This is a genomic window from Pantoea sp. F_5 (assembly GCF_008631595.1).
Classification (GTDB): Bacteria; Pseudomonadota; Gammaproteobacteria; order Enterobacterales; family Enterobacteriaceae; genus Pantoea; species Pantoea gossypiicola.
The window spans coordinates 55,716-171,058 of record NZ_VWUO01000006.1; the positions used below are offsets into that span (position 1 = coordinate 55,716).

The window sequence follows — 115,343 nt, forward strand, 5'->3', positions numbered from 1 at the left end:
TCACCGCACCCGATGCAACAGCCGGTGGCACGATCCCAACCTATCTCTGCTTTGCAGAACAGACACCGATTTAAGGAGCAGTAAAATGCGCGTTAACGGCCTGACCTCGCAAGACCTTGCCGCTTTGGGCATCGTGGATACCACGGAAGTGGTTTACAACCCTGATTACGACACGCTCTTTCAGGAAGAGACGCGCCCGGACCTCGAAGGTTTTGCACGTGGCACCCTGACGCAGAGCGGTGCGATTGCAGTAGACACCGGGATTTTCACCGGGCGATCGCCAAAGGATAAGTACATTGTGCGTGACGACACTACGCGCGATACCCTGTGGTGGAACGATCAGGGTACCGGTAAAAACGACAATCAGCCCCTGTCGCAGGAGACCTGGAACGCGCTGAAAAGCTGCGTTACCCGCCAGCTTTCCGGCAAGCGTCTGTTTGTGGTGGATGCGTTCTGTGGTGCCAATGCCGATTCACGTCTGAGCGTACGTTTCGTCACTGAAGTTGCCTGGCAGGCGCACTTCGTGAAAAACATGTTCATCCAGCCTACAGACGCTGAGCTGGCCGACTTCACGCCTGACTTTGTGGTGATGAACGGAGCCAAATGCACCAATCCGGACTGGCAGGCGCAGGGTCTGCACTCGGAGAACTTTGTTGCCTTCAATCTGACGGAACGCATGCAGCTGATTGGCGGCACCTGGTACGGCGGCGAGATGAAGAAAGGTCTGTTCGCCATCATGAACTACCTGCTGCCGCTGAAAGGCATTGCTTCAATGCACTGTTCAGCTAACGTCGGTAAAGCGGGTGATGTGGCGGTCTTCTTTGGTCTCTCCGGCACCGGCAAAACCACACTCTCCACCGATCCTGACCGCCAGTTGATCGGCGATGATGAGCACGGCTGGGACGATGATGGCGTGTTTAACTTTGAGGGCGGTTGCTACGCCAAAACCATCAACCTTTCTGAGCAGGCTGAGCCGGAGATCTACCGCGCCATTCGCCGCAATGCATTGCTGGAAAACGTGGTGGTGCGCAAAGATGGCAGCGTTGATTACGCCGACGGCAGCAAAACAGAGAACACCCGCGTCTCCTATCCGATTAATCACATCGACAATATCGTGCAGCCGGTCTCAAAAGCGGGCCACGCGAAGAAAGTGATTTTCCTGACCGCCGATGCGTTTGGCGTGCTGCCACCGGTATCACGTCTGACACCGGAACAAACGCAGTATCATTTCCTGTCAGGCTTCACCGCCAAACTGGCGGGTACCGAGCGTGGCGTCACTGAGCCGACCCCGACCTTCTCCGCCTGTTTTGGCGCGGCATTCCTGACGCTGCATCCGACGCAATACGCTGAAGTGCTGGTGAAGCGGATGGAGGCGTCCGGTGCACAGGCTTACCTGGTGAATACCGGCTGGAACGGCAGTGGCAAACGCATCTCACTGAAGAATACCCGCGCCATTATCAATGCGATCCTGGCGGGTGAGCTGGATGATGCACCGACAGAAACGCTGCCAATCTTTAATCTGCAGATGCCGGTTGCGCTGGGCGAGCTGGACAGTGACACGCTCGATCCGCGTCGTAGCTGGGAGAGCGAAGAGAAGTGGACCGCTGCCGCCGAAGGTCTGGCACAGCGCTTTATTGATAACTTCGATAAGTATACGGATAACGCCGCAGGTGCTGCGCTGGTGAAAGCTGGCCCGCAACGCTAAAAGAACCGGCGCGGCAGTGATACTGCCGCGCCGCTTTTTATCAGCCAGACACGCTATTGCTGCTGTTATTGTGGCTCAGCGCCATCGTTTCCACTAACGGCAACCAGGCACGAATACGTAACCCGCCGCGTTCGCTCTCGCCAATCTCCAGCGAGCCCTGATGGGCATCAATGATACGCTGCACAATCGCCAGACCCAGACCGGTCCCGCTGGTGCTGCGGGCGCTGTCGCCCCGCACAAAAGGCTGGAACAGATGCGCCAGCTGATCCGGCTTGATACCAGGACCGTCATCTTCTACCTGGAACCAGGCACGATGCAGTTCCCGTCCGCTACTGACTTTTATCCAGCCATTGCCGTATCGCGCGGCGTTGACTACCAGGTTAGCCAGTGCGCGCTTAATCGACAGCGGATTGATATCCAGCATTAACTCTTCCGGCATCACCGCATTTTCGATTTCACGCTCATAGCCGCTTTCAGCTGCCACGACTTCGCCCAGCACGCTGTTAAGATCTGCGCGCTCGGTCTGCATCTCCTGACCGGTACGCAGGTAGTCAATGAACTGTTCAATGATGGCGTTGCACTCTTCGATATCTTTATTAATCGATTCGGCCAGATAGCCATCCTGCTCACTCATCATCTCGGTGGCGAGACGAATGCGGGTCAGCGGCGTACGCAGATCGTGGCTGACGCCCGCCATTAACAGCGTACGGTCATCCGCCAGCTGCTTCACCCCGGCCGCCATCTGATTAAAGGCACGGGTCACCGATCGCACTTCTGACGCGCCATACTCACGCAGCGGCGGCGGAATAATCCCGCGTCCGACCTGCAAAGCGGCGTGCTCCAGATCCACCAGGGGCCGGTTCTGGATGCGGATAAAGAGCCAGGCTCCGCCTATCGCCAGCAGCATGATCGCCAGGGTATAGCGGAACAGCGGTGAGAAGTCGCCCTGATGAATCTCTGTCAGCGGCACCCGCACCCAGATATCGGGCGACAGCCAGGTTTTCAGCCAGACCACCGGCGAGTTTTTATTCACCTCCACCCGGACATCGGTCGGACCGCCGAGCTGCTGCCCCATCTGCTCGCTCAGGAATTCATAATGCTGCGCCCAACGCAATCCGCTCTCCTCTGCTGCTGCATTGGTGTAGAGCGAGATCCCCAGTTCGCGGTAGATTTCCCGGCGAAACGCCGGGGGCACTTCCAGCTGCGTGCCATCTTCCAGCTGCAACCGGTCGGTCATCAGCATACGAACTTCGTAAGCGAGCACCTTATTGAACTGTTGCAGACTGGGAAGAATGGCGAAGTTCAGCACCACCAGATAGGTCGTCACCAGGCTGACGAACAGCAGGGTAACGATCAGCAGCAGGGTGCGGGCAAACGAACTCCGTGGCGAGAAGCGCAGTCGCTTCATGCTTTACTGCCGTCCGGCACAAAGACGTAGCCCAGCCCCCAGACGGTCTGGATATAACGCGGATGCGCAGGATCCTCTTCCACCATACGACGCAGGCGGGAGATCTGGACATCGATCGAACGTTCCATGGCGCTGTATTCACGGCCACGCGCCAGGTTCATCAGTTTGTCACGGGACAGCGGCTCACGCGGGTGGCTTACCAGCGCTTTCAGCACTGCAAACTCACCGCTGGTCAGCGGCATCGGCTCATCTTCACGGAACATCTCGCGGGTGCCGAGGTTAAGTTTGAATTTACCGAAGGCAATAATCGCCTCTTCCTGCGACGGTGCGCCTGGCAGTTCATTAGCCTGACGGCGCAGCACCGCGCGGATACGCGCCAGCAGCTCACGCGGATTGAAAGGCTTGGGAATGTAGTCGTCAGCGCCAATCTCCAGCCCCACGATACGGTCCACCTCTTCGCCCTTGGCGGTCACCATAATAATCGGCATCGGGTTGCTCTGACTGCGCAGACGACGGCAGATAGAAAGGCCATCTTCGCCCGGCAACATCAGGTCGAGTACCATCAGATGAAAGGATTCACGGGTTAACAGACGATCCATCTGCTCGGCATTAGCGACACTGCGCACCTGAAAGCCCTGCTCGGTGAGATAGCGTTCAAGCAGTGCACGCAGACGCATATCATCATCGACGACCAGAATTTTGTAGTTCTCTTGCATTTTCAACTCCCAAAGGCGCTATTGCCTGAGCCAACATTGTTAAAAAAAGATGCCTTATAGTGACAGTCATTATTGGTTTATATTCTAGCCAAAATTGTTACAAAGCATATTAAACAGGAGCTTATATTTGAATTAAGGCGATTGTGGGGTCTTTTTAACATGTTTACCTCCGCCTGGCTTCTGATACGGCAAATCTGAAAAAATGACCCTGTTTCTCTGTATCGCTGGCGTCAGAAGCGAGCCAGTTTTTAATCGATGAATCAATTCAGTGAGTTAGCAGATAATTTGACTTAATAATCAGCCATCACTGTAGATAAACTCCAGATAATCTATCTCAACAGCGAAGCGGCAGCATAATATTCCAGTAAACCTGCCTGACGCCTCATGCTCATCTCGGATTAGTTTCAGCAACACGCTCAGCAAGGCCAGTTTAAATTAAAGTCCTTTAAATCAATCAGTAAAGCCAACTTTTCGCCCCTCTCGTTTTGAACCAGACTCCTCTGGCAACATTCGATGTCTCAACGGGGAATACACAATGAAAAAAACAATTTTACTGCTGAGCGCGCTGGCATTAAGCAGCGTCAGCCCAGGTTATGCTGCCACAGCAACCGGTGAAGCCGCCGGCGCAGCAGCGACAACCACTGCAAAAGGTAACTCTGACGCCATCGGTGTAGGTGCAGTCGCAGCCCTGCTGGGCGTTGCGCTGGCCACTATGGGCGGCGGCGGCGGTGACGGTCACAGCACCGGCACCTCGACCACTACGGCGACTCACGCCGGAAAATAAGTTTAAGCACCCTGCTGGCTTCAGATTACTGGTTTCATTTTGCATCACAGCATTAACCCTTTCGCCGCCGGGGAAATCAACGTGGGTTTTAGCCTTTAAAAACCCTTTCCCCGACTCTTTTTTGCCGTGCCCTCTTTGCCTTACACTGTCGCTCCTGAGATCTCTGTGGCCGGTATAGCATGAAAACCCGACTTATTACCCGCGAAGGCTTCGATAAGCTGAAAGCGGAACTCGACTATTTATGGCGTGAAGAGCGACCGGAAGTGACGAAAAAAGTCACCTGGGCTGCCAGTCTTGGCGATCGCAGTGAAAATGCCGATTATCAGTACAACAAAAAACGGCTGCGCGAAATTGACCGCCGCGTTCGCTATCTGACCAAAAGTCTTGAACAGCTCCGTATTGTTGACTATTCACCCCAGCAGGATGGCAAAGTCTTCTTTGGTGCCTGGGTAGAAATTGAAAACGATGAGGGCGACCTCAAACGCTTCCGCATTGTGGGCTACGATGAGATTTTTGGCCGCAAAGATTACATCTCTATCGACTCCCCCATGGCGCGGGCGCTGCTGAAAAAAGAGGTTGGCGATGCCGCCACCGTTGAGACGCCAGTGGGTCCGGCACTGTGGTATGTCAACGCGATTGACTACCCGCAATAACGATTCAGATTATCGCTGAAAGCCGCCCGTGTCTCTGGCAATTTTGATTATCAATCCGTATAACTGTCGGCTATTTCTCAACCCGGAAAGCAAGACAGTCCTGATGATGAAAGTTCTGAGCCAGATAATTGCCAGTGAGCTACAGGCGCGACCAGAGCAGGTTGACGCCGCCGTTCGCCTGTTAGATGAAGGGAATACCGTGCCGTTTATTGCACGCTATCGTAAAGAGGTAACCGGCGGCCTGGATGATACCCAACTCCGCCAGCTGGAAACCCGCCTCAGCTATCTGCGTGAACTTGAAGAGCGACGCCAGTCGATTCTGAAGTCGATTGACGATCAGGGAAAACTGACTGACGACCTCGCCCGCGCCATCAATACCACCCTCAGCAAAACCGAGCTTGAAGACCTCTACCTGCCCTACAAACAGAAACGCCGCACGCGTGGACAGATCGCGATTGAAGCAGGTCTGGAACCCCTGGCGGACACTCTGTGGCAGGATCCGTCGCACACCCCTGAGCAGCTGGCTGAGCAGTATGTCGATGCTGATAAAGGCGTCGCCGACGTCCGTGCCGCGCTGGATGGTGCCCGCTACATCCTGATGGAGCGTTTCGCTGAAGATGCGGCGCTGCTGGCCAAAGTCCGTAACTACCTGTGGAAAAATGCCCACCTGGTCTCACGTGTAGTGGAAGGCAAAGAGGAAGCGGGCGCGAAGTTCCGTGACTACTTTGATCATCACGAAGCGCTGAGCACCGTGCCGTCGCATCGTGCGCTGGCGATGCTGCGTGGCCGCAACGAAGGTGTGCTGCAACTCTCACTGAATGCCGATCCGCAGTTTGATGAAGCACCGCGTGAAAGCCACGGCGAAACCCTGATTGCTGAACACCTGAACCTGCGCCTGAATAACGCCCCTGCCGACAGCTGGCGTAAAGCCGTCGTGAGCTGGACGTGGCGCATCAAGGTAATGCTGCATCTGGAAACCGAACTGATGGGTACGGTGCGTGAGCGTGCAGAAGATGAAGCGATCAACGTTTTTGCCCGCAACCTGCACGACCTGCTGATGGCAGCCCCGGCTGGGATGCGTGCCACCATGGGACTGGATCCCGGCCTGCGTACCGGCGTTAAAGTCGCTGTGGTCGATGCCACCGGTAAACTCGTGGCGACCGATACCGTTTATCCACACACCGGACAGACCGCCAAAGCGGCTGCCGCTGTTGCCGCGCTCTGCATTAAGCATCAGGTCGAGCTGGTGGCAATTGGCAACGGCACCGCTTCACGTGAAACCGAGCGTTTCTTCCTGGATCTGCAGCAACAGTTCCCACAGGTCACGGTACAGAAAGTGATTGTCAGTGAAGCTGGCGCATCGGTCTACTCAGCCTCTGAACTGGCGGCGCTGGAATTTCCGGACCTTGATGTTTCGCTGCGCGGCGCGGTGTCGATTGCCCGCCGTCTGCAGGATCCGCTGGCCGAGCTGGTGAAAATCGATCCGAAATCAATCGGTGTCGGTCAGTATCAGCATGATGTCAGCCAGAGCCAGCTGGCGAAGAAACTCGACGCTGTAGTCGAGGATTGCGTGAACGCCGTCGGCGTTGACCTTAACACCGCCTCGGTGCCACTGCTGACCCGCGTCGCAGGCCTGACGCGCATGATGGCGCAGAACATTGTCGGCTGGCGTGATGAGCATGGCCGCTTCCAGAACCGCCAGCAGTTGCTGAAAGTCAGCCGTCTTGGGCCAAAAGCCTTTGAACAGTGTGCGGGCTTCCTGCGCATCAACCACGGCGATAACCCGCTCGACGCCTCCACGGTCCACCCGGAAGCCTATCCGGTGGTCGAGCGCATTCTGGCCGCTACCGAACAGGCGCTGAGCGACCTGATGGGTAATGCGGGCAGCCTGCGCAATCTCAGCCCGCGCGATTTCATTGATGAACGTTTTGGTTTGCCGACCGTCACCGACATTATGAAAGAGCTGGAGAAGCCGGGCCGCGATCCCCGTCCTGAGTTCAAAACCGCGCAGTTTGCAGAAGGCGTGGAAACACTGAACGATCTGACGCCGGGCATGATCCTCGAAGGTGCCGTCACCAACGTCACCAACTTCGGTGCGTTTGTGGATATTGGCGTGCATCAGGATGGCCTGGTTCATATCTCGTCGCTTTCAGACCGCTTTGTGGAAGATCCACATCAGGTGGTGAAAGCGGGCGATATCGTCAAAGTGAAAGTGATGGAAGTCGATCTCCAGCGCAAACGTATTGCCCTGACCATGCGTCTTGATGAGCAACCGGGCGAAGGCAATGCCCGTGGTGGCGCGAGAAACACCGCCCCGCGCGAAGAGAAACGTCCGGCCGCCGGTAAAGGCCGTCCACGTCCGGTTACTTCCTCAGCGGGTAATAGCGCGATGGGTGATGCGCTGGCCGCGGCATTCGGTAAAAAACGCTAAGCTTTTCAGGGGGCCACATCTGGCCCCCTTTTCCCGCCCTCTCCCCCGGTTGAAAATCCCCATCATCGCGCTACGCTAAAAAGACGCCTGTCATAAAAACAACACCTGCTGTGGCACCCAATTCACAATGGAAACGATCACCGATCTGATTGAGAAGATTTATGCTGGCACATTCCCGGAGGCGACCTTTGCGCGCCTGCAGGCTGACATCGCTACCGCCCGCGAGACGATTAAGCTGCCCCGTAAGGCACACTGGGATGAACAGGATGTGGTGCTGATCACCTACGCCGATCAGTTTCGGGAAGCCGGTAAACCCACGCTCAGCACCTTTTCCCGTTTCTATCAGCAGCATCTGCAATCCACGTTTCCGCTGGTTCACCTGCTGCCCTTTTTCCCCTGGTCGTCCGATGACGGCTTTTCGGTGATTGATTACCATCAGGTCGATCCGCAGTGCGGCGACTGGCAGGATATTGCGCGACTGCATCAGGAAACCCGGCTGATGTTTGACTTCGTCTGCAACCACATGTCGTCGCAGAGCGCCTGGTTTAGCCACTTTCTGGCGCAGGATCCCGGCTGGGACGATTTCTTTATCAGCATGCCGCCCGCCACCGATCTCAGTGCCGTCACGCGACCGCGCACTTCGCCGCTGCTGACGCCGTTTAAGATAGCCGATGGCGACACCCGCTTTATCTGGACCACCTTCAGCGCCGACCAGATAGACCTTAACTTTGCCAATCCTGAGGTGTTGCTGCGCATGGTTAACGTGCTGCTCGACTACCTGATCCGTGGCGCTGACTATGTACGTCTCGATGCGGTCGGCTATATGTGGAAAACGCCCGGCACGCGCTGTATTCATCTGGAAAAAACCCATCAGCTGGTGAAGCTGTTTCGCGCCATTGCCGACCATGTCGCGCCTGGGACGGTGATTATCACTGAGACCAACGTGCCGCATCAGGACAACATCAGTTATCTGGGCAACGGGCACGATGAGGCACAGATGGTCTATCAGTTTTCACTGCCGCCGCTGGTCCTGCACGCCATTCATACCGGATCGGCGCGCGCGCTGCGGCAGTGGGCCAGTTCGCTGGATCTCAGCAGCAACGACACCACCTTCTTCAACTTTCTGGCATCACACGATGGCATCGGGCTGAATCCAGCGCGCGGCATTTTGTCTGAAGTAGAGATTGTGGCGCTGGTGCGCGATCTGGCACTGGAAGGTGCGCTCGTCTCCTATAAAAACAATCCTGACGGCACCACCAGCCCCTATGAAATCAACGTCACCTATCTGGATGCGTTAAATAGCGAAGCTGACGATGACGCCACGCGACTGAAACGCTTTTTGCTGGCCCATGCGATTCTGCTGGTCTTTCCTGGCGTACCGGCTATCTATATCCAGAGCATTCTGGGCGGTCGTAACTATTATGATGGCGTGCGGGCAGCCGGGCATAACCGGGCCATTAACCGGCAGAAGTATGATTTGCAGCAGATTGAGTCGGCGCTGGCAGGCGGTGACTGGCTGCGTCAGCAGGTCTACACCCGCCTTGGGCAGTTGATTCAGTTACGGCGTCGCCAGCCTGCGTTTCATCCTGATAATCCGATGACGATCTTTGACAGCGAAAACGCCCTGCTGGTGCTCAGCCGTCATCAGCCGGAGAGCGGCGACGGGCTGCTGTGCGTGTTTAATCTCAGTGGACGGTCAGTAATGACGCAGCTGCCGGTGGCGCATACGTTGCAGGATGTGGTAAGCGGAGAGAAAATTGATGGCACCCAGCCGGTTAAGCTGGATGCCTGGCAGTTCATGTGGCTACGTTAATTACTTGTAGACTTCAGCGGTAGCGCTGAATTTACCGTGTTCGCGACCCGCGATCACCAGGTAATATTTACCGCCTTTCTCGTCAGCAAGCTTAGACAGCACTTTTTTAGCATCCATTGGCGAGGTGGTTTCCGCCGTGGTGTTAACGGTGCCAATCTTCTGCAGGTTCATTGTCTTAACTTCTTCTTTGGTGACTTCTTTCGCTGCCATCGCAGAAAATGAAATCGCGCCCATCATCATTGAAGCCACAACCCATTTAAAAACCTTCATTATGTTTACCCTCATTCATGATCCATTGTGAGATGTAAGCAGCCGCTAAACGCGTAAGGCAGTATGGAACGGCATAGTCATTTCCGTGACTAATCACATAAAATTGCAGCGGCCTTGCTCACAGAGAGAAGTATTGCTGCTGTCAGCGATTTTGCCAATATAAAGCAGCACTATCCCGGTAAATTACTGATAAAATTAACAATATGCTGACATAAGTTGTCAGGATGGGAAATAAAAGGTGCATGCGCTGCTTTTTCGATAACGACCGAAGGCGAATCTGGCAACATTTCATCAATCTCAGCGGCTATCCGGCGCGGCACCAGCCCATCCAGCGCCCCGTAGAGTCGCAGGAACGGCAGCCTGATTTGCGGTAGCGCGTCGCGCAGATCGACCTGGCGCAGGATCTCCAGACCGCCATCCAGTACCGCCACCTCCGGCATCGGTTGTGACAGCACCACCTCTTTCAGGTGTCGCGCATCAGCACGCGCGGTTTCGGTGCCCAGCGTCTGCAGCGCCAGAAAGCGCTCCACCGTGCGCTGGAAATCGTTGCTGAGCATCTGCTGGAAGTTCTGCAGCGTCTCCGGTTTAATGCCGGGCCAGTTCCCGGTGGCAGTGAAACAGGGTGACGACGCCACGGTAATCAGTGCAGCCAGCTTTTCTGGCGCTGTCAGCGCAAGCTGCGTTGCCACCAGTCCGCCCAGCGACCAGCCCACCACAATCGCCTGCGGTGGCAGCAAAGGCAGTAACTCTTCTGCCATCTGCGCCAGCGTCAGTGCACCAAAATCACCGCTGCGGCCATAACCCGGCAGATCGACCAGATGCAGGCGATAGTGCGTACTGAGTCGCGGAATAATGCTTTGCCAGACTTCGGCGTTCAGTCCCCATCCGTGCAGCAGCACAAGATCGCGTTTTCCTTCCCCGCAGGTGTGCCAGTAGAGCGACGTCATCAGTTACTATCCCGAAATTGATAAGGAGGTCGCTATGCTAGCAATGCCCACCCTGTGTTGGCTATGCCGGATGCCGTTACGGATAGCCCGGCACGGCATCTGCAGCTTATGCCTGCGCGGATTACCGCCGTTGCCATTGCTCTGCCCGCGCTGCGGATTACCGGCAGGCTCAGCAAAAGTCGCCTGTGGCCGCTGCCAGCTTAAACCGCCTGCCTGGCAGGCACTGGTCTGCGTCAATGACTACTGTTCCCCGTTCAGCCAGTGGGTTAATCAGCTTAAGTTTTCTCACATAACCGCACTCAGGGTGATGCTGGCGCGGCTGCTTTTGCTAAGCTGGCTGAATGCTTACCGGCGCGGAAGTGTGCCGCGTCCCGATCTGCTGCTGCCGGTTCCGCTGCATCAGCGACGACGCTGGCAGCGTGGCTTTAATCAGACGGTACTGCTGGCCGCTCCGCTGGCGGACTGGCTGGGCTGTGAATGGCATGAAGGGCTTTCGCGCAGGCGAAGGGGTGCACTACAGCATCAGCTCAACGCCCGACAGCGCCGCACCAACTTACGCGGTGCCTTTCGCCTTGAAATGGCGGTGCAGGGACGCCATATCGCCCTGCTGGATGACGTCATTACGACCGGCAGTACCGTAGATGAAATCAGTCGTCTGTTACTTGCGCAGGGCGCGGCCAGCGTGCAGGTCTGGTGCCTGTGCCGTACCTTGTAGAGCGTCATTGATGGGCGTATTATAACCAACTAAATTAGTCAACTATTGAGCAATCGACATGATCCGAATTACTGACTCTGCCCAGGAACATTTTTCTAAACTGCTATCCAAACAAGAAGATGGCACCCAGATTCGCGTATTCGTGATTAACCCGGGTACGCCAACAGCCGAGTGTGGCGTCTCTTACTGTCCGCCCGATGCGGTTGAAGCGACTGACACCGAACTGAAGTTCGAAAAGCTCTCTGCCTACGTTGATGAGCTGAGCAAGCCCTATCTGGAAGATGCGGAAATCGACTTCGTTACCGACAATCTCGGTTCACAGCTGACGCTGAAAGCGCCGAATGCCAAGATGCGTAAAGTCTCGGATGATGCGCCAATGGTTGAGCGCGTAGAGTATCTGCTGCAGGCACAGATCAACCCACAGCTGGCCGGCCACGGTGGCCGCGTGTCGCTGATGGAGATCACTGACGATGGCTACGCTATTCTGCAGTTTGGCGGCGGCTGTAACGGCTGTTCGATGATCGACGTGACCCTGAAAGACGGTATTGAGAAAGAGCTGCTGGCTGCCTTCCCGGAACTGAAAGGCGTGCGCGATATTACCGAGCATCAGCGCGGCGAACACTCGTTCTACTGATGATAAAGCGCGGCAGCCTGACTGCCGCGCTATTTTTAAAGCTCTTCTTATTTCTCTTTCTTTCCTGACTGACGCTGCTGGCTGACCACCTTCAGCAGTGCATTCACTTCCTTATCCGCAAAGATCTCCTCCAGCGTTTTGCTTAGCTTGCGTCGCCAGTTCGGATACTGATCCACGGTGCCCGGCACGTTCACCGGCGTGGTCATGCCGAGCCAGTCCTCCGGTTGCAGGCCCAGCAGCGCACTGTCGGTATCCGCCAGGAAGCGATGAATCGCGCGGTTCAATGCAGGCGTCATAGCCAGCTTCTCTGCCTTCTTCTGACTGCGTGCCGGTAAGGCACCCGCCTGATGCAGCGCATCCAGCAGCGCCTGCTTCTGCGCGGCACGCTGCTGATGTAATGCTTTCACCGCATCGCCCGGATAAAGACCCAGCTTCTCGCCCAGTTCCAGGTCGCCCTGCTCCCAGAAGCCGGTCAGCGTCGGCAGATCATGCGTACTGGCGCTGGCGATAGACTGACGCGGGTAGTCCTGCGGCGCGCGATAGCGTTCATCTTTCTCCTGCTCAAACCAGAGCACCTTCCATGAAAAGACACCGCTTTTGCGCAGCAGGCTGACGATCTCCTGAGGCACGGTGCCAAGGTCTTCTCCAATCACCATACAGCGCAGCCGGTGGCTCTCCAGCGCCAGGATAGCCAGCAGATCGTTGACCGGATAGGCTACATAAGCGCCTTTATCCGCCGTCTCTCCGGCTGGCACCCACCACAGACGCAGCAGCGACATGACATGGTCGATACGCAACGCGCCGCAGTCACGCATGTTGGCGCGCAGCATGTCGATAAAGGGCTGATAAGCGCGCGCCTGCATCACATGCGGATCCATCGGCGGTAAGCCCCAGTTTTGTCCCAGCGGCCCCAGACGGTCAGGCGGTGCGCCCACCGAGGCCTTGAGGCGATAAAGCTCCGGGTCGTGCCAGGTCTCCGCACTGCCTTCCGCCACGCCCACCGCAAGGTCACGGTAGAGACCGACGCTCATGCCCAGCGCCTGACTGTGCGCCCAGCAGCCTGAGAACTGCTGCTGCGCCAGCCATTGCAGCCACTGCCAGAAGGCGATCTCCTCTTCATGCTGCTCACACCATTGCTGCACTTCCGGTGACCGACTGTTGCGCCACGCCTCTGGCCAGGCAGGCCAGCCGCCCTGCTGCGACTTGTCCGCCTGCCGCGCCAGCTGAATGCCGTCATAGGCAGCCTGATAACGCAGGCTGTCACCGCCTTCACGCACAAAGGCCGCAAAGGAGTGAGGCTCTTCGCTCTGGCTGTCACGCGTCTGAAAGTGTGTCCAGGCGTGGCGCAGCGCCGCCAGCTTCAGCGCCATCACAGTTTCATAGTCGACCCGCTCTGCCTCACGCGCTTTGGTCAATGCCTTTTGGGTTTTAGCGCTTTTCCACCACTTCTGCGCCGCCGCGCTTTGCTGAAAATCGGCCACCTGACTGACGTCGATATAGATGATGTTCAGCCAGCGGCGCGATGACGGACTATACGGACTGGCAAAACCGGGGCTGGCAGGATAGAGCGCATGCAGCGGATTCAGCCCGACGAAATCGCCGCCGCGCTCAGCCAGTTTTACCAGCAGATGGTCGAGATCGCCGAAGTCACCGATGCCCCAGTTCTGTTCAGAGCGCACGGTATAAAGCTGAACCAGTGCACCCCAGCGTTTTTCCCCCGCCTCCAGCGCCGGAGGCAGATAGCAGCGCCGCGGCGCGACAATAATCTGCGTCTGCCAGCTTTTCTTTCCTTTAGTGAGCGTCAGCTGGTGATAACCCTGGGTCAGCGGTCCCGGCAGTGTAAAAGGCTCACCGGCGGTTAACTCGCCGCTGTGCTGTTTGCCCTTTTCGGTCTGCAATTGCCAGTGGTAAGTGCCACTGCCCTGAGGCGTCAGCTGTCGCTTACTGCTGCCGCTGAACACCGCGACCGGCGGCAGCGGGGATTTGCTGGCCTTCTGCGGTTCTGCCATCACCGCCAGCAGCGCGCGTTTGGTCTCATCGCTGACGGCCTCTTTCCTGCCGTTAACGTCGATGTAATCCAGTGAAATGCCTGCGGCACGGGCGGCCTGATCGAGTGAATTTTGCTTCATTGCTGCTCCTTAGCGCGGTGCCTGCCAGATACGTTGCTGATAGTCACGAATGGAACGGTCCGAACTGAACATGCCGGTTCGGGCCGTATTGAGGATGGCGGCGCGGGTCCAGCCTTCGGGGTCACGCCATAGCGCTTCCACCCGTTGCTGCGCCTCTATATAGGCCTGAAAGTCGGCCAGCACCAGCCAGGGATCGCCGTGTTTCGTCAGGCTCTCCAGCATCAGGTCAAAGGCGTGCTTATCCCCGTCGCTGAATTTGCCCTTCTCCAGCGATTTCAGTAATTCGTCCAGCGGCTTGTTCTGCTTACGCACCTTTTTCGGGTTGTAGCCTTTTGCTTTAAGCGCTTTCACCTCATCCACGGTGTGACCGAAGATAAAGATGTTCTCCTCGCCCACCTGTTCGGCAATCTCGACGTTGGCACCATCCAGCGTGCCAATCGTCAGCGCACCGTTCAGCGCCAGCTTCATGTTGCCAGTGCCGGAAGCTTCATAACCGGCGGTGGAGATCTGCTCAGAGAGATCGGCCGCCGGGATCATCTGCTCGGCCACGGTGATACGGTAGTCGGGGATAAACACCACTTTGAGTCTGTCGCCAATCCGCGGATCGTTATTCACTACCTCCGCCACTTTGTTAATGGCGTAGATGATATTTTTGGCGAGGTAGTAACCCGGCGCGGCCTTAGCCCCGAACAGGAATACCCGTGGCGTAAAGGTGACATCTTCCGGGTTATTACAGAGCGTCTGATAGCAGTAGAGGATATGCAACAGGCTGAGATGCTGGCGCTTGTACTCATGCAGACGCTTGATCTGCACATCGAACAGCGCAGCCGGATTCACGATGATGCCGGTATGCCGCGCGATATATGCCGTCAGCTGCGCTTTGTTCTGCTGTTTGATGCTGCGATAGCGCTGACGAAACGCCTGATCGTCGGCATAGGCCTCCAGACCGGTCAACGCATCAAGGTTATTGGCCCACTCCGTTTTCAGCGTCTCATCAATCAGCCCGGCCAGCGCCGGATTACACTGCTTCAGCCAGCGACGCGGCGTAATGCCGTTGGTGACGTTATGGAATTTTTGCGGCCAGAGCTGGTGATATTCCGGGAAGAGATCGCTGACCACCAGACGGGAGTGCAGCGCCGCCACGCCGTTGACCGCAAAGCCACTGACGACGCAGAGATTGGCCATCCGCACCTGACCGTCAGCGACCACCGCCAGCTTGTGCCACATCGCTTTGTCATCCGGCCAGCGCTGCTTCACCCGTTTTTTCAGCCGCTGGTTAATCTCTTTGATAATCAGCATGTGGCGCGGCAGCAGACTGCGCATCAGCTTTTCATCCCAGCGCTCCAGCGCCTCCGGCATCAGCGTGTGGTTGGTGTAAGCAAATAACCGGCTGGTGATCTGCCATGCCGCATCCCAGCTCAGCTGATGCTCATCCAGCAGCACACGCAGCATCTCCGGGATAGCGATGGTCGGATGGGTATCATTGAGCTGGATGACTTCAAAATCCGGCAGGCTGTGAATACTGCGCCCCGCCAGATGGTGACGCCGCAGGATATCCGCCACCGCACAGGCGCACTGGAAATATTGCTGCATCAGGCGCAGCCGCTTGCCAGCCTGATGGTTGTCATTGGGATAAAGCACTTTGGTGAGCTTTGCCGCTTCGATGCCGGGCTGCTCCGCCTGCAGGAAATGGCCGTCGTTAAAGGCGGTGAGATCAAACGGATGCGCGCTTACTGCCTGCCACAGGCGCAGCGGCAACGTTACGCCGTTGCGGTAGCCGGTGACCGGCAAATCCCAGGCCTCGCCGCGCAGCGTAAAATCGGGATGCCAGCGTACGTCACCGTTTTCCAGCTTTTCTACCCGACCACCCATCGCGACGTCGACATCCAGCGCTGCGTTGTGACGGAACCAGGGATAGCGCTCGCGCTGCCAGTCATCGGGCGCTTCAATCTGCTTACCCTCGTCAAAAGACTGGCGGAACAGGCCGTACTGGTAATTCAGTCCGTGGCCGGTGGCGGACTGCCCTACCGTTGCCATTGAATCCATGTAGCAGGCGGCCAGTCGTCCCAGCCCGCCGTTGCCAAGCGCCGGATCGACCTCCTGCTCCAGCAGTTCGGTTAAATCGAGCTGCTGCTCAGCCAGCGCCGCTTTAACCTCGTCATACCAGCCGAGATTCAGCAGATTGTTGCCGGTCAGACGGCCAATCAGAAACTCCATCGACAGATAATTAACGTGGCGCTGCTGCACAGCCGGACGCGGAGCCGGTTGCGCGGCCAGCAGTTCTGCCAGCGCCGCGCTCACCGCCTGCCACGCCTGGTGTGGGGTCATCTGTTGTGCAGAGAGGAGACTTAACTGCTGCCACTGGCGGGTAAATGCGGCGTTAAAACGGGCTTTATTAAATTTTTGCTGCGGCATATCACTCCCTTCTGTTACGCAATGAGGTGAAGCAAAAATAGAAAGCGCACGGGCTGGTAACCGGGTACCAGCAACCGTTAAGTAAAGACGGGAGTGAGGAAAAAAGCGACAGCAATCAAAGAAAAACGCCAGCCGGGCGGCTGACGTGGCAGGAATCAGCAGAGTTCGAGGTGAACCTCATGCTGCTCAATCACTTTCATGACGCTGGCGGGCGGCATTTTGTCGGTGTAGAGATAGTCCAGCAGACTCATGTTGCCAAGGTTAACCATGGCGTTCCGACCAAACTTTGAGTGATCCACCACCAGCATCACGCAGCGTGAATTTTCAATGATGGCGCGTTTGGTGCGGACTTCGTGATAGTCGAACTCCAGCAGCGATCCATCCATATCGATGCCGCTGATCCCCAGGATGCCGTAATCAAGCCGGAACTGGGAAATGAAGTCGAGCGTCGCTTCACCCATCACCGCGCCATCGCGGGTCCGTACTTCACCGCCTGCAATAATCACCCGGAAATCGGGTTTGCCCATCAACAGCATCGCCACGTTGAGATTGTTGGTCACCACACGTAAATCGCTGTGGTTGAGCAGCGCGTGCGCCACCGCTTCCGGCGTGGTGCCGATGTCGATAAACAGCGTAGCCCCATCCGGGATCTGGCTGGCAACACGCTGAGCAATCCGCGCTTTTTCCGCTGACCACATCATTTTACGATCGTGCCAGGCGGTATTCTCTGAGCTGGAAGGAAGCGCCGCGCCGCCGTGGTGACGCTGAATTTTATTCTGATCGGCCAGATCGTTGAGATCGCGACGAATGGTTTGCGGGCTGACCTCAAAGTGATCCACCAGCTCCTCAGTACTGACATATCCCTGACGACGGACTAAATCGATAATCGCATCATGACGTTGCGTCTGCTTCACGTTCCTCTCCTGTTAACCCGCTTATATCCTGTCTAACGACGCGTGACGTTACGCGTATCCACCAGCGCCATTGCCAGCCCGACGACCAGACCGGCGACGTGCGCCGCGTTAGCAATCGCCAGACCAAAGACGCCGAACCAGCCAATCACCAGCCAGACCAGCGCAAAACCGATCAACCCCCTTTCAAGATAGACGCCGCTGTCAGGATCGCGCTCGCCGCGCAGCCAGCAGTAACCCATCAGCGCATAAACCACGCCCGACAGACCGCCAAACCAGATACCGCTGAACTTCGCCTGCAGCCAGCCGCTGAGCAGCGCTGAAATCAGCATAATCACGAACAGTTTGCCACTGCCAAGGCGCTTTTCGACCGCGCCGCCGAGATACCACCACCACATCAGATTAAACAGGATGTGCAGCAGTGAAAAGTGCAGCAGCGCATGGCTGAACCAGCGCCAGACCTGCAAATGCTGGTCGGCATCCGGCCAGGAGAGCCAGGCCATCACGGTCTGATCACCCATCACCTGCATCAGAATAAATACGGCGATACAGAGCACCATCAGGGACAGGGTCAGCGGACCGGCACGCTCACGGATGTTCGCCCAGATATTGCTGCGCTCATAGCGCAGGCCGCTGTCGGTCTTGCCGCTATGCCAGCTGGCGGCCTGATAGCGCGGATGGTTAGGGTCGTGCAAAAACTGCTGAAGTTCGTTTTCGACCACTGAAATCTTACTTTCATCATCCAGCATGACGACGTAGTGATTTTCATGCTCAATGCGCAGCGTGATGCCCTGCGTCGCCATGTAGTCCACAAACGCCTGCGCCATGCGCGGCTGATTAAACTGGGTAATGCGCATCAGTAACTCTCCATGTGACGGGCGGCAATCTATTCACTGCCGAGGGCAACCTGCTGAGGAAAGGCAGCACGCCAGGCATCAAAGCCGCCATCAATGCTGTAGGCCGCGCTGAAACCCTGTCCCAGCAGATATTGCGCCGCGCTTTTGCTGCTGTTGCCGTGATAGCACATCACCAGCACCGGCAGGCTGTGGTCTGCGCCACTGACAAAGTCGCTGAGGTTGGTGTTGGTCAGATGCAGCGCGCCTGCCGCATGACCCAGGGCATAACTTTGCGGGTCGCGGATATCCACCAGCAATGCACCCTCAGCCAGATGCGCCTGCGCCTGCTTCACGTCAATACATTCGAACATTTCCATAAAATCTCTCATAACAGCGTCGTAATGGTGCGTAGTGTAACCCGAGAATCCACGCCGATAACCTGACAATCGTTACGGCTATCTGTTTTTTTGGTGGGCAGAATGTTAGCTATATCACGCAAAAATGTTTTTACCCGGTTAAAGACTGGCGTAAATGTTGGTTTGCGATTATGATTATGCTCGAAAACGAACATTAGAGAACTATTCCGAACATCGGAGGAGATGACGTGGAAACCAAAGACCTGATCGTGATCGGCGGCGGCATCAACGGTGCCGGCATTGCAGCAGACGCTGCAGGACGCGGACTGTCGGTGTTAATGCTGGAGGCGCGGGATCTGGCTTGCGCGACCTCCTCTGCCAGTTCAAAACTCATTCACGGCGGCCTGCGCTACCTTGAACATTACGAATTCCGTCTGGTCAGTGAAGCACTGGCTGAGCGCGAAGTTCTGCTGAAAATGGCTCCCCATCTGGCATTCCCGATGCGCTTCCGTCTGCCGCACCGGCCGCACCTGCGTCCGGCGTGGATGATCCGCACCGGCCTGTTTATGTATGACCATCTCGGTAAGCGTACCAGCCTGCCAGGCAGTAAAAGTCTGCGGTTTGGCGCGGATTCGGCCCTGAAGCCGGAGATTACGCGCGGATTCGAATATTCTGACTGCTGGGTTGATGATGCCCGTATGGTAGTACTGAACGCGCAGGAAGTGGTGAAGCGTGGCGGTGAAGTCCGTACCCGCACCCGCGTAACCCGTGCCTGGCGTGAAGGTGGCTTGTGGAAGGTTGAAGCGGAAGATGTCGATACCGGAAAAACCTTTACCTGGCAGGCGAAAGGCCTGGTCAATGCCGCAGGCCCATGGGTTAAGCAGCTGTTTGATGACAGCCTGAAGCTGAAATCGCCTTACGGTATCCGCCTGATTAAAGGCAGCCACATTGTGGTGCCGCGCGTTCATACCGAGAAGCAGGCTTATATTCTGCAGAACGAAGATAACCGTATCGTGTTTGTTATCCCATGGATGGATGAGTTCTCTATCATCGGCACCACCGATGTGGAGTACAAAGGCGATCCGAAAAACGTCAATATCGACGATAACGAGACCGAATATCTGCTGAAAGTGTTCAACGGACACTTTAAAAAGCAGCTGACCGCTGACGATATCGTCTGGTCTTATTCCGGTGTCCGTCCGCTGTGTGATGATGAATCCGATTCACCGCAGGCGATCACCCGTGATTATACGCTGGACGTGCGCGACGATAATGGTCAGGCACCGCTGCTTTCCGTTTTTGGCGGTAAGCTGACCACCTATCGTAAGCTGGCTGAACATGCGCTGGAAAAACTGGTGAAGTACTACCCGAACGCGGGTCCGGCCTGGACCAAAAACTGCGTGTTACCGGGCGGCAATATCTCCGGCACCCGTGAGGATTATGCAGCCAGTCTGCGTCGTCGTTATCCATTCATCAGCGAAAATATGGCGCGCCACTTCTCGCGCACCTACGGCAGCAGCACGGAAACTCTGCTGGCTGGCGCGAAAAGTCTGGATGACCTGGGTGAGAACTTCGGACACGAGTTCTACGAAGCGGAACTGCGTTACCTGGTACAGCATGAGTGGGTGCGTGAACTGGATGATGCTATCTGGCGTCGTACCAAACAGGGTATGTGGCTGACCAAAGAGCAGCAGGCTCGCGTTGTAGAGTGGCTGGCAGCGAAAGCGAAACCGGTCCTGTCGCTGGCCTCCTGAGAGAACAGTTAAACCGCAAAAAGCAGGCTTCGGCCTGCTTTTTTTTTGGCGGTTTGCCAGATAGATAGTTGGGCTCAATTCAATGCTTACAGCCAGGGTAAATGCTAGATTAAAATTGAACATTGATCACACTTTTTTTTGATAATCAGTCACGACCAGCAATATTCACCCTTGTAACTTTTACTTCATTCATCACCGTCTAAAATTAACGCTTCGCTTATCTCTCCTTCTCTATCGTTACCTTAAATCTAACGTTCAGCTTTTTTGCTTAATTGAACGATGCATTAAGAAAGCTCAGACTTCTCTCAGCATAAACGAAGCAACAGCGATTCTAATCAGGAGGTTGAAATGAACACAGGCCAAACGCCTGCCCGGGAGTGGAACACACGCCGCAGTGAAAAAGCGCGTCGTATAGCTTCCTTTCCCCTTGATGGCAAAGTCATTCCTTCAGAAAGAGCAACCGAAGCCCTGGAAACACTTATTGCACCAGGCGACCGCGTGGTACTTGAAGGGAACAACCAGAAACAGGCTGACTTCCTGTCCCGCACCCTGGCAGCGGTGAACCCGGCGAAGATCCACGACCTGCATATGATTATGCCAAGCGTCGGCCGCAGTGAGCATCTCGATATTTTTGAAAAAGGCATAGCCCGCAAACTCGACTTCTCTTTTTCCGGTCCGCAAAGTCTGCGCATGTCTCAGCTGTTACAGGATGGTCAGCTGGAAATCGGTGCTATCCACACCTATATCGAACTCTATTCCCGTCTCTATGTTGACCTCAGCCCGAATGTGGCGCTGATTGCCGGATACAAAGCCGACCGCAAAGGCAATCTCTATACCGGCCCGAGTACCGAAGATACCCCGGCACTGGTGGAAGCCGCCGCGTTTCGTGACGGTATCGTGATAGCCCAGGTCAATGAACTGGTCGATGACGAAACCGACCTGCCGCGCGTCGATATTCCTGGCTCATGGATCGACTACATTGTCGTTGCTGACAAACCGTTCTTTATCGAACCGCTGTTTACCCGCGATCCTCGCCTGATTAAACAGGAACATATCCTGATGGCGATGATGGCGATTAAAGGCATCTACGCCGAACACCAGGTGCAGTCGCTGAACCACGGGATCGGATTCAACACCGCCGCAATTGAATTGCTGCTGCCAACCTATGGCGAGCAGCTCGGTCTGAAAGGCAAAATCTGTAAACACTGGACGCTGAACCCGCATCCGACGCTGATCCCGGCGATTGAGAGCGGCTGGGTCGAGAGTGTGCACTGCTTCGGCGGTGAGCTGGGAATGGAAGAATATATCCGCGCCCGTCCCGACATCTTCTTTACCGGCAGCGACGGCTCAATGCGCTCAAACCGCGCCTTCTGTCAGCTGGCCGGCCAGTACGCGGTCGATATGTTTATCGGTGCCACCCTGCAGGTTGATGGGCTGGCTAACTCCTCTACCGTGACGCGTGGTCGTCTTTCCGGTTTCGGCGGCGCACCTAACATGGGCCACGATCCCCATGGCCGTCGTCACGCAACGCCCGCCTGGCTGAACATGATCACCGAGCCAGACCCGATGCAGCGCGGTAAAAAACTGGTGGTGCAGATGGTCGAGACCTTCCAGGCAGGCGCGAAACCGACCTTCGTTGAAACCCTTGATGCGGTTGAGGTCGCCAAAACCTCCGGTATGCCGCTGGCACCGGTCATGATTTACGGCGATGACGTGACCCATGTGCTGACCGAGGAAGGCATCGCCTATCTCTATCGCGCAGAAAGTCTTGAAGAGCGTCGCGCTATGGTTGCGGCTGTTGCGGGCATTACCGACATCGGTCTGGGTGTGGATGCGGCACGCGTCGCAGCCCTGCGTAAAAGCGGCAAAGTGGTCTACCCGGAAGATATGGGTATCCGCCGCTCTGACGCCACCCGTTCACTGCTGGCAGCGGGCAGCGTCGCTGACCTGGTTGAATGGTCAGATGGCCTGTACAACCCACCTGCTAAATTCCGGAGCTGGTAAATGAAACTCCTGTCACAGACTCAAGCCGAGGCGCAGTCCAGCCAGCTGGCGACAATGGCGCGCGATTGTCTGATCGATGAAGCACGCCTGAGCCCTAAGCCGGGTCTGGTCGACAGTCGGGGAAACGGCGCGCATCAGGATCTGACGCTGGCGCTGATGGAGCGTTCCGCTCATAGCCTGATGCCCGCCTTTCTGGCGCTGGCCCGTCACAGCTGGCTGCGTCCCGCTGATATCGCCCTGCGCGAAACGGTAGGCCGCCTGGGCCGCGACGGTGAGCAGCAGATGATGGCGGCAACCGGCGGCGTTAACACCCATCGTGGCGCGATCTGGGCGCTGGGATTGCTGGTGAGTGCCGCGGCTATGCACGGCGGCACTGCCAGTGCCGACCAGCTGACCCGCACCGCCGCCGCACTGGCCAGCCTGCCCGACCGGGCAGCGCCAAAGCTGTTCAGCAAAGGGTTAAAAGCGACGCACCGCTATCAGGTACCCGGCGCACGCGAAGAGGCACAACAGGCGTTTCCTCACGTAATGAAGCTGGCGCTACCGCAGCTGCTGGCCAGCCGGGCGGTGGGTGCCAGTGAGAACGAAGCCCGCCTGGATGCGCTGATGGCGATCATGACCTCGCTGAGCGATACCTGTGTGCTGTCACGTGCGGGTATGACCGGGCTGGACGCCATGCAGCAGGGCGCACGCGCCGTGCTGCTGGCGGGTGGCTGCCGCACAGCCGCAGGTCAGTTGGCGCTGTCGCAGCTCGACCGGCGCATGCTGGCGCTCAATGCGTCACCTGGCGGGGCCGCCGATTTGCTGGCCGCGACGCTGTTCATTGATCGGGTCTGCTTGCCTGAACATTCTTATTTTTAGAGGCCATTATGGAACACATCACATTATCTTTACCTGCTAACCGCCTGCTCAATGGCAGAGCGCTGGCCGGGGTCGTTGGTTCCGGTGATATGGAAGTGCTGTACACCGCAACCGAAGGCCAGACACTGAACATCGACATCACTACCTCACTGGATAACAGCGACGCTCGCTGGAAGGCGCTGTTTGACCGCCTGAACTTAATAAACGGCCTGCCCGCAGGAAAGCTGATTATTCACGATTTCGGCGCAACACCCGGCGTAGCGCGTATCCGTATTGAACAGGTTTTTGAAGAGGTGAGCCATGCGTAACGATGCCAGTTTTATTGAATTACGGGCCCGTGAACGCGCCCATGCGCTGCTGGATGCAGGCAGCTACCGCGAACTGCTTGACCCCTTTGAAGGCATTATGTCGCCATGGCTGGCCCCGCAGGGCGTGGTGCCTCAGTCCGATGATGGCATGGTCGTGGCACGCGGCACGCTGAATGGTCAGCCTGCCGTGGTGGTCGCCATCGAAGGCACCTTCCAGGGCGGCAGCATGGGCGAAGTCTCCGGGGCGAAAATGGCGGCAGCGCTGGAGCTGGCGGCGGAAGACAACCGCAACGGCATTCCGACTCAGGCGGTGCTCTGCCTGGAAACCGGTGGCGTGCGCTTACAGGAAGCAAATCTTGGCCTGGCGGCGATTGCGGATATTCACGCAGCGATTGTCGATCTGCGTCGCTACACCCCGGTTATCGGCATCGTCAGCGGCACCGTTGGCTGCTTCGGCGGGATGTCTATCGCTGCCGCGCTGTGCAGCTACCTGATTGTCACGCGCGAAGCCCGTCTGGGGCTGAACGGTCCGCAGGTGATCGAGCAGGAAGCAGGCATTGAAGAGTATGACTCACGCGATCGCCCGTTTATCTGGAGCATGACCGGCGGCGAAATCCGCTACGCCAGTGGCCTGGTTGATGCGCTGGTGAATGACGGCATCAACGCGGTAAAAACCGCCATGAATGAGTTCATTGCCAGAGGCGTTCCGGCTCAGAACCGCAGCGATAACTATGCCGATTTCCTGTCACGTCTGTCGCAGTTCGATACCCGCCAGCAGGCGGATACCGCGCAGATTAAACAGCTTTTCGCCCGGGAGGAGAAATAATGACTCAGACAAGCAGCCGCGGTGCAACCTGGCTGGAAAAACTCGCACCCAATGCACAGCGTCTTAGCGGCCTGTGTGCCTCTGTTCAGGTGGCTGACGGCCAGCTCAATGGCGAAAACGTCCGCTTTATTGCCGTCGTGCCCGATCCACAAAACCACTATCCGCGCGCCGCGCAGGGTGAAGTCGGTCTGCTGGAAGGCTGGACGCTGGCGAAAGTGGTGAATGAAACGCGGGAAGCAGACAAAAACAGTGCTGTGAAACGCCCGATTGTGGCGGTGATCGATGTGCCAAGCCAGGCCTATGGCCGCCGCGAAGAGGCATTCGGTATTCATCAGGCGCTGGCGGGTGCGGCGGGTGCCTATGCGAATGCACGTCTTGATGGTCATCCGGTGATTGGCCTGATTGTCGGTAAAGCGATGTCCGGTGCGTTCCTGGCCCACGGCTATCAGGCTAACCGACTGATTGCGCTTAACGATCAGGGTGTACTGGTGCATGCCATGGGCAAAGCATCGGCGGCGCGTATTACGCTGCGTTCCGTGGAAGCGCTGGAAAAACTGGCTGCGACCATTCCACCGATGGCTTACGACGTGAATAACTTCGCCACGCTGGGCCTGCTCTCCGATCTGCTGAACGTGGGCAATCCTGATGCGCCGTCTGACGCCGATGTGGCGATGGTCGAGATTGCGCTGCACAAGGCGATCAGCGACGCACGCCAGGATCCGAGCCTGAAAAGCCGCCTGGGTGCATCCAATCGTCATAGCTCCTCCCTGGTTCGCGAACGTATGCGCGCGACCTGGTAATTAAATAAAAAATAAACCTGCCGAAACCGGTCTGACGGGGCGCATCGTTCATTGCGCCCCGGAGCAGTGGCCGTGTTCAGAATTATAAACATCGCTGTTTTTTAAAGAATTTTTCTTAAATACAGGTGATTTATGATTTATATAATTGTTCATGCCCTTGCTCCGATCTTTGTCATTATGCTGCTGGGTTTCTGGGCCGGTAAGGCCGGAATGGTCAACAACAAAGATGTCTCTCTGCTCAATATCTTCGTGATGGATTTTGCACTGCCCGCCGCGCTGTTCAGCGCGACGGTTCAGACACCGTGGGCCGGGATTGTGGCGCAGTCGCCCCTGATTGTGGTCCTGACCGGGGCGATGTGGATCACCTATGCGGCGATCTATTTCCTGGCCACCGGTGTATTTAAAAAGACGCCACAGGATGCAGCGGTACTAACGCTGACCGTCGCCTTACCCAATTACGCGGCGCTGGGTCTGCCGATTCTGGGCAGCGTACTGGGCGAAGGGTCAACCACCTCGCTCTCAGTGGCCGTCTCTATCGCCTGCGGCTCAGTGCTGATGACGCCCTTCTGCCTGCTGATTCTGGAACGGGAAAAAGCGCGCAGTGCGGGTGAAAATGTAGGCTCGACGCTGACCATGCTGCCGGTTCTCATGTGGCGCTCCGTTAAAAAACCGATCGTCTGGGGTCCGCTACTGGGTGTGGTGCTGTCAGCACTGGGCGTTAAAATGCCGGAGCTGGTGCTGGCCGCGATTAAACCGCTGGGCCTGGCGGCTACCGCCGCTGCGCTGTTCCTGACGGGTGTCATTCTTTCTGCACGTCAGCTGAAACTCAACGCCGTCGTCGGCGTCGGTACTGTGGCTAAGCTGCTGATTCAGCCTTTTATCGCCTGGGGTCTGGTACTGGCGCTGGGGCTTAACGGTTCAGTGGCCATCACCGCTATCCTGATGATTGCGCTGTCGGCCGGTTTCTTCGGCGTGGTGTTCGGCAACCGCTTTGGCGTGCAGTCGCCCGATGCTGAAGCCGTGCTGCTGTTAAGCTCAATTCTGTGTATTTTATCGTTACCGCTGTTCATCACGCTGACATCAGGAATGTAATATGAGTGCGCCGCGCCCCCACGATCTGCTCTGGCTGCGTCACAGCGACGCGTTAGCCGCGATTAAAGAGAACTGGGTCAGTCAGTACTGGCACCCCGATCTGCCGGTGGTGGTACGGCGCGACCACCGTGAATCTGGTCTGATTCCGGTGGGTGTGCGCGGTGAACGACGTGAGCAGCGCGCCGCCGGCTGGATTAATCCAGCCGATATTGTCCGGATGGTGACGCCAGAGAGTCTGACAGAACGGCCATGGCTGCTGGATTCACCCTTTACCGCTTATGCGCCGGTTCGCGCGGCGATTGCGCTCAGCGAGTCTCTCTGGCCCTGGCATTGGGGCATTACCGGCAGCACCGGTTATGCGCTGGCGACGCAACGGCCCATGCTGCACGCTGCCAGCGATCTTGATTTGGTGATCCGCGCCCCGCAGCCGCTGCCGCGCGATGTGCTGCAACAGTGGCAGACGCAGACCGACTCGCTGGACTGCCGGGTAGATACCCAGGTGGAAACGCCGTCTGGCGCATTTGCGCTGAACGAGTGGCTGCGTGAGGGTCGCGTGCTGTTAAAAACCGATACCGGACCGATACTGACCGCTTCACCCTGGAGCAGGGAAAATTAATGAAAATACTCTTTACCTTTCCCGGCCAGGGCACCCAGCGTGCCGGGATGCTGCAGCATCTGCCCGACGGCGACGCGGTGTTAAACAGCGTGCGAGCGGTACTGGGCGACGAGACAGACCGGCTCGACAGCACTGATGCGCTGCGCCACACCCGCGCCGTGCAGCTCTGTTTGCTGATTGCCGGCGTCGCCTGGGCGCGCGAGCTGATCCGCCGTGGGGTGAAACCGGACATCGTCAGTGGTCTGTCAATTGGTGCGTTTCCCGCTGCGGTGATCGCCGGTGCGCTCGATTTCAGCGATGCCCTGCGGCTGGTTGCGTTGCGCGGCGATCTGATGGAGCAGGCTTATCCGCACGGATATGGCCTGACCGCCATCACCGGCTTAACGCTGAATCGTCTGGAAAAGCTGCTGGCTGGCAGCAATACCTACATCGCCAACCTGAATACGGAAACGCAGATTGTGATCGCCGGTCGTGACGAGGATATGGCTGTCGTGGCGCAGAAAGCGCTGGATGCCGGTGCCAGCAAAGCGATCAAACTCGCGGTGAGCGTGCCATCGCACTGCGCGCTGCTGGACAAGCCCGCCGCCGAACTGGCGCACGCGTTTGAGTCAGTCAGCCTTTCGCGGCCCGATTGCGCTTATCTCAGTGGCTCAACTGGCCGGGTGATTTGGGAACCGGAGAAGATTGCTGACGATCTCGCCTTTAATATGGCGCGCACGGTGCAGTGGAGTGATGCGATGGTTTCCGCTAATCAGCGCGATGCCCGACTGGCGATCGAGATGCCGCCGGGCAATGTGCTGACCGGCCTGACATTGCAGGCGGGCTGGCAGGGAGAAGCGATCTGCATGGAGCGCAACAGCGTCGAGGTGGCGCTGCATCTGGCTAAACGGCTCAGTCAGTAAGGCTGCGGGCATACATCCGCCCTTCTGCCGCCAGGGCCAGCAGGTCATTATCGCGTTCGCGACGATGTGAGTAGACAATCGAGATCTGCTGACGCATCTGATAAGGATCAGCGAGCGGCAGCAACTGAATGTTGTTTTCATACACCTTCTTCATTCGTCCCGGAATCAGCGCCAGGCCAATGCCCGCCTGCACCAGGCTTATCATTGAGAAGATGTCATTCACCTGAGTGACCATGCGCGGTTCAAATCCGGCTATCTGAAACGCCTCCTGCGAACCGGTATAGGTGGCAAATCCCTCAGCCAGTGAAACAAAATCGCGGTCGGCAAAATCACGCAGATCCACCGGGCCGATTTCCTCCCGCATCTCCCCGGCTGGCGCAGCCAGAAAGATAGTGTCTTCAAACAGCGGAATCACATCAAAATGCGCATCGCTGAGTTCGCCCTCATCGGTGGCGATCAGAATCGCATCCAGCGCGTCATCTTCCAGCATGTTCAGCAGCATCTGATTGGATCCCATGGTCAGATCAAGCTCCAGCGTGGGCCGACGCAGTTTCATGCCCATGATCAGTCGGGGAATGGTTTCAAGCGTCAGCGAGTAGAGCGTGCCGAGCCGCAGACGACCTACACCGATGCCCGCCACCTTGCGTGCCTCTTCAATACCTTTCCCCATCAGGGTGGTCACGTCGCGACAATAGTCCAGCAGTGTCCAGGCGGCAGGCAACGGCACCAGATTACGGCCTTTGTGAATAAACAGCGGGCAGTCAATACCCTCTTCCAGCGTGTGCAGCGCACGATGCACACTGACACTGCTCAGCGCCAGCGCTTCCGCCGTACGGGCGATATTTCCTTTGCTCATAAACATCATAAAGACGCTGAGCTTGCGGAAGGTAATTTCCTGATTGATGTTGTCACTCATGGGCTGCGGTTGCCTGTCGGGTCGTTTTGCTTTTCCGCATAGTAGCGATTCTCAGCCAAAGTGTAATGATCTGGTTCGCTCTATGGGCAGATACAGGCACAGAGGTCATAAGAGGCTGAACCTTCTGAAAAAGCAACGGGATGGCGGGAGTGTCAGGCGAAAAGATGAGAAGGCGGCCGGTTACCCGGCCGCAAAGAACGTCAGAAAGGCATACTGTCCGGCACTACAGCCTTATGGGTGTAATGTTCCAGATCTCATCGGCGTACTCCTGGATGGTACGGTCCGACGAGAAGTAGCCCATGCCCGCGATATTTTTCGCCGCACGGCGCTGCCACTCATCCGGTTTACGGTAGAGCGCATCCACTTTATCCTGGGTATCCACATAGCTGCGATAATCCGCCAGTAACTGGTAGTGATCGCCGAAGTTAACCAGAGAGTCGAACAGATTGCGGTAGCGACCCGGATCCTGCGGACTGAATACGCCAGAGGCAATCTGAGTCAGCACCTGATGCAGCTCTTCATCCCCTTCGTAATAGTCACGCGGGTTGTAGCCGCCCTGACGCAGCGCTTCGACCTGCGGCGTGGTATTACCAAAGATAAAGATATTTTCTTCCCCGACGTGATCCAGCATCTCAACGTTAGCGCCATCCAGCGTACCGATCGTCAACGCGCCGTTCAGCGCAAACTTCATGTTACTGGTGCCGGACGCTTCCGTCCCTGCGGTCGAGATCTGCTCAGAGAGATCGGCCGCCGGGATAATGATCTGCGCCAGACTCACGCTGTAGTTCGGGATGAAGACCACCTTCAGTTTGTTCTTCACCTGGGGATCGTTGTTGATCACATTCGCGACATCGTTGATCAGATGAATAATATGTTTGGCAACGTAGTAGGCCGATGCGGCTTTACCGGCGAAGATATTCACGCGCGGTACCCAATCCGCCTGCGGATCGGCCTTGATACGGTTGTAACGGGTGATCACATGCAGCACGTTGAGCAACTGACGTTTGTACTCGTGAATACGCTTGATCTGGACATCAAACAGCGCATTCGGGTCGAGCACCACATCCAGATTTTTCGCTACCCAGTCGGCCAGCCGACGCTTGTTCTGGTGCTTGGCAACCGCGACTTTTTCAATAAACGCCGGATAGTCGATCTGTGCTTTCAGCTCATCCAGCTGGCTGAGATCGGTACGCCAGTTGCGGCCAATTTCCTCATCCAGCACCTCTGACAGCGCCGGGTTTGCCAGCGCCAGCCAGCGACGTGGGGTGACGCCGTTGGTTTTGTTGCAGAAGCGGCCCGGGAACAGACGGGAGAAGTCGGCAAACAGCGACTGGACCATCAGGTTAGAGTGCAGCTCTGACACGCCATTCACTTTATGACTGACGACGACGGCCAGCCAGCCCATGCGTACCCGGCGTCCATCGTTCTCGTCGATGATTGAAATGCGCGACAGCAGATCCAGGTCATCAGGATAGTGATCCTGAATCGTCTTGAGGAAGAAGTCGTTAATTTCGAAAATGATGCTGAGGTGGCGCGGCAGGATCTTACCGATCATATCGACCGGCCAGGTCTCAAGCGCTTCAGTCATCAGCGTATGGTTGGTATAAGAGAAGACCTGACAGCAGACGTCGAAGGCGCTGTCCCAGCTGAATTTATGTTCGTCGATCAGCAGGCGCATCAGTTCGGGGATCGCCAGCACCGGATGGGTATCATTCAGGTGAATGGCGATTTTGTCTGCCAGGTTGTCCCAGGTCTGGTGCATCCGCCAGTGACGATTCAGGATGTCCTGCACGGTCGCGGAGACCAGGAAATATTCCTGACGCAGACGTAGTTCACGGCCCGAATAGGTTGAGTCATCCGGGTAGAGGACGCGCGACACGTTTTCAGAGTGGTTTTTATCTTCCACCGCCGCGAAGTAGTCGCCCTGGTTGAACTTGCCGAGGTTGATTTCGTTGCTGGCCTGGGCACCCCACAGCCGCAGGGTATTGGTCGCGTCGGTGTCAAAGCCCGGAATGATCTGGTCATAGGCCATCGCCAGGATCTCTTCGGTCTCCAGCCAGCGCACTTTGCTGCCTTCGTGCTGAACGCGACCGCCAAAGCGCACTTTGTAACGGGTATTGAAACGCTGGAATTCCCACGGATTACCATATTCGAGCCAGTAATCCGGCGACTCTTTCTGCTCACCTTCCACAATGTTCTGTTTGAACATGCCGTAATCATAGCGGATGCCATAGCCACGGCCCGGCATGCCCAGCGTCGCCAGTGAATCGAGGAAACAGGCCGCCAGGCGACCCAGACCACCGTTGCCCAGCCCCGGATCGTTCTCCTCTTCCATCAGCTCGGCCAGATCCAGACCCATCTCATCCAGCGCCTGGTTGAGATCGTCATAGATCCCCATCGCCAGCAGCGCATTCCCTAATGTGCGCCCCATCAGGAACTCCATCGACAGGTAATAGACCTGGCGGACATCCTGTGAGAGTTGGGCACGGCTGGAACGCAGCCAGCGCTCCACCATCCGGTCGCGCACCGCCAGCAGCGAGGCATTGAGCCACTCGTGCTTGTTGGCGATCGAGGGATCTTTGCCGATAGTAAACATCAGTTTGTAGGCAATCGAATGCTTTAAGGCATCAACCGTCAACGTTGGTGAGGCGTAAGTGAAAGGTGCATTCATATCCAGTTTTCCCAATCCGTTACATCAAACGTTGGTAGAGATCACGGTAGGCCTGTGCGGCCACCTGCCAGCTAAAGTCCATCGCCATCGCCTGGCGCTGAACGTAACGCCACAGTGAAGGACGGGACCACAACACAAATGCGCGCCGGATGGCCCGCAACAGCGACCAGGCATTGGCATCTTCAAAGCTGAAGCCGCTGGCAATACCGTCGGCCAGGTTCTCCAGAGAACTGTCATTAACGGTATCGGCCAGCCCGCCAGTGCGGCGTACTAACGGCAACGTACCATACTTCAGACCATAAAGTTGTGTCAGGCCACAGGGCTCAAAGCGACTCGGCACCACGATCACATCCGCGCCACCGACAATACGGTGAGAGAACGCTTCGTGATAGCCAATCTGCACGCCGACACTGCCCGGATGCTCCGCCGCCGCCGCCAGGAATCCCTGTTGCAGTTCGGCATCACCCTGTCCCAGCAGCACCAGCTGTCCGCCCTGCGCCAGCAGACCAGGCAGCGCTTCCAGTACCAGGTCCAGGCCCTTCTGTTTGGTCAGACGGCTGATCACGCAGAATACTGGTGCTTTATCATCCACCTTCAGCCCCATCGCCACCTGCAGCTGCCGTTTGTTTTCCGCTTTCGCCTCCAGCGTGTCGCGGTTATAGCGCGCGCTTAGCAGCAGATCGTGCGCCGGGTCCCAGATAGAGGGATCGACGCCATTAAGGATCCCGCTAAGCCGGCCTTCCAGCATCCGCTGCGCCAGCAGGCTTTCCATGCCATAAGCATATTCGGCAGAGGTAATTTCATGCGCGTAAGTCGGACTCACCGCCGTGATGTGGTCAGCGTAAAAGAGTCCCGCTTTCAGGAAGGAGATCTGTCCGAAGAACTCCAGCCCATGCATGTTAAAGAACGACCACGGCAGGCCAATCTCATCCATGTGATGGGCCATGAACAACCCCTGGTATGCCAGGTTGTGCACGGTAAAGACGGATTTAGCCGGACGTCCACGCGCTTCCAGATAGGCGCAGGTCAGGCCAGCATGCCAGTCATGCGCATGCACGATCCCGGGACGCCACATAGAATCCATGCCGCACGCCAGTTCACAGCCGACCCAGCCCAGCAGCGCAAAACGCAGATAGTTGTCGACATACGCAAACTGCGACTCGTCATGGTAAGGACTGCCGGGGCGATCGTAGAGGCCAGGCGCATCAATTAAGTAGATGCCCACACCATTGAATTCACCAAATAGCAGACGTATATGACCGGCAAATGTCTCTCGCTCCGTCACTACCTGGAGATCAGGTATGCCTTTGCGCAGTGCGGGAAAAGCGGGCAACAGTACCCGTGTATCCGTGCCGCCCGCAATCTGCGCCTGAGGTAATGCCCCGACTACATCAGCCAGTCCGCCCGTTTTCAGCAGCGGGAAAAGTTCTGAACAGACATGTAAAACCTGCATCCTCGACCTCATTAAGTTATCCGGCACGCTCCGCGTGCCGATTGCGTAAGTTCCGCTTATCGCTTACAGCCCCGCTTTGGCCAGTCTGGCCAGCATGGCGCGGGTGACCAGTACGATCCCTTCATCCGAACGGTGAAAACGACGACTGTCTTCATCGGGGTTTTCGCCAATAACCATGCCTTCCGGCAGTTCGCAGGCGCGATCGATCACGCAGCGACGCAGGCGACACGATCGGCCCACTACCACATCGGGCAGCAGTACAGTTGAATCAATATTGCAAAACGAGTTAACGCGAACCCGGGGGAACAGCACTGAATTGACCACCACCGAACCGGAGATAATGCAGCCGCCCGAGACCAGCGAGTTCATGGTCATCCCGTGACTGCCGGAACGATCCTGAACAAATTTCGCCGGCGGCAGCGGCTCCATGTGAGTACGGATAGGCCAGGTGACGTCATACATATCCAGCTCAGGCATCACCGAGGCCAGATCGAGATTGGCGCGCCAGTAGGCCTCCAGCGTTCCGACGTCGCGCCAGTAAGGCGGCGCGTTGTCATCATTCTGGACGCAGGAGAGCGCAAAGGAGTGCGCATAGCCTTCGCCGCTTGCCACCACTTTCGGCAGGATATCTTTGCCGAAATCGTGGTTAGAGCCTGGCGTCTGCAGATCCGCTTCCAGCAGTTCATAGAGATAATCCGCGTTGAAGACGTAGATCCCCATGCTGGCGAGCGACTGCGTGTCATCACCTGGCATGGTGGGCGGTTTCGCGGGTTTCTCCACGAAGTCGATCACCATGTTCTCCTCATTCACCGCCATCACGCCAAACGCCGTGGCTTCATGCACCGGTACCGGTAAACAGGCGATGGTACATTTCGCCTCGTTTACCACGTGATCCAGCAGCATGCGTGAATAATCCATCTTATAAATGTGGTCCCCGGCAAGGATCACGATGTACTGCGCCTGATAGCGGCGAATCACATCAAGGTTTTGCGTCACGGCATCGGCCGTTCCGCGATACCACTGTTCGGTCGAAAAGCGCTGCTGCGCTGGCAGCAAATCGACAAACTCATTCATCTCTTCATTGAAGATCGACCAGCCACGCTGGATATGCTGAGTCAGGGTATGGGACTGATACTGGGTAATGACGCCAATCCGCCGGATACCGGAGTTGACGCAGTTGGAGAGGGCAAAGTCGATAATGCGGAACTTGCCGCCGAAATGCACCGCCGGTTTGGCACGTTTGGCCGTTAAATCGACCAGCCGCGTGCCGCGTCCGCCGGCAAGGATCAGAGCAACCGTCTGTGTAGGGAGCTGGCGGGCCAGCATCAGGTGTTCTGTTCTATCTAACTTAACCATGTCTGACTCCTTATGATTGCTTTTGGAACACGCACACACCGTGTGCGGGACCATGCCAGACAGTTAGCAGGATGGGGTTGTCGTCCCCGGCGAAAGGAGGAAGGGCACGCCATTCTCCGTCTGGTAACACGATGTCATTCACCGTATCCGTGGCGTTTATTGTTATTAACCAGCGGCCGGACAGCAGGATCTGCAATCTGTGCATCCCCTGTGCCCATTCATCGTGCTGCAGTGGCTGGCCACCGGCATTGAGCCACTGCACATTGTCGTCACCGTCCTGCCACCAGCGATCTGCGGTCAGCGCCGGGATGCGCTGGCGCAGAGCAATCAGTGCGGCGGTGAATCCGACTAATCCCTTCTCATCCGCCTGCCAGTCAAGCCAGCTCAGAGCGTTGTCCTGACAGTAGGCGTTGTTGTTGCCGCGCTGCGTATGGCCGCGCTCATCGCCCGCCAGCAGCATTGGCGTGCCCTGTGACAGCAGCAGCGTGGTGAGCAGTGCCCGTACGCTGCGACGGCGGCGTTCGATCACGTCAAAGCTGACGTTCAGCCCCTCTTTACCGTGGTTGTGGCTGTAGTTATCACCGTGGCCATCACGGTTATCTTCCCCGTTCGCTTCGTTGTGTTTACGTTCGAAGCTCACCACATCCCACAGCGTAAAGCCGTCATGGGCGGTGATCAGGTTAACCGTGGCGTGTGGCGGCCGGTCATCATGCTGGTAGAGATCGCTGGAGGCGGCAAAGCGGCGGACAAAGTCGCCGTTGCTTACGTCGCCGTGCAGCCAGTAACGACGTGCGGTGTCGCGAAACTTATCGTTCCACTCGGCAAAAGGCGGCGGAAAACGGCCAACCTGATAGCCGTCAGGGCCGATATCCCAGGGTTCCGCAATCAGCTTGACCTGAGAGAGCAGCGGACAGGCGCGTATCGCCTCGAAAAAGGGTGCATCACGCTGGTAATCGGGTGTACGGCCCAGTACCGGTGCGAGGTCAAAGCGGAAGCCGTCTACGTGGCAGACCCGTACCCAGTAGCGCAGCGCCTCTAAGGTCCATGCCATCACCTGCGGATGGTGGATATTCAACGTGTTGCCGCAGCCGGTCCAGTTCTGATAACCGCCCTGCTCATCGAGCCAGTAGTAGCTGGCATTGTCGATACCGCGCATTGAGATCGTCGGGCCAATCTCGTCCAGTTCAGCAGTATGGTTGAACACCACATCCAGCAGCACTTCGATACCCGCGGCGTGCAGGTTTTTTACCGCCTGCTGAAACTCCTGCAGCGGCGTCACGCCTGGCTGTCCAGAGGCGTAACGCGGATCGACCGCCCAGAGCGCAAAGGGATTGTAGCCCCAGTAATTGCTCAGGCCGAGCCGGAGCAGGCGCGGCTCGCTGGCAAAATGGGCCACCGGCAGTAGCTCCAGCGCCGTAATGCCGAGATCGCGCAGGTAGTTCACCATAACAGGATGACCCAACGCCGCGTAAGTCCCGCGCAGCGTTTCCGGAATTTCCGGATGCTGCTTCGTCAGGCCGCGCACGTGCGCTTCATAAATCACCGTGTTACCCCACGGGGTGCGCGGGGCGACGTCGTCCTGCCAGTCGAAATCTTCCGCCACCACCCGTGACTTTGGCGCAATGGCCGCGTTGTCTTGCGGATCGGGCTGCGCTTCGCCACCCTGAAACAGCGGGTCATCCGGAACATCGCCTTCCACCGCGCGGGCGCAGGGATCAACCAGCAGCTTTGCCGGGTTAAAGCGATGTCCCCGCTGCGGCGACCAGGGGCCATAGACCCGATAGCCGTAGCGCTGTCCCGGTTTTAACGCCGGAACATAACCGTGCCAGATATCCCCACTGCGGCCAGGCAGGTCAAAACGCTGTTCTGCGCCCTGTTCATCAAACAGGCAGAGCTCTACGCGCTCCGCATGCTGTGAGAACAGGGTGAAGTTAACGCCTTTACCATCGTAACTGGCACCCAGCGGTTCGGGATCGCCGGCAGTAATAGTCATTCAGCCTCCCGCACCAGCCAGACTGTTGCCAGCGGTGGCAGATCAAGACTCAGCGACTGCGGTCGTCCGTGGCTTTCCTGCTCATCGGTATGCACCCGATGAATACGCACGTCACTGCCGTGATACTCATGCTGATCGGTATTCAGCACTTCACGCCAGTAGCCAGGCTGATTAACGCCAAAGCGATAGCCCGGACGCGGCACCGGGGTAAAGTTACTCACGACGATCACTTCATTGCCTTCACGATCGCGGCGGACAAAGGCGAAGACGGAGTGTTCCGCATCGTTGACCACCAGCCACTCAAAGCCTGCCGGATCGAAGTCGAGTTGATGCAGCGGCGTGTAGTACTGATAGGTGTGGTTGAGATCGCGCACCAGACGCTGCACGCCGTGATGCCAGTTATCGCCGCCTTCCAGCAGATGCCAGTCCAGGCTGACGTCGTGGTTCCACTCGCGGCCCTGAGCAAATTCGTTGCCCATGAACAGCAGTTTCTTGCCGGGGAAGCCCCACATCCAGCCGTAGTAGGCACGCAGGTTAGCGAACTTCTGCCAGGCGTCGCCCGGCATACGATCGAGAATGGAGCGCTTACCGTGCACCACTTCGTCATGCGACAACGGCAGCACAAAGTTTTCGGTGTAGTTGTACATCATGCCGAAGCTCATCAGGTTGTGATGGTGCTTGCGGTAGATGGGATCGACCTGCATGTAGTCGAGCGTGTCGTGCATCCAGCCCAGGTTCCATTTGAACCAGAAGCCCAGCCCGCCGCCTTCGGTCGGACGCGTCACGCCAGGATAGTCGGTTGACTCTTCAGCCATGGTTACCGACCCGGACGCCACCGTACCGAGCGTGCGGTTGGTGTAACGCAGGAATTCGATCGCTTCGAGGTTCTCACGGCCACCGAATTGATTCGGCACCCACTCCCCTTCGTTGCGGCTGTAATCGCGGTAGATCATGGAGGCGACCGCATCCACGCGCAGGCCATCAATGCCAAAACGTTCGGTCCAGTAGAGCGCATTGCCCGACAGGTAGTTGCTCACTTCCCGGCGACCAAAGTTGTAAATCAGGGTGTTCCAGTCCTGGTGGAAGCCTTCTCGCGGGTCGCTGTGCTCATAGAGCTGCGTGCCGTCGAAGCGCGCCAGACCGAAATCATCGCTGGGAAAATGACCCGGTACCCAGTCGAGCAGCACGTTGAGACCCGCTTCATGAGCGGCGTCAATAAAGGCGCGGAACTCATCACGGGTTCCAAAACGGCGGGTCGGCGCATACATGCCCAGCGGCTGATAGCCCCAGCTGCCATCAAACGGATGTTCGTTAATCGGCAGCAGTTCAATATGGGTAAAGCCCATCTCTTTGACGTAAGGCACCAGCTGTTCAGCCAGCTCTTTGTAGCTCAGCCAGAAGTTGTTGTCGGTGTGACGACGCCAGGAGCCCAGATGCACTTCATAGATGGAGATGGGCGCGTCAAAACCGTTGGCGGCTTTACGCTCCTCTTTCATCTCAACCGGCTCTGGCAGGCCACAGATCATCGACGCAGTTTGCGGGCGCATCTGCGCTTCAAAGGCGTAAGGATCCGCTTTGATGCGCAGATCACCATTGGCGTCGATAATTTCATATTTGTAGAGCTGGCCGTTAACCGCGCCCGGTACAAACAGCTCCCAGATGCCCAGTTCCTGACGCAGACGCATCGGATGACGGCGGCCATCCCAGAAGTTGAAGTCGCCAACCACTGAGACGCGACGGGCGTTGGGTGCCCAGACGCAAAAGCGGGTGCCGAAGACGCCATCAATGACGTCGCCATGCGCGCCCAGCGTCTCGTAAGGACGCAGGTGTGTTCCTTCCGCCAGCAGCCACAGATCCATCTCCTGCAGCAGCGGGCCAAAGCGGTAGGCATCATCGACCAGATTTTGCTGGCCGTGCCAGTTCACCGCTAGCTGGTAGCGGAAATGATTTTTACGGCGCGGAATCACGCCACTAAAGAAGCCGCGTGCATCCTCGCACACCAGCTGAGCCAGTTTGCGTCCGGTGGAGGTTTCAATGACCCACACTTCGAGCGCTTCGGGGAGCAATGCCCTGACTTCCAGGCCTTGCTGAGTTCGGTGCATCCCTAGTAACGAAAAAGGGTCGGCATAATTACCCGCAAACAGGGCATTGATCGCATCGCGATCGGGAAGCTCTGACATGACTTTCTTCCTGTGATAATTGGCAGCCGAAATGAACGCAACATAGCCTGTCGCGCTTCACCTGCGCTGCTCTTCATTGAGCCATACGTACAACGACAAAGAAGTCAGGCCATTCCGTGGGAAAATTTTTTTGTCGTGTACCACAACCATTTAGTCCGGAAAGCACAAGGGTGACCTGTGGCACATCATGGTTAAATCATAGCTTGGTCGCGGCAGTTGCCATGGACTTAAGCAAAATATTCTTTAGCGAGCGGCAAAAAAGGGAAGCTGATCACTTAGTAAGCGAAACGGCAGGTTGCTTCGTGTACGAAACAGATAAAAAAGGCCGTATAAATCCGCGCATTAGTGCCATTTATGCTGCCCGTAGCGTCCGGATGGAAGACGCTGCTTTTATCACCGGACTGGAACAGCGTCTCTGCCGCCGGACAATGTCAGACATCCGGCATGATGAGCGCAGATGGCGATGGAGAAAAGCTACCCGATAACGTGTTGTAAAGCGATGGTTAACGACATGTTTATAATCGGCTCAGCGATAAGAGTAGGTAATGTTCAGGATGCAGGGCACCTGTGCTTCACTTTTCTCAGCATCTTTCGTGCTGCCTGCCCTGTATCACAGGCGAGTAAGAGCTAAATTGTGAACGCAACCTAATAACCACAAAATTATTGTGGATTTAATAAATGTATGCAGTTCAAAATTATATGGATAGATGTAGAAATTTTTAACACAGCGACTGACAAGGAGAAAAGTAATGAATAAGAAACATGCATATATTGAACATCGCCCAAAATCATCGGATAAAAAAGCGACAACTGAACATCATGTTGTAATTGTCGATGGTGAGGTGGTTAAAAAAACAAATACTCAGAAAGAGGCTGCAGATTGGGCTATTGAAATGGATTTTGCTGTTCACGTTGCTCGCGAACGTCATCTCCAGAATCGCGACATACCAGACCACTGGCGCAACTATCCTTAAGGAAAAATGACGATTTTAGAAATCAAACCAGGACCAAAACCAAAGCGTGAAGACGGAAATGACGACAGGCGACATCACGTTAATCCTCCGACGAAACCAAAACATCCGACTCTTCCAGTTCACAAACCTAAATAAACCGGAGGCTTAATGTCAGGAGCAGTAACACTTCCTCATACCTGCCCTAACTGCAAACAAACAACAGCCAGGACCGCTACCGAATTACTGACATTATTCGGTTACCGGACGGTACCTTCAGGAGCAACCAATCAAAGCTGGTGTCGTGAATGCCGTAGCCGACAAAATCAATCATAAAAGCTAAAGCCCTACGGGGCTTTTTTCTTTTGTATCTTTTCTCTATTTCTAAGAAGCTACATTCTCCATTATGCAGCAACAGAATATTCATATCGCTGTGCCGTCTTTGCCTAAGGCCATCCATGACTGATGCAACAAGTCATAAATCGCAGAGAACCTTTCCACTGAGACCCAGAAAATCATCCAGAGGCTTAATGAACACAAAAAAGCCCGTAACCATCAATGATGATTACGGGCTTTCGCATAGCGATCAGCGGTTAGCCGATCATTTTGTGTTATTCAATCGGCATGACTCAGGCGATATCTGCTGGTTAGTCGATTAACAACCGCAGCATGCGACGCAGCGGTTCGGCAGCGCCCCATAACAGCTGGTCGCCTACCGTGAAGGCAGAGAGATATTCCGGTCCCATGTTCAGTTTACGCAGACGGCCAACCGGCGTAGTCAGCGTGCCGGTAACGGCGGCAGGCGTCAGTTCCCGCATCGTCAGCTCGCGATCATTTGGCACCACTTTGACCCACTCATTGTGAGAGGCCAGCAGTTGCTCAATTTCAGCCAGCGGCAGGTCGCGTTTCAGCTTCAGCGTAAACGCCTGGCTGTGGCAGCGCAGCGCGCCGACGCGCACGCATAATCCATCAACCGGGATAACCTTTGAAGTAGCGAGGATCTTGTTGGTCTCCGCCTGGCCTTTCCACTCTTCACGGCTCTGACCGTTTTCCAGCTGTTTGTCGATCCACGGAATCAGGCTGCCTGCCAGTGGTACGCCGAAGTTGTCGGTCGGTAAGGTGCCGGAACGGGTGAAGTCGGTCACGCTACGCTCGATGTCGAGGATGGCGGAGGCCGGGTTCTGCAGCGCAGGCGCAACGTGATCGTGCAGCATACCCATCTGGGTCAGCAGTTCGCGCATGTGCCGCGCGCCGCCGCCAGAGGCAGCCTGATAGGTGGCAACCGACGCCCACTCAACCAGATCCTGCGCAAACAGGCCGCCCAGTGACATCAGCATCAGGCTGACGGTACAGTTTCCGCCGACAAAGGTTTTGATACCACGGTCGATGCCCTGGCGAATCACAGCATGGTTAACCGGATCGAGGATGATGATGGCATCATCCTTCATGCGCAGCGTGGAGGCCGCATCAATCCAGTATCCCTGCCAGCCGCTGGCGCGCAGCTTTGGATAGACGTCACTGGTGTAGTCGCCGCCCTGGCAGGTGATAATGATATCCAGCGCGCGCAGCGCCTCAATATCAAATGCATCCTGCAGGGTGCCCTGCTGTTTGCCCGCAAACGCGGGTGCCGCCTGACCATGCTGCGACGTCGAGAAGAAGACCGGATTGATTGCATCAAAATCACGCTCTTCACTCATGCGGGACATCAGCACTGAGCCAACCATACCGCGCCAACCAACAAAACCTACGTTCTTCATGTCGTGTCCGTCTAAGGCAGTTACACCTGCTTTTCATTTCAGAGGAGAGAGCCGCGTGCTATTTTCACGCCGCTCTGCGTAATAATAAGGTTTACCTATGTCCCCTCACTCTACAAAATGCAGGCCGGGTAGCAAGTGAATTAATTCGATTACGCTAACTTTTTCAGCAGCGTAACTAATAACTCCGTTTTTTCGCGAACAACATGGCGTAGAACCGATGACTGAAATGATTTCAGCAACAATATTATTGTTGTTAATTATGGACCCGCTGGGCAATCTGCCGATTTTTATGTCGGTTTTAAAGCATCTGGAGCCGAAACGGCGGCGGGTGGTGCTAATCCGCGAAATGCTGATTGCCCTAATCATCATGCTGCTGTTTCTGTTTACCGGCGAACGCATCCTGGCGTTTTTGAATCTGCGCACTGAGACCGTGTCGATCTCCGGCGGGATTATCCTGTTTCTGATCGCCATCAAGATGATTTTTCCGTCGGCCGAAAGCAGCAGTTCTGGCTTACCGGCGGGCGAAGAGCCGTTCCTCGTACCGCTGGCAATTCCGCTGGTGGCCGGGCCATCGCTACTGGCCACATTAATGCTGCTGTCGCATCAGTATCCGCATCAGATGTCGCATCTGGTAGGCGCGCTGCTGATCGCCTGGGGCGTAACGGTCGCTATTCTGCTGATGTCAGGTCTGTTCCTGCGTCTGCTGGGCGATAAGGGTGTGAATGCGCTGGAACGTCTGATGGGATTGATACTGATTATGCTGGCGACCCAGATGTTTCTGGACGGCATCCGGGCCTATCTGAAGCTGTAGGGAAAGGTCTGCGCTTCCCGTAATGCCGGGGAAGCGCAAAAACGGCATGATTAAGAGAGCAGTTCGAAAGCAATCATCCCTACTACCGCGCCCACAGTCCCGAGAATGGTCTCCATCAGCGTCCAGGTCTTCAGCGTTTCCGCTTCGCTGGCCCCGGTGAAGCGACCAAACAGCCAGAACCCGGCATCGTTCACATGGCTGATGATGATAGAGCCACCGCCGATGCAGATGGACAGCGCCGCCAGTTGCGCGCCGCTGTAATGCAGCGGTTCAATCACCGGCATGATTAGCCCCACGGTGGTCAGACAGGCGACCGTCGCCGACCCCTGAATCACACGCACCGCGCCCGACAGGATAAAGCAGGCCAGCGCAATCGGCAGACCTGCGCCGGTCAGCGTATTACCCAGCACTGGCCCCACACCGGAATCCACCAGTACCTGCTTGAACACGCCGCCTGCGCCAATCACCAGCAGGATAATCCCGGCCGGTTGCAGCGCGCTGCCGCACACCTGCATCACCCGCTCTTTATTCATACCCTGGCGGTAAGCCAGGCCATAAATCGCCACCAGCAGCGCCAGCAGAATGGCAGTGAAAGGATGGCCGATAAATTCCAGCCACTCGTACAGCGTGGTGCCTTCGGTCGTGAAGCGTGCGCCGATAGTTTTCAGGCCGACCAGCACCAGCGGGAACAGGATCAGTGAGAGGCTGAAGCCAAAGGACGGCAGCTTGCTCTCATCGACATCCGGCTGATGATCTTCCGGCGGTGCGCTGAACGTCACGTGATTGCCGATGAAGTTGCCAAACAGCGGCCCGGCAATCAGCATGCCCGGAATCGCCGCGCAAAGACCCAGCAGAATCATCCAGCCGAAGTCCGCGTGCATCTGTGAAGCCAGCAGCATTGGAGCCGGTCCGGGCAGCAGGAACGCCGCCGCCGCGGCCACACCGGCAAACAGCGGAATCACCAGCTTCACGAGATTGCCGCCGGTACGCCGCGCCACCGCAAACGCGATGCTGATTAACAGCACCACCGCCACCTCAAAGAAAAGCGGCAGCGCGCAGATCAGACCGGCAATCCCCATCGCATAATGGGCGCGGCTCTGACCAAAGGTTTTCAGCATTCGGATAGCGATTTGATCCACGGCACCGGTTTCATGCAGGATTTTGCCGAACATCGCGCCCAGCGCGACCACAATGGCGAGGAAGCCGAGCGTGCCGCCCATCCCCTTCTGCATAGTTTCCGCGATTTTGTTCAGTGGCATGCCGGAGAATAACCCGGCACCGATGGAGACTAACATCAGCGCGACAAAGGCGTGCATCCGTGCCTTCATCACCAGAAAAAGCAGCAGCAGGACAGAGCCTGCTGCGGTCAAAACGAGTGTTGCGGTATTCATCTCTAACCCTGGCTGATAGCGTCCTGGATAGTCGCAACCGTAGCCGCCACCACCTCGTCCAGTGAATGGGCGATATCCACGACCAGGACATCCGGCTCATCACTGCCCGGCTCTTCCAGCGTGGCAAACTGGGTTACCAGCATCTGCGGCTTGAAGAAGTGGCCTTTACGCGCCTTCAGGCGGGCTTCGATGGTGTCAAAATCGCCTTTCAGGTAGACGAAACGCAGGTTGTCATTGCCCTGACGCAGAATGTCGCGATAACTTTTTTTCAGGGCTGAGCAGACAATGATGGAGATCGCCTGGGTGCGCTGCATGGCAAACGCGGCATCATTCAGCGCCTGTAACCATGGCTGGCGATCGCTGTCATCCAGCGGATGACCATCGGCCATCTTCAGGATGTTGGCGCGCGGGTGGAGAAAATCACCGTCAAGAAAGGCCGTAGTGAGCTGGTGAGAAACCTGGTTGGCGACGGCAGATTTTCCGCTGCCTGAAACGCCCATCAGGATAAAGACGTGATGTGACGGGGATTGCGTTGTCATTTTTCTGCTCCGGCAGGTGAGAATTTGCCAATGTTACCGATAACAATGTCGTTTCTCATTCTCCTGGCCGGTTAACAGCCTGGCAACCTTTTTACCAGGAAAAGCATGAAAGTGTGAGCTGACTCATAAAAACGCCACAATCAGATGCTACCACCCTCACTGATCTCAAAACCGATATCCCGCAGCGGATCATCACTGCTCTCACCGGCAATACGCGCCAGCAACATTGCCGCCGCTTCACGCCCCATGCGGTCCCGCGGCGTCAGCACTGTCGCCAGCTGTGGTGTGACGACCTGACTGATATCATGGCCGTGAAAACCCGCAATCGCCATCTGAGTGGGTACCTGCAATCCCTGGCGCTGACACTCAAACATCGCACCGACCGCCAGGTCATCATTGGTACAGAACAGGCTATCCGTTTCAGGATAGAGGCGTTGCGCCTCACGCAGCAAATCGCCACCGGCGCTGAATGATGAGGCATCCTCCATCATCACGCTGTGCGGCGTCAGACCTGCTTCGCGCATGGCGATTTCATAACCGCGCTGCTTTTGCAGCGTACGTTCATCAAGACGTGCGCCGAGGTAGACGGTGTGACGATGCCCTTTACTGAGGATCGCCTGCGTCATCTGCCGGGCCGCTTCGACGTTATCAAAGCCGACCGCCATATCCAGGCAGGGTGTAACGCTGTCCATCACCTCAATCACCGGAATACCGGCCACTTCCAGCATACGCAGCGTGCCTGGCGTATGGGTACGTTCGGTGAGGATAACGCCATCAATGTTCCAGCCCAGCAGCGAGCGCAGTTGCAGCTCCTCTTTTTGCGGGTTGTAACCAAAATGGGCGACCAGCGTCTGATAGTTGGCTTCGTCAGTGACGGCTTCAATGCCGCGCAGAACGTCAGCAAAGACCTGGTTGGTGAGTGATGGCAGCAGTACGCCGATGGCACGGCTGGTCGCGTTAGAAAGCATATCGGGGGCGCGATTGGGGATATAACCCAGCTCATCCAGTGCCACTGCAATCTTGTCCCGCAGAGCAACAGAGACCTGCTCAGGATTACGCAGGTAACGGCTGACGGTCATTTTTGTAATGCCGACGCGATCGGCAACGTCCTGTAATACCGGTCTTTTCTTCTTCATCGTAGCGCCTGGGATCGCCCTGAAAGCTAAAGTACGATGAGTCTATCACTTTTCTGTCACAAAATTCCTAACCGGGCGCGACGAGTCGCGCCCGTTATCTGCTTAGACGGGTGGCAGATCAAACAGCAGAACTTCGGCAGCCGAACTGGCTTCAATCGTCAGCGCGCTTTCGTCCCAGATCGCCAGGGCGTCGCTGGTGGTGACCGCGTTACCGTTAACGGTGACATCGCCTTTCACGACCTGAATCCAGATACGACGTCCCGCATCAATCGCGACGTTATCCTGCTCACCGGCTGCCAGTACCCAGCGCGATAAGGTCATGTCCTGATAAACTTTCAGCGATCCTTCACGGGCATCCGGGCTTAACACCAGCTGACGTCCCTGCACATCCGGGAAGCGGCGCTGATCGTAGCGTGGCTCAATGCCGGTTCGCTCAGGAATGATCCAGATCTGATAGAGGTGCAACGGTTCGCTTTCGCTGGCGTTATATTCCGAGTGACGCACGCCGGTACCGGCGCTCATGATCTGGAACTCTCCTGCCGGGATCTGCTCTTTGTTGCCCATGCTGTCCTGATGCTCAACCGTACCGGAGAGCACGTAGGTCAGGATTTCCATATCTTTATGCGGATGGGTGCCAAATCCCTGACCGCCATCGATCACATCTTCATTGATGACCCGCAGCGCGGAGAACCCCATGAAGTTCGCATCGTGATAGCTGGCGAAAGAGAAGGTATGCCAGCTATCCAGCCAGCCATGGTTTGCGTGACCGCGTTCTTCAGCTTTGCGTACATAGATCATGTTCAAATCTCCTCAATGTTTTTTATAGTGTGTCTATGAGGCGGTTTGATTGATAGCTGAAAAACTTCACGCCTCTGTTCAAATTCATTGAATGAGTGTGAAGCAGTGGCTGAAAAGCATTGAAGAAGTGCAGGCAAAAAAAAGCCAGCATTTAAGCTGGCGAAATAATACTGGAAGCAATGTGAGCAATGTCGTGCTTTTCCAGGCTGTCGGGCGACCTACCGGAAATGCATGGCAATAATAATCATTATCATTCGCGTCTGTAAAGTCATTTTCACATTTTTAGCTTGATTAACGATCTGAATACCTTGATGTTTAAAAGGTTTTTATGGGCTAAAGGAGCGACCATGGGTGAAATCGTTGTCCGCCACGTCATGCCAGAAGATGCTGCTGCGCTGCACAGGATTTACAGTCAGCCAGATACTCAGGCCAGCACGCTGCATCTGCCTTACTCATCGCTGCAGATGTGGCAGACCCGCCTCGCTACGCCACAGCCCCATTCGCACCTGCTGGTGGCCTGTATTGATGAGGACGTCGTCGGTCAGTGTGCGCTGCACGTAGAAGAGCGGCCCAGACGCCGTCACACTGCCTCGCTGGGGATGGGCGTTGGATGAACGTTACCGGAAGCGTGGCGTCGCCACTGCGCTGATGCATGAAATGGTCTCGTTGTGCGACAACTGGCTACAGGTGAGCCGGATGGAGCTGACAGTGTTCGTCGACAATGCTCCGGCCATCGCCCTTTATCAGCGTTTTGGTTTTGAGATTGAGGGAACGGCGCGCGGGTTCGCCATGCGGCACGGTGAACTGATCGATGCGTACTCTATGGCGCGGATCAAACCCTGACCTGTGATGATGAAAAAGGGCACCTGCTGGTGCCCTTTGTGCTGAAAACCCTGGCACAGTGCGCTGTCAGTCAGCGCCTGCACAGGAAACGAGGTCAGTTTTGTATCAGTAACCCGCACTCAAATCATCAATGCTGCGCGGGTCAGACGCGCCATACAGCATGCCATCCGGCCCAATCATGATGCTCTGGGTACTGCCCATCGCAGGCAGCACCTTCACATGCTGACCTTTGGCTTCCAGCAGACGCAGCGTATCGGGACTGAAGCCCTTCTCCACCCGCAACTGATCCGGCAGCCACTGATGGTGGAAGCGCGGCGCGTTAGTGGCTTCCGCCACGTTCATCCCGAAATCGATGCTATTCACCACCATCTGCAACACCGTGGTGATAATGCGGCTGCCGCCCGGACTGCCGGTCACCAGCCAGGTTTTGCCCCCTTTAGCGACGATGGTTGGCGACATCGATGACAATGGACGTTTCGCCGGTTGCACCGCATTCGCTTCCCCGCCCACCAGCCCGTAGACATTTGGCGTGCCTGGCTTGGCAGAGAAGTCATCCATTTCATTATTCATCAGGATGCCACTCTTGCCCGCCACAATTCCGCTGCCGAAATAGGTGTTCAGCGTGTAGGTCACCGCAACGGCATTGCCCTGCTTATCCACCACCGAGAAATGGGTGGTCTGGTTGCTTTCGTAAGGTTCGAGCTTGCCCGGTTTAATCTCACTGGAAGGTCGTGCCTTCGCCACGTCGATCTGCTGCGCCAGCGTTTTAGCATAGGCTTTACTGGTCAGCGCCTGCCACGGCACCTTCACGAAATCGGGGTCGCCGAGATATTCCGAGCGGTCCGCGTAGGCATATTTTTCCGCTTCCGCCATCACCTGCATGGCGTCAGCGCTGCCAAAGCCCATCTTCGACAGATCGAAGTTCTCCAGGATATTGAGGATCTGCACGATGTGGATACCACCGGATGACGGCGGCGGCATGGAGAAGACTTCATAACCGCGGTAGGTGCCACTGATGGGCGTTCGCTCGACCGCGCGATAGGCCGCCAGGTCAGCTTTATTGATCAGCCCGCCGTGTTGCGCCATCTCGCCGGCGATCTCATCCGCGATTTCACCTTTGTAAAAGGCATCCGGCCCCTGGCGGGCTATCAGTTGCAGACTGTGAGCCAGGTTTTTCTGCACCAGCCGATCGCCCTTCTGCCACGGCGTGCCGTCCGGTTTGTAGAAGATCGCTTTACTGTTGGGATGGGTAATCAGCACCTCTTTGCCGTAGGTTTTCAGGTCATCCGCCAGCGCATCGTTGACCGGAATACCGTCACGCGCCAGTCTGATGGCCGGTGCCAGCAGAGTGCTCAGCGGCAGGGTGCCATATTTCTGCGCAGCCAGCGCCAGTCCGGCGACGGTGCCTGGTGTACCGGAAGCAAGGTGTGACGTCAGTGAAAGCTTACTGTCGGCGTTGCCCTGCTTATCCAGAAACATGTCGCGCGACGCGTGGCCCGGTGCCATTTCACGGAAATCGATAGCGGTAGCGCGGCCAGACGCGGTGCGCAGCAGCATAAAACCGCCTCCGCCCAGGTTGCCCGCCTGAGGATGGGTCACGGCCAGCGCAAAGCCCACGGCGACCGCGGCATCCACCGCATTACCGCCCTGACGCAGAATGTCTACGCCCACCTGGGTTGCCAGCGCATCCACCGATGCCACCATGCCGTGCTGCGCTTTTACCGGGTGAAAGGTATCACTGTCTACGCCGTAGGAGACCGGCGGAGCCTGAGTGGGGGCGGCGTTCGCGCCTGCCACCACGGTAAAACTCATCACCAGCGACCAGCTAAGCTGACGCACTGTCTGCTGCATTTTCATCCTGCCACCACCCCATGTTGTTATTTACATTTTTTTATCATTTCTGCAAGTGCCTACAAATACAGCAAAATAACCGGGGTTAAGTCAAATCAGGAATACATCTGAAAGTAAGGTCTGTGATATCGCGTAAACTTATGGGTGCGACCCTGATATCGGTGTGCGCCGTTGTGCACCCAAAAAACCTGTCGCGATTAAGGAAGGAGGAAAGATGAAAAAGTGGATGATTGTTTTAGCCGCCCTGCTGCCTTTCGCCAGTCAGGCGAACACGCTGAACAGCACCAACGATCCGAATAAACCGGGTTATAACCCGAGTCAGCAGCGGATGCAGTCGCAGATGCAGAGCCAGCAACAGCAGCAACAGCTGAAGCTGCGCCAGGATCAGCAGCGTCAGACGCAGGACATGCAGCGTAAAATGCAGGAGCAGCGCAACAGCGCCCAGCAGCGGGTGATTACTACGCAGCCGGGCCAGCAGAAACAGAACTAATGAAAATCGGGGCCGATGATGTCGATGCTGTCGGTACAGATGGCATCGACGCCCCACGTCAGCAATTCCCGCGCCCGGTCCGGGCTGTTCACGGTATAGACCAGAATCTTCAGGCCCGCGCTTTTCAGCTCTGCAACCCGCTGCGCAGTCAGCACTTTATGGTTGAGGTGGATGGAGACGCACGCCAGCGCCGTGGTCTTTTTCCGCCACTCTGGATCCCAGCTATGCGACAGCAGGCCACGCGGCAACTGCGGCTCGGCCTGCATCGCGGCTTCCAGCGCCTCAAAAGAGAATGACGAAAGCAGCGGTGCGGTCTGATCCTGCCACAGGATCGCAGCAGCCTGCGCCACGGCGCGTCCGGTTTCGGCGTCGCTGCCGGTCGTCGGCTTGATTTCGATGTTCGCCATCATCTGATGCTGACGACAGCGTGCCGCTACCTCATCCAGCCGCGCCAGCTTTTCGCCGGTAAATGCGTTGCCAAACCAGCTGCCCGCATCGAGCTGCGATAACTTCTCCCACGGCAGCTGACCTGCTACGCCCCAGCCGTTGCTGGTGCGATCCAGCGTGTCGTCATGCAGCAGGAAGAGCTGCGCATCCAATGATAATTTGACATCAAATTCAATCATCTGATGACCATACTTTGCGCCGACATCAATTGCCGCCAGGGTGTTTTCCGGTGCCAGTTTACCGCCGCCGCGATGGGCAACGATACGGGGATAAGGCCAGTGTTGTGTGCTCATTCCAGACGCTTTCCATGGGTTGAATCGAAGAAGTGTAACGCATCTGACGGCAGATGCAGCCACAGCGTACTGCCAGGCTGCGGCCGTTCGCTATGGGCTAAGCGTACCACCAGTGGCGTGTCGCCGATGCGACCGTGTGCCAGATTATCCGCGCCCAGCATCTCCAGCGTATCGACGCGTAGCGGGATACCGCCCTGCTCACGGCAGCTGAGCTGGATATGCTCTGGCCGGATACCCAGCACCACCGGCCGGTTAGCCCATTTCGGTTTTGTGTCACTGAGCGGCAGTGCATGCGAGGCGTCGAGGTCAAAGCGTGAGCCGTCACTGCTGAACTGGCCTTTTAGCAGATTCATCGCGGGCGCGCCGATAAACGCGGCAACAAACTGGCTGGCGGGACGCTCATACACGTCGACCGGCGTGCCGATCTGCTCGACGACGCCTTTATTCATCACCATCACCCGCTGCGCCAGCGTCATCGCCTCGACCTGATCGTGCGTCACATAGAGGCTGGTGGTCTGTAAACGGCGATGCAGTTGCTGCAACTCCAGCCGCATCTGCACCCGCAGGCGGGCGTCGAGATTCGACAGCGGTTCATCGAACAGAAACACTGCCGGTTCACGAACGATGGCGCGGCCCATCGCCACGCGCTGGCGCTGTCCGCCCGAAAGTTCGCGAGGCCGACGCATCAGCAGGTGATCCAGCTCCAGACTGCGCGCCGCGTCGAGCACCCGCTGACGAATCTGCTCTTTGCCCATCCCGCGGATTTTCAGACCATACGCCATATTCTCCTCCACCGACATATGGGGATAGAGCGCATAGTTCTGGAACACCATCGCAATACCGCGATCTTTTGGCTCTTCCTGGGTGACTCGCCGGTTGTCGATATAGATATCGCCAGAAGTGACGCGCTCCAGTCCGGCCACCATGCGCAGCAGGGTCGATTTGCCGCAGCCGGACGGCCCGACCATCACCATAAATTCGCCGTCATTGATGGTGACGTTCAGCGGCTGAATGATCTGATTTTTGCCATCGTAGGATTTGGTTACTGCCTGAAGGGTTACGCCTGCCATCTTATTTCTCACTCTCAACCAGACCGCGCACAAAGGCACGCTGCATGACTAACACCACTACCAGCGGTGGGATCAGGGTTAATAACATTGCCGCCATCACTTCGTTCCACTGGGTCGGCGAGCCGCTGCTGGAGATCATGCTTTTTATCCCCGCCACCGCCGTGCCGAGGCTGGCGTCATTGATAATCAGCAGCGGCCAGAGATACTGGTTCCAGCCGTAGATAAAGGTGATCACGAACAGCGCCGCCAGATTGGTTCTGGAGAGCGGCAGCACGATGTCGATAAAGAAGCGCATCGCGCTGGCACCGTCGATGCGCGCCGCTTCAACCAGCTCATCCGGCAGTGACATAAAAAACTGACGGAACAGAAAGGTGGCGGTCGCTGAGGCCATCAGCGGCAGGGTTAAGCCACTGTAGCTGTCGAGCAGATTAAGGTCGGCAATCACCTGAACCGTGGGGAAGATACGCACCTCAACCGGCAGCATCAGGGTGATAAAGATCAGCCAGAAAAAGAGCGTGCGCAGCGGAAAACGAAACCAGACCAGCGCAAACGCCGACAGCATCGACACGGTGATTTTGCCGAAGGTGATGCCCAGCGCCATGATCATGCTGTTGAGCAGCATCAGGCCAAACGCCGGTCCGCTGCCGTTAACGCCGTGCGTCCAGATGCGCGAGATGTTCTCCCACAGGTGTGTACCCGGCACCAGCGTCATCGGCACCTGATAGACCGCCTCGTTATCCAGCGTCGCCGCCACAAAGGCGACATAGAGCGGGAACAGGATGGTGAGCACGCCCAGCACCAGCACGATGTGGCTGAAGAGATCCAGCCCGCGTCGATTCTCAATCATTGGTATTGCACCTTACGTTCAACAAAGCGGAACTGGAGCACCGTCAGCCCGATGACCAGCAGCATCAGCACCACCGACTGCGCCGCGGATGAGGAGAGATCCAGCCCGGTAAAGCCTTCGCGATAGATTTTGTAGATCAGCGTGGTGGTCGCCTGCACCGGCCCGCCGCCGGTCGCGGCATCGATCACCGGGAAGGTATCGAAGAAGGCGTAGATCAGGTTCACCACCAGCAGGAAGAAGCTGACCGGCGTAATCAGCGGCAGAGACAGGTTGAAAAAGCGACGCACCGGCCCGGCACCATCAATAGCGGCGGCTTCCACCAGCGATTTCGGGATAGATTGCAGTGCGGCGAAGAAGAACAGGAAGTTGTAGCTCATCTGCTGCCAGATCGACGCCAGCACAATCAGGAACATCGCCTGGCCGCTGTTCTGCGCATAGTTCCAGTTGTAGCCGATGTGGTTCAGCAGATAGCTGAACAGGCCCAGACCGGGATTAAACAGAAACATCCAGAGCACCGCGGCCACCACCGGGGCAACGGCGTAGGGCAGCAGCAGCAGAGTCTGATAGAGGCGACGCAGTCGCACCACATAATCCACCAGCGCCGCCAGCAGCAGCGAAAACAGCATGCCGAACACCGTGACCATGCCGCTGAATTTTATCGTGGTCCAGAACGAATCCAGATAGTAGGGATCGGCAAACAGGCGTCTGAAGTTTTCCAGTCCGACAAAGCGGCTGGAGAGGCCAAAGGGATCGAGGCTTTGCAGCGAGTACCACAGCGCTTCACCGGCAGGCCAGAGAAAAAAGACCGCGGTGATCAGTAACTGCGGCAGCACCAGCAGATAAGGCAGCAGGCTGGTGCGAAAAACCGGGCGAGAAGAAGACATAGCGCACTCTGATTCAGAAAGAGAGAGGGCCAGCCTGCACTGGCCCTGTCGGGCAGATTACTTCACCTGCTGCTGGAAGCGACGCAGCAGTTCGTTGCCGCGTTTGACCGCGTTATCCAGCGCGCTTTGCGGCGACTGTTTACCGGTCCAGACGCTCTCCAGCTCTTCGTCAATCACGGCACGGATCTGCGGCATATTACCCAGACGCATCCCTTTAGTGAACGGCAGCGGCGGCTTGTTCATCATCTGACGGGTGGCGATATCTGCACCCGGATTTTTATCGTAGAAGCCCTGCTGTTTCGTCAGCTCATAGGCGGCGGTGGTAATCGGCAGGTAGCCGGTTTTCTGGTGCCATTCCGCCGCGATTTCCGGTTTCGCGAGGAACTGCATGAACTCCGCGACGCCTTTATACGTTGCCGGATCTTTGCCTTTCATTACCCACAGGCTGGCTCCGCCGATCAGGGCGTTCTGCGGCGCGCCTTTTACGGTATCGTCATACGGCATCATGCCGACGCCGAAGTTGAATTTTGCGTAGTGGCGGATATCAGCCAGCGAACCGGAGGAGGCGGTAGTGATGCCGCAGTCGCCGTTGTAGAACTTCGCAGTCGGCTCATCTTTGCGGCCAAAGTAGGTGAAATCCCCTTTTTTGTTCATCGCTTCCAGCATTTCGATGTGACGCACCTGCACCGGTTTGTTGAACTCCAGCACCGCATCCAGGCCGTCAAAGCCGTTATTTTCCGTGGCGACCGGCAGCGCATGCCAGGCGCTGAAGTTTTCTATCTGGATCCAGCCCTGCCAGCCGCTGGCGTAGCCGCAGCTCATGCCCGACTTGCGCAGCGCGGCGGCATCCGTGGCCAGCTCCTGCCAGGTTTTTGGGGGCTGATCCGGGTTCAGACCCGCTTTTTTGAAGGCGTCTTTGTTGTAATAGAGCACCGGCGTCGAGCTGTTAAACGGTTGAGAAATCAGTTGGCCTTTGCTGTCGCTGTAGTAGCCCGCAACCGTCGGTACGAACTGCTTTTCATCAAAGGGGATACCGGCATCTTTGAAGACCTGATGCACCGGCACAATCGCCTGTGAAGCCATCATGGTGGCCGTTCCCACTTCAGAAACCTGCAGCACCGCAGGCGCTTTGCCGCTGCGCACTGCCGCGATCCCGGCCGCCAGGCTCTGCTCGTAGTTACCTTTGTAGGTCGGAACGATTTTGTAATCGGGATGGGTCTGGTTAAAGCGCTGAGCCAGCGAATCGACTTCTTTGCCTAACTCGCCTTCCATGGAGTGCCAGAAGGGGATCTCAGTGGCGGCCATGGCATGGCTGCTAAGCGTCAGACCGAGCAGCGCGCTCATCAGGCTACGACGAAAGGTAACGACGGACATAGAATTTTCCTGTGCAGGTAAATACGCGTGAAATCACGGATTTCTGGTTCGCGGAGTAACATGACACGGGGAAATGACGGATTAATAACAGGCAGATGACAGGCGGGTGACAGACTAAAGCGAGGAAAAGAGGACGCTGGCAGCGCGACGGCAAAACGCCCATGCTGCCAGTTTTTAGTGACATAAATTGCAGAGCGATTAGAAGCTGAAAATGCCTGACTGCGACTTTCACTTCATTGAAGTCGAAGGCCGTAGTCGGCACTACCCACACCGACACTCAAGGCCGTCGGCGGCACATTCCGCATCACTTTCAAAGGCCGTGCCCCATCAGGCACCTAAGTAAGCGCTGCGGACGGCTTCGTTGGAGAGCAATGCTGCACCAGTGTCTTCGAGCACCACATGCCCGTTCTCCAGCACATAGCCCCGATCCGCCAGCTTCAGCGCCTGATTCGCATTCTGCTCCACCAGGAAAATCGTCATCCCCTCGCTGCGCAGTTGCTCAATGGTGTCAAAGATCTGCTGAATAATGATCGGGGCCAGTCCCAGCGACGGCTCATCCAGCAGCAGCAGGCGCGGCTGGCTCATCAGCGCGCGGCCAATCGCCAGCATCTGCTGTTCGCCACCTGACATCGTCCCGGCACGCTGGATTTTGCGCTCTTCCAGCCGCGGAAAGAGTTCATACACACGCTTAATCCGCGTCAGATACTCCGGACGGCTGGCAAAAAAGCCGCCCATCGCCAGGTTCTCTTCCACCGTCATGCGCGAAAACACCCGCCGTCCCTCTGGCACGATGGCGATCGCTTCACGCATAATGCGCGCCGTTTGCCAGTCGGTAATCGCTTTGCCATCAAAGGTGATAGTGCCCTGAGTCGCACGTGGCTCGCCGCAGAGCGTGCCCAGCAGCGTAGTTTTTCCGGCACCGTTAGCGCCAATCAGGGTGACAATTTCGCCCTGATTGATATAGAGGCTGACGTTGTGCAGCGCCTGAATTTTGCCGTAATGGGCGCTGACGTTCTCAATGGTTAACATTGCATTTGCCATCTCAGGCCTCTCCTAAATAGGCACGAATGACATCCGGATTATTACGAATCTCCTCCGGCGTTCCGTTAGCCAGCGGCGTTCCCTGATTAACCACATAAATACGGTCAGAAATACCCATCACCAGCTTCATATCGTGTTCAATCAGCAGTACCGACACCTTGTGTTCGCCACGCAGTTCCGCAATCAGCGCATCCAGCTCGTGGGTCTCTTTTGGGTTAAGGCCCGCCGCCGGTTCATCCAGCATCAGGATCGCCGGGCGCGTCACCATGCAGCGCGCAATCTCCAGCCGACGCTGTTGACCATAGGCCAGATTGCCCGCCTGACGGTTTGCCAGATCCAGCAGACCTACCCGCTCCAGCCAGGTTGCCGCACGATCCAGCGCCTCACTCTCACTGCGGCGAAACGCCGGGGTTTTCAGCAGGCCGGAAAACACGCCGCTTTTCAGATGCTGATGCTGCGCGACCAGCAGGTTCTCGATTACCGTCATCTCACGGAACAGGCGCACGTGCTGGAAGGTCCGCACGATGCCCATTCGTGCAATCTTCTGGCCCGGCAGCCCTTCAAGATGCTGCTCACGCAACGTAATCGTGCCGCCGGTGGGTTTGTAAAAACCGGTCAGGCAGTTGAACACGGTGGTTTTACCGGCACCGTTTGGCCCAATCAGTGAAACGATCTCCTGCGGACGCAGCTCCAGCGCCACATTGTTCACGGCTAACAGACCGCCGAAGCGCATCATCAGGCCTTCAACGGCTAATAAAGGCTGACTCATGCTTCTTCTCCTTGTTTACCGGTTCTGAGCTTCAGATGCGGACGCTTCATCGGCAACAGGCCCTGCGGACGCCAGATCATCATCAGCACCATCAGGCCACCCAGCACCAGCATGCTGTATTCATTGAGGTCGCGCATCAGCTCGCGTGACACTACCAGCAGAATGGCGGCCAGAATCACCGCAAACTGCGAACCCATCCCGCCCAGTACCACAATCGCCAGCACAAAGGCGGATTCGACAAAGGTAAAGGATTCCGGGCTGACAAAGCCCTGACGCGCCGCGAACAGACTGCCGGCAAAGCCGGCAAAGGCGGCACTGATGGTAAAGGCGGTCAGCTTAATGCGGGTCGGACTCAGGCCCAGTGAACGGCAGGCAATCTCATCTTCGCGCAGCGCTTCCCAGGCCCGGCCCAGTGGCATCCGCAGCAGCCGGTTAATGACGAACAGGGTCAGCACCACCAGCAGCAGCGCGACCAGGTAGAGGAAGATGATGCGGTCACTGGGATCGTATTTCAGCCCAAAGAAGTTGTGGAAGGTATCCCAGCCGCCTTCGCGCGGGGTACGGCCAAACTCCAGACCAAACAGCGTCGGTTTCGGGATCTGGCTGATGCCATTCGGGCCGCCGGTCAGGGCGGTATTGTTCAGCAGCAGAATACGCACGATCTCACCGAAGCCCAGCGTCACAATCGCCAGATAGTCGCCGCGCAGTCGCAGTACCGGGAAGCCCAGCAGCAGGCCAAACAGCGCCGCAACCATGCCGGAGAGCGGCAGGCACTGCCAGAAGCCAAGACCGTAATAGTGGTTCAGCAGCGCAAAGGTGTAGGCACCGATAGCGTAGAAGCCGCCATAACCCAGCACCAGAAGGCCAGAGAGTCCGACCACCACATTTAAGCCCAGACCGAGCATCACGTAGATCAGCGTCATGGTAGCGATATCAACGGTGCCGCGTGACACCAGGAAAGGCCAGGCGACTGCGGCGATAATCATCACCGTCATCACCAGCTTCTGCTTCGGCGTCGAGCCATCCAGACCGGGCAACACCAGTGCCGGGCCAGACACTTTCTTCAGGCTGCTCTGCCACACCGGACGCAGCAACTGGAACAGAAACACCACCGCACAGCCTGCGGCGATCCAGTTCCAGCGCACGCTACCGGCGTTCTGCACCACCAGATTCGTGCCATCCAGATTCAGGCGCAAACCCATAAAGAAGGCGGCAAGCACCAGCAGCATCAGGGAGGAAATCAGGGCATTGATAAAAGAGGTCTTCATACTTTTTCGACCTCCGGACGCCCCAGAATGCCGGTCGGCATCACCAGCAGCACCACAATCAGCAGGGCAAACGAAACCACATCTTTATATTCCGTGCTGAGATAGGCTGACGTCAGCGCTTCAGCGATACCCAGCACCAGTCCGCCAATCATCGCGCCAGGAATACTGCCAATTCCGCCCAGCACTGCGGCGGTAAAGGCTTTCATGCCCGCCATAAAGCCAATGAAGGGGTTGATCGAACCGTAGAACTGGCCCAGCAGCACGCCTGCGACTGCCGCCATTGCGGCCCCGATCACAAAGGTCAGCGAGATCACGCGGTCGGTGTTAATGCCCAGCAGGCTGGCCATTTTCAGATCTTCCGCGCAGGCGCGACAGGCGCGGCCCATGCGGGAGTAACGGATAAAAGTGGTCAGCGCCAGCATCGCCAGGAAGGTCACCACCCAGATTACGATCTGCATGGTTGAGATGGTGGCGGCAAACCCGTTGCTCTCACCGACCGTCCACTGTCCGGTGATCAGGCTCGGCAGCGCCAGGTCGCGTGAGCCCTGGGTCAGGCTGACGTAGTTTTGCAGGAATATCGACATCCCGATGGCGGAGATCAGCGCAATCAGACGCTTGGATGAACGCACAGGCCGGTAGGCGACGCGCTCAATGCTCCAGCCGTAGGCGCTGGAGATAATGACCGCCATCACAAAGCCAGCTGCAATCATCAGCCAGGTGGTGTCGATGCCCATCATCATCAGGGCGGCAATCACGATAAAGGAGACATAGCTACCGATCATGTAGACTTCGCCGTGCGCGAAGTTAATCATGCCGATAATGCCGTAAACCATGGTGTAACCGATGGCGATCAGCGCGTAGGTGCTACCCAGGGTCACACCATTAAACATCTGCTGAATAAAATAGAGGAACTGCTCGGACATACCTTGACCCTTACTTAACCGATCGCAGGCGATCGGGGTACAAAAAACGCCTGGCAGACGAGCACCAGGCGTTCGTGTCGCTGGTCAGGGAAAACCGGTTATCCGGCTTCCCGCTCACCACAAAACAGCCTGGTTTACTTCACAGCGGTCGAGGTGCCATCGGCATGCCATTTGAAGACGCCGAATTCAAAGCCCTTGAGATCGCCCTTCTCATCCCAGTTCAGGTTGCCCATCACGGTTGGCACCGCTGCGCCTTCCTTGAGGTTTTTCACGATAGCGTCCGGCTCCGCGCTCTTGCTGCGCTCCATACCGGTTGCCAGCGATTGCAGAGCTGCATAGGTGGTCCAGACGAACGGGCCGGTTGGATCCAGTTTCTTCGCTTTCAGCGCGTCAACGATCGGTTTGTTGGTTTCAACCTGGTCGTAGCGTTTCGGCAGGGTCACCAGCATGCCTTCAGAAGCCGCACCGGCGATGTTCGACAGTGAGGCGTTACCCACACCTTCTGGTCCCATAAACTGGGTTTTCAGGCCAGCAGCACGTGCCTGACGCACGATCTGGCCCATTTCCGGGTAGTAGCCGCCGAAATAGACGAAATCGACGTTCTCTTTCTTAAAGCGCGCCACCAGGGTAGAGAAATCTTTGTCACCTGCGGTGATCCCTTCAAACATGACGATGTTCGCGCCCTGCTTTTTCAGGCTCTCCTGCACGGAACGCGCCAGACCTTCGCCATACTGCTGTTTGTCATGCACCACGGCGATACGCTGCGGTTTCAGCTCGCTCATTACATATTTCGCGGCAGTCGGTCCCTGATCGGAGTCGAGACCAGTGGTACGCATAATCAGTTTATAGCCACGGGAAGTCAGGTCAGGTGCGGTCGCGGCCGGGGTGATCATCAGCACGCCTTCATCTTCATAGATGTCAGACGCAGGCTGGGTGGAAGAAGAACAAAGGTGGCCGATGACGTAATGAATGCCGTCGTTAATCACCTTGTTCGCGACCGCAACCGCCTGTTTCGGGTCACAGGCGTCGTCATATTTCACCGCCACCAGCTTGTTGCCGTTAACACCACCTTTGGCATTGATATCTTCAATCGCCTGCGTTGCGCCGGCAAACTGCATGTCGCCGTACTGCGCTACCGGACCTGACATTGCGCCGACAATGGCCACTTTGATATCTTCAGCCAGCGCCGCATGGCTCATCGCCAGTGCTACACATCCCGCCAGTAATGCGCGACCTTTCATTTTCATCCTGACTACCCCATTTGTTTTGTCGTGTATGTTGTGAGTGCTTGCGTTGCCAGATAAAGTCGAAAACTGATTAATGATGAATGAGTTAGCGTACTTTTCTGACATTTATTAGTAATAAGGCTTTATTTTTCAGGTTATTAAACAGGAAGTTTCTTCTGTAAATCAACTGACACATTCAGAATTGACCGGGTTAAACAGCATAATACACTGGATGCAACGGCCGGTTTATGACCACTTTGCCAGCGTGTTATGCTGGATTGATCGCCCGCCATCCCGGTTTACTCCTATTATCCTGGCACCCGGGCCATCTTTTGACCTGTTTTATTGCTGAAAATGTGGTGGCACTCTGGTTGTATACTTTCGCTACACTTTCCCCTTTTTTAGAGGTTTTTGTTATGAAGCTCACTATCCAGCGCCTGGCCGCGCTGACGCCGCAGGACCGCATTGATCTTGGCAAAGTCTGGCCGGATCTGGAGATGGAAAAACTGGAACAGGGTTTAAGTGAGTCTCACCGTCTTTACGCGGCGCGTTTTAATGACCGTCTGCTGGCGGGTTTGCAGCTGGAAATTTCCGGCATCCACGGCAAGGTTCACCGGCTGGCGGTGCGTGATGTCACCCGGCGACGCGGGGTAGGACAATATTTGCTGGAGGAGACGATCAGGCAGAATGGTTCAATCGCGGACTGGTGGATTGCCGATGATGGCAGTGACGATCAGCAGGTACGCGCGGCATTTATGCAGGCATGTGGCTTCAGGGCGCAGAGTGACGGCTGGATACGGGCGGCAGATTAGCCAGACGCAGAAAACAAAAAGGGCGACATTATCTGTCGCCCCTTAAGGTGTTGAAGTGCGTTACGCTTCAATCGCCATACGCAGTTTCTTCATGGCGTTCTTTTCCAGCTGACGGACACGTTCGGCGGATACGCCGTATTGATCGGCCAGCTCCTGCAGCGTGGTTTTATTGTCTTCGTCCAGCCAGCGGGCGCGAATGATGTGCTGGCTGCGCTCATCCAGACCTTCCATCGCATAGCTCAGCTTGTCAGCCGCGTGCGCATCCCAGTTGTCCTCTTCGATGCCATCGGCAAAGTCAGAGGTTTTATCCTGCAGATACAGCACCGGTGCCATAGAACGGCCTTCGCTGCTCTCGTCGTCGGCAGACATATCAAAGGTCATATCCTGCGCGGCCATACGCGATTCCATTTCGCGTACGTCCTTACTGCTTACGCCCAGCTCGCGCGCAACCATCTCGACTTCGTCCTGATTGAACCAGCCCAGACGCTGCTTGGTTTTACGCAGGTTAAAGAACAGCTTACGCTGTGCTTTGGTGGTCGCGACTTTCACAATACGCCAGTTACGCAACACGTATTCGTGAATCTCCGCTTTAATCCAGTGTACGGCGAACGAAACCAGACGCACGCCCACTTCAGGGTTGAAGCGACGTACCGCTTTCATCAGGCCGATGTTACCTTCCTGGACCAGGTCAGCCTGTGGCAGACCGTAGCCGGAGTAATTACGAGCGATATGAACTACAAAGCGTAGGTGTGACAGGATCAGCGTCTTTGCTGCTTCCAGATCGCCCTGGTAATGCAGCCGTTCAGCCAACGCTTTTTCCTCTTCAGCCGAGAGCATCGGCCAGGTATTCGCAGCCCGGACGTAAGACTCCAGGTTGCCAAGAGGAGCAATAGCTAAAGTTTGCATTTCTTTGGTCATTCAAACCCTCACAAATTCAGTGGAATTGCCGCACATTTCCCTGCGCAGACGATACATTACGTCAACGTCGCGCGAGATCCGAAAGCAATCTGTGCTACTTAGAGTGATAAAGTTATCCACAAGTTCAATTATAGCAGTGAATATTTTACACACAGATGACAGGAAGGGAAGAGGGGGAAAATCCTCTGCACCCACCATCGGTAGCAGAGGACCATTATAACAAAAAAATGTTGCAGGCGTTTACTGCGGCGTAAATCGACGTAAATGTTGTACCGTCGCCAGCCAGGCAGCCACCCAACCGATGATGGCCGCAATCATCAGCAGCAGTAATGCTTCATCCCAGGAGAAGCCTTCCAGCGAGAAGGTGGTACCGAATACCGTTGCCACACTGGCGACGACCGACTGCAGACGCAGCACCAGCACTTCCGACAGCAGCAGCGACAGCACCGCCCCACTGAAGCCCAGCAGCGCCCCGCCGTAGAGGAACGGACGCAGGATAAAGCCATCGGTGGCACCAATCAGCTTCTGCACATTAATGGTGTCGCGTCGGGCAAAGATGCTGAGGCGGACGCTGTTACCGATCACCAGGAACACAGCCACAATCATCAGCACGCCAATCATTGAGGCAATCTGCCCCACCAGCCCGGTCAGCGCCGCCAGCCGCGCAAACCAGCTGTCATCCATTCGCACTTCATCCACGCCCTGCACTTTGCTCACCCGATCGCGCAGGCTCTGCATGGTGTCTGAGTTCTGGAAGTTGAGCTTAGGCGTGATGATGGCCACCGCAGGCAGCGGATTCTGCTCCAGCATATCCATTGCGCCACCAAAGCCCGACCAGTTACGAAATTCGTTCAGCGCCTCTTCCCGCGTCAGGTAGTTGACGTTATCCACGCCTTCAACCTGCCTGAGCTGCGCCACCACGTTTTCTGCCGCCGTATCATCCAGTGTTTTGGAGAGATAAACGGTCAACTGCGGCGCCGGATACCACTGCGTGGCCGCCTGGCTGACGTTTTTCCACACCATGTAGCAGACGCTGGGCAGCGTCAGGGAAATGGCGATGACCATCACCGTCAGCAGCGTCGCCAGCGGCTGACGCCACATATCAGAAAGCGTTCCGCGCAGCGCATAGCGCCACTGCTCCTGCCAGCCGCCTTTCAGCGCTTTACTTTTTGACTTCGACGGCTGCTTCGCTTTCGGTGCAGCCGGACGTTTAATACGTTTATTGACCATCGTGGCCTCCGTGCAGACGTCCCTGATTCAGCGTCATCATCCGATAGTTGCGTCGGGCGATCAGGCCGCTGTCATGCGTTGCCATCAGGACGGTGACGCCGACGCGGTTGAACTCTTCGAACAGGCGCAGAATGTCTTCTGACAGCGCGTCGTCAAGGTTACCGGTCGGTTCATCGGCCAGCAGCACGGCCGGCTTGTTCACCACCGCACGGGCGATGCCCACACGCTGCTGTTCACCGCCCGAAAGCTGAATCGGAAAACTTTTTGCTTTGTCGAGCAGGCCCACTTTATCCAGCGCCGCCGAGACGCGACGACGGATATCCTCGCCGCTGGCACCGGAAATAATCAGCGGGATCGCCACATTGTCATAAACTGACCGATCCATCAGCAGGTGGTGATCCTGGAAGATCATGCCAATCTGACGACGCAGGAAAGGCACCTCACTGTTACGCAGCCGGGAAATGTCATGACCGCTGAACCAGATTTTTCCGGCACTTGGGCGCTCAATGCCACAAATCAGCTTCAGCAAGGTACTTTTACCGGCACCGGAGTGGCCGGTCAGAAACGCCATTTCGCCGGGACGCAGATGAAAATCTACCCCCTGCAGCGCCTGACGTCCGCCGAGATATGCCTTACTGACCTCTTCAAAGCGAATCATCCTAATTAGTCCTCTCGGGCAAACAGTGCCTCAATAAAATCTTCCGCCTTAAACGGCCGTAAATCTTCAATGCCTTCACCAACGCCGATGTAGCGAATCGGAATACCGAACTGGTCGGCCACCGAGAAGATCACGCCGCCTTTGGCGGTGCCATCCAGCTTGGTGAGCGCAATACCGGTCAGGCCGACGGCTTCATTAAACAGTCGGGCCTGGCTGACCGCATTCTGTCCGGTGCTGGCATCCAGCGTCAGCATCACTTCGTGAGGCGCGGAATCGTCCAGCTTTTTCATCACGCGGGTGATTTTTTTCAGCTCTTCCATCAGGTGCGATTTGTTCTGCAGACGACCAGCAGTATCCGCAATCAGCACGTCAACGCCACGCGACTTCGCGGCCTGAATGGCATCGAAGATCACCGAAGCGGAATCTGCGCCGGTGTGCTGCGCAATCACCGGAATATTATTACGCTGGCCCCACACCTGCAGCTGCTCAACCGCCGCGGCGCGGAAGGTATCACCGGCCGCTAACATCACGGACTTGCCCTCGGCCTGATACTGGCGTGCCAGCTTACCGATGGTGGTGGTTTTACCCACGCCATTGACGCCCACCATCAGGATGACAAACGGCGTTTTACCTGAGACATCCAGTGGCGCATCCACTTTCGCCAGAATCGATGCCATCTCTGCTTTCAACAGGCCATAGAGCGCTTCCGCGTCACGTAACTGCTTGCGGTTTGCCTGCTGGGTCAGGTTGGTGATGATGCGGCGTGTGGTATCCACGCCCACATCAGCAATCAGCAACTGCTCTTCCAGCTCGTCAAACAGGTCATCATCAATCTTTTTGCCACGGAACAGGCTGACAAAACCGGAACCGAGGTTCTGACGGGTTTTGACCAGGCTGCGCTTCAGGCGGGCAAAGAAACCCTCTTTGCCGGGACGCTCCTGCTCCTGCACGATGAGCGGCGCGGCGGCCAGCGGCAGATCGCTGACGGTGTCGGATACTGTGTCTGCCGATTCTGCTTCAGCGTCATCCAGTGCCAGTGCGGTCAGTTCTTCCTCAGTCAGCGGCGCGTCTGCTTCGCTATCCTGCGTTTCAGCGATCGCTGCGTCATCCCGTACCTGTGGCGTAAGCACTTCGCCGCTTGACGATGCTTCACTGTGCGGGGTTTCGACGATCTCTGCATCGCCCAGCGCCAGCGCCGTCAGCTCCTCTTCGCTTAACGGTGCATCGGTTTCGCTGTGCGGAACGTCAACGATCTCTGCGTCACCGAGCGCCAGTGCCGTCAGTTCCTCTTCACTTAACGGCGCGTCTGCGGGTTCCGCGTCAGCGATCGGCGTGACCACATCGTCGGCGTCAATGACCGGCGTCGCGTCATGTTCAGGTGCGGCAACCTCCAGTAACGCTTCAGGGTCGGCCTCAATCGGCTCAGCCTCATCCAGCACGGCAGGTGCTGACTCATGCGGCGCTGCCGCAGTGACTTCCGCCTCACGCTGCTGTCCGGCCACCGTTTCGGTGATGACGACAGTCTCTTCCGCTTGTGCTTCAGCCTGGCTTAATGCCGGGGCTTCCTGTTCTGTCTGCTGTGCGGGTTCAGCGACCTCGGATGTCTGCTCCTCCGCTGCAGGTTGTTTCTCTTCCTCTTTGCCAAATCCCAGCCAGGAAAAAAAGCCACGTTTTTTCTCTTTTGCCATTGTGTGACGACACTCCTCGATGGCTTTGTCCCGGTCGCGCGTGGTTTCCAGGGGTAAATCAATGAAATTGGTCAGCGCCAGACCGGCGTAAACCGCAGAATAATGCATGACTTCAGCAACTCAGTAGTCTAACACTTTCCAGCCAGCTCACCACAGCACCCTTTTTTAACGTTTCTTCTCACCGATTCGCCCGTTAAACTACGCAACAAATTATGACGAGTTGTGAGCAAGATGAATAAAAACCCCCGCAGTACAGGCGGTGCCGGGCAGATTCGCATCATTGGCGGTCAGTGGCGCGGACGCAAATTGCCGGTGCCGGACAGCGCCGGACTGCGCCCGACCACCGATCGGGTTCGCGAGACGCTGTTTAACTGGCTGGCCCCGGTGCTGCCAGAGGCGCGCTGCCTTGATTGCTTTGCCGGTAGCGGCGCATTAGGACTGGAAGCGCTGTCGCGTTACGCGGGATCGGCGACGCTACTGGAACTGGAACGTCCGGTGGCACAGCAGTTAACAAAAAATCTGCAGACGCTGCGCGCCACGAATGGCACCGTGGTTCAGACCAATACGCTAAACTGGCTGGCACAGGCGGGTACACCCTTTGATGTGGTGTTTATTGATCCCCCGTTTCGTCAGGGATTGCTGGAGCAGACGCTACAGCTGCTGGAGCAGAATAACTGGCTGGCCGATCAGGCGCTGATTTACGTCGAAAGTGAAGTGGAAAATGGCGCACCACCGGTGCCGCCTGAGTGGGATCTTTATCGCGAGAAAATAGCCGGACAAGTGGCTTATCGTTTGTATCAACGTCAACAGGAGACGCAGGATGTTACTTAATTTAGGGCGTCTGTTGATGCTATGCGTGTGGGGATTTTTACTGGCTAATCTGGTCCATCCCTACCCGAAGCCACTGACTTATTTTATCAACGTTGCACTGATCTTCATGATCCTGATGCATGGTCTGCAACTGGTATTACTGCGCACGACGCAGACCAAAGATGCACCGCCTATTGACCGCGTGACTCAGGCGAAAGTGTTTCTGTTTGGCGTGTTTGAACTGGTTGCCTGGCAGAAGAAAAACTTCCCACGTAAAAAGTAGTGTCGGGCGGGCGCAATGCCCGCCTTACTGCATGGGCGTGAAGCTGATAAAGCGCGTGCCCTGCATCTTCAGCTCCCCTCTCGCGCCTTTATCCAGCTGATGATACTCCCCCTCTTTAAGCTGCACTTTAATGTCGCTGTCACCGTTCAGCGGATGAAACAACACCTCATACCGCATCTCTTCCCCGGCGATGACTTCACGCTGCCGTGAACGGCGATTGGGAGAAGGAAATTCACGTTTGGTTTTGACCTCAGCCTGCAGAGCACGCGTGGGGGAAGCGTCATTCACCGCAGCCTCACGCCGTTGCTTAATGAACTGACGACTCGCCAGCACAGCGATAATCGCCAGAACGATGATAAAGATTAACGGTGGTTTGCTCATAGCGCTCTCATGCCTGTTAAATCAGGCGGCAAAGCATACAACCAGAGTTGCCTGATTGTCACATCTCAGAGGCTTAACCTAAACTGGAAGTGATATTTTGGGATCTTTCACCATTTTGAGTAAAAAAGGGAGAAACAATGCTCTGGTCTTTCCTCGCTGTACTTTTCTCCGGCTGGCTCTATGTCGATGCCACCTATCGCGGCCCACAATGGCAGCGCTGGCTGTTTAAGCCCGTCACGCTGCTGCTGCTGGTCGGACTCGCCTGGCAGGCTCCGGTTCTGCAAACCACGGACTATCTGATTCTGGCCGGTCTGGTTGCGACGCTGGTCGGTGATGCGTTAACGCTGCTGCCGCGTCAGCAGATGCTCTATGCCGTCGGGGCGTTCTTCCTGTCGCACCTGCTCTATACGCTCTGCTTCGCCGCCAGTATGACCATGACCTTCTTCTGGCCGATTCCGCTGACGCTGCTCATCATCGGTGCCGCCCTGGTTGGCATCATCTGGAGCCGACTGGAGGATCTGCGCTGGCCTGTCTGCACCTTTATTGGCATGACGGTCGTGATGACCTGGATAGCGACCGAGCAGTACTTCTTCCGCCCGACCGATTACAGCTTCTCTATCATGGTCGGTGCCGGTCTGCTGCTGCTGGCCAACGCGGTCTGGTTTATCTCGCACTATCGTCGTCGCTTCAGTGCTGACAGCGCGATTGTGGCCGCCTGCTACTTTGCCGGTCACTTTATGATCGTGCGTTCACTGTGGGTCGTCTGAGAAATTAGTCTTGACTCTGGAGTTCACTCCAGAGTGTAGGATAAGGGATGGGCAGCGTTGCTCATCCCGCGACTCTTACACTCCGGAGGTCATATGCATCAACATCACGCCTGTGGCTGCGGCAAACCGCGTGCCAGCCACGCCGCAGCAAAACCGCTGTGCCAGGTTCGTCAGGCCCGTCCACTCTCTCTTTCTATTCATGCTGCTACGCCCGTGACGGCGGATACGGCAGGCTGCTGCTGTGACGGCAACAGCAGCCCTGGCAATGAGGCCGACACTGCTGAGGAAAGCGACCGGCGAGGTTCCTGTCACTTTAGCTGGCAGGTCAGCGGCATGGATTGTCCGGGTTGCGCCCGCACCATTGAAACCGCCGTGCGCCAGATAAGCGGCATAACCGACGCCCGTGTGCTGTTCAGCAGCGAGAAGCTGGTGGTTAAGGCTGATAACGATGTACAAAGCGCCGTTGAACAGGCGGTAAAAAAAGCCGGTTTCCAGCTTGTTACACCCTCGGAGACGCCGTCCGCAAGCTCGCGCGGGCAGCAGAACCGGATACTAATGTTACTGGCGCTGCTGGTGCTCGCCAGCAGCGTACTCAGCCACTTCGCACCCGCCTGGGGCGATCGGCTGTTTGTACTGACCACCCTGGTCGGCCTGGTCCCGGTCGCGCGCGGTGCCTGGCAGCGTCTGCGCAGCGGATCGCCTTTTACCATTGAGACATTAATGACGCTGGCGTCGGCAGGCGCGCTAATCATTGGCGCACATGCCGAAGCCGCCATGGTGCTGGTGCTGTTTCAACTGGGTGAACAGCTGGAAAGCTATGCTGCCTCCAGGGCACGCAGCGGCGTCACCAGCCTGATGGCGTTGCGGCCTGAATCGGCGATTCGCCTGGAACAGGGCAAACGCAGTGAGGTGCCACTGGCGGCGCTGCAACCGGGTGATGTGATTGAAGTCGCGGCGGGCAGCCGTTTGCCAGTCGATGGCCGTTTAATCAGCCCGCTCGCCAGTTTCGATGAGAGCGCGCTGACCGGTGAGTCACTGCCGGTCACCCGCGCCAGCGGTGAAAAAATCATGGCCGGTGCCACCAGCGTTGACCGGCTGGTAACGCTGGAGGTGGTATCGAAACCGGGGGAAAGCGCGATTGACCGTATCCTGCAGCTGATTGAGGAAGCGGAAACGCACCGTGCGCCGGTTGAACGCTTTATCGACCAGTTCAGCCGCATCTACACGCCGCTGGTGATGCTGCTGTCGCTACTGGTGATGGTCGTGCCGCCCCTGCTCTTCGCAGGCGACTGGCAGCCGTGGATCTACAAAGGTCTGACCCTGCTGCTGATTGGCTGCCCCTGTGCGCTGGTGATCTCTGTGCCAGCCGCCATTACCTCCGGGCTGGCTGCGGCAGCGCGTCAGGGGGCGCTGATTAAAGGTGGTGCGGCGCTGGAACGCCTGAGTTCGCTGCGCAGGATGGCCTTTGATAAAACCGGCACGCTGACGCTGGGTAAGCCGCAGCTGACGCAGATCCTGCGGTTTGGCCCAGCCAGCGAGTCAGAGATGCTGGCGTTAAGCGCTGCGGCGGAACAGGGTGCGACCCATCCGCTAGCCAGCGCTATCGTGTCGGCCGCACAGGCACGTAACCTGGTGATTCCTGACGCGCAGGATCAGCAGGTGCAGGCGGGACGCGGCATCTGTGCGCAGGTCTCAGGCCAGCAGATTCAGCTACTGACGCCAGGCCATGCGCCCGGTCTGACGCCGGAGCAAAGCGCGCAGATTGCGCAGCAGGAAGCTGAAGGTGAAACGCTGGTGGTATTAATACGCGATGGTGAGGCGCTCGGTGCGCTGGCCCTGCGCGATCAGCTGCGTGACGATGCCGTGGAGGCGTTAAGGGCGCTGAAAAAGCTGGGTATTGAGAGCCTGATGCTGACCGGCGATAACCCGCGCGCCGCAGCAACGATTGCCCGCCAGCTGGATATTGATTATCGCGCCAGTCTGCTTCCTGCCGATAAAGTCGCGGCGATTCGTGAACTGAGTCAGCAGCAGCCGCTGGCGATGGTCGGAGATGGTATTAACGACGCGCCGGCGATGAAAGCGGCGACGCTGGGCATTGCGATGGGTAGCGGCACCGATGTCGCGCTGGAAGCGGCCGATGCAGCCCTGACGCGTAATCAGCTCAGCAATCTGGCACCAATGATTGCGCTGGCGCGTCGTACGCGGCGCATCATCCGCCAGAATATCGGCATTGCGCTGGGGCTGAAGGCGATTTTCCTGGTCACCACCCTGCTGGGTCTGACCGGACTCTGGCTGGCGGTGCTGGCAGATTCCGGTGCGACCGCGCTGGTCACCGCCAACGCGCTGCGGTTACTGCGGCGTCGCGCCTGAGTAAGAGGCTCTGTCTGAAGAGTGCGGTTAACGGCGGCCGGAACGGCGGCTGTTAACCGGCCATACCTTTGCGGATCAGAAACTGATAGGGCAGCGTGTCGGTCTGCTGCGCCAGCAGGCCATGCTCCATAAAGCGGCAGAAGCCGGGAATATCGCGGGTCGTTGCCGGATCATCGGCGATGATCAGTAACGTCTCGCCATCCTGCAGGCTGCGTACGGTTTTGCGCACCATCATCACCGGTTCCGGGCAACGCAGGCCACGGGCGTCCAGCTGATGGTCGGCAGAGGAAAAGGCATCGCTCATAATCAACTCGGTTCAGGTAAGGGGCGCTCATTCTAGCGCGTGCTGGCGGTGAAGCAAGGCGATAACGATTGCGGTAAAATTAACCATTGCATAAAAAGCACAACGCGGTAATATGCCGCCGCTTTTTGCTCATAAAACTGCCAGGCGCTGCCCGAACGGCGTCCCGCAATGGGTTCCCTCACCCCAACATTAAAAAGGTTGAATATGCTCGCATTTTCTTCACGGCAGCGCATGCATGCGCTTTTCTGGTTATCGCTGTTTCACCTGCTGGTGATCACCTCCAGTAACTACCTGGTCCAGTTGCCAATCTCCGTCTTTGGCTTCCACACCACCTGGGGTGCGTTCAGCTTCCCGTTTATTTTCCTGGCGACCGATCTCACCGTGCGTATTTTTGGCGCACCGCTGGCCCGACGCATTATTCTGGTCGTGATGATCCCGGCGCTGTTTATCTCTTACGGTGTCTCGGCGCTGTTCTATCAGGGGGAATGGCAGGGCTGGCAGGCACTGGAAGTGATGAACCTGTTTGTTGCCCGTATCGCCTGCGCCAGCTTTATGGCTTATGCGCTGGGTCAGATCCTCGACGTTCATGTCTTCAACCGTCTGCGTCGTCTGCCTCAGTGGTGGATAGCACCCGGCTGTGCCATGTTCCTGGGGAATATCAGCGATACGCTGGCCTTCTTCTTTATCGCCTTCTATAAAAGTCCCGATGCGTTTATGGCGCAGCACTGGGTCGAGATTGCCCTGGTAGATTACAGCTTCAAAGTGCTGATCTGCATGGTCTTCTTCCTGCCCGCCTACGGCGTACTGCTCAATGCCGCGCTGAAACGTCTGGCTGAACGCCAGACCACCCGCCAGGTCAATTTCGGCTGAGCCTGGTTTATCAGGCGTTATTGTTGCAGGCAGTCTGGACACGGACAGCGCGGAACAACCGGAGCGTACACGTAGTACGTGAGGATTGTGAGCACTGCCCATGTTCAGAATGACAAATAAAATAGTCTGATTGGCCAGGCTCTAATAGCCCATACGGTTTCCACTATTTTCCGCTAAGATCTTCTGACAATCATCAGGTTGCGTTTGCAACCTGATTCCTGTTGTATTAATGCCTGACTGGAAACTAAAAAAAGGGATTCTGATGCGCAACCTGGTGAAATATGTAGGAATGGGGTTACTGGTACTTGGCCTGGCGGCCTGTGACCAGAAGAAAGATGAAGCGGCGAACGACAATGGCGTCAGCGCCAGTCAGTCGGCGCAGACCGTCACGCTGATGGATGGCAAACTGAGCTTCTCACTGCCACCAGGCATGTCAGATAAAAGCGGTAAACTGGGTTCGCAGACCACGAACATGCACGTTTATGCGGATGAAACCGGAGCCCGCGCCATTATTGTGATTGCCGGTGACCCGACCAGTGATGGGCTGGATGTGCTGTCGAAGCGCATGGAACAGCAGCAGCGTAACCGCGACCCGCAGCTGCAGGTGGTGTCGAACAAATCTGTGACGTTGAAGGATCAGCCCGCACAGCAGCTGGATACCGTGATTTCTGCCAACAACCAGACCTCATGGTCTTCTGTGGTTCTGGCAAAAGTGGATGGCAAGCTGGTGACGCTGCAAATTACGCTGCCAGGCGATAATCAGCAGCAGGCGCAGAGCGATGCTGACAGCATTGTGAAAAGCATTACGCTGAAGTAAAACAGCTGAAGTAAAACACAAGGCTGGCATCCCACCGGGAAGCCAGCCTCAGACTGCTGACAAACCCACATCAGGGTGAGTCTGGCAGCAATGAATAAGCTCAATGCGCAGGGAACACGGTCAGAGGAGGAAAGCGTCCCGCGGCAGGGACGGCGCGGGCCGAGCATGCCATGGATGGCGGTTTTTGCGTCTTTCCGATCTGACCGTGTTCCCTTCGCAGGCTCGGTCTTACCGCTACCGAGCTGGACTTTGTCAAAAATCTCAAGGCTGGCATCCCACCGGGAAGCCAGCCTTTGTTCAGAGCACGTTATAACCCTGCATTTTCCCGGATATATTTCCGCGCTTTCACCGCATACTCAAACGGATTGGCCAGTGCCGGATCCTGCTCCGCTTCCACCACCATCCAGCCTTTGTAGCCGTAATCGTCCAGGATTTTAAACACCGGCTTAAAGTCGATCACACCATCGCCCGGCACGGTAAAGGTGCCCTTTTTCACCCCTTCCAGGAACGAGAGATGGTTCTCACGTACGTCGGCGACCACCTCATCACGCACATCCTTAAGATGTACATGGAAGATGCGCGGCAGATATTTTTCCAGTACCGCCAGCATCTTCTGCTGGGAGCCTTCGGAGTAGTAGACGTGGCCGGTGTCATAGAGCAAACCGACCTGCTCGTCGGTCATCGCCATAAACCGGTCGATCTCTTCTGTGGTCTGAATGCCGGTGCCCATGTGGTGATGCAGCGTCACGCGCATCCCCTTCTCTGCTGCGATGCGGGCCAGTTCGTTGTAGCCCTCTGCGGTTAACCGCCACTCTTCATCGCTGAAAATCGCTTTCTCTTCGAATACCGCCAGCGTGGTGCCCTGAATACTTTTACTCTGCTCAGAACAGCCAATCACCCGTGCGCCCATCGCATGCAGGAAGTTCATGTGCTCGATGAACTGTTCAATGGTTTTCTCTTTGTCGCCATTAGCGAAAAAGGTGCTGAACCAGGCGTTGCAGATTTCGATGCCGCGGATGTCGAGCATCGGTTTCAGAATCGCCGGATCGCGCGGGTATTTGCTGCCCACTTCGCTGCCGGTAAAGCCCGCCAGCGCCATCTCACTGACGGTCTGCTGGAAGGTATTCTCACTGCCAAGATCCGGCATATCATCGTTGGTCCAGCCGATCGGCGCGATCGCCAGTTTTACGTTCTCTTTGTTCATCTTCTTATTCCCAGGCGGAGAGCGGCAAGGCCGCATAGAGGGCTGATCAGTTATAGAAAGCAGGACGCGGCGGCATCTCTACCGGCTCGATCGCACCACTGCTCTGTGCTTTGATGCAGGCATCGGCGGCCACTGAGGCAGCAAAGCCATCCCAGGCAGAAGGACCGGTAAGCTGACCCGCTTTGATGTCGTTGATAAACGCCTGCAGCTCAACGTCATACGCTTCGATAAAGCGATCTTTCCAGTCCACCAGAATGGTATTCGACAGGCGGGCATCTTTGCGCAGCTGCACCGAAGAAGGCTCTGGCAGGCGGGCAATGCCCTCTTCACCGACCACTTCACACTGAATGTCATAGCCATAAGCGCAGTTAACGAAGATCTCGACGTCGATGCGAATCCCTTTGTGGGTTTCGAACAGGACGATCTGCGGGTCTTTCAGCTGACCATGGGTCTTCGACGTCACGCGCGGGAAGATCACCTGCACCGTTTTATAGTCGTCACTGGTCAGCCAGCGCAGCACATCCAGCTCGTGAATCAGGGTATTCGTGATTGCCATCGGCGTGGTGTAGCTCTCTGGCACGGTCGGGTTGCGGTGTGCGCAGTGCAGCATCAGCGGCTCACCGATATCGCCATCGGTGATCACTTTTTTCAGGGCGCGATAGCCCGCATCGTAAGGACGCATAAAACCGACCTGCACCAGGCGTTTACCCGCCTGAATCTCTGCATCCACCACCCGGCGGCAGCCCTCGGCGCTCATCGCCAGCGGCTTCTCACAAAAGACCGGTTTACCGGCGGCAATCGCCGCTAAGGTGAACTCTTCGTGGGTCGGATCCCATGAGGTGACCAGCACCGCATCGACGTTGGGAGACTGAATCACATCGTGACCATTTTCAAACACCTCCGCCTCAATGTTCAGGCGTTGCAGTGCAGCCCGAGCGCCGTCGACATTGATGTCAGAGACGGCAACCACCTGAGCCCCCTGCAGCACATGACTGCAGCGGCGAATATGTTCCTGACCAATTGCACCTGTACCGATGACGCCAAGTTTCAAAGTCATAATTACACCTGTGTAGGGTTCGTACGGAGAAGAGGAAAACGGGCCGCAGCACGGCCCGGAAATCAGTATTTGCGCGCCTGATCCAGATGGCTGTTGAGCTTGTCCGCCACCGCCTGAGCGCGTTCGGTTTTCGACGCCTGCGCCACGCCGACGTGCCACCAGCTGAAATATTTGTGGATCATGGTTTTTGGCAGCACTTTGATGTCGATAAGGGTGGAAACCGTCTGGGTGCGGGCATCTTCCAGCGCCGCTTTAAGCTGTTCCAGGCTGGTAACGCGATAAGTTTTGCAGCCATAACCGGCAGCAATGGCCGCGAAGTCGACCGGGATAAAGCCACCGTCCAGTCTGCCGCTTTCCGCGTTACGGAAACGGAACTCGGTGGTGAAGCTGTCCATACCGTGTTCCATCTGCAGGTTGTTGATACAGCCGTTAGTCATGTTATCCAGCAGCACGACGTTGATCTTCGCCCCTTCCTGAATCGAGGTGACCAGCTCAGAGTGCAGCATCATAAAGGAGCCGTCGCCGACCAGCGCATAGACCTCGCGCTGCGGCTGCGCCAGTTTTGCACCCAGCGCAGCATTGACTTCATAGCCCATGCAGGAGTAGCCATATTCGACGTGGTAGGCGTTGTAATCTTTGGTGCGCCAGACGCGCTGCAGGTCGCCCGGCAGGCTGCCTGCGGCGGCTACCACGACCGCATCTTTCGGCAGTTGCTCATTTAAGGTGCCGAGCACGCTGCTTTGCGTCAGCAGTGACTGAGTCAGGCGGTTAAATTCAGCGAACACCGCTTCGCGGTCGAGATGGTCAGCAATCTCCGGCACAAAATCGCCATCGTGATATTCCACCTGATAGACGCGCTGCGTCTCTTTCAGCAGCTGGCTCTGCGCCTGCTCAATCTGGTTGCCCCAGTCATTGCTGTAGTGCTGTGAGGCGAGTGCAGCGGAGAGCGCGGTCAGCCCTTCACGGGCATCGGCCAGCAGCTGCACGCCATCGAGCTTGTAACTGTCGAAGTTGCTGACGTTGATGTTCAGGAAGCTGACATCGGGATGCTGGAAAATCCATTTGGATGCGGTGGTGAAGTCGGTGTAGCGGGTGCCGATGCCGATGACTAAATCGGCCTCTTTCGCCAGCAGGTTAGCGGCCAGACAGCCGGTTTCGCCTACGCCGCCGACATTCAGCGGATGGTCAGAGACCAGCGTGCCCTTGCCCGCCTGCGTCTCGGCAAAGGGGATCTGATAGCGCTCGGCAAACTGGCGCAGCGCCTCGCCCGCTTCAGAGTATTTCACTCCGCCGCCACAGATAATTATCGGCTTGCGCTTACGGTTAATCAGCGTCAGAGCATCCGCCAGCTGCGCCGCGACCGGCAGGCGGCGATCCAGACGGTGCACGCGTTTCTGGAAGAAGTAGTCAGGGTAATCCCAGGCTTCGCCCTGCACATCCTGCGGCAGCGACAGCGTGACTGCGCCGGTTTCGGCCGGATCGGTCAGCACGCGCATGGCATTAATACAGGCGGACATCAGCTGCTCAGGGCGGCTGACGCGATCCCAGTATTTGCTGACGGCGCGGAAGGCGTCGTTGGTGCTGATGCTGAGATCGTAGCTCTGCTCAATCTGTTGCAGCACCGGGTCGGGCTGACGGGTGGCGAAGACGTCGCCAGGCAGCAGCAGCAGAGGAATGCGGTTAGCGGTCGCAGTGGCGGCGGCAGTAATCATGTTGGCCGCACCCGGTCCTACAGACGAACTGCAGGCGATAATCTGACGGCGCAGCGACTGACGGGCAAAGCCAGTGGCAGCATGGGCCATGCCTTGCTCATTACGCCCCTGCCAGACCACCAGATCGCCGCTATCCTGTTCCAGCGCCTGGCCCAGCCCCAGCACGTTGCCATGGCCGAAAATCGCGAAGATGCCTTTGACGAACTTCGTCTCAGTGCCATCAACATCGATGAATTGATTATCAAGAAATTTAACCAGCGCCTGTGCCGTGGTCAGTCTGATTGTGCCCATGTTTCTTCCTTACATGCTGGTGGACCCCGACTTCCGCGACAGCGCGCCAGGCGTTGTCATTGGCGGAAAAGCGGCCGGAATAACTGAAACGTGAGGCGATTATAAACAAATATATTTTTCATAAAATACGATTACAGAAGAAACATTTCATTTTGCGAGTGAGATCAAATTTAATGATGGCAACAGGGCTGGCGGGCGATCACGACGGGGAAATCTGGAACGTTTAGCAGAGAGTCATTCAGGATGAAAAAATTCATTTCAATGCAGCAGCTTGCCTGACTGGTATACGAATTCCTGCGATCCCCCTCACAACCCTGACATACCGTACATCCTGGCAGTGGAGACCACGCAGGCGGGTGGCAATCAGGAGTTTTACCTGGTTCACAAAATTGCGATGGATATTTCATTTCATATTGAATATGGAATTTTTATTCCTCATACTCCCCTCATAGCCAGTCAGATACCCACAGACCCGGAAGCAGAGCCTGCCTGGATCGGTCTTTTCGCCCGCCAGCTCTGCGAATCACAGAAGGAAACCACAGGTATGAGTACACAACAGAAGCCGCTTGATGTGATTTGTATCGGGCGCATCGCCGTTGATTTTTATGGCCAGCAGATTGGAGCACGGCTGGAAGATGTCACCTCCTTCGCTAAATATCTCGGCGGATCGTCGGGCAACGTCGCTTACGGCACCGCGATTCAGGGGCTGAAATCGGCGATGCTGGCGCGGGTGGGGGATGAGCACAATGGTCGCTTTCTGCGTGAGGAATTACAGCGCGTAGGCTGTAACACCGATGCCCTGATCACCGATGCAAAACGCCTGACTGGCATGGTGATCCTGGGGATTAAAGATGAAGAGACTTTTCCGCTGATTTTCTACCGTGATAACTGTGCTGATATGGGCCTGGTGCCGGACGATATCGACGAAGCCTTTATTACTTCGGCCCGCGCGGTAGCGGTCACCGGCACGCACTTATCCCATCCGCAGACCCGTGAAGCGGTGCTGAAAGCGCTGGATATCGCCCGCCGCAATGGCCTGCGCACGGCGCTGGATATTGATTACCGCCCGGTGTTGTGGGGACTGACCTCTCTGGGCGATGGTGAAACGCGTTTCATTGAGTCCTCTCAGGTCACGCAGCAGTTACAGGAAGTGGTGCACTATTTCGATTTGATCGTCGGCACCGAAGAGGAGTTTCATATTGCCGGTGGCAGCACCGATACCCTGACTGCGCTGAAGAACGTGCGTCAGGCGAGCCAGGCGACGCTGGTCTGCAAACGCGGTCCGCTGGGTTGTGTGGTGTTTGAAGGTGAAATTCCGGATAGCTGGGAACAGACTCAGCTGCACACTGGCGTACGCGTCGACGTGCTCAACGTGCTGGGCGCGGGCGATGCCTTCATGTCTGGCCTGCTGCGCGGCTGGCTGAATGATGAAGGCTGGGAGCAGGCGTGCCGTTATGCCAATGCCTGTGGCGCGCTGGTCGTGTCGCGCCACGGCTGTGCCCCTGCCATGCCAACCAAAACGGAGCTGGATGATTTCCTGAGCCGCGACACAGAGGTGAAACGTCCCGATCTCGACAGTCGTCTGAACCATCTGCACCGTGTGACCACCCGTAAGCAGCAGTGGCCGGAGCTGAACGTGTTCGCCTTTGACCATCGCAAACAACTGGCCGATATGGCGCAGGAAGCGGGCGTTGATGAGAGCCGTATTCCACAGCTTAAACTGCTGCTGCTGGAAGCTGCTCAGCAGGCGGCCAGTGAGGCGGGATTAGAGAACAAAAGCGGCATTCTGGCGGATACCACCTATGGTCAGAAAGCCCTGAATGCCATCACGGGTAAGAAGTGGTGGATTGGCCGCCCGATCGAGCTACCCAGCTCACGTCCACTGCGACTGGAGCATGGCAATATCGGCTCGCAGCTAATCGACTGGCCCGCCGAACATGTCGTGAAATGTCTGATCTTCTATCATCCGCATGACAGTGCTGAACTGCGCAAAGAGCAGGATGATCTGGTGCTCGACGTCTGGAAAGGCTGTAACAAAAGTGGCCATGAGCTGCTGCTGGAAGTGATTCTTCCCGAGAGCAATCCGGATAAGAATGAAGCCTATTACCTTGATATATTGAGTCATTTCTACAGTCTGGGTATTCAGCCGGACTGGTGGAAACTGCCTCCGCTATCCGCAGAGAGCTGGCAGGCGATCAGTCGTCTGATTGAGGAGCAGGATCCTCACTGTCGCGGCATTCTGTTACTTGGTCTGGATGCGCCCGAAGAGAAGCTTAAAGCGGGCTTCGCTGCGGCGGCCAACGCGCCATGGGTGAAAGGTTTTGCGGTGGGTCGCACCATCTTTGGTCAGCCTTCGCGCCAGTGGTTGCAGGGTGAACTGGACGATCAGGCGCTGATTGAGACCGTAAAAGGAAATTACCTGAGGCTGATTGCGTACTGGCGCGCTGCCCGCGCCTGATTTGCTGCTCTGCACCAAGTTGTCTCAACCGCGATGGCCTCAGACTGCTGATTCACTCAAAGCAGGGTGAATGTTGCAGCAACGAATAAGCTCAACGCGCAGGTAACACGGTCAGAAGAGGAAAGCGTCCCGCCGCCCGGAAAAAAACGCCGGGAGCGTTTTTGAACAACGCGAAGCGTTGGCCCGGCAACGGGCGCACCTCATGGATGAGGTGCGTAATCGCGCGGGCCGAGCGGCCATGGATGGCTTGAGCGACTTTCCGATCTGACCGTGTTACCTGAGCCTGTGCGGACTCATTGCAGGCAGAGACAGACTTTTTAGTAATATCACGCCATCCCAACCGGGATGGCGTTTTACTGGTTACCCCTCTTCCCTTCTGTCATTTCATCCCGTTTTTCACCCTGTCATTGCCCGCCTGGGCGCGCTAAAGCCAATCTGTGAACCATTTCATAAAGCCATGAAATAAACCGCATCGTTGACGCAAACAAATGAAATTTTCCATCCATCTGATACTATAGCGCTCATTATGCAGCCATTATTCTCATGATACGGGCAGAAGTGATGAACAATAATCCCACCCAACTTTCTCTCTTGCAGGACGATATTCGTCGCCGCTATGAAACGCTGAGCAAGCGTCTTAAACAGGTTGCGCGCTACATCCTTGATAACAGTAATAGTATTGCTTTCGATACCGTCGCCTCGATTGCTCAGCAGGCCGATGTGCCGCCATCGACGCTGATCCGTTTTGCGAATGCGTTTGGCTTCAGCGGCTTCAACGAAATGAAACAGGTTTTTCGTCAGCACCTGATGGAAGAGACGGTCAACTATACCGAGCGCGCGCGTCTGTTTCGTCAGACCTCTACGGACGACAGCGCCAGTGCGCCTGAGAGTCCGGCGGAGATCCTCAACGTCTTTACCATGGTGAACAGCCAGGCGCTGCAGCAGCTGGCGATGCAGGTGAATCCTGAACAGCTGAACAAAGCAGTGAAACTGCTGAATGAGGCTGAGAACATCTATGTAATTGGCCTGCGTCGCTCGTTCAGCGTCGCCTCCTATCTGGTCTACGCGCTGCGCCATCTGGAGCGGCGTGCTTTTCTGATCGATGGTCTGGGCGGGATGTTTACCGAGCAGCTCAGTCTGGTTAACCCGAAAGATGTGGTGATTGCGATCAGCTACTCGCCCTATGCGCGTGAAGCGGTCGAGGTCGTCGAAATGGGGGCCAAGCGTGGCGCGCATCAGATCGCCATTACCGATAGCCAGGTCAGCCCGCTGGCTGCCTTCAGCGATGTCTGCTTTGTGGTACGCGAAGCGCAGGTCGATGGCTTCCGTTCGCAGGTCGCCTCACTCTGCCTGGCACAGACGCTGGCGGTGTCACTGGCGCTAAACAACGCCAAAACGTCCTGAGTTGCAAACAACAAAAAGGGCAGCCCGATTGGCTGCCCTTTATTACAGGCATTCGCGGATAAAACCGCTGAGCCTTATTCTGTTCGTGGATAGCTGTCGCTGTTCACCCAGGCGTGATCTTTTTCCCAGCTGAATTTCCACAACCGTACCGGCCCTGCCATCACGTTCAGATAGTAGTTGTTGTAGCCCGCCAGCGTCGCCACCGGATGATAGCCGCGCGGCACCATCACGACGTCGCGATTATAGGGTGCCATACAGGCATCCAGTGAGCGGTCGTCGGTGTAGACGCGCTGCATCGCAAAGCCAGGTTCCGGATCGAAACGGTGATAGTAGGTCTCTTCCAGGTAGGTTTCGTTTTCACTCTCCTCCTGATCATGCTTGTGGCTGGGATAGGAGCTGGTATCGCCTTCGTTGGTATAAACCTCCACCACCAGCAGGCTGTCAGCAGGTTCAGTATCAGGCAGGATATTATGCACCAGACGCTGGTTGCGCCCTTTTCCGCGATGCTCAACGCCGACATCGGCTGGCGCAATCAGTCTTGCAGGCAGATTGCCCTGACCGGGCGCGTTACAGACGGCCAGCTCAAGATCGCTGTCAGCATAAACTTCCACTTCATCGTCATGCGGCACATACACGGAATACGGCGGCACGCGTTCGAAAGGCGACATGCGCTTACCGATCCCGGGAAACTCAGCATGGCGTGTTTTCACCGAGGCCAGCCCGGCCACCAGCACCAGACACAGCTCTTTATCACCGCTGGTCAGGCGCAGGGTTTCCCCTTTTTTCAGCAGATAAGCATCAAAACCAACATAACGCCAGCCAGCGCGCTCAGGCGTCACATGCTGGATACGCCCCTGTGCGTCAGGGGCCTGTGCTTTCGACAGTAAAGACATCCTGATCCTCCTCTCTGTCACGATTGACGCTGCGTCAGGCTCGCGGGCGAGGTGCCAGCGAACAAAGCGACCGGCAGACTCTCCTGCCGGTCGCGATCAGCGTTGAAATAGATCAGCCTAAGGTTGGCATACTGAATTCAGACACGGTCTGCTGACCGGACGGCCAGCGCACGGTGGCGGTTTTCATACGGGTATAGAAGCGCACCCCATCCGGCCCGTGAACATTGAGCGCGCCAAACACCGAACGTTTCCAGCCACCGAAGCTGTGGAATGCCATCGGCACCGGAACCGGCACGTTAACACCGACCATGCCCGCTTCAACGTTCTGCACAAACTCACGCGCGGTGTGACCGTTGCTGGTGAAAATGGCGCTGCCGTTACCAAACTCATGGCTGTTGACCAGTTGCAGCGCGCTGTCGTAGTCCGGTGCGCGCATGATGCTCAACACTGGCCCAAAAATCTCTTCACGCCAGATCACCATGTCAGAGGTAACGTTATCAAACAGCGTGCCGCCAACGTAGTAACCTTCGGCGTGACCCGCAACCTGCACGTTACGGCCATCAACCACCAGCTTCGCGCCTTCCTGCTCGCCTTTGTCGATGTAACCCAGCACCTTCTTCTGGTGTGCGGCTGAGACAACCGGTCCCATCTCATTTTCATCGGCACCCTTATTGATTCCCGGGCCAATACGCAGCGCTTTCACCAGCGGCGTCAGACGGGCAATCAGCTTGTCAGCAGTGTCATCGCCCACCGCGACAACAACCGGCAGCGCCATGCAGCGTTCACCGGCCGAGCCAAACGCACCGCCCATAATCGCGTTAACGGTGGCATCCAGATCGGCATCCGGCATAACGATAGCGTGGTTTTTCGCCGCGCCAAACGCCTGCACCCGCTTGCCGTGGGCGCTGGCGGTTTTATAGATATGCTCAGCCACGCCGGATGAGCCGACGAAGCTCACCGCAGCGATGCGCGGATCTTTATAGAGCTGCTCAGCATCTTCGTTAGAGCTGTGAACCACGTTGAATACGCCATCCGGCAGACCCGCTTCCGTCAGCAGCTCGGCCATGCGCACGGCCGCAGAGGGATCCAGCGCCGGTGGCTTCAGAACAAAGGTATTACCGCAGGCCAGGGCGATCGGGAACATCCACAGCGGCACCATTGCGGGGAAGTTAAACGGCGTAATGCCTGCCACGACGCCAACCGGCTGCATCAGCGAAAAGCTGTCAACGCCGCCGCCGACGTTCGGGGAATATTCACCTTTAAGCAGATGGGGAATACCGCAGGCAAACTCAATGACTTCAATGCCGCGCGTCAGTTCCCCTAACGCATCAGACCAGACTTTGCCATGCTCAGAGACAATCAGCGCCGCCATCTCATCACGATGCTGCTCCATCAGGGCTTTAAAGTTGAACAGAACGCGGGCGCGACGCAGCGGCGAGGTTTTTGACCAGGCAGCAAATGCGTTATGCGCGACACCAATCGCCTGGGCCACTTCATCAGCGGTACTTTGCGTCAGTTCACGTACCACTTTGCCGGTTGCCGGATCGTAAACAGGAATGGTTTCGTTGCTGGCGCTGAACGTCGTTTTACCGCCAATAAAGTTACCTATGATTGTCATGATGTTGCCTCTTAAGATGGTTAAGTTCCCTGCAGACGGACCCTGTGGCCTGCCACACTGCCTGACCAGGCAAACCTGAAAGCGTGCTATGAAGCTATTACAGTGGAATAAATTTTTCAAATATTTCTTTTTGGAAAATTTGCTTTTAGCGGCACGGATCGCATTTTTGCCGCTTTCCAGCGTTTGAAAACGTCCCGATGGCCGGAGGCGTTTACTCACGCTCAGCCTTAGCCTGACAGGGGAACAGCAGAGGCGGATAGAGCGGGTATCCCTGCGAAGTTGATCCAGTGTTTATGCATCAGACTGAAACGGAATATGAAATTAATGCGAGACCGATCTAATAATTTGCATTTCATAATTCACTATTAATGAAATAAATGTTTTCTTTAGTCCATCCTTCTCCTGTCCCGGAGTCAGCGCATGGCCATCGATCCCACCCGTTTCTGTATCAACCGCAAAATTGCGCCCCGGCTCTCGCTGGAGGCCTTCTTTCAGCTGGTTCAGCGTCTGGGGCTGAGCAAGGTCGAACTGCGTAATGACATGCCGGGCGGCAGCGTCACCGATGATCTCAGCACCGATCAGCTGCGCGCCCTGGCCGATAAGTATCACATCGATATCGTCACGATTAATGCGCTCTATCCCTTTAACCGCATTGATGACGCGCTGCTGACGCGGGCCGAGTCGCTGTTACAGACAGCACAACAGATCGGCGCAAAGGCACTGGTGATGTGTCCACTGAATGAGGGGATGACCGTGTCGCCTCAGCAGACGCAGGCGGCGATGCAGGCGCTGGTGCCGCGCTTTGCCCACTATGGCATTCAGGGGCTGGTAGAACCGCTGGGGTTTCCGGTCAGCTCACTGCGTTCGATCGTACAGGCGCAGGAATTGATCGCAGAGGCAGGCGTGCCCTTCAGGCTGCTACTGGATACCTTTCATCATCATCTCTATGAACAGGCTGAACAGGAATTTCCGGCAGGTATCGATATTGACCAGATTGGGCTGGTGCATCTTTCAGGCGTGGAAGATCGGCGTCCGACTGCCGAACTGACCGACGACGAACGGATCATGTTGAGTGACAACGATGTGCTGAAGAGCGTGGTGCAGGTTAAACGGCTGGAAATGCTCGGCTACAAGGGCGTCTACGCCTTTGAGCCGTTCTCCGGTCAGCTCAACAGCTGGACCCCGGCGGAGATTGAGCGCCAGATTCGCCACAGTATTGAACTGCTGCAGGCCTGAAGCCTGTTGCAGCCATAATTTATACGTTTATCTGTGTCTGAAAAGACGTTATGGCCCGCTGCTGGGCCATTTTTTTTATCCTGACGAATCCCCGGTTACGGGCTCTGAAGCCTGACGCCGCTGCAAACGCAGCGTGCAGAAAAACGCGATACAGACCAGCAATCCCGTGAGCAGATAGACGCGTGAAACATCTGCATAATTCATGATGAATCCGGCCAGCGGCCCGGTTACTCCCAGCGACAGATCCATAAAAGCGGTGTAGGTCGCCAGGGCGCTGCCCTGATTCTGCTGCGGCACCACCTTAACCGCCACCACGCCGAGTGCCGGAAACACCAGTGAAAACCCGGCACCGGTCAGAAACGCGCCCGCTTTTGCCATCCAGGGATCACCCGCTGCGGCGACCAGAAAGAGTCCGGCAGCCTCAACCGCCAGACAAACGCTGGCGACCCGAAGGCCACCGTGGCGGTTAATCGCATTCGGGAACAGCAGGCGCGCTCCGACGAAAGCACCGCTGAACAGGGAGAGCGCAAAGGCGGCCCCTTCCCAGCCTTTATCCTGATAGAACAGCGTGATAAAGGTGGCAATCACGCCGAAACCTGCCGATCCCATCGCCAGAATTGCGCCAAAGCCAGCAATTTTCCCCAGTACCGCCCGAAACGGCAGCGGTCTGGCGCGGCTGGCTTTTACCGCCGGACGCGGGACCGCGCAGACGATGCCGACCACGCAGATGGTCACAATCACCAGTGACAGCCACAACAGCCCACCCGCCCGGAAGATCACTACGCCCAGCGGCGCGCCTATCGCCATCGCACCATAGGTGACGATACCGTTCCAGGAAATCACGCGGCCAATGTGCAGTGACCCCACCCGCGCCACCCCCCACAACGAGGTGCCGGTGCCAGTAAAGCTCTGACCTACCCCCAGAATTAACCGGCCCACGCAGAGCAGTATCAGGCTCCCCAGCGGGGATGCGATCAGCGCCGCCAGCAGAATACACAACCCGCTAATCAGACAGCCCACCAGACCGGTCACCACCACTTTCTTTGGTCCCCAGAGATCGGCATAGCGCCCGGCATGTGGCCGGCTCAGCAGCGTCGCCACATATTGCAGACTGATCACCACGCCCGCCCAGAATGCGCTGAAGCCCAGCTGGTCATGCACCCAGCCAGGCAGGACCGCCAGCGGCAGACCAATGGTGAGATAGCTGGCAAAGTTGTAGGCGACGATAGAGAGGATGAGCAGCGAGATATTCAGGCTTCCGGATGGGGCGTTCTGTTCCGCTGCAGGCTGTTCAGGCATAGGTTCTCGCGCGTAGTTGGCTGAATGATAAGGTTTATCCTTTAACTATACCCGCTTTCGCCACCAGCGCATCACGCTGGCACGGTTATCGGGCAGGAGAAAGCGGCGCAAAAACAGGAACAGCAGGAGGTCACAGCCCTGCCGTCATAGCTGAGTGCGGTGGCGCTGATTATCTCGCTGTTATGCCGCCGCGCTTTACCGTTTCTCTGATAAATCAGATTGTTAATTTTCTTTCAGCTACACTTCCAACAGCCAGATTACGTCACGGGAGAGGCAATGAGCGAGCTGCAACGGGAAAAGATTGGACAAAATATTCTGATAAAACTGGCGATGCTGGTCATCATTCTTGCCGGGGTTCGGGCCGCGTCCGATATTCTGGTCCCGCTTCTGCTGGCGGCGTTCTTTGCCATTGTGCTGAATCCGCTGGTGACGATGCTGATGCGTCGTGGCTTCCGCCGTGGGCTGGCGATTGGACTGGTCATTACCGTGATCTTCTGCGGTATTCTGCTGCTGGGTGCCATCATCGCCAGCTCAATGAGCGAGTTTTCTGACCTTTACCCGCAACTGCGCGCCACCATGGAGCAGAAAATGACGGTGCTGCAACATCTGGCGGCGGGCTTTCATCTCAATATTTCTACCAACGCGCTGGTACAGCGTTTCGACCCGAATACCATGATGAACCTGGCGAGCGTGGCGCTCAGCGGCTTTTCGGGTGCGATGACCAATACCGTGCTGCTGGTGCTGACCGTGGTCTTTATGCTGTTTGAGGTTCATCACCTGCCTTACAAAATGCGTAATGCGCTGGTAAATCCCAAAATTCGCATCGCCGGGCTGCATAAGGCGCTGAAAGGCGTGACGCACTATCTGGCGCTGAAAACCCTGGTGAGTCTCATCACCGGCATCGCCGTCTGGCTGAGTCTCTATCTGCTGGATGTAAAGTTCGCGCTGCTGTGGGGTGTCGTGGCATTTATCCTCAACTATATTCCGAATATCGGCCCGATAATTGCCGGCATTCCGCCCTTCCTGCAGGCGCTGTTACTGAACAGCCTGTTTGATGCCGCGATGGTGGCAGCGCTGTTTACTGCGATTCATATGGTATTCGGCAACATGCTGGAACCGCGCCTGATGGGTCGCGGCCTGGGCTTATCAACGCTGGTAGTGTTCCTGTCACTGGTCTTCTGGGGCTGGCTGCTCGGACCGGTTGGCATGCTGCTCTCGGTGCCGCTGACCAGCATCACCAAAATCCTGATGGAGACAACGCCGGGCGGCAGCCGTCTGGCGATTATGCTGGGCACCGGACGACCTAAACGCGTTCGGGGATTAACCAAGTAGCCGCTGCTGGACGTGCTGCAGATGGCTCTCCATCGCCTGGCGAGCCGCGGTTTCATCGCCCGCCACAATCGCGTCGGCGATCTGCTGATGGTCAGCGTTCATCGCCTGCGCGAAGCTGTTATCGGCATAATGGCGTTCCAGCCGCTGCACGTGTGGGCTGTGACGCCGGTTCCAGAGCTGCTCCAGCAGGTCGCGTAACACGTCATTGCCACTCATTTCGCCGATCAGCAGGTGGAAGCGCTTGTCCTGCTCCAGAAACGCCGCGTCGTTTTCATTGTAATGCTGCAGTTCAGCGGTCAGCGCCAGCAGTGCCTCCCGCTGTCCGGCGGTGCCGTGACGGGCGGCAAATCCTGCCAGCATGCCTTCAAAGGCTTCACGCGCCTGCAAAAGGTCCTGCAGGCTGCAGGTTTCACTCTCCTGCGGGATTGCGGCCTGCGGCAGCGGCTGAGCGACGTAAACACCGTTGCCGGTACGGATATCGACCCAGCCGGTCATCTCCAGCGCAATCAATGCTTCACGCACTGACGAACGGCTGACACCCAGCTGTTTTGCCAGCTCGCGTTCGGGTGGCAGCAGGCCTCCCGCCACAAAATCACCGCGCGTGATGCCGGCCATAATGGCGTTGGCGATCTGACGGTACAGGCGCTCCGTTTTGATAACTGGCAGGCTCATTACCTTCTCCTTTATTCCGCATAAACCGCTCGCTTGCCGGATACAGTTTGTCATGCTGCGATCCGGATCACGGCCCTGTTTTGCCCACTATCATACTCTTGGCCCAGCGGCCTGACCACTGGGCCACATCACACTTGAGGAGTAAAAATGGAACATACATGGCGATGGTACGGCCCGAACGACCCGGTCTCCCTGGATGATGCCCGTCAGGCGGGCGCAACCGGTATTGTGACGGCGCTGCACCATATCCCTAACGGCGAAGTGTGGCCGGTTGAGGAGATTAAAGCGCGTCAGGCTCTGCTGGCGGAAAAAGGTCTGGTCTGGTCGGTTGTGGAGAGCATTCCGGTTCATGAGGCGATCAAAACCCAGCGCGGTGACTACCTTCGCTATATCGCCAGCTATCAGCAGTCGATACGCAATCTGGCCGCCTGCGGCATTGATACCGTCTGCTACAACTTCATGCCGGTGCTGGACTGGACGCGCACCGATCTCGCCTGGACGCTGCCGGATGGCGCAAAAGCGCTACGCTTCGACGCCGACGCTTTCGCCGCCTTCGAACTTTATCTGCTGCAGCGTCCGGGTGCGGAACAGGATTACAGCGCGGCTGAACAGCAGGCTGCCGCTCAGCGCTTTGCCGCCATGAGCGCTGAAGATAAAAGCACGCTGGTGCGCAATATTATCGCCGGTCTGCCTGGTGCTGAAGAAGGCTACACGCTGGAGCAGTTCCAGGCACAGCTGGCGCAGTATGACGGCATCGACAAAGCAACACTACGCGAGCATATGGCGACCTTCCTGCGCGCCATTGTGCCGGTTGCCGAAGAGGTGGGTATTAAACTGGCGGTGCATCCGGACGATCCACCGCGCCCGATTCTGGGCCTGCCACGCATTATCTCTACCCAGGAAGATATGCAGTGGCTGAAGGAAACCGTGGACAGTCTGCACAATGGTTTCTGTTTCTGTACGGGTTCCTATGGCGTGCGTGCCGACAATGCGCTGGTTGAGATGGCGGAAACCTATGCCGACCGCATTAACTTTGTCCATCTGCGCGCCACAAAACGCGAGGATAACCCCAACAGCTTCCATGAAGCCGCGCACCTGGCGGGCGACGTCGATATGGTCGGTGTCATCAGGGTCATTCTGGCGGAAGAGCAGCGCCGTCGCCAGGCAGGCAATCCGCGAGCGATTCCGATGCGCCCCGATCATGGCCATCAGATGCTGGATGATCTGCATAAGCATACCAATCCCGGCTATTCTGCCATTGGCCGGCTGAAAGGACTGGCTGAACTGCGTGGCGTTGAAGTGGCGCTGAAACAGATCTATTTTGCTGAGTGAGAAACACATTTACCCTGCGCCCGCTCTCAGGCGGGCCAGGGTCTCCCCTGGCTCCCGCAGTGATTCGCCCTTTTGCCGCGCCTGTCGCTCCTTCTCATCAGATTTTTTTGCTGAATGCCAATGAAGGCAAAACAACCTGTCATTAAATGCAAAGTCTGGTCGATAATTGACCTGAATCAGTTCAGCTGATGGCAAAAACGCTAATCTGCACCGCCCGGAGAAATGCTATGCTGCGCCACTGATTAGCCCCTCCATATAATACCAATAATATCCAGAGGATTTAGCGGTGCCGCTACTGAAACGAAAACGCGACTACGCCAGGCTGGTGATTATTATCTCCGGCGTGCTGCCTCTGATTATTGGCATTTTTTTCACCGCCCTTGATGCGCGACACACCGTGCGGCAGCAGCAGGTGAGCGCAGCAAACACCCTGTTATCTCAGGCCGAGAGAATGAGCGACAGCGCGTGGAATATGATCACTGAGCTGCGCCAGTTTCAGCATCAGTCATGCAGCCAGATTGAAAACCAGTTGCAGCGCATCGGTTCGCTGAATCCCTATTTTCGCGCCGTCGGTAAGATGGAAGAAAACAGAATTGCCTGCTCTTCAGCCTATGGTACAAAGCCTGGTTCTCTGAGCGATATGATCATGCGTGACGCGCCGGTCACCGGAAAAGCGTGGTGGAGCCTGTCGATTGCAGGAACCGCGGGAGTACCGGATCGTCCGGCAGTGATTTTTATGCGCGATCTGCCCGATGGTGAGGGGTTCTGGGCTGTGATTGATGGCCAGTATCTGATCGATTTTATGCGCGCCATCAGCAGTACCCATCTCTATCATTTCAGCATGGAGTTTAACAACGGCGCGCCGATCTCGTTTGGCGATCCGCAAATCGCCCTGTCCGGCTGGTTTCAACCGTTGATTTATCAGGCCAGCTCCAGTCGATATCCGCTCTCTGTCACCCTTATTGCCTCACCCTCTGAGCTGATCTCGGCCTGGCGTCAGGTGATGTTGATCATCATGCCGGTGGCGATAATTTTCTCTATTCTGCTAATGATGCTGATGGCGAACTGGCTGCAACGGCGTATCTCCTGGCGCGATGAGATTCGACGGGCCATCGCCAGCGGCCAGTTCAGAGCGCACTATCAGCCCGTCTATGACAACCGGCAGCAGCGCTGTAGCGGCGCAGAAGCGCTGCTGCGCTGGACAACACCGGACGGTAACGGCATCCGGCCCGATATTTTTATCGGTGCCGCTGAAGCGGAAGGCATGATTGTGCCGCTGACCCGTCATCTGCTCGATTTAATTGCAGAGGATGTGCAGGCGTGGCAGGTTGAGCCAGGCTTTCATCTGGCTATCAACGTGGCGGCCGATCATCTGCAGCATCCGGATTTTGTCGACGATATGCTGCACTTCGCCGGGCGGGTAAAAGAGAAGCAGTTCCTGATTACGCTGGAGCTGACCGAGCGCAGCCTGATCAAAGACGGCGTTGAGGTGGCACGCAAGCTAGAGCAGCTGCGCGGTTGCGGAATGAAAGTCGCGATTGATGATTTTGGTACCGGTCACTGTTCGCTGAGTTATTTACAGACCTTCACGATGGATTATCTGAAGATCGATCGCGGCTTTATCAACGCGATTGAATCGCTGGAGGGCAGAACACCGGTGCTGGATGCAATCATTCAGCTCAGTCATGAGCTTGAGCTTGAAGTCCTGGGGGAAGGCGTCGAGAGCGCATTGCAGTTCAGCTATCTGCAACGACGCGGCGTAGTCTTTATCCAGGGCTATTATTATGCCCGCCCGATGGACAACGCGGCGTTGATCGCCTGGCTCGCCAGACAGGGCGAACAGCCGGTTAAAGCGAATCACGCCTCTGAGACTCATCAGACCGTCAGCCTCTGAACCGCACCTGAACTTAACAGGCTCGCCACGCAATATCGGCGTCTGCGTGCCTTTCGTTATGTCGTATGGCTTACTGCCATCCTGCTCTGTAAAGCGCCCCCCTGCGGCGTCGGTATCGCCGCTCATCACCCTCAATCTGCTGAAAAAAACGCCGGTCGTCACGCAGCGTGATAATTTTTTTGCGCAGCTAATCAGCCGTATCAGTGGTAAAAATAGCCTGTATGTAGCCCAAACATGACAGATATCACACAAAAACGGTATACTCTGTCGCTGTTCGCAATAATCACAACAGTAATTATTGTGTCAGTGGGCGCGTAAACCGCGCTTATTTGAAGCTATGCTTAAATTTCTCAACGCAGCGGTCTGATGACTCACCGCGGCTCGCGCCGTTGAGGACTTTCGTGTTCCATTACAGGGTAATTCTATGAAATTGCGTAGGAAGCGTGTAAAACCAATTGGGATCGATGATGTGACCATCATCGATGATGCCCGTTTACGTAAAGCCATCACCGCGGCCTCTTTGGGGAACGCGATGGAGTGGTTCGACTTCGGTGTTTATGGCTTTGTGGCCTATGCACTGGGTAAGGTTTTCTTCCCGGATGCATCACCAGGTGTGCAGATGATCGCCGCGCTGGGTACCTTCTCTGTCCCCTTCCTGATCCGTCCGCTGGGTGGTCTGTTCTTCGGTATGCTGGGCGACAAATATGGTCGTCAGAAAATTCTCTCTATCACCATCATCATCATGTCGGTTAGTACGTTCTGTATCGGCCTGATACCCTCCTATGCCTCCATCGGCATCTGGGCACCGATTCTGCTGCTGTTAGCCAAGATGGCGCAGGGCTTCTCGGTAGGCGGTGAATATACCGGCGCGTCTATCTTTGTGGCCGAATATTCGCCTGACCGTAAACGCGGCTTTATGGGCAGCTGGCTCGACTTTGGTTCGATTGCGGGCTTCGTGCTCGGCGCGGGCCTGGTCGTGCTGATTTCCTCTATTATCGGGGAAGCGAACTTCCTTGAGTGGGGCTGGCGTCTGCCGTTCTTCGTCGCGCTGCCGCTGGGCATCATCGGTCTTTACCTGCGTCATGCGCTGGAAGAGACGCCGGCATTCCAGCAGCACGTGGACAAACTGGAACAGGGCGACCGTGAAGGTCTGCAGGATGGTCCGCAGGTTTCATTTAAAGAGATTGCAACCAAACACTGGCGCAGCCTGCTCTCCTGTATCGGTCTGGTTATCGCCACGAACGTCACCTACTACATGTTGCTGACGTACATGCCGAGCTACCTGTCGCACAACCTGCATTACAGCGAAGATCACGGCGTGATGATTATCATCGCCATCATGATTGGTATGCTGTTTGTTCAGCCGATGATCGGCATGATGAGTGACCGTTTTGGCCGCCGTCCGTTTGTCATCATCGGCAGTATCGCCCTGCTGATCTTCGCGATTCCCGCCTTCATGATGATCAACAGTGGCGTGCTGGGCCTGATTTTTGCCGGCCTGCTGCTGATGGCGGTGATCCTCAACGCCTTTACCGGTGTGATGGCCTCCTCACTGCCTGCGATGTTCCCGACGCACATTCGCTACAGTGCGCTGGCAAGTGCGTTTAACATCTCGGTACTGGTTGCCGGTCTGACGCCAACGCTGGCCGCCTGGCTGGTAGAAACCACTGACAATCTCTACATGCCAGCCTACTATCTGATGGTTGTCGCGGTGATTGGTCTGATTACCGGTCTGTTTATGAAAGAGACGGCGAACAAGCCACTGAAAGGTGCCACGCCAGCCGCCTCAGACATGGAAGAAGCGCGCGAAATCCTGCAGGAGCATCACGATAACATCGAGCACAAAATCGAAGATATCGACGAAGAGATTGCCCGCCTGGAAGCGAAACGTAAAAACCTGGTGCAGCAGCATCCGGATATCAACGAGTAATCGTTCTGCTCTCCCGCCGCCCGGCGGGAGAGTTCTTTCCCCTCTTATTACCGCACACAAACCTTCATGCCTCGCAGACAAAGGGAGTAAACTGTAGCCACTTTTTTCACCTGCGTAAGAATGAAAATGTCTGATTATTCCCTTATCCAGCGCCCAAGACGATTGCGCGCCAGCGCTTCAATGCGTGAAATGTTCCAGGAGTCTTCCCTGAGCCTGAACGATCTGGCTCTGCCTATTTTTGTTGAGGAAGAAGTCGACGATTACAAAGCGATTCAGGCGATGCCTGGCGTAATGCGTATTCCGGAAAAACGCCTTGCTTATGAGATTGAGCGTATCGCCAAAGCGGGCATTCGCTCGGTGATGACCTTTGGTATTTCGCACCATACCGACGCGACCGGCAGCGATGCCTGGAACGAAAACGGTCTGGTGGCACGCATGTCCCGCATCTGCAAAGACACCGTGCCGGAAATGATCGTGATGTCTGACACCTGCTTCTGCGAATACACCAGCCACGGTCACTGTGGCGTGCTCTGCGATCATGGCGTCGACAACGATGCAACCCTGGCCAATCTGGGTAAGCAGGCGGTGGTTGCCGCCGCAGCCGGTGCGGATTTCATTGCCCCGTCAGCAGCGATGGATGGTCAGGTTGAGGCGATTCGCCGGGCACTGGACGCGGCGGGCTTTACCCAGACCGCCATCATGTCCTACTCCACCAAATTCGCTTCATCGTTTTACGGCCCGTTCCGTGAAGCCGCCGGCACGGCGCTGAAAGGCGACCGTAAAACCTACCAGATGAACCCGATGAACCGTCGTGAAGCGATCCGTGAATCGCTGCTTGATGCGGCCCAGGGCGCGGATTCATTAATGGTGAAGCCGGCAGGTGCCTATCTGGATATCCTGCGCGACATTCGTGAACGCACCGAACTGCCGCTGGCGGCGTATCAGGTGAGTGGCGAATACGCGATGATCAAATTTGCCGCGCAGGCCGGTGCCATTGATGAGCGCAATGTGGTGCTGGAAAGTCTGGGTGCGATTAAACGCGCCGGTGCGGACCTGATTTTCAGCTATTTCGCCCTTGATCTCGCAGAACAAAAAGTGCTCTGATCCCCTCCTCATAAAGAGCGTGGTTGCTATGCCACGCTCTTCTTCTTCGCCGTAAGGCAAACACCAGAACCTGGCTTCAGCTAAAACAATAAAGGTCTCTGAGATGAAAGCACCTGAAATTCCTGCCGACGAGGCACAACGTTTATCGCAGTTGCGTGCGCTGAACATAATGAACACGCCAGCGGAGGAGCGGTTTGATCGTTTAACCCGCCTGGCGCGCCGCCTGTATGACGTTCCTATCGCATTAGTCAGCCTGCTGGAAGCTGACCATCAGTGGTTTAAATCCGCTCAGGGCTATGAACCTAAAGGATCGCCCCGCAACATCTCATTTTGCGGCCACGCCATTCTTCAGGATGAGATCATGATCGTTGAAGATGCGCAAAAAGATGCGCGTTTTTATGATAATCCACTGGTGACCGGCGAGCCGCACATTCGCTTTTATGCCGGCTGTCCACTGCGTGCGCCGGGCGGTGCCAAAATGGGCACGCTCTGTATTATTGGCCGTGAACCGCGCCAGTTTACTGAAGAGGATCAGGCCACCATGCGTGACCTGGCCGCGATGGCTGAAGCGGAACTGGTCGCCTTTCAGACCGCCACCTGTGATGAGCTGACCCAGATTACCAATCGCCGCGGCTTTATGACGCTGGGGCAGATGGTACTGAATGAGTGCCTGATGAAAAACCGGCCCGCCTGCCTGACCTTTCTCGATCTCGACAAGTTTAAGCAGATTAACGACACGCTAGGCCACCGTGAAGGCGACCGCGCGCTGATGGACTTTGCCGATGCGATGAAGGTGGTGTTTAAACACTCCGATCTGTTTGCCCGTCTGGGCGGCGACGAGTTCGTGGTGCTGTTTAACGGCCTGCAGCAGCAGCAGAGCGAAGCATTGCTCGCACAGTTTGACCGTTATCTGCAACAGCAGTCAGTCAGCCTGAATCGTCGTTACCGCCTGCAATTCTCGTCCGGCGTGGTGGAGTTTGACGCGGCGCATCCACAGTCGCTGGAGCAGTTGCTGCACGACAGCGATAAGCAGATGTACCTCAGGAAAAAGCAGAAACGCGTAGCGGTTTGAGATCAGGCGCCACAGCGCCTGACTGTTCATCGCCGCGCCAGATCGTCGAGCAGCGCCTGATTAAACTTTGCCGGTTCTTCCATTTGCGGCGCGTGTCCCATACCGGGAAATTCAATTAAGCGCGCGCCCGGAATACGTTTTGCGGTCTCTTTCCCCAGCACCGCATAATTCCCCAGCCGGGCTTTCACGTCTGCAGAAGCGATATCACTGCCGATGGCCGTGGTGTCTGAGGTGCCGATCATCAGCGTGGTGGGCACCTTCAGATCGCCGAATTCATAAAATACCGGCTGCGTGAAGATCATGTCGTAGATGAGGGCAGAGTTCCACGCCACCTTCTGATGGCCCGGCCCGCTGTTGAGCCCGGCCAGCATATCAACCCACTTGTCATAGTCAGGTTTCCAGCGCCCGACATAGTAGGTCTGCTGCTCATACTTCTTAATGCCCTCCGCGCTGAGCTTCAGTTCGCGCTGATACCACTGATCCACCGAACGCCACGGTGCGCCTTTGGCTTTCCAGTCCTCCAGCCCAATCGGATTGACCAGCACCAGCTTCTGCGTCTGTTCCGGGTACATCAGCGCATAACGCGTTGCCAGCATTCCGCCCGTGGAGTGACCGATGATCACCGCCTTCTCCACGCCCAGCCGGGCAAGCAGCTGGTGAGTATTTTCAGCCAGCTGCTGAAAGCTGTATTGATAGCTGGCGGGCTTGGTCGAGCTGCAGAAGCCAATCTGGTCGGGCGCGATAACGCGATAGCCCTGCTGAGTCAGCGCGCGAATGGTCTCTTCCCACGTTGCGCCACAGAAGTTTTTACCGTGCATCAGCACCACCGTTTTGCCGTTGGCCTGTTGCACCGGTTTCACATCCATATAGCCCATACTCAGCGGTTGCTGCTGGGACTGAAAATCGACATGCTGCAGAGGATAGGGGTAATGAAATCCTTCCAGCTGTTCGCCATAAACTGGCGCGGCACTGGCGGGGGCATGCGCAAATAAAGCCAGCGAGGTGAGCAAAGCGGCAAGCGGTTTTTTCAACACGTATGTCGGGCTCATCCGGGGTTCTCCAGGTTAAAGGTGAGTCGTAAGCCTGGCATGTCACGGCAGAAAATCTATTGATGGTCCGTGCTATGCCGTTGAAGTCATAGACGCTGGCAGCGTTAGCTGCGAGGCCGAAAGCGAAATAATATGCTCGCGTTTATCGTTATGCGCCCTGGGTCAATGACTTCCCTTATAATTAACAACAAACCAATTACAACTCATCCTTTTTATTAAAAACTGGTGTTCATATGAACATCTTCAGAGATAACGATTCAAATACTGAAAGAACTTTACGCAAAGAATAAGCACGTTAAGATAAATAATTTATAGTCCCTGCGAATTAAACAGGGGAGAACAGCCATGAAAGAAAACAGATATAACGAAAGCGTAATCGTCTCTATCACTGAGTGGATTAATAATAATCTCGACCAGCGTTTAAGCGTGGATGATATTGCAGAAAAAGCCGGGTATTCGAAATGGTATTTACAGAAACTCTTTGCCCGTTATCATAATGAAACGCTGGCGCGTTATATTCGCAAGAAAAAACTTAATGCCAGTGTGAATGATTTAAAAAACAGCCGCACGCCAATCATCAGCCTGGCGCTGAAATACCATTTTGAAAGCCAGCAATCTTTTACCCGCTCGTTTAAGCAGATTATGGGCTGCACGCCAAGTGCCTGCCGTAAACGTCTGATGAGTGAAGAAGCGAAGCAGCAGATGGCTGACGTTGACGACCCCTGCGCGCTCTGCAGCTACGTCCGGCCATGCAGCATTAAGCAGAACTGTGGCGTAACAGTCCGGCCTGTTACGCGCTCAGCGCGCGGCTATGCGCAGGCAGATGCTTGCTGCGATATCAGTTAATCAGGATTCATCCGGCTGATAATATTGCACACCAATCTTAATACGCTCACGTCCCTGGGTGACGCGATGACGATTGGTGTCGCGCAGTGAATAGACGCAGCCGCAATATTCCTGCTGATAGAAACTCTCGCGCTTACTGATTTCAATCATGCGCGCCGATCCGCCACCTTTACGCCAGTTAAAATCCCAGTACATCAGATCCGGATACGCAGCCGCTGCACGGACACCACAGCTATTAATCTGCTTCATATCTTTCCAGCGTGAAATACCCAGACAACTGGTCATTACCGGGAATCCATTCTCATGGGCATAGAGTGCCGTGCGCTCAAAGCGCATATCAAAGCACATGGTGCAGCGTTCACCCCGTTCCGGTGACCACTCCAGCCCGCGCGCCCGCTCAAACCAGTTATCCCGGTCGTAATCCGCATCAACAAACGGCACGCCAAATTTCTCAGCAAAGCGAATATTTTCCTCTTTGCGCAGCTCATACTCTTTGAGCGGATGAATATTCGGGTTGTAGAAATAGATGGTGTATTCAATGCCGGAGGCCAGCATCGCTTCCATCACTTCCCCCGAACAGGGTGCGCAGCAGGAGTGCAGTAAAACTTTTTTATGACCACCCGGCAAGGGCAGCGGCTGACGCTGGAAAGGTTCAGACATAAGCACCTTCAATCAATAGCAGAAAGACGGAAGTGTAATGCCGCAGGCGGTCAGTTGCAAAATCTGACCTGCAGCAAGCTACTTTGCGTATTCGTGCCTCTGCCGCGGTTTCCCGTTTCCGCACCAACCTGCTGATCTCTGATGCTTTCTTTTCGCAGCCATACTTTGCGACCCCGGCGATAAACGGAAGTGTGATCGGACCCACATTGATATCGACTATGTTTACATAACATTAACAATATTGACACTGAAACACCGCAAGGAGACTCGCATGGCCGCGGCTAAAAAATCGGGAAATCACCAGAACCGTTTTACCTGGTTCGTCTGTTTTATGGCGGCGCTGTCCGGCCTGCTGTTTGGTCTGGATATCGGCGTCATCGCAGGTGCCTTACCATTCCTGGCGAAGGATTTGCAGATTACTAACCATCAGCAGGAGTGGGTGGTGAGCTCAATGATGTTTGGTGCGGCGCTGGGTGCGCTGGCGGCGGGCTGGATGTCCTCAACGCTGGGACGTAAAAAAAGTATGCTGGCGGGCGCAACGCTGTTCATCATTGGTTCGCTCTGGTCTGCCTTTTCACCCGATGTAGAGTCGCTGATCTGTGCCCGTGTGATGCTGGGGCTGGCGGTAGGTATCGCCTCTTACACCGCGCCGCTCTATCTGGCGGAGATTGCGCCGGAACGTATTCGTGGCTCAATGATTTCGATGTACCAGCTGATGCTGACTACCGGCATCGTGGTCGCTTATCTCTCCGACACCGCGTTCAGCTACAGCGGCAACTGGCGCGGAATGCTCGGCGTGATCGCTATTCCGGCGGTGATCCTGTTTATCGGCGTGCTGTTTTTGCCCAACAGTCCGCGCTGGCTGGCAGCGCACGGACGTTTCAACGAAGCGCAGCGCGTGCTGGATCGGCTGCGTAACAGCAGCGAGCAGGCACGGGAGGAGCTGGAAGAGATCCGCGAAAGTCTGCAGGTAAAACAGCGCGGCTGGTCGCTGTTCCGCTCTAATGGCAATTTTCGCCGCGCGGTCTGGCTGGGGATGCTGCTACAGATAATGCAGCAGTTTACCGGGATGAATGTGGTGATGTATTACGCCCCTAAAATCTTCAATATTGCCGGTTTTTCCAGCACCAGTGAGCAGATGTGGGGCACGGTAATTGTCGGGCTGGTCAACATGCTGGCCACGCTCATTGCCATCTTTTTTGTCGATCGCTGGGGTCGCAAGCCGATGCTGACCACCAGTTTTCTGGTGATGGCGGTGGGCATGGGCGTGCTGGGCACGCTGCTGCACATCGGCGTTGAAACGGATTTCCGCAAATACTTTGCGGTCGCGATGCTGCTGATGTTTATCGTTGGCTTTGCAATGGCGGCCGGACCGGTCATCTGGCTGCTCTGTTCAGAGATTCAGCCGCTGAAAGGGCGTGACTTCGGCATTACTGCTTCCACCACCACCAACTGGGTCGGCAACATGATAGTGGGAGCCACTTTCCTGACGATGCTGGATCAACTGGGTAATGCCAACACCTTCTGGTTATACGGCGCGCTCAATCTGGTGTTTATCGTGCTGACGATGATGCTGGTGCCTGAGACCAAACATGTGACGCTGGAGCACATTGAACGCAACCTGATGAAGGGTAAGGCACTGCGGGACATCGGAGCGTAACCGCCCCGTTTCAGCTTACCATTGCAGCTGGTGGCCGGCGTAATCGACGTAGTGATGACCCCCGCGTCCGCGCCACTGGGTTAACTGCCGGACGATACCGGCCGCACTCTCCTCTGCCGTCAGCGGCGCACTCTCGCCGCCCATATCCGTTTTCACCCAGCCGGGATGCAGCGTCAGCAGCGTCCCGTTCTGTGCTTCAACGGCGGGGGTCAGCGTGCGGCTCAGCATATTCAGTGCGGCTTTGCTGGCCGAGTAAATCGGCATCTGTGCGTCCGGATTTTCATTCAGGCTGCCGAGCTGGGATGAGGTCAGCGCCAGTACGCCCTCTGGCTTCAGCAGCGGCAGCAGAATCTCTGCGCTGCGAACCGGTGCTATCGCATTCGTCAGGAACAGATGCGCCAGCTCCTGATCGTCACTCTGCGACACCTTCTGGTGCGAAGGCCCGGAAATTCCGGCATTGATCAGAATCGCATCGAACGCTTTGCCACTGAGCTGGCCGGCAAGCTGCTGAACCGCCGCTGCGTCGGTCATATCCAGCGCCTGCCAGTCGATACCGGGCCTGTTTCCCTGCTCCGGAACGCCACTGCGATGGGTGGCCGTAACCTGCCAGCCCTCACCGGCAAACGCCTGCACGACCGCCAGACCGATACCGCGTGAAGCACCAATAATCAGAACTTCTTTTTGCTGCGCCATATTCACTCCTCGTTAATTGTCTCGCTACAAGCTTAACGGTATTTCCGCCCGGACAGCGACCCGCTATGCTTTTTAACCTGACGATCGCACTGAGGGTAAAAACCCATGGCGCAATGCCGTTGATGGTTTTCCATCATAAAATCGCTTTATCTTTTACTTTTAACCGGTTAGAAGAGATAAACAGTCTGACAGGCAGCAGCTAATCGCCATTGACGCGTGGAGTCTGAATGAAAAAGCTCACCTTAGAGGTGGTGGCAAAAATGGCGGGCGTCGGGATTGCGACGGTTGACCGGGTGCTGAATGAGCGCGGCGGCGTCTCGCTGGAGACCAGCCGCAAAGTCCTGAAGGCCGCGCGCGAAGCGGGACTCCGGCGTCTGCTGCCAGAGGAGTATCAGCATCCGTGGCAAATCGAAGTCTTCCTCAGCAACAACGGCTCATCCTTTTTTCAGCAGCTCACCACCTGTTTCAGTGAGATCGCCAGTCAGCTTGGCTATCGTCGCCTGAAGCTGCACAAAACCCTGGTGGCCGAAGCGCAGCCCGAGCAGCTGGCACAGAGCATTGTCGCCCGCAGCAGCACCCGCGACGGCATCATTGTGTTTGCACATGACTCACCGCCCATCTACCGGGCACTGGCACTGTGCCGCAGCCGCAATGTGCCGGTGATCACCATCGTCACCGATCTGCCCGACGCCGACCGCCTGTGTCATGTTGGCATCGACCAGTATCAGGCAGGCCGTACCGCGGGCCTGCTGATGAGTAAAACCCTGAACCAGCCCGGCGACATTCTGATGGTCAGCGGCCGCTTTGATTATCGCGCTCATCGTCAGCGTATCGCCGGCTTCCGTGAAGCTATGGAGCAGCGTGCGCCGCAGCGTCATCTGCGTGAGGTGCTATCGGGTCAGGATCAGCGGGAAACCATCCGCAGTGAGCTGGCCCGCAACCTGCGTTCGTCACAGGCAATTGCCGGGGTCTATAACACCGGCATGGGCAACACGGACGTCAGCGATACCCTGCGCGCTCATCAACTGCTGGGTAAATGCACCTACATCACCCATGAGCTGTATGATGTGACTCGTCAGCTACTGCTGAACGATGAAGTCGCGTTTACCCTGGATCAGCATGCCCGGCAGCATGCCCGGTTAGCGATCGATCTGATGCTGAGTCATCTGGAAACCGGCTTTCAACCGGATGTGTATCAGGCGGGTAAAGTCGCATTCAGGCTGTTTACGGCGGAAAATATCGAGTGACGGGGGATTGGTTTCCCCTGATGAAGTCACATCATCAGGGGAAACCGATCGGGCTTTTTAATCCTGCGTGTCCCGGCTTTTCGTGTCCGGGCTGTCGTCATCATTACCCTGACTCTTCTCTACTTCCTGCGGATGGCCCATCGAAAGTGCTGTGGCGCTGGCCGGATCAAACAGTGACAGACTCTCAATCTGGTCAACCATGATCACTTTACGGAACGACATCGCATCTTTGGGCTGCGAGTCGAGCGTGATCTCATGCTCGGCGTACCACTTGCTGTAGTTATGCTCTACCGCCAGCTTCAGCGTTTTGCTGTCGCGATAGCCGCTCAGCATCGGGATCAACACGATGTTTTTCGTGCTCTCATATTCAAAGGTCGAGGCATGCACCATGCCGATGTAAATGCGGCGCGACTTCAGCGTAATCCACGCCAGTTCGCCCTCTTCCATGCACTGAAACAGCAGTTGTTCCACGCCGTTGGAGCGTGACAGCCGCTGATAGAGGTCTTTACGCCCTGATACATTCAGGCGTGCACTGCCCGCCCAGTTTGAGCGATAGAGGCAGAGCAGAATGGCGAAGGCGAGCATAATGACAACCGGTGCCTGAATGCCCAGGAAACTCCAGTTCATGAACTCCACCTGCCACTTCAGGTGCACGCCGGGGATCATCTGCAGGGCATTGGCGATACCGGACATACAGAGCAGCAGCAGCCAGACGATGCCGGTGGCGAATACGCCCTGCAGAACAAAAATACAGCCGTAGAGCGCGACCAGAAAATAGACATCCCAGCCTGACGAGCGGCGGATTTTAAAGCGGCTGTTTAAATCACGGCTGGTGTACCAGTAACCACTGACCATCAACACCATAAATATTGCGGTACCCACCTTACACTCCCTTTAACGTATTCACATGGCGGGCAAAATCTTCGTGGACTTCCTCACTCAGCGTATTGACCGAGATATTGCCGTTCTCATCAATAATGATGCGCTCACCTTCCGCGATGGAGTCGTTGATATCCTGACGGGTCATGATCTGCAGAAACTTCTCGGGGCTGGCAAAGACCGACTTAACAAATTTGAACATAGCGATCCCATTGTTGGCCTGAAAATTGAAGTATGTGACCGAATCCACACTCTCGCCTGTTTAATTTCAGGTGAAATTTCTTAAAATCAATTAATTAGCGAAGCGGTATTCACCCAGCCTGGCCTGTTTTTTGCAGAAATCTTCAACGTAACCAGCAGCCTGCCGCAAAAAGCCGCCTGTTTATACCGGTCTGGTATGCAGCAACGCCGAATCGCCTCTCCGCCGGTAAGCGCTAAGCTCAATGGTTAGCCCTTTTCTGTCACCCTGTCTGAAACGCATCGAGGAAGGTTTGCATGAAATTACGAACACTGGGCCGTACCGGTCAGCGCGTCTCTGAAATTGGCTTTGGCGCATGGGCCATTGGCGGGACCTGGGGAGAAGTGAGTATGGAGGATGCCAAAGCCGCGTTGAACGCTGCGCTGGATGCAGGCATCACCTTTATTGATACCGCCGATGTCTATGGCGATGGCCGCTCCGAAAAGATCATCGCAGAGGTGCTGAATCAGCGCGGCGGGGAACGCCCGTTTGTGGCGACCAAGCTGGGGCGTCGCCTTTCACCGCACGTGGCTGAAGGCTACAACGCCGAAAACCTCAACGCCTTTATCGAACGCTCACGGGAAAATCTGCAGACCGAAACGCTGGATCTGGTGCAGCTGCACTGCCCGCCAACCGAAGTCTATTACAACCCGGATGTGTTTGCGGTAATGGATGAGATGGTGGCGGCCGGTAAAATCCGTCACTACGGCGTTTCCGTTGAGAAAGTCGAAGAAGGCCTCAAAGCGCTGGAATTTCCCAATGTCTCGTCAATTCAGCTGATCTACAACATCTTCCGCCAGCGTCCGGCAGAACTGCTGCTGCATGAGGCGAAACGTCGGGATGTGGCGATTATCGCCCGCGTGCCGCTGGCTTCAGGCCTGCTGACCGGCAAAATGCGTGCCGACAGCGTGTTTGCCGCTGACGACCATCGCGCCTTTAACCGTAATGGCGAAGCGTTTGATAAGGGCGAGACTTTCTCCGGCGTGCCGTTCGAGGTGGCGCTGGAAGCGGTTGAGGAGATTCGCCGCTTTGTCACAGGTGACACCACCATGGCGATGTTTGCATTGCGCTGGATCCTGATGAACGAGGATGTCAGCGTGGTTATCCCTGGTGCGAAAAACCGTGAACAGGCTGAAGCCAATGCCCGCGCCAGCGATGTCGATGCGCTCTCTGATGAGACGATGGCGGCGCTGAAGCAGATCTATCAGGAGAAGATCGCGCCTCACGTCCACCAGCGCTGGTAATCGCGCGTTACAACGCCTGGGCACAGGCCCAGGCAGAACTCCACGCCCACTGGAAGTTATAGCCGCCCAGCCAGCCGGTGACATCGGCCACTTCACCAATAAAGTAAAGCCCCGGCACTGCACGCGCCTCCATGGTTTTTGATGAGAGCTGCGTCGTATCCACCCCGCCCAGCGTCACTTCCGCTGTACGATAGCCCTCTGTGCCATTCGGCTGGATGCGCCAGGCGTGCAGTGTCTGCGCCAGTTCGGTCTGCTGTTTGCTGTTGAGCTGCTTCAGAGTGATATCCGGTACCACCTTCAGCGCCTGTAAGACTTCCACCAGGCGCTTCGGCAGAATTTTCGCCAGACTGTTTTTCAGGCTGAGATTCGGATGTGCTTCACGCTGTGCCGTCAGAAACGCCTCAAGCGGCGTGGCGGGCGACAGATCGATAGTGACGAATTCACCCGGCTGCCAGTAGCTGGAGATTTGCAACACCGCCGGACCGGACAGGCCGCGATGGGTAAAGAGCATCGCCTCTTTGAAGCGGGTGCCATCCTGCGCGTCAATCGTGGTTTCCAGCGCGACGCCTGACAGCGTCTGCAACTGCTCCAGCAATGGCTTGTGCAGGGTAAAGGGCACCAGCGCCGCCCGGGTCGGAAAGACGCTCAGGCCGAACTGCTCTGCAATTTTGTAGCCAAACGGCGAAGCGCCCAGGCCCGGCATTGACAGACCGCCGCTGGCGATGACCAGCTTCTCCGCCTGAACCGTGCTGCCGTTGAGTTGCAGGGTGTAGCCGCTTTCATCGCGCGCCACACTAAGCACTTCACTGCGCAGCCGCAGGGTGACATTGCCCTTGTCACATTCGGCCAGCAGCAGATCGACAATCTGCTGAGCCGAGTCATCACAGAAGAGCTGACCCAGGGTTTTCTCATGCCAGGCAATCCCGTGACGATTGACCAGATCGATAAAATCCCACTGGGTATAACGCGCCAGCGCCGATTTACAGAAATGGGGATTGTGCGACAGATAGGCCGCTGGTTCGGTATAGAGGTTGGTGAAGTTGCACCGGCCACCGCCAGACATCAGAATCTTACGTCCCGGCTTTTTGCCGTTATCCAGCAGTAACACGCAGCGACCCCGCTGTCCGGCCTGGGCGGCACAGAACAGACCGGCGGCGCCGGCACCAATGATGATAACGTCAAACTGTTCCACTGCGGTTCACTCACTTAACTGGAAAGGCGCAGATTGTAGTGATCTGCTCACTGAGACGCCAGCGTCAAAAAATTGCCGTAAATGTGTCATATTGTATCTGCTTAATATCTAACCCTTTTTAGCTGAGTTACCCTTCAGCCTTACGACGAAAGGTCAAATTAACGCTATATTTTCCTTTCCCATACAGCACGTTGTCGCGGATAATGCGCCGCGTTCATGTCCTCCAAAAATGGCGTAACGTTTATGCTACATCTGTTTGCTGGTCTAGACCTCAGTACTAGCCTGTTATTGGTTCTTGCCCTGCTGTTTGTATTGTTTTACGAAGCGATCAACGGTTTCCACGACACGGCCAACGCAGTTGCGACGGTCATCTATACGCGTGCCATGCGTGCCCAGCTTGCTGTGGTGATGGCGGGTGTATTCAACTTCCTTGGCGTGCTACTCGGTGGATTGAGTGTTGCTTACGCTATTGTTCATATGCTTCCCACCGATCTGTTGTTGAATGTTGGATCGGCTCACGGTCTCGCCATGGTGTTTTCTATGCTGCTGGCGGCGATTATCTGGAACCTCGGCACCTGGTATCTTGGTCTGCCGGCCTCCAGTTCCCATACGCTGATCGGTGCCATTATCGGTATCGGTCTGACCAACGCCCTGATGAGCGGAACCTCGGTGGTTGATGCGCTCAACATCCCGAAAGTCCTGAACATCTTCCTTTCTCTGATCCTGTCGCCGATTGTTGGCCTGGTGATCGCAGGCGGCTTAATCTTCATTCTGCGTCGCTACTGGAGCAATACTAAAAAGCGTGCGCGTATTCATATGACGCCTGCTGACCGCGAGAAGATCGACGGCAAGAAAAAGCCGCCGTTCTGGACCCGCATCGCCTTGATTGTTTCGGCAATTGGCGTGAGCTATTCGCACGGCGCGAATGACGGTCAGAAAGGCATTGGCCTGATCATGCTGGTCCTGATTGGCGTGGCTCCGGCCGGTTTCGTGGTGAATATGAATGCCTCCGGTTATGACATCACGCGTACCCGCGATGCGGTCAATCACCTGGAGCAGTATTACCAGCAGCATAATGCCTCGCTGACGCACATCATCCAGATGGCACCGCCTAAGCTGCCAACGCCGGAAGAAGTGCCAGCGACCAGCCCGCAGGAGTTTCACTGTGACAGCGCGCGCGCGCTGCAGGCAGTTCAGCGTGCTCAGGTGTTGCTGAACAACCTGCAGAGCTACGACCAGCTGACGGTTGATCAGCGCGGTCAGATGCGTCGTCTGCTGCTGTGTATCTCAGATACCGCTGATAAAGCGGCCCGTCTGGAAGAGACCTCGCCAGATGACAAGCGTTTCCTCAATAAGCTGAAAAGCGACCTGCTTGGCACCATTGAGTATGCGCCGATCTGGATTATTGTGGCCGTCGCGCTGGCGCTGGGCATCGGCACCATGATTGGCTGGCGTCGTGTTGCCACCACCATTGGTGAGAAGATTGGTAAAAAAGGCATGACCTACGCACAGGGCATGTCAGCACAGGTGACAGCCGCGCTGTCGATTGGCGTCGCCAGCTATACCGGCATGCCCGTCTCCACTACGCATATCCTCTCTTCATCCGTAGCCGGTACGATGCTGGTGGACGGGGGCGGACTGCAGAGCCGGACCATCAAGAATATCGCCATGGCGTGGATCTTCACCCTGCCGGTCTGTATTCTGCTGTCAGGTTCGCTCTACTGGATAGCCTTAAAACTGGTGTGATACCAGCAGACAAAAGGGCGACGTAAGTCGCCCTTTTTTAATGCCAGATCGCCAGCGCCACCAGACTGATCACTACCAGTCCGCACAGTGCACTGGTCAGAAGAAACTGCCCCCGCACCCGCTCGCAGCGCCGGATAAACTCATCGTCATGATGATCAAGATAGCGCTTTGCCCAGATATAAGTGACCAGCCGCACCTGCTTGCTCGGCTGACCGTGAGAGGTGAAGAATCCCGCTCCATCGACATACTGATACAGCAGCGGATCACAACCCCGTAATACCGCCAGCAGCGCACGCAGCGATGAAAAATAGCGCGCCATATTCACGATACACACGACACAAAGAGCCCAAAAAAGCGCAATAGTGCTGATCATATTCTCCCCCTCCCGGCTGGCATCGCAGCAACAGACCCAGCGTCAGACACTGTATCCGCCTGCAGAAAAAACCAGCCACTGAATCACCGGACTGCGAAAATTTTCGACCCCCTGAGCGGCTGCGAACCGGACCGCCTTTTTTCAGTGTAGGAGAATTCTTTACATTTTTTCCAACGATGATTTTCGTTCAGCGCGAGTAAATCTGTCATAGCCTTGATCTTATTCATAAGCCAGGCGGCAACGGCAGCATTTGCCGTGAGAGAAGGCTATACTCAGAACATAACAACATCATCACCTGCAATGCAGGTAGACACTTTGGTGGCGCTCATCGCCCGCTCGCGCAAAGGATTTCGCTAAGCTGTGACGCGGCAGGAACACCGGATGCCATCCTTAATCTCGTGAAAGGAGTTTTATCATGGCTTATAAACACATCCTGATTGCAGTAGACCTTTCTCCCGAAAGTCAGTTACTGGTGGATAAGGCCGTCTCGCTGGCTCGACCGTACGATGCCAGAATTTCCCTGATTCACGTTGATGTGAATTACTCCGACCTCTACACCGGCCTGATTGATGTCAACTTAGGGGATATGCAGAAGCGTATCTCTGAAGAGACGCATGCGGCACTGAAAGGATTATCAGATGCCGCAGGGTATCCAATCAGTGAAACGCTGAGCGGCAGTGGTGATCTCGGCCAGGTGCTGGTTGACGCGATCAAAAAATATGACGTTGACCTGGTGGTGTGTGGTCATCACCAGGATTTCTGGAGCAAGCTGATGTCTTCAGCCCGTCAGTTGATCAACACCGTGCACATCGACATGCTGATTGTGCCGTTACGCGATGAAGATGAAGCGTAACCGCTGTGATTAAAGCCGGTGCAAGCCGGCTTTTTTATCGGGCTGAATAGCGTTATTCTGGCCTGCTATTTAAGCGCCTGATTCCCCGGCAACGCCACCTGGATTGCTTTTTATTAATAAAGATATCTGCCAGCCTGACTTTACACAAAACTAAATATCCGCTGCTTTATCATTTCTGATCTCTGTTTATATTACCTCCTTTTAGCGCTGTAATTACAGTTCCATACATAAATCCAAAGCCATCGTTACATTGCTCATTCATCCAGTCGAAAATGATAGAAACTTTATTAATAGCAAAGCGTAACTTATCAAAATCTTACTATAGGAGAAGGTTAATTTATCCGTTATCTTTCGCTGGCTTATCTGCTGCGCAGGCAACGGATAAAGCAGAATAATGATTCCCATTATTTAAAAAACCAATAAGGATATTAAAAATGAGAGAGATTAATCAGACAGAAATTGCTGCCGTTAGCGGCGCGGGCCTGACTGAATTTCTGGGTGAGGTTAACACCGCACTGACTGAAGTATCAGGTTTATATGACACCACCGTCGCATCAATCAAGGAAAGCACTGATCTGGGCCAGACTCTGGGTCTGACTTACAAAGCGATTGGCCTGAACTTCGCCAAAAGCTTTTTGAACGCATTTTCAGGCTTCCTGACTAAATTAGCGGCCTGACCGAATCAGTAGCACCGCATTAACGCGACAATGCGCGTGCGGATAATTAAAGCCTGCCTGATAATACTTCAGACAGGCTTTTTTATTTAGCAAAAATATTATGCCAGGTCGCTTTCAGACCGGGCATACGGAGATAAGCGGCAGGAAAATTATTATGACCTGAAACAATCGCTTCAGATCGTCATTCGTCTAAAGCGTACTGACCAGCGGCGGATAAATATCAAAACGATGGCTTTTCGTCACCACAGCCGCCTGCGTCACCACGCCCGCCAGCGGCGGTGCATAGTCTGGCCGTTTAACCACGATACGTTTCTTCGCCAGCCGCCGGGCCGGTTCCAGTAGCGCATCCGCATCTTCATCCGGCCCCACCAGCGACTGAAAGACCCGCATCTCCTTTTTCACCAGCGCACTTTTCTGGCGATGGGGATACATCGGGTCAAGATAGACCACATCCGGCTGCGGCGTGATATCGCCCAGCGCCTGCGCACTGGCTGCATGAATCAGCGTCAGGCGTTCGCGCAGCCAGGGACCAATTTCCGCATCCTGATAACCGCGCTGCAGGCCATCCTCCAGCAGTGCAGCCACCACCGGATGACGTTCCAGCATTCGCACCCGGCAGCCCAGGGCCGCCAGTACAAACGCATCACGTCCCAATCCGGCCGTCGCATCCACCACATCCGGCAGATAGCCGCCTTTGATGCCGACCGCTTTGGCAACAGCTTCGCCACGTCCACCGCCGAAGCGACGGCGATGTGCCATTGCTCCGGTGACAAAATCAACAAAAATACCGCCCAGCTTTGGCTCATCACGCTTGCGAAGCTCAAGGTGCGTCGGTGTCTGCACCAGTGCCAGTAGCGCATCTTCATCGTGCTCCAGCTGCCAGCGCTGCGCTAAACGTGATAAGGCGCCGTCTCCGGCGCCTGATTCATCGAGCAAACAGATTTTCACGAACCGACTTATCCCTGAATGCCGTAATGTTCCAGCATCGCATCGAGCTGCGGCTCACGGCCACGGAAGCGTTTGAACAGCTCCATCGGCTCTTCAGAACCGCCACGCGTCAGGATGTTATCCAGGAACGACTGACCGGTTTCACGGTTAAAGATGCCCTCTTCCTCGAAGCGGGAGTAAGCATCCGCCGCCAGCACGTCCGCCCACAGATAGCTGTAGTAACCCGCTGCATAGCCACCGGCAAAGATGTGGCTGAAGGCGTGTGGGAAACGGCCCCACTCCGGACTCGGAACGACCGCCACGCGGCTTTTCACTTCGCGCAGGGTTTCCAGAATCTGCGCGCCTTTCTCCGGGTTAAACTCGGTGTGCAGACGGAAATCGAACAGGCCGAACTCCAGCTGACGCAGGATAAACAGCGCGGCCTGATAGTTTTTCGCCGCCAGCATTTTATCCAGTAGCGCCTTCGGCAGCGGTTCGCCGGTCTCAAAATGACCCGAGATAAATGCCAGCGCGTCCGGCTCCCAGCACCAGTTTTCCATGAACTGGCTTGGCAGTTCGACCGCATCCCATGGCACACCGCTGATACCGGAAACGCCAGGCGCTTCGATGCGGGTCAGCATATGGTGCAGGCCGTGACCAAACTCATGGAACAGGGTAATCACTTCGTCATGGGTGAACAGCGCAGGTTTGCCTTTCACCGGACGGTTAAAGTTACAGGTCAGGTAAGCAACAGGCTTCTGCAGGCTGCCATCGGCTTTACGCATCTGGCCCACGCAGTCATCCATCCAGGCACCACCACGTTTGTGCTCACGGGCGTAGAGGTCGAGATAGAAGCTGCCGCGCAGTTCACCGGTTTCATCAAACAGATCGAAGAACTTCACGTCAGGATGATAAACCTCAACGTCGGTACGCTGCTTCGCAGTGATACCGTAAATGCGTTTCACCACTTCGAACAGACCAGCGACCGCACGCTCTTCAGGGAAGTAAGGGCGCAGCTGCTCATCGCTGATGGTGTAGAGATGCTGCTTCTGCTTTTCACCGTAATAAGTGAGATCCCACGGATTAAGCTGCTCAACGCCATGCTCTTTCTGCGCAAAGGCGCGCAGCTGCTCCAGCTCTTTTTCACCCTGCGGACGCGCGCGTTCAGCCAGATCATTAAGGAAGTCGATGACCTGAGACGGGCTTTGCGCCATTTTGGTCGCCAGCGATTTATCCGCGTAGGAGTCGAAGCCCAGCAGCTGAGCCAGCTCGTGACGCAGCGCCAGCTCTTCCGCCATGATGGGGCCGTTGTCCCATTTACCGGCGTTCGGACCCTGATCGGAGGCGCGTGTCGCATAGGCACGATACATCTCTTCGCGCAGTGCCGCGTTGTCGCAGTAAGTCATGACAGGCAGATAGCTTGGAATGTCCAGCGTCAGCAGCCAGCCCTCCTGCTCTTTGGCTTCAGCCTGGGCTTTTGCCGCCGCCAGCGCGCTTTCCGGCATACCGGCCAGCTCGCTTTCATCGGTGATCAGCTTGCTCCATCCCATAGTGGCATCGAGCACGTTGTTGCTGTAAGCCGAACCCAGCTCAGAAAGGCGCGCGGCGATTTCGCCATAGCGCTGCTGTTTATCTTTTGGCAGACCGATGCCAGAGAGTTCGAAATCACGCAGGGCGTTATCGACCGCTTTCTTCTGCGCCAGATCCAGTGCCGCGTATTGATCGCCCTCTTTCAGATTGCGATACGCCTGATACAGCCCTTCATGCTGACCGACCCAGGTGCTGTACTCCGAGAGCAGCGGCAGCGTCTGCTCATAGGCTTCGCGCAGCTCCGGGCTGTTTTTTACCGAATTAAGATGGCTGACCGGGGAGAAAATACGGCTCAGGCGATCGTCGGTTTCCGCCAGTGGCTGAACCAGGTTATCCCAGGTGTAGGGCGCACCCTGCGCCACAACTTTTTCGACTTCTGCGCGGCACTGGGTCAGCACTTCCGTCACAGCAGGCACCACATGTTCAGGCTGGATGGCAGAAAAAGGGGGTAGCGTAAAAGATGTCAGTAGCGGATTGGTCATAGCGCAGTCCTTTATCGATGTATGGGGCGCAGCGGGTCGCGCAACGCAATCTAAGTAACATGCGGCTTAGTGTAGTGAAAATCAATGGGGTCAGGATGAGTTGGGGAAGAAACGCGCGTAACCGGATAAGCCAGACGAGTGAGGTGAACAGCACCGGCCTGAAGCAACAGTTACCAAGCCGTCACTGATTTGCAGGATGCGCATCCGGCCGTAGCGGACTTATCAGCCGTACCGCGCGTATTCCACGGGTCGTTCCATTACGTCACATTGACAACTTTTATCTGATATAACATCACTGCATTCGCGGGTATTAACGGCGGGCGTCCTTTCTGCCCATAGGCAAGTTCAGGAGGCACAGCAACCTGCTCTATGCCATGATTATTCATCGAACGGATAATCGATTTAAATAATGCAGGATATTTGTTGAGTGGCAGTACCAATACCTTACCTTTTTCATTCATGTCATTAATAACTGTTCCATTCCACAAGCTTTCACGGATAACCACGGCAACTGTATCTCCTTCGCTGATTTTACCCGCGCCTTTTTCCAGCACTTTATAGTAGTACCCCATGGCACTGCGTTTAACGCCGGGTTCTTTTGAGAAGCGTTTAAGGAAGCGATTACCTTCATCCTGGTCTGTAGAGGAATTATCGGTCTTTTTTTCTGACATTGCATAGAGCTGATAAAGCACTGCAGCCAGTTTCTCTTTTTTGACCGTTAACTGATTATTCATCATGTCGCTGGCTCCACGCAGTACCACTGGCCATGCAAGGTGGTAGCCGTCGGCGGCCTTTTTGCTAATCATGCCTTCCATTTCCTGCCCCCAGTAAGCGCCAACGGCATAATCTCTGATTTCATCTGCGCTTTTTGGGGTAAAAGCGGCTGGGATATTACGGCTGGACAAAAGCGTCGCAATTTTCTCATTTTTAGCTGCTATTTCTTTATCGGCTTCGCTTTTCTTCACTCTCAGGTCAGTCAGCAGCTTTTGACTCTCCATGAGCTTTTGCTGCAACGCGTTAATTTCCTTTATCCGCACATCCGCTTCCCGATCGATAGCAGCCAGCTTCTCATCTTTAACGGCCAGTTCTTTATCAGCCTCGCTTTTTTTTACTCTCCAGTCAGCCAGCAGCCGCTCACTCTCATTGACCTTTTGCTGTAATGTATTGATTTCTTTTATGCGCATATCCGCTTCCTGATCGACAGTCGTCAGTTTCGCGGTTAATGCGACGATATCATCCTGGCTTTTTAATAGTGCCTGCTGAAGCTTTTCAGCTTTTTTCTGGATCACCGTGGCAGATTGATCGCCGATTATTTTGTTTTCAGCTGACGTTACCTGATCCTTATTCTGCGCTGTTCCTGCTAATGAAAGAGGCACGGGCAAGAGATGAGGACACAATACGGGTGATACAGTGGCTATTTTACTTTTTTTCTCAACGGACGGGTTTGCATCAGCGGGTTCACGATGAAAAAGATGGCCACCCGGCTTTTTGATTGCAGCCTTTACCCGATGATCATGCTGTTGAAATGCATTGGCTGCATGACTCACTTTTTGCTGGGGCACAATCATAGCTGGTGGTAAACCTTCATCGCCGACAGGGTTCAGCCAGGCGTCTGGTTTGTTCGTCCTGATAATCGCATCGAGAGAAGCCATCGCTTCCTGCTCATTCGCTTCCGCATACTTGTTTGTACTGATACCTGACATAATCAGCAGAGTTAAAGAGATAAGTTTTACACCATCGCTCTTCACTGGAGATTTTCTCCGTAACTAATCAGAGCCTGCTGAAGATCCTGTTCAATATCATGGCAAAGCTTTTGCGTTTTATATTTATAAAGTGCATCGACCGTCTCTTTTGTCTGACTATTAATATCCTGACGTAGTGAGCTATAAAGTGAGGCATTCTTCAGTAGCCCGGAAAATGCAACACGTCTTTTTTCATACATAGCGGCATTGATTTTCCCCAGAGCGATCAACTCGCGCTGGCACTGCTCTACCGGACCCTCTGTTTTAATTACAGGCTGGACGGCATTAACAGACCTGGATGAATCCTGCACATTTACGGCTAGTTCCTTTTTTGCTCCGCTATAACTGCTCATTCGTTCTGACCTGATACTCTGACATCCTGTCAAAATGACTCCTGCAGCAATCATCATGCTGCATATAAGAAACTGACCTGCGGGACTCTTGTCACTCTTTTTAGCGGAAATATTGACTGCAACTATTTTTCTGACAATCAGCATCTGAAGAAAAGAAAATAACAAAACGAATCTGGTCTCTCGCTCTTTTTTATTAAATAATTTCATTATGTCAGCCTCATCACTCATTTAACGAAATATCCCTGAAGAAGGGCAAAATGACGGCTGAATAACAGCCGGTTCCACCCGGAACTGACAGGACGTTATTCCAGGTTTACCTGCTTAGGTTTGAAACGACTGTCAGCATAAAAACTTAAGCGCGCCTGATCGGATAGTTTATTTGCCAGCGTCTGATTGCCCTGGTAACGAGCAATACGAATAGCCGAATCGTAGACACCGGCATCATTATGAACCGCCAGATAAGCCTGCGCCCAACGCGCATATTCCTCCAGAAGTTGTGAATTATGATCCCGGTTGTATCTTAATAACTCCTGAGTATGACGATCGAAGTCATAACGTTCATACTGCGTCAGCGACATGCTCAAAGGTAAAGCTGGTGGTATTGACTGCAGATTGTAACGTTCTGCTAAGGTTAATTGCTGCTGAATCTTTAGCCCGGCCAGAAAATCACAGGCTGTCAGTAATAACCCGACAGATAAAACAATCAGCAAAACCTTAATGACACACATCCGACGAGGCTGAACAAAGATCGTCCGGTGCTGATACAGCATTTCAGGCTGGCTAATTCTGACCAGCAATAAAAATACGAGCAGATGAGATGCTGATTGATAGAAGGGATACTCCAGCAGGACGTGCAGGCTAATGGGCAGTAAGAGTACAGCCACAGCGAGTGTGCGAGTGTGCTCATTGGTCAGCGCAGTCATATGCCTTTTTTTACTTGCTCTCAGTACGTTTAAAGCCGGTAAGAAGCAGGCTACAGCGGCAAGCAATAAGCCGCTCAGTGCCAGCGGTCCGCCCTCAACCAGCACATACAGCAATTCATTATGTGGGTGCCGGATGGTATAGCTGGCGATGCCGGTGCCAAAGTTTTGGCGTACTGCCGCAAAAGACGCTTCAAAACCGCCTAACCCAACGCCTGTCCAGGGATGCTGAAGGATCAGCGATAAAGATCCCTTTAACATATTTAAACGCTCAGAGCTTGAGCCAGCATGAAGTAAATCCGGCCCGGATACACCCGTTTGATGCAGAGTGTCAGCAGCAACGGACGCGACAGGGGAGAAGAACGTTAGTGGTAAAAAGAACCCTGCAGCACAGACAATTATCACCATAAAACAACATACTTGTCTGATCAGTGCGGCTCGCTCTTTATTCGTTATCAGCAGGCACCACAGCATGCCGCTCGCGATCAGAAATAATGAGGCAGTCATGGTACTTCCCGCTCGTTGCATTAATCCACCGGTAACATTGACCATCAGACCCATAAGGATTAATAGCAGGAGCACCAGCCAGCGAATCGGTACCGACAGATATTTTCGGAAAGTCAGCGGAGCGTGATCATTGCGTTGTCGCAATTCAGGGGTTAATGCACTCAGCAGGAAAAGCGCCAGCAATGCGCCATACAGGCCGACACGACTTCCCGACAGCAGTAATACCCACAACATGACACCCTGCAGGAACAATAAAAGGGCAGCCGACCAACGGTATAGCTTTACCTGTCGATAAAAAAAGTAAACTGTTACCGCATATCCTGTGGCAACGTAACTGGCTAGCAAATTAGATTGCTGAAAAATACCGTAGGGTTTACCCGCCACACGGCTGATATTGTATTCCATTAATTGCTGTGCCAGCGACGGCCAGCCCCACTGAAATAAACTTAACAGGCACTCCAGCAGTGCGGAAACTATAATCAGCATCAATATTGCGCGCTTTGCATGAGTACTCAGATGTATCTGATACAGCGACAAACTGAAAATTAACGCCCCCCAGATTGCCGCCAGCCGCGGTATGGCATTGCTGTAATTAACGGCTGGCGTCCAGCATAAGGGCAGCGTCATTAATAGCGCGGCCAGCACCCCTGTGCAGATTTGTGTACTGAACAGGATTTTTTTATTACGCAGTGCAGTGCTTAGCATCAGCAATGCACTTATCAGTAACATTACACTCCATGTTATTATATTTAGGGGTAATAATAGCCCGGACCCTCCCATATTTTTAATATAAATATGGTTCAGCAAAAGAAAATACACCGCCACTATAAAAATTAAAGTAAAAATTAAAAAACGGTCCCAGTAATTTTGCGTGCTGGAGAATGTTTTCGGTGTCAACTGTTCAGTTCCTTTGCTGATGCGGCTTAGCTTATTCATAAGAGGCGATAATAATTTCAGTCGCTGAGTAATCCCCGGCATCGATGCGGCCATTTTTTTGCAGCGTCACTGAAAAATTGAACCTATCTGCAATATTTTTTCCGGTGATAGGCACCTCAACACCGGTGAACGCATCCTTACCATTTATTTCGGCCTTTCCTGTCAGTGAATCAACAAACGATCCTCCGCCATCCAGACTGAAGGAAACAACGCCAGGTTTTTGGCTATTTTTAGACGTTGCAGTAACAAGCAACGTTGTGGAAAGCTTGCAGGTAATCGTGCCGGTAATCGTCTTCTTTTGCCCGGCAACTTGCCAGCTGTTGAGCGTGCCAAAATCAATCGTTGTGGGAATAGTCAGATCACAGGTTTGATTCTCAGGAGGAATGACACCGCAGACACTGCCAGGCCATAGCATGCCGTTATGCTCGGCAGTCGTGGGTTGCTCTGTCAGATAATAGAGTCCGACGCAGGAGGCATTTTCATTTTCGATACCGAATTCTGCAGTGAAAGGAATCGGATGTGCTTTATTATAGGCTTCTGCCACTTCTTTTGCAGTATTATAGGACTGAGCTTGAATACAGTTATCCGACACCATACATGTCCCGTAAAGTCCGGGTGGATGTGTTGAGTATTTTACATCAGGCCCGACATAACAGACGTGTTCACCTTTACAGGGATTGGGTGCGTTATCCTCTTCTGTCCATGCGACAATTTGTTGCGTAACATCATTACCGTGACGTGAAATAGCCCTGACATAGGCTCCGGCATGGGCGTATTCACTTAAACCAATCACGCTAAAAATAAATATCATCGCTAATGAAATTTTAATTTTCACTTTCCTGATCTCTAAGATTATTATTCATAGCTGAGGCTAATCACAGCCTGAGCCGTAAACTCACCCGCCTCAATAGTATGGTCTGTAAGCGCTTCAGGTGTAGCCTGTAGCCAGG

General features: G+C 55.9%; 100 protein-coding genes and 1 pseudogene (1 of these 101 only partly in view). 43 read left to right on the forward strand and 58 right to left on the reverse strand.

Going from position 1 to position 115,343, the window contains the following annotated elements:
* Positions 1 to 85 precede the first annotated feature (85 nt).
* A complete protein-coding gene (gene pckA / locus F3I44_RS09730) occupies positions 86 to 1,705 on the forward strand; it encodes a phosphoenolpyruvate carboxykinase (ATP) (RefSeq protein WP_150011100.1) in 1,620 nt (539 codons plus the stop codon).
* 40 nt (positions 1,706 to 1,745) lie between these two features.
* Here the strand turns inward: pckA and envZ are convergent, their stop codons facing one another.
* Both envZ and ompR read right to left on the reverse strand, forming a co-directional pair.
* Entirely contained in the window at positions 1,746 to 3,113 is a 1,368-nt protein-coding gene (gene envZ / locus F3I44_RS09735) for a two-component system sensor histidine kinase EnvZ (protein ID WP_150011102.1), read from the reverse strand.
* Positions 3,110 to 3,829, reverse strand: coding sequence for a two-component system response regulator OmpR (gene ompR, locus F3I44_RS09740; RefSeq protein WP_003853014.1), 720 nt, complete (start codon positions 3,827 to 3,829; stop codon positions 3,110 to 3,112). Before ompR ends, envZ begins: the two co-directional genes overlap by 4 nt.
* Before the next feature lie 535 nt (positions 3,830 to 4,364).
* Between ompR and yjbE the strand changes: the two genes are divergently transcribed.
* From yjbE to F3I44_RS09760, 4 genes are all read left to right on the forward strand, one after another.
* A complete protein-coding gene (gene yjbE, locus F3I44_RS09745; protein ID WP_150011104.1) occupies positions 4,365 to 4,613 on the forward strand; it encodes an exopolysaccharide production protein YjbE in 249 nt (82 codons plus the stop codon).
* Positions 4,614 to 4,792: 179 nt separating this feature from the next.
* Positions 4,793 to 5,266 (forward strand): transcription elongation factor GreB, encoded by a 474-nt coding sequence (gene greB / locus F3I44_RS09750; RefSeq protein ID WP_003853016.1) that lies wholly within the window; start codon positions 4,793 to 4,795, stop codon positions 5,264 to 5,266.
* Positions 5,267 to 5,369: 103 nt separating this feature from the next.
* A complete protein-coding gene (locus tag F3I44_RS09755) occupies positions 5,370 to 7,697 on the forward strand; it encodes a Tex family protein (RefSeq protein ID WP_150019385.1) in 2,328 nt (775 codons plus the stop codon).
* A 127-nt stretch (positions 7,698 to 7,824) separates the two neighbouring features.
* Positions 7,825 to 9,510: a sugar phosphorylase gene (locus tag F3I44_RS09760; RefSeq protein ID WP_150011108.1), complete on the forward strand. Its 1,686-nt coding sequence runs from the start codon at positions 7,825 to 7,827 to the stop codon at positions 9,508 to 9,510.
* On the opposite strand, the gene F3I44_RS09765 is transcribed toward F3I44_RS09760, so the two are convergent.
* On the reverse strand, positions 9,511 to 9,780 hold the full coding sequence (locus F3I44_RS09765; RefSeq protein ID WP_003853019.1) for a YdgH/BhsA/McbA-like domain containing protein: 270 nt from the start codon (positions 9,778 to 9,780) through the stop codon (positions 9,511 to 9,513). It lies immediately after the preceding gene.
* A 170-nt stretch (positions 9,781 to 9,950) separates the two neighbouring features.
* Positions 9,951 to 10,727, reverse strand: a complete 777-nt coding sequence (gene bioH / locus F3I44_RS09770; protein ID WP_150011110.1) for a pimeloyl-ACP methyl ester esterase BioH — start codon at positions 10,725 to 10,727, stop codon at positions 9,951 to 9,953.
* A 34-nt stretch (positions 10,728 to 10,761) separates the two neighbouring features.
* Between bioH and gntX the strand changes: the two genes are divergently transcribed.
* Positions 10,762 to 11,442 carry a DNA utilization protein GntX gene (gene gntX, locus F3I44_RS09775; protein WP_150011112.1) on the forward strand — a complete coding sequence of 227 codons (681 nt, stop codon included), beginning with the start codon at positions 10,762 to 10,764 and terminating at the stop codon, positions 11,440 to 11,442.
* 58 nt (positions 11,443 to 11,500) lie between these two features.
* Complete coding sequence (gene nfuA, locus F3I44_RS09780; protein ID WP_009087718.1) at positions 11,501 to 12,076, forward strand: Fe-S biogenesis protein NfuA; 576 nt, start codon at positions 11,501 to 11,503, stop codon at positions 12,074 to 12,076.
* Positions 12,077 to 12,123: 47 nt separating this feature from the next.
* Here the strand turns inward: nfuA and malQ are convergent, their stop codons facing one another.
* From malQ to glpE, 5 genes are all read right to left on the reverse strand, one after another.
* Entirely contained in the window at positions 12,124 to 14,205 is a 2,082-nt protein-coding gene (malQ, locus tag F3I44_RS09785) for a 4-alpha-glucanotransferase (protein ID WP_150011114.1), read from the reverse strand.
* Positions 14,206 to 14,214: 9 nt separating this feature from the next.
* Positions 14,215 to 16,620 carry a maltodextrin phosphorylase gene (malP, locus tag F3I44_RS09790; RefSeq protein ID WP_150011116.1) on the reverse strand — a complete coding sequence of 802 codons (2,406 nt, stop codon included), beginning with the start codon at positions 16,618 to 16,620 and terminating at the stop codon, positions 14,215 to 14,217.
* Between the two features lie 155 nt (positions 16,621 to 16,775).
* The gene (locus tag F3I44_RS09795; protein ID WP_013359303.1) at positions 16,776 to 17,534 is read right to left on the reverse strand and encodes a DeoR/GlpR family transcriptional regulator; all 759 of its coding nucleotides are present in this window, start codon (positions 17,532 to 17,534) and stop codon (positions 16,776 to 16,778) included.
* A gap of 32 nt (positions 17,535 to 17,566) precedes the next feature.
* The gene (gene glpG / locus F3I44_RS09800; protein ID WP_150011118.1) at positions 17,567 to 18,388 is read right to left on the reverse strand and encodes a rhomboid family intramembrane serine protease GlpG; all 822 of its coding nucleotides are present in this window, start codon (positions 18,386 to 18,388) and stop codon (positions 17,567 to 17,569) included.
* Between the two features lie 29 nt (positions 18,389 to 18,417).
* Positions 18,418 to 18,744 (reverse strand): thiosulfate sulfurtransferase GlpE, encoded by a 327-nt coding sequence (gene glpE, locus F3I44_RS09805; RefSeq protein WP_150011120.1) that lies wholly within the window; start codon positions 18,742 to 18,744, stop codon positions 18,418 to 18,420.
* A 227-nt stretch (positions 18,745 to 18,971) separates the two neighbouring features.
* Here glpE and glpD point away from each other — a divergent pair, with 227 nt between their 5' ends.
* From glpD to mdcH, 9 genes are all read left to right on the forward strand, one after another.
* On the forward strand, positions 18,972 to 20,477 hold the full coding sequence (glpD, locus tag F3I44_RS09815) for a glycerol-3-phosphate dehydrogenase (protein WP_150019386.1): 1,506 nt from the start codon (positions 18,972 to 18,974) through the stop codon (positions 20,475 to 20,477).
* A gap of 348 nt (positions 20,478 to 20,825) precedes the next feature.
* Positions 20,826 to 22,481, forward strand: coding sequence for a malonate decarboxylase subunit alpha (mdcA, locus tag F3I44_RS09820; RefSeq protein ID WP_150011124.1), 1,656 nt, complete (start codon positions 20,826 to 20,828; stop codon positions 22,479 to 22,481).
* Complete coding sequence (locus tag F3I44_RS09825) at positions 22,482 to 23,342, forward strand: triphosphoribosyl-dephospho-CoA synthase (protein WP_150011126.1); 861 nt, start codon at positions 22,482 to 22,484, stop codon at positions 23,340 to 23,342.
* Positions 23,343 to 23,350: 8 nt separating this feature from the next.
* Positions 23,351 to 23,650 carry a malonate decarboxylase acyl carrier protein gene (gene mdcC, locus F3I44_RS09830; protein ID WP_033784182.1) on the forward strand — a complete coding sequence of 100 codons (300 nt, stop codon included), beginning with the start codon at positions 23,351 to 23,353 and terminating at the stop codon, positions 23,648 to 23,650.
* A complete protein-coding gene (locus tag F3I44_RS09835) occupies positions 23,643 to 24,476 on the forward strand; it encodes a biotin-independent malonate decarboxylase subunit beta (RefSeq protein WP_150011128.1) in 834 nt (277 codons plus the stop codon). The genes mdcC and F3I44_RS09835 overlap by 8 nt, the downstream gene beginning before the upstream one ends.
* Positions 24,476 to 25,276: a biotin-independent malonate decarboxylase subunit gamma gene (mdcE, locus tag F3I44_RS09840; protein ID WP_150011130.1), complete on the forward strand. Its 801-nt coding sequence runs from the start codon at positions 24,476 to 24,478 to the stop codon at positions 25,274 to 25,276. The genes F3I44_RS09835 and mdcE overlap by 1 nt, the downstream gene beginning before the upstream one ends.
* A gap of 132 nt (positions 25,277 to 25,408) precedes the next feature.
* Complete coding sequence (locus F3I44_RS09845) at positions 25,409 to 26,368, forward strand: AEC family transporter (protein ID WP_150011132.1); 960 nt, start codon at positions 25,409 to 25,411, stop codon at positions 26,366 to 26,368.
* A gap of 1 nt (position 26,369) precedes the next feature.
* Positions 26,370 to 26,984, forward strand: a complete 615-nt coding sequence (locus tag F3I44_RS09850) for a malonate decarboxylase holo-ACP synthase (protein WP_150011134.1) — start codon at positions 26,370 to 26,372, stop codon at positions 26,982 to 26,984.
* Positions 26,984 to 27,886, forward strand: a complete 903-nt coding sequence (gene mdcH, locus F3I44_RS09855; protein WP_150011136.1) for a malonate decarboxylase subunit epsilon — start codon at positions 26,984 to 26,986, stop codon at positions 27,884 to 27,886. The genes F3I44_RS09850 and mdcH overlap by 1 nt, the downstream gene beginning before the upstream one ends.
* On the opposite strand, the gene F3I44_RS09860 is transcribed toward mdcH, so the two are convergent.
* From F3I44_RS09860 to glgB, 6 genes are all read right to left on the reverse strand, one after another.
* The gene (locus F3I44_RS09860; protein WP_150011138.1) at positions 27,876 to 28,802 is read right to left on the reverse strand and encodes a LysR family transcriptional regulator; all 927 of its coding nucleotides are present in this window, start codon (positions 28,800 to 28,802) and stop codon (positions 27,876 to 27,878) included. The two genes, mdcH and F3I44_RS09860, sit on opposite strands and share 11 nt — an antisense overlap.
* Before the next feature lie 223 nt (positions 28,803 to 29,025).
* Entirely contained in the window at positions 29,026 to 31,473 is a 2,448-nt protein-coding gene (glgP, locus tag F3I44_RS09865; protein WP_150011140.1) for a glycogen phosphorylase, read from the reverse strand.
* Between the two features lie 19 nt (positions 31,474 to 31,492).
* Positions 31,493 to 32,926, reverse strand: a complete 1,434-nt coding sequence (gene glgA / locus F3I44_RS09870; RefSeq protein ID WP_150011142.1) for a glycogen synthase GlgA — start codon at positions 32,924 to 32,926, stop codon at positions 31,493 to 31,495.
* A gap of 63 nt (positions 32,927 to 32,989) precedes the next feature.
* Positions 32,990 to 34,282: a glucose-1-phosphate adenylyltransferase gene (gene glgC / locus F3I44_RS09875; RefSeq protein WP_009087751.1), complete on the reverse strand. Its 1,293-nt coding sequence runs from the start codon at positions 34,280 to 34,282 to the stop codon at positions 32,990 to 32,992.
* A gap of 10 nt (positions 34,283 to 34,292) precedes the next feature.
* Complete coding sequence (gene glgX / locus F3I44_RS09880; protein WP_150011144.1) at positions 34,293 to 36,275, reverse strand: glycogen debranching protein GlgX; 1,983 nt, start codon at positions 36,273 to 36,275, stop codon at positions 34,293 to 34,295.
* The gene (glgB, locus tag F3I44_RS09885; RefSeq protein ID WP_150011146.1) at positions 36,272 to 38,455 is read right to left on the reverse strand and encodes a 1,4-alpha-glucan branching enzyme; all 2,184 of its coding nucleotides are present in this window, start codon (positions 38,453 to 38,455) and stop codon (positions 36,272 to 36,274) included. Before glgB ends, glgX begins: the two co-directional genes overlap by 4 nt.
* A 749-nt stretch (positions 38,456 to 39,204) precedes the next feature.
* Here glgB and F3I44_RS09890 point away from each other — a divergent pair.
* A complete protein-coding gene (locus tag F3I44_RS09890; protein ID WP_150011148.1) occupies positions 39,205 to 39,429 on the forward strand; it encodes a hypothetical protein in 225 nt (74 codons plus the stop codon).
* Positions 39,430 to 40,052: 623 nt separating this feature from the next.
* On the opposite strand, the gene asd is transcribed toward F3I44_RS09890, so the two are convergent.
* Positions 40,053 to 41,162: an aspartate-semialdehyde dehydrogenase gene (asd, locus tag F3I44_RS09895; RefSeq protein WP_150011150.1), complete on the reverse strand. Its 1,110-nt coding sequence runs from the start codon at positions 41,160 to 41,162 to the stop codon at positions 40,053 to 40,055.
* A gap of 217 nt (positions 41,163 to 41,379) precedes the next feature.
* Here asd and F3I44_RS09900 point away from each other — a divergent pair, with 217 nt between their 5' ends.
* Positions 41,380 to 41,973 (forward strand): YhgN family NAAT transporter, encoded by a 594-nt coding sequence (locus F3I44_RS09900; RefSeq protein WP_013359324.1) that lies wholly within the window; start codon positions 41,380 to 41,382, stop codon positions 41,971 to 41,973.
* A 50-nt stretch (positions 41,974 to 42,023) separates the two neighbouring features.
* Here F3I44_RS09900 and gntU read toward each other — a convergent pair whose 3' ends face one another.
* The 4 genes from gntU to F3I44_RS09920 form a co-directional block, all read right to left on the reverse strand.
* Entirely contained in the window at positions 42,024 to 43,364 is a 1,341-nt protein-coding gene (gene gntU, locus F3I44_RS09905; RefSeq protein WP_150011152.1) for a gluconate transporter, read from the reverse strand.
* A 2-nt stretch (positions 43,365 to 43,366) separates the two neighbouring features.
* Positions 43,367 to 43,903, reverse strand: a complete 537-nt coding sequence (gene gntK, locus F3I44_RS09910; RefSeq protein WP_150011154.1) for a gluconokinase — start codon at positions 43,901 to 43,903, stop codon at positions 43,367 to 43,369.
* Between the two features lie 140 nt (positions 43,904 to 44,043).
* A complete protein-coding gene (gntR, locus tag F3I44_RS09915) occupies positions 44,044 to 45,039 on the reverse strand; it encodes a gluconate operon transcriptional repressor GntR (RefSeq protein WP_013359330.1) in 996 nt (331 codons plus the stop codon).
* Positions 45,040 to 45,141: 102 nt separating this feature from the next.
* A complete protein-coding gene (locus tag F3I44_RS09920; RefSeq protein WP_013359331.1) occupies positions 45,142 to 45,837 on the reverse strand; it encodes a pirin family protein in 696 nt (231 codons plus the stop codon).
* A gap of 347 nt (positions 45,838 to 46,184) precedes the next feature.
* Here F3I44_RS09920 and F3I44_RS09925 point away from each other — a divergent pair.
* Positions 46,185 to 46,680 (forward strand): annotated as a pseudogene (locus F3I44_RS09925) (GNAT family N-acetyltransferase).
* A 105-nt stretch (positions 46,681 to 46,785) separates the two neighbouring features.
* Here the strand turns inward: F3I44_RS09925 and ggt are convergent.
* Positions 46,786 to 48,537, reverse strand: coding sequence for a gamma-glutamyltransferase (gene ggt, locus F3I44_RS09930; protein ID WP_150011156.1), 1,752 nt, complete (start codon positions 48,535 to 48,537; stop codon positions 46,786 to 46,788).
* 208 nt (positions 48,538 to 48,745) lie between these two features.
* Between ggt and F3I44_RS09935 the strand changes: the two genes are divergently transcribed.
* Complete coding sequence (locus F3I44_RS09935) at positions 48,746 to 49,021, forward strand: DUF2756 domain-containing protein (RefSeq protein ID WP_150011158.1); 276 nt, start codon at positions 48,746 to 48,748, stop codon at positions 49,019 to 49,021.
* On the opposite strand, the gene ugpQ is transcribed toward F3I44_RS09935, so the two are convergent.
* From ugpQ to F3I44_RS09985, 10 genes are all read right to left on the reverse strand, one after another.
* Positions 49,018 to 49,761: a glycerophosphodiester phosphodiesterase gene (gene ugpQ / locus F3I44_RS09940; protein WP_150011160.1), complete on the reverse strand. Its 744-nt coding sequence runs from the start codon at positions 49,759 to 49,761 to the stop codon at positions 49,018 to 49,020. The genes F3I44_RS09935 and ugpQ overlap by 4 nt on opposite strands.
* On the reverse strand, positions 49,758 to 50,831 hold the full coding sequence (locus F3I44_RS09945; RefSeq protein WP_150011162.1) for a sn-glycerol-3-phosphate import ATP-binding protein UgpC: 1,074 nt from the start codon (positions 50,829 to 50,831) through the stop codon (positions 49,758 to 49,760). The genes ugpQ and F3I44_RS09945 overlap by 4 nt, the downstream gene beginning before the upstream one ends.
* Before the next feature lies 1 nt (position 50,832).
* The gene (ugpE, locus tag F3I44_RS09950) at positions 50,833 to 51,678 is read right to left on the reverse strand and encodes a sn-glycerol-3-phosphate ABC transporter permease UgpE (protein WP_150011164.1); all 846 of its coding nucleotides are present in this window, start codon (positions 51,676 to 51,678) and stop codon (positions 50,833 to 50,835) included.
* Positions 51,675 to 52,562 (reverse strand): sn-glycerol-3-phosphate ABC transporter permease UgpA, encoded by an 888-nt coding sequence (gene ugpA, locus F3I44_RS09955; protein WP_150011166.1) that lies wholly within the window; start codon positions 52,560 to 52,562, stop codon positions 51,675 to 51,677. The genes ugpE and ugpA overlap by 4 nt, the downstream gene beginning before the upstream one ends.
* A 57-nt stretch (positions 52,563 to 52,619) precedes the next feature.
* A complete protein-coding gene (gene ugpB, locus F3I44_RS09960; RefSeq protein WP_150011168.1) occupies positions 52,620 to 53,936 on the reverse strand; it encodes a sn-glycerol-3-phosphate ABC transporter substrate-binding protein UgpB in 1,317 nt (438 codons plus the stop codon).
* Between the two features lie 327 nt (positions 53,937 to 54,263).
* Entirely contained in the window at positions 54,264 to 54,977 is a 714-nt protein-coding gene (gene livF, locus F3I44_RS09965; RefSeq protein WP_098052142.1) for a high-affinity branched-chain amino acid ABC transporter ATP-binding protein LivF, read from the reverse strand.
* A 1-nt stretch (position 54,978) separates the two neighbouring features.
* The gene (gene livG, locus F3I44_RS09970; RefSeq protein WP_150011170.1) at positions 54,979 to 55,746 is read right to left on the reverse strand and encodes a high-affinity branched-chain amino acid ABC transporter ATP-binding protein LivG; all 768 of its coding nucleotides are present in this window, start codon (positions 55,744 to 55,746) and stop codon (positions 54,979 to 54,981) included.
* Positions 55,743 to 57,014 carry a high-affinity branched-chain amino acid ABC transporter permease LivM gene (locus F3I44_RS09975; protein ID WP_150011172.1) on the reverse strand — a complete coding sequence of 424 codons (1,272 nt, stop codon included), beginning with the start codon at positions 57,012 to 57,014 and terminating at the stop codon, positions 55,743 to 55,745. Before F3I44_RS09975 ends, livG begins: the two co-directional genes overlap by 4 nt.
* Positions 57,011 to 57,937 (reverse strand): high-affinity branched-chain amino acid ABC transporter permease LivH, encoded by a 927-nt coding sequence (livH, locus tag F3I44_RS09980; protein ID WP_009087789.1) that lies wholly within the window; start codon positions 57,935 to 57,937, stop codon positions 57,011 to 57,013. Before livH ends, F3I44_RS09975 begins: the two co-directional genes overlap by 4 nt.
* Before the next feature lie 134 nt (positions 57,938 to 58,071).
* Positions 58,072 to 59,184 carry a branched-chain amino acid ABC transporter substrate-binding protein gene (locus tag F3I44_RS09985; protein ID WP_150011174.1) on the reverse strand — a complete coding sequence of 371 codons (1,113 nt, stop codon included), beginning with the start codon at positions 59,182 to 59,184 and terminating at the stop codon, positions 58,072 to 58,074.
* Positions 59,185 to 59,579: 395 nt separating this feature from the next.
* Between F3I44_RS09985 and panM the strand changes: the two genes are divergently transcribed.
* Positions 59,580 to 59,975, forward strand: a complete 396-nt coding sequence (panM, locus tag F3I44_RS09990; RefSeq protein WP_150011176.1) for an aspartate 1-decarboxylase autocleavage activator PanM — start codon at positions 59,580 to 59,582, stop codon at positions 59,973 to 59,975.
* Between the two features lie 60 nt (positions 59,976 to 60,035).
* On the opposite strand, the gene rpoH is transcribed toward panM, so the two are convergent.
* The 4 genes from rpoH to ftsY all read right to left on the reverse strand — a co-directional run bounded on the left by rpoH (position 60,036) and on the right by ftsY (position 64,469).
* On the reverse strand, positions 60,036 to 60,893 hold the full coding sequence (gene rpoH / locus F3I44_RS09995; RefSeq protein WP_003852201.1) for an RNA polymerase sigma factor RpoH: 858 nt from the start codon (positions 60,891 to 60,893) through the stop codon (positions 60,036 to 60,038).
* Positions 60,894 to 61,133: 240 nt separating this feature from the next.
* Entirely contained in the window at positions 61,134 to 62,123 is a 990-nt protein-coding gene (gene ftsX, locus F3I44_RS10000) for a permease-like cell division protein FtsX (protein WP_150011178.1), read from the reverse strand.
* Entirely contained in the window at positions 62,113 to 62,781 is a 669-nt protein-coding gene (gene ftsE, locus F3I44_RS10005) for a cell division ATP-binding protein FtsE (RefSeq protein ID WP_128086063.1), read from the reverse strand. Before ftsE ends, ftsX begins: the two co-directional genes overlap by 11 nt.
* A 5-nt stretch (positions 62,782 to 62,786) precedes the next feature.
* Positions 62,787 to 64,469 (reverse strand): signal recognition particle-docking protein FtsY, encoded by a 1,683-nt coding sequence (gene ftsY, locus F3I44_RS10010; protein WP_150011379.1) that lies wholly within the window; start codon positions 64,467 to 64,469, stop codon positions 62,787 to 62,789.
* 231 nt (positions 64,470 to 64,700) lie between these two features.
* Between ftsY and rsmD the strand changes: the two genes are divergently transcribed.
* Both rsmD and F3I44_RS10020 read left to right on the forward strand, forming a co-directional pair.
* Positions 64,701 to 65,300: a 16S rRNA (guanine(966)-N(2))-methyltransferase gene (gene rsmD / locus F3I44_RS10015; protein ID WP_150011180.1), complete on the forward strand. Its 600-nt coding sequence runs from the start codon at positions 64,701 to 64,703 to the stop codon at positions 65,298 to 65,300.
* Complete coding sequence (locus F3I44_RS10020) at positions 65,290 to 65,562, forward strand: DUF1145 family protein (RefSeq protein ID WP_003852192.1); 273 nt, start codon at positions 65,290 to 65,292, stop codon at positions 65,560 to 65,562. The genes rsmD and F3I44_RS10020 overlap by 11 nt, the downstream gene beginning before the upstream one ends.
* A 24-nt stretch (positions 65,563 to 65,586) precedes the next feature.
* Here the strand turns inward: F3I44_RS10020 and F3I44_RS10025 are convergent, their stop codons facing one another.
* Positions 65,587 to 65,943, reverse strand: coding sequence for a DUF2500 domain-containing protein (locus F3I44_RS10025; protein WP_150011182.1), 357 nt, complete (start codon positions 65,941 to 65,943; stop codon positions 65,587 to 65,589).
* 137 nt (positions 65,944 to 66,080) lie between these two features.
* Between F3I44_RS10025 and F3I44_RS10030 the strand changes: the two genes are divergently transcribed.
* On the forward strand, positions 66,081 to 66,710 hold the full coding sequence (locus F3I44_RS10030) for a lysoplasmalogenase (RefSeq protein ID WP_150011184.1): 630 nt from the start codon (positions 66,081 to 66,083) through the stop codon (positions 66,708 to 66,710).
* A gap of 93 nt (positions 66,711 to 66,803) precedes the next feature.
* A complete protein-coding gene (locus F3I44_RS10035) occupies positions 66,804 to 69,080 on the forward strand; it encodes a zinc/cadmium/mercury/lead-transporting ATPase (protein WP_150011186.1) in 2,277 nt (758 codons plus the stop codon).
* Between the two features lie 52 nt (positions 69,081 to 69,132).
* Here F3I44_RS10035 and tusA read toward each other — a convergent pair whose 3' ends face one another.
* Entirely contained in the window at positions 69,133 to 69,384 is a 252-nt protein-coding gene (gene tusA, locus F3I44_RS10040) for a sulfurtransferase TusA (protein ID WP_010253330.1), read from the reverse strand.
* Between the two features lie 204 nt (positions 69,385 to 69,588).
* On the opposite strand from tusA, the gene F3I44_RS10045 reads away from it, so the two are divergent.
* On the forward strand, positions 69,589 to 70,254 hold the full coding sequence (locus F3I44_RS10045) for a 7-cyano-7-deazaguanine/7-aminomethyl-7-deazaguanine transporter (RefSeq protein ID WP_150011188.1): 666 nt from the start codon (positions 69,589 to 69,591) through the stop codon (positions 70,252 to 70,254).
* Positions 70,255 to 70,516: 262 nt separating this feature from the next.
* Positions 70,517 to 71,071 (forward strand): DcrB family lipoprotein, encoded by a 555-nt coding sequence (locus tag F3I44_RS10050; RefSeq protein WP_033734745.1) that lies wholly within the window; start codon positions 70,517 to 70,519, stop codon positions 71,069 to 71,071.
* 307 nt (positions 71,072 to 71,378) lie between these two features.
* On the opposite strand, the gene iolE is transcribed toward F3I44_RS10050, so the two are convergent.
* The 3 genes from iolE to iolD all read right to left on the reverse strand — a co-directional run bounded on the left by iolE (position 71,379) and on the right by iolD (position 75,335).
* Entirely contained in the window at positions 71,379 to 72,275 is an 897-nt protein-coding gene (gene iolE, locus F3I44_RS10055; protein WP_150011190.1) for a myo-inosose-2 dehydratase, read from the reverse strand.
* Positions 72,276 to 72,321: 46 nt separating this feature from the next.
* The gene (locus F3I44_RS10060; RefSeq protein ID WP_150011192.1) at positions 72,322 to 73,332 is read right to left on the reverse strand and encodes a Gfo/Idh/MocA family protein; all 1,011 of its coding nucleotides are present in this window, start codon (positions 73,330 to 73,332) and stop codon (positions 72,322 to 72,324) included.
* A 62-nt stretch (positions 73,333 to 73,394) separates the two neighbouring features.
* On the reverse strand, positions 73,395 to 75,335 hold the full coding sequence (gene iolD / locus F3I44_RS10065) for a 3D-(3,5/4)-trihydroxycyclohexane-1,2-dione acylhydrolase (decyclizing) (protein ID WP_150011194.1): 1,941 nt from the start codon (positions 75,333 to 75,335) through the stop codon (positions 73,395 to 73,397).
* 544 nt (positions 75,336 to 75,879) lie between these two features.
* Here iolD and iolC point away from each other — a divergent pair.
* A complete protein-coding gene (gene iolC, locus F3I44_RS10070; protein ID WP_150011196.1) occupies positions 75,880 to 77,793 on the forward strand; it encodes a 5-dehydro-2-deoxygluconokinase in 1,914 nt (637 codons plus the stop codon).
* 561 nt (positions 77,794 to 78,354) lie between these two features.
* The gene (locus F3I44_RS10075) at positions 78,355 to 79,197 is read left to right on the forward strand and encodes a MurR/RpiR family transcriptional regulator (RefSeq protein ID WP_010253340.1); all 843 of its coding nucleotides are present in this window, start codon (positions 78,355 to 78,357) and stop codon (positions 79,195 to 79,197) included.
* Positions 79,198 to 79,271: 74 nt separating this feature from the next.
* Here F3I44_RS10075 and iolB read toward each other — a convergent pair whose 3' ends face one another.
* Both iolB and F3I44_RS10085 read right to left on the reverse strand, forming a co-directional pair.
* Positions 79,272 to 80,090, reverse strand: coding sequence for a 5-deoxy-glucuronate isomerase (iolB, locus tag F3I44_RS10080; protein ID WP_150011198.1), 819 nt, complete (start codon positions 80,088 to 80,090; stop codon positions 79,272 to 79,274).
* Between the two features lie 112 nt (positions 80,091 to 80,202).
* On the reverse strand, positions 80,203 to 81,708 hold the full coding sequence (locus F3I44_RS10085; protein WP_150011201.1) for a CoA-acylating methylmalonate-semialdehyde dehydrogenase: 1,506 nt from the start codon (positions 81,706 to 81,708) through the stop codon (positions 80,203 to 80,205).
* A 420-nt stretch (positions 81,709 to 82,128) separates the two neighbouring features.
* Here F3I44_RS10085 and F3I44_RS10090 point away from each other — a divergent pair, with 420 nt between their 5' ends.
* Complete coding sequence (locus F3I44_RS10090) at positions 82,129 to 82,944, forward strand: TIM barrel protein (RefSeq protein WP_150011203.1); 816 nt, start codon at positions 82,129 to 82,131, stop codon at positions 82,942 to 82,944.
* Between the two features lie 75 nt (positions 82,945 to 83,019).
* On the opposite strand, the gene F3I44_RS10095 is transcribed toward F3I44_RS10090, so the two are convergent.
* Positions 83,020 to 84,243: an MFS transporter gene (locus F3I44_RS10095; protein WP_150011205.1), complete on the reverse strand. Its 1,224-nt coding sequence runs from the start codon at positions 84,241 to 84,243 to the stop codon at positions 83,020 to 83,022.
* A 276-nt stretch (positions 84,244 to 84,519) separates the two neighbouring features.
* On the opposite strand from F3I44_RS10095, the gene F3I44_RS10100 reads away from it, so the two are divergent.
* Complete coding sequence (locus F3I44_RS10100) at positions 84,520 to 85,575, forward strand: AI-2E family transporter (RefSeq protein ID WP_150011207.1); 1,056 nt, start codon at positions 84,520 to 84,522, stop codon at positions 85,573 to 85,575.
* Here the strand turns inward: F3I44_RS10100 and F3I44_RS10105 are convergent.
* Entirely contained in the window at positions 85,564 to 86,247 is a 684-nt protein-coding gene (locus tag F3I44_RS10105; RefSeq protein ID WP_150011209.1) for a FadR/GntR family transcriptional regulator, read from the reverse strand. The two genes, F3I44_RS10100 and F3I44_RS10105, sit on opposite strands and share 12 nt — an antisense overlap.
* A 147-nt stretch (positions 86,248 to 86,394) precedes the next feature.
* Between F3I44_RS10105 and uxuA the strand changes: the two genes are divergently transcribed.
* The 5 genes from uxuA (at position 86,395) to F3I44_RS10130 (ending at position 93,579) form a co-directional block, all read left to right on the forward strand.
* The gene (uxuA, locus tag F3I44_RS10110; RefSeq protein WP_150011211.1) at positions 86,395 to 87,579 is read left to right on the forward strand and encodes a mannonate dehydratase; all 1,185 of its coding nucleotides are present in this window, start codon (positions 86,395 to 86,397) and stop codon (positions 87,577 to 87,579) included.
* 286 nt (positions 87,580 to 87,865) lie between these two features.
* The gene (locus F3I44_RS10115) at positions 87,866 to 89,473 is read left to right on the forward strand and encodes an EAL domain-containing protein (RefSeq protein ID WP_150011213.1); all 1,608 of its coding nucleotides are present in this window, start codon (positions 87,866 to 87,868) and stop codon (positions 89,471 to 89,473) included.
* Between the two features lie 424 nt (positions 89,474 to 89,897).
* Complete coding sequence (proP, locus tag F3I44_RS10120) at positions 89,898 to 91,403, forward strand: glycine betaine/L-proline transporter ProP (protein WP_150011215.1); 1,506 nt, start codon at positions 89,898 to 89,900, stop codon at positions 91,401 to 91,403.
* A 126-nt stretch (positions 91,404 to 91,529) separates the two neighbouring features.
* Positions 91,530 to 92,507, forward strand: coding sequence for a porphobilinogen synthase (gene hemB, locus F3I44_RS10125; protein ID WP_033734324.1), 978 nt, complete (start codon positions 91,530 to 91,532; stop codon positions 92,505 to 92,507).
* 103 nt (positions 92,508 to 92,610) lie between these two features.
* A complete protein-coding gene (locus F3I44_RS10130; RefSeq protein WP_150011217.1) occupies positions 92,611 to 93,579 on the forward strand; it encodes a diguanylate cyclase in 969 nt (322 codons plus the stop codon).
* A 26-nt stretch (positions 93,580 to 93,605) separates the two neighbouring features.
* Here F3I44_RS10130 and F3I44_RS10135 read toward each other — a convergent pair whose 3' ends face one another.
* A complete protein-coding gene (locus tag F3I44_RS10135) occupies positions 93,606 to 94,628 on the reverse strand; it encodes an alpha/beta fold hydrolase (RefSeq protein WP_150011219.1) in 1,023 nt (340 codons plus the stop codon).
* A gap of 345 nt (positions 94,629 to 94,973) precedes the next feature.
* Here F3I44_RS10135 and F3I44_RS10140 point away from each other — a divergent pair, with 345 nt between their 5' ends.
* Complete coding sequence (locus tag F3I44_RS10140) at positions 94,974 to 95,474, forward strand: helix-turn-helix domain-containing protein (RefSeq protein WP_150011221.1); 501 nt, start codon at positions 94,974 to 94,976, stop codon at positions 95,472 to 95,474.
* Here the strand turns inward: F3I44_RS10140 and F3I44_RS10145 are convergent, their stop codons facing one another.
* Positions 95,475 to 96,134 (reverse strand): epoxyqueuosine reductase QueH, encoded by a 660-nt coding sequence (locus F3I44_RS10145; RefSeq protein ID WP_150011223.1) that lies wholly within the window; start codon positions 96,132 to 96,134, stop codon positions 95,475 to 95,477.
* A gap of 271 nt (positions 96,135 to 96,405) precedes the next feature.
* On the opposite strand from F3I44_RS10145, the gene F3I44_RS10150 reads away from it, so the two are divergent.
* A complete protein-coding gene (locus tag F3I44_RS10150; protein WP_150011225.1) occupies positions 96,406 to 97,794 on the forward strand; it encodes a sugar porter family MFS transporter in 1,389 nt (462 codons plus the stop codon).
* A gap of 15 nt (positions 97,795 to 97,809) precedes the next feature.
* Here F3I44_RS10150 and F3I44_RS10155 read toward each other — a convergent pair whose 3' ends face one another.
* Positions 97,810 to 98,487 (reverse strand): SDR family oxidoreductase, encoded by a 678-nt coding sequence (locus F3I44_RS10155; RefSeq protein ID WP_150011227.1) that lies wholly within the window; start codon positions 98,485 to 98,487, stop codon positions 97,810 to 97,812.
* Positions 98,488 to 98,714: 227 nt separating this feature from the next.
* Between F3I44_RS10155 and F3I44_RS10160 the strand changes: the two genes are divergently transcribed.
* The gene (locus F3I44_RS10160) at positions 98,715 to 99,734 is read left to right on the forward strand and encodes a LacI family DNA-binding transcriptional regulator (RefSeq protein WP_150011229.1); all 1,020 of its coding nucleotides are present in this window, start codon (positions 98,715 to 98,717) and stop codon (positions 99,732 to 99,734) included.
* A gap of 57 nt (positions 99,735 to 99,791) precedes the next feature.
* On the opposite strand, the gene F3I44_RS10165 is transcribed toward F3I44_RS10160, so the two are convergent.
* Both F3I44_RS10165 and F3I44_RS10170 read right to left on the reverse strand, forming a co-directional pair.
* Positions 99,792 to 100,616: a hypothetical protein gene (locus F3I44_RS10165; RefSeq protein ID WP_150011231.1), complete on the reverse strand. Its 825-nt coding sequence runs from the start codon at positions 100,614 to 100,616 to the stop codon at positions 99,792 to 99,794.
* A gap of 1 nt (position 100,617) precedes the next feature.
* Positions 100,618 to 100,815: a hypothetical protein gene (locus F3I44_RS10170; protein WP_013359382.1), complete on the reverse strand. Its 198-nt coding sequence runs from the start codon at positions 100,813 to 100,815 to the stop codon at positions 100,618 to 100,620.
* A 293-nt stretch (positions 100,816 to 101,108) separates the two neighbouring features.
* Here F3I44_RS10170 and F3I44_RS10175 point away from each other — a divergent pair, with 293 nt between their 5' ends.
* Positions 101,109 to 102,095, forward strand: coding sequence for an aldo/keto reductase (locus tag F3I44_RS10175; RefSeq protein ID WP_150011233.1), 987 nt, complete (start codon positions 101,109 to 101,111; stop codon positions 102,093 to 102,095).
* 7 nt (positions 102,096 to 102,102) lie between these two features.
* Here the strand turns inward: F3I44_RS10175 and F3I44_RS10180 are convergent, their stop codons facing one another.
* A complete protein-coding gene (locus tag F3I44_RS10180; RefSeq protein WP_150011235.1) occupies positions 102,103 to 103,287 on the reverse strand; it encodes an NAD(P)/FAD-dependent oxidoreductase in 1,185 nt (394 codons plus the stop codon).
* A gap of 243 nt (positions 103,288 to 103,530) precedes the next feature.
* Between F3I44_RS10180 and pitA the strand changes: the two genes are divergently transcribed.
* Complete coding sequence (gene pitA / locus F3I44_RS10185) at positions 103,531 to 105,033, forward strand: inorganic phosphate transporter PitA (protein ID WP_150011381.1); 1,503 nt, start codon at positions 103,531 to 103,533, stop codon at positions 105,031 to 105,033.
* Between the two features lie 37 nt (positions 105,034 to 105,070).
* Here the strand turns inward: pitA and uspB are convergent, their stop codons facing one another.
* Positions 105,071 to 105,406, reverse strand: coding sequence for a universal stress protein UspB (uspB, locus tag F3I44_RS10190; protein WP_150011237.1), 336 nt, complete (start codon positions 105,404 to 105,406; stop codon positions 105,071 to 105,073).
* A gap of 415 nt (positions 105,407 to 105,821) precedes the next feature.
* Here uspB and uspA point away from each other — a divergent pair, with 415 nt between their 5' ends.
* Complete coding sequence (uspA, locus tag F3I44_RS10195; protein ID WP_003852123.1) at positions 105,822 to 106,259, forward strand: universal stress protein UspA; 438 nt, start codon at positions 105,822 to 105,824, stop codon at positions 106,257 to 106,259.
* Positions 106,260 to 106,693: 434 nt separating this feature from the next.
* Positions 106,694 to 106,936 (forward strand): hypothetical protein, encoded by a 243-nt coding sequence (locus F3I44_RS10200; RefSeq protein ID WP_147789622.1) that lies wholly within the window; start codon positions 106,694 to 106,696, stop codon positions 106,934 to 106,936.
* A 189-nt stretch (positions 106,937 to 107,125) separates the two neighbouring features.
* Here the strand turns inward: F3I44_RS10200 and rsmJ are convergent, their stop codons facing one another.
* From rsmJ to F3I44_RS10235, 7 genes are all read right to left on the reverse strand, one after another.
* Positions 107,126 to 107,884, reverse strand: coding sequence for a 16S rRNA (guanine(1516)-N(2))-methyltransferase RsmJ (gene rsmJ / locus F3I44_RS10205; RefSeq protein WP_150011239.1), 759 nt, complete (start codon positions 107,882 to 107,884; stop codon positions 107,126 to 107,128).
* A gap of 8 nt (positions 107,885 to 107,892) precedes the next feature.
* Positions 107,893 to 109,935, reverse strand: a complete 2,043-nt coding sequence (prlC, locus tag F3I44_RS10210) for an oligopeptidase A (RefSeq protein ID WP_150011241.1) — start codon at positions 109,933 to 109,935, stop codon at positions 107,893 to 107,895.
* Positions 109,936 to 110,192: 257 nt separating this feature from the next.
* A complete protein-coding gene (locus F3I44_RS10215; RefSeq protein WP_150011243.1) occupies positions 110,193 to 111,683 on the reverse strand; it encodes an FKBP-type peptidyl-prolyl cis-trans isomerase in 1,491 nt (496 codons plus the stop codon).
* Complete coding sequence (locus F3I44_RS10220) at positions 111,680 to 112,258, reverse strand: hypothetical protein (protein WP_150011245.1); 579 nt, start codon at positions 112,256 to 112,258, stop codon at positions 111,680 to 111,682. Before F3I44_RS10220 ends, F3I44_RS10215 begins: the two co-directional genes overlap by 4 nt.
* A gap of 74 nt (positions 112,259 to 112,332) precedes the next feature.
* A complete protein-coding gene (locus F3I44_RS10225; RefSeq protein WP_150011247.1) occupies positions 112,333 to 114,447 on the reverse strand; it encodes a PglL family O-oligosaccharyltransferase in 2,115 nt (704 codons plus the stop codon).
* Complete coding sequence (locus F3I44_RS10230; RefSeq protein ID WP_150011249.1) at positions 114,386 to 115,228, reverse strand: hypothetical protein; 843 nt, start codon at positions 115,226 to 115,228, stop codon at positions 114,386 to 114,388. The genes F3I44_RS10225 and F3I44_RS10230 overlap by 62 nt, the downstream gene beginning before the upstream one ends.
* Before the next feature lie 20 nt (positions 115,229 to 115,248).
* Positions 115,249 to 115,343 carry the end of a fimbrial protein gene (locus F3I44_RS10235; RefSeq protein ID WP_150011251.1) on the reverse strand. The gene runs 472 nt beyond the window's last position, so 95 of the gene's 567 nt are visible here — the last part of the coding sequence; its start codon lies off the right edge, out of view; its stop codon occupies positions 115,249 to 115,251.

Coding starts and splice junctions, on each gene's coding strand:
- pckA (WP_150011100.1), top strand. CDS start 86: ATGCGCGTTAACGGCCTGACCTCGCAAGACCTTGCCGCTTTGGGCATC.
- envZ (WP_150011102.1), bottom strand. CDS start 3,113: ATGAAGCGACTGCGCTTCTCGCCACGGAGTTCGTTTGCCCGCACCCTG.
- ompR (WP_003853014.1), bottom strand. CDS start 3,829: ATGCAAGAGAACTACAAAATTCTGGTCGTCGATGATGATATGCGTCTG.
- yjbE (WP_150011104.1), top strand. CDS start 4,365: ATGAAAAAAACAATTTTACTGCTGAGCGCGCTGGCATTAAGCAGCGTC.
- greB (WP_003853016.1), top strand. CDS start 4,793: ATGAAAACCCGACTTATTACCCGCGAAGGCTTCGATAAGCTGAAAGCG.
- F3I44_RS09755 (WP_150019385.1), top strand. CDS start 5,370: ATGATGAAAGTTCTGAGCCAGATAATTGCCAGTGAGCTACAGGCGCGA.
- F3I44_RS09760 (WP_150011108.1), top strand. CDS start 7,825: ATGGAAACGATCACCGATCTGATTGAGAAGATTTATGCTGGCACATTC.
- F3I44_RS09765 (WP_003853019.1), bottom strand. CDS start 9,780: ATGAAGGTTTTTAAATGGGTTGTGGCTTCAATGATGATGGGCGCGATT.
- bioH (WP_150011110.1), bottom strand. CDS start 10,727: ATGACGTCGCTCTACTGGCACACCTGCGGGGAAGGAAAACGCGATCTT.
- gntX (WP_150011112.1), top strand. CDS start 10,762: ATGCTAGCAATGCCCACCCTGTGTTGGCTATGCCGGATGCCGTTACGG.
- nfuA (WP_009087718.1), top strand. CDS start 11,501: ATGATCCGAATTACTGACTCTGCCCAGGAACATTTTTCTAAACTGCTA.
- malQ (WP_150011114.1), bottom strand. CDS start 14,205: ATGAAGCAAAATTCACTCGATCAGGCCGCCCGTGCCGCAGGCATTTCA.
- malP (WP_150011116.1), bottom strand. CDS start 16,620: ATGCCGCAGCAAAAATTTAATAAAGCCCGTTTTAACGCCGCATTTACC.
- glpG (WP_150011118.1), bottom strand. CDS start 18,388: ATGCGCATTACCCAGTTTAATCAGCCGCGCATGGCGCAGGCGTTTGTG.
- glpE (WP_150011120.1), bottom strand. CDS start 18,744: ATGGAAATGTTCGAATGTATTGACGTGAAGCAGGCGCAGGCGCATCTG.
- mdcA (WP_150011124.1), top strand. CDS start 20,826: ATGAACACAGGCCAAACGCCTGCCCGGGAGTGGAACACACGCCGCAGT.
- F3I44_RS09825 (WP_150011126.1), top strand. CDS start 22,482: ATGAAACTCCTGTCACAGACTCAAGCCGAGGCGCAGTCCAGCCAGCTG.
- mdcC (WP_033784182.1), top strand. CDS start 23,351: ATGGAACACATCACATTATCTTTACCTGCTAACCGCCTGCTCAATGGC.
- F3I44_RS09835 (WP_150011128.1), top strand. CDS start 23,643: ATGCGTAACGATGCCAGTTTTATTGAATTACGGGCCCGTGAACGCGCC.
- mdcE (WP_150011130.1), top strand. CDS start 24,476: ATGACTCAGACAAGCAGCCGCGGTGCAACCTGGCTGGAAAAACTCGCA.
- F3I44_RS09845 (WP_150011132.1), top strand. CDS start 25,409: ATGATTTATATAATTGTTCATGCCCTTGCTCCGATCTTTGTCATTATG.
- F3I44_RS09850 (WP_150011134.1), top strand. CDS start 26,370: ATGAGTGCGCCGCGCCCCCACGATCTGCTCTGGCTGCGTCACAGCGAC.
- mdcH (WP_150011136.1), top strand. CDS start 26,984: ATGAAAATACTCTTTACCTTTCCCGGCCAGGGCACCCAGCGTGCCGGG.
- F3I44_RS09860 (WP_150011138.1), bottom strand. CDS start 28,802: ATGAGTGACAACATCAATCAGGAAATTACCTTCCGCAAGCTCAGCGTC.
- glgP (WP_150011140.1), bottom strand. CDS start 31,473: ATGAATGCACCTTTCACTTACGCCTCACCAACGTTGACGGTTGATGCC.
- glgA (WP_150011142.1), bottom strand. CDS start 32,926: ATGCAGGTTTTACATGTCTGTTCAGAACTTTTCCCGCTGCTGAAAACG.
- glgC (WP_009087751.1), bottom strand. CDS start 34,282: ATGGTTAAGTTAGATAGAACAGAACACCTGATGCTGGCCCGCCAGCTC.
- glgX (WP_150011144.1), bottom strand. CDS start 36,275: ATGACTATTACTGCCGGCGATCCCGAACCGCTGGGTGCCAGTTACGAT.
- glgB (WP_150011146.1), bottom strand. CDS start 38,455: ATGTCAGAGCTTCCCGATCGCGATGCGATCAATGCCCTGTTTGCGGGT.
- F3I44_RS09890 (WP_150011148.1), top strand. CDS start 39,205: ATGAATAAGAAACATGCATATATTGAACATCGCCCAAAATCATCGGAT.
- asd (WP_150011150.1), bottom strand. CDS start 41,162: ATGAAGAACGTAGGTTTTGTTGGTTGGCGCGGTATGGTTGGCTCAGTG.
- F3I44_RS09900 (WP_013359324.1), top strand. CDS start 41,380: ATGACTGAAATGATTTCAGCAACAATATTATTGTTGTTAATTATGGAC.
- gntU (WP_150011152.1), bottom strand. CDS start 43,364: ATGAATACCGCAACACTCGTTTTGACCGCAGCAGGCTCTGTCCTGCTG.
- gntK (WP_150011154.1), bottom strand. CDS start 43,903: ATGACAACGCAATCCCCGTCACATCACGTCTTTATCCTGATGGGCGTT.
- gntR (WP_013359330.1), bottom strand. CDS start 45,039: ATGAAGAAGAAAAGACCGGTATTACAGGACGTTGCCGATCGCGTCGGC.
- F3I44_RS09920 (WP_013359331.1), bottom strand. CDS start 45,837: ATGATCTATGTACGCAAAGCTGAAGAACGCGGTCACGCAAACCATGGC.
- ggt (WP_150011156.1), bottom strand. CDS start 48,537: ATGAAAATGCAGCAGACAGTGCGTCAGCTTAGCTGGTCGCTGGTGATG.
- F3I44_RS09935 (WP_150011158.1), top strand. CDS start 48,746: ATGAAAAAGTGGATGATTGTTTTAGCCGCCCTGCTGCCTTTCGCCAGT.
- ugpQ (WP_150011160.1), bottom strand. CDS start 49,761: ATGAGCACACAACACTGGCCTTATCCCCGTATCGTTGCCCATCGCGGC.
- F3I44_RS09945 (WP_150011162.1), bottom strand. CDS start 50,831: ATGGCAGGCGTAACCCTTCAGGCAGTAACCAAATCCTACGATGGCAAA.
- ugpE (WP_150011164.1), bottom strand. CDS start 51,678: ATGATTGAGAATCGACGCGGGCTGGATCTCTTCAGCCACATCGTGCTG.
- ugpA (WP_150011166.1), bottom strand. CDS start 52,562: ATGTCTTCTTCTCGCCCGGTTTTTCGCACCAGCCTGCTGCCTTATCTG.
- ugpB (WP_150011168.1), bottom strand. CDS start 53,936: ATGTCCGTCGTTACCTTTCGTCGTAGCCTGATGAGCGCGCTGCTCGGT.
- livF (WP_098052142.1), bottom strand. CDS start 54,977: ATGGCAAATGCAATGTTAACCATTGAGAACGTCAGCGCCCATTACGGC.
- livG (WP_150011170.1), bottom strand. CDS start 55,746: ATGAGTCAGCCTTTATTAGCCGTTGAAGGCCTGATGATGCGCTTCGGC.
- F3I44_RS09975 (WP_150011172.1), bottom strand. CDS start 57,014: ATGAAGACCTCTTTTATCAATGCCCTGATTTCCTCCCTGATGCTGCTG.
- livH (WP_009087789.1), bottom strand. CDS start 57,937: ATGTCCGAGCAGTTCCTCTATTTTATTCAGCAGATGTTTAATGGTGTG.
- F3I44_RS09985 (WP_150011174.1), bottom strand. CDS start 59,184: ATGAAAATGAAAGGTCGCGCATTACTGGCGGGATGTGTAGCACTGGCG.
- panM (WP_150011176.1), top strand. CDS start 59,580: ATGAAGCTCACTATCCAGCGCCTGGCCGCGCTGACGCCGCAGGACCGC.
- rpoH (WP_003852201.1), bottom strand. CDS start 60,893: ATGACCAAAGAAATGCAAACTTTAGCTATTGCTCCTCTTGGCAACCTG.
- ftsX (WP_150011178.1), bottom strand. CDS start 62,123: ATGGTCAATAAACGTATTAAACGTCCGGCTGCACCGAAAGCGAAGCAG.
- ftsE (WP_128086063.1), bottom strand. CDS start 62,781: ATGATTCGCTTTGAAGAGGTCAGTAAGGCATATCTCGGCGGACGTCAG.
- ftsY (WP_150011379.1), bottom strand. CDS start 64,469: ATGGCAAAAGAGAAAAAACGTGGCTTTTTTTCCTGGCTGGGATTTGGC.
- rsmD (WP_150011180.1), top strand. CDS start 64,701: ATGAATAAAAACCCCCGCAGTACAGGCGGTGCCGGGCAGATTCGCATC.
- F3I44_RS10020 (WP_003852192.1), top strand. CDS start 65,290: ATGTTACTTAATTTAGGGCGTCTGTTGATGCTATGCGTGTGGGGATTT.
- F3I44_RS10025 (WP_150011182.1), bottom strand. CDS start 65,943: ATGAGCAAACCACCGTTAATCTTTATCATCGTTCTGGCGATTATCGCT.
- F3I44_RS10030 (WP_150011184.1), top strand. CDS start 66,081: ATGCTCTGGTCTTTCCTCGCTGTACTTTTCTCCGGCTGGCTCTATGTC.
- F3I44_RS10035 (WP_150011186.1), top strand. CDS start 66,804: ATGCATCAACATCACGCCTGTGGCTGCGGCAAACCGCGTGCCAGCCAC.
- tusA (WP_010253330.1), bottom strand. CDS start 69,384: ATGAGCGATGCCTTTTCCTCTGCCGACCATCAGCTGGACGCCCGTGGC.
- F3I44_RS10045 (WP_150011188.1), top strand. CDS start 69,589: ATGCTCGCATTTTCTTCACGGCAGCGCATGCATGCGCTTTTCTGGTTA.
- F3I44_RS10050 (WP_033734745.1), top strand. CDS start 70,517: ATGCGCAACCTGGTGAAATATGTAGGAATGGGGTTACTGGTACTTGGC.
- iolE (WP_150011190.1), bottom strand. CDS start 72,275: ATGAACAAAGAGAACGTAAAACTGGCGATCGCGCCGATCGGCTGGACC.
- F3I44_RS10060 (WP_150011192.1), bottom strand. CDS start 73,332: ATGACTTTGAAACTTGGCGTCATCGGTACAGGTGCAATTGGTCAGGAA.
- iolD (WP_150011194.1), bottom strand. CDS start 75,335: ATGGGCACAATCAGACTGACCACGGCACAGGCGCTGGTTAAATTTCTT.
- iolC (WP_150011196.1), top strand. CDS start 75,880: ATGAGTACACAACAGAAGCCGCTTGATGTGATTTGTATCGGGCGCATC.
- F3I44_RS10075 (WP_010253340.1), top strand. CDS start 78,355: ATGAACAATAATCCCACCCAACTTTCTCTCTTGCAGGACGATATTCGT.
- iolB (WP_150011198.1), bottom strand. CDS start 80,090: ATGTCTTTACTGTCGAAAGCACAGGCCCCTGACGCACAGGGGCGTATC.
- F3I44_RS10085 (WP_150011201.1), bottom strand. CDS start 81,708: ATGACAATCATAGGTAACTTTATTGGCGGTAAAACGACGTTCAGCGCC.
- F3I44_RS10090 (WP_150011203.1), top strand. CDS start 82,129: ATGGCCATCGATCCCACCCGTTTCTGTATCAACCGCAAAATTGCGCCC.
- F3I44_RS10095 (WP_150011205.1), bottom strand. CDS start 84,243: ATGCCTGAACAGCCTGCAGCGGAACAGAACGCCCCATCCGGAAGCCTG.
- F3I44_RS10100 (WP_150011207.1), top strand. CDS start 84,520: ATGAGCGAGCTGCAACGGGAAAAGATTGGACAAAATATTCTGATAAAA.
- F3I44_RS10105 (WP_150011209.1), bottom strand. CDS start 86,247: ATGAGCCTGCCAGTTATCAAAACGGAGCGCCTGTACCGTCAGATCGCC.
- uxuA (WP_150011211.1), top strand. CDS start 86,395: ATGGAACATACATGGCGATGGTACGGCCCGAACGACCCGGTCTCCCTG.
- proP (WP_150011215.1), top strand. CDS start 89,898: ATGAAATTGCGTAGGAAGCGTGTAAAACCAATTGGGATCGATGATGTG.
- hemB (WP_033734324.1), top strand. CDS start 91,530: ATGTCTGATTATTCCCTTATCCAGCGCCCAAGACGATTGCGCGCCAGC.
- F3I44_RS10130 (WP_150011217.1), top strand. CDS start 92,611: ATGAAAGCACCTGAAATTCCTGCCGACGAGGCACAACGTTTATCGCAG.
- F3I44_RS10135 (WP_150011219.1), bottom strand. CDS start 94,628: ATGAGCCCGACATACGTGTTGAAAAAACCGCTTGCCGCTTTGCTCACC.
- F3I44_RS10140 (WP_150011221.1), top strand. CDS start 94,974: ATGAAAGAAAACAGATATAACGAAAGCGTAATCGTCTCTATCACTGAG.
- F3I44_RS10145 (WP_150011223.1), bottom strand. CDS start 96,134: ATGTCTGAACCTTTCCAGCGTCAGCCGCTGCCCTTGCCGGGTGGTCAT.
- F3I44_RS10150 (WP_150011225.1), top strand. CDS start 96,406: ATGGCCGCGGCTAAAAAATCGGGAAATCACCAGAACCGTTTTACCTGG.
- F3I44_RS10155 (WP_150011227.1), bottom strand. CDS start 98,487: ATGGCGCAGCAAAAAGAAGTTCTGATTATTGGTGCTTCACGCGGTATC.
- F3I44_RS10160 (WP_150011229.1), top strand. CDS start 98,715: ATGAAAAAGCTCACCTTAGAGGTGGTGGCAAAAATGGCGGGCGTCGGG.
- F3I44_RS10170 (WP_013359382.1), bottom strand. CDS start 100,815: ATGTTCAAATTTGTTAAGTCGGTCTTTGCCAGCCCCGAGAAGTTTCTG.
- F3I44_RS10175 (WP_150011233.1), top strand. CDS start 101,109: ATGAAATTACGAACACTGGGCCGTACCGGTCAGCGCGTCTCTGAAATT.
- pitA (WP_150011381.1), top strand. CDS start 103,531: ATGCTACATCTGTTTGCTGGTCTAGACCTCAGTACTAGCCTGTTATTG.
- uspB (WP_150011237.1), bottom strand. CDS start 105,406: ATGATCAGCACTATTGCGCTTTTTTGGGCTCTTTGTGTCGTGTGTATC.
- uspA (WP_003852123.1), top strand. CDS start 105,822: ATGGCTTATAAACACATCCTGATTGCAGTAGACCTTTCTCCCGAAAGT.
- F3I44_RS10200 (WP_147789622.1), top strand. CDS start 106,694: ATGAGAGAGATTAATCAGACAGAAATTGCTGCCGTTAGCGGCGCGGGC.
- prlC (WP_150011241.1), bottom strand. CDS start 109,935: ATGACCAATCCGCTACTGACATCTTTTACGCTACCCCCTTTTTCTGCC.
- F3I44_RS10220 (WP_150011245.1), bottom strand. CDS start 112,258: ATGAGTGATGAGGCTGACATAATGAAATTATTTAATAAAAAAGAGCGA.
- F3I44_RS10225 (WP_150011247.1), bottom strand. CDS start 114,447: ATGGCCGCATCGATGCCGGGGATTACTCAGCGACTGAAATTATTATCG.